This window comes from Microbulbifer hydrolyticus, assembly GCF_009931115.1.
Classification (GTDB): Bacteria; Pseudomonadota; Gammaproteobacteria; order Pseudomonadales; family Cellvibrionaceae; genus Microbulbifer; species Microbulbifer hydrolyticus.
Map to the genome: position 1 here is coordinate 804625 of NZ_CP047491.1, position 115343 is coordinate 919967.

The window sequence follows — 115343 nt, forward strand, 5'->3', positions numbered from 1 at the left end:
CCACCATGGCGTGTATGGCGGAATCCCTGGGTACCAGCCTGCCGCACAACGCCGCGATTCCGGCGGTGGACTCCCGTCGCTATGTGCTGGCGCACCTCTCCGGCATGCGTATTGTGGACATGGTTCACGAAGACCTGACCCTGTCCAAGGTGCTGACCAAAGAGGCGTTCATTAATGCCATTCGCACCAACGCTGCCATCGGTGGGTCCACCAATGCGGTCATCCACCTCAAGGCCATCGCTGGTCGCATCGGTGTGGACCTGGACCTGGACGACTGGAAAGAAGGTCGCGAAGTGCCAACCCTGGTGAACCTGCAGCCGTCCGGCAAGTACCTGATGGAAGAGTTTTATTATGCGGGTGGCCTGCCCGCGGTGCTGTGTCGCCTGGGCGAGTCAGGCGCATTGAACAAGGACTGCCTGACCGTCAATGGCAAGACCATTGGTGAGAATGTCGAGGATGCTCCCTGTTACGACGATGACGTTATTCGCCCGCTGGACAATCCGCTGGTGGAGAACGGTGGTATTTGTATCCTGCGTGGCAACCTTGCGCCTCGTGGCGCGGTGCTGAAGCCGTCCGCGGCGAGCCCGGAGTTGATGAACCACCGCGGCCGCGCGGTGGTGTTCGAGAACTTCGAGCACTACAAGTCCCGCGTGGTGGACCCCGATCTGGATATTGATGAAACCTGTGTGATGGTCCTGAAAAACTGCGGTCCCAAGGGGTATCCGGGCATGGCGGAAGTGGGCAACATGGGGCTGCCGCCGAAAGTACTGAAAAAAGGTGTCAAAGACATGGTGCGTATTTCCGACGCGCGCATGAGTGGCACTGCCTTCGGTACCGTGGTGCTGCACACCGCGCCGGAGGCCATGGAGTTCGGCCCGCTGGCTGCGGTCCAGGATGGCGACATGATTCACCTGGATGCGCACAATGGTGTACTGCATCTGGAGGTCTCCGATGAGGAGATCGCCGCGCGCCTGGAAAATCTCAAATCTAACCAGATCATTGCCAACACCAGTGGCTACGAAGCCATGTATCGCAATCACGTAATGCAGGCGGACGAAGGATGTGACTTCGACTTCCTGGTGGGTTGCCGTGGCTCGGAAGTGCCGCCGCACTCTCACTGATCTCTGGCAAGCAGTGCTGGTGCGGAGCACTTGAAAAGGTGTCTAAGATTTTCTACAGGTAACCCTTAATCCGGTTTATCACATTTGACTCCCGGCGCCCCTCGGGGCGCCTTTTTTCATCGGGCGTTCTGGTTATATCTGTAGGCAGGGTTCACCATGAACCCACGCAATTCCCCGTAGAGGGTGAGTGCAACAACGAATAAAGCGAGCGAATGATGACGCTGACCAATCAATACCCGAGCCTCAAAGGCAAGACAGTTTTTGTTTCCGGCGGTGGCTCCGGAATCGGCGCCAGCCTGGTGGAATCCTTTTTTCAACAGGGTGCCAGGGTCGCTTTTGTGGACATCCAGCAAGAAGTCTCCAACGTGCTGGTTGAGCGCCTGCGCAGTGCAGACAAGTCCGGTGAAGTACGTTTCTACCCCTGTGACCTGACGGATGTTGAGCGCCTGCAGGCGGTGATTGCCCAGGCTGCCGAAGAGCTGGGGCCCATTTCGGTGCTGATCAACAACGCCGCCAACGATACCCGTCACGATTTCCGCGAAGTGACCCCCGAGCAGTGGGACAAATGTCTCGCGGTCAATATGCGTCACCACTTCTTCGCGGCACAGGCCGTGTACCCGTATATGAAACAACTGGGCGCTGGCTCCATTATCAATCTCGGTTCCATGAGCTGGCACGCGGGCCAGGGCGGTATGCCCGGTTACACCAGCTCCAAGGCCGCCATCGAAGGTTTGACTCGCGGCCTCGCCCGCGACATGGGCCCGGATCGTATCCGTGTGAACTGCCTGGTGCCTGGGTGGGTCATGACGGAAAAGCAGCTGAGCGAACGAATAGACGAGAGCGCCCGCGAAGCCATCGACAAGGGGCAGAGCGTGAAAGACCCACTGATGCCGGAAAGTATCAGTGCCATGGCGCTGTTTCTGGCTTCCGACGACGCGTCCATGTGTACGTCCCAGAATTTTATCGTAGATGGCGGCTGGATCTAGAAATGGCCTGTGGCTACGACGTGATCGCCACAATTCCATTTCGAATCGAAAATGTTTTTAGGAGAAGTTGAATGACCATTACCGGAAAGCAATTGATCGCAGGCAACTGGACCGATGGCCGCGCTGACTCGTTTTACGGCGTGAACCCGGCTACTGGCGAAAATCTCGAGCCGGCGATTACTGCCGCCGATGAATTCCAGGTCATTGAAGCGGTCAACGCCGCCAGCGCCTGTGCCACCGAGTTTGCCAACCTGGCCCCGGCCAAGCGCGCTAAATTTCTCAATGCCTGTGCCGACGAAATAATGGCCCTTGGTGATGAATTGCTGGAGCGTGTTTCCGCTGAAACAGGATATCCGCTGGCCCGCGCCCAGGGTGAACGCGGCCGTACCTGTGGTCAGCTGCGCCTGTTCGCCGACTGGATCGTCCAGGGCGAATACCTGGATGCGCGCATCGATACCGCCATGCCGGATCGCGAGCCGCTGCCGCGCCCGGATCTGCGTTCATTCAATCAGGCCCTGGGACCGGTTGCGGTCTTCGGTGCGAGCAATTTCCCGCTGGCGTTCTCCGTCGCTGGCGGGGACACCGCGGCGGCGTTTGCCGCCGGTTGTCCGGTGATTGTGAAGGGACACAATTCCCACCCGGGCACCAGCGAGCTGGTGGCCCAGGCCATCGACAAGGCCGTAAAGAGCACCGGTATGCCCGCCGGCGTATTCTCACTGATCATGGGTTCCGGTCGTCGTGTCGGCGCCGAGCTGGTCCAGGCGCCTGGCGTCAAAGCGGTTGGCTTCACCGGTTCCCTGCAGGGTGGCATGGCACTCTTTAACCTGGCCAATGCCCGTCCCGAGCCGATTCCGGTATTCGCGGAAATGGGCAGCATCAACCCGGTGGTTCTGTTGCCGGAAGCCCTGAAACAGAAGGCCGAAACCATTGCTGAGGGCTTTGTCGGTTCCCTGACACTGGGCACCGGCCAGTTCTGTGTAAACCCCGGCCTGGTGCTGGCGGTTGAAGGCGAAGAGCTGGACCGTTTCATCAGTGCCACCAGCGATGCCCTGGCCAAAGTGGGCTGTGGTGTGATGCTGAACGAGAACACCCTGAAAGGCTACCAGAGTGGTGTTGCCCGCCTGCGCGACCAGGAAGGTGTCGAGCAGGTTGCTGCGGGTGAAGCCGCCGGCAGTGAAAAGGGTTTCACTTGTCAGGCTGGCCTGTTGACTGTGGATGCGAAAAACTTCCTCGCCAACAAAGAGCTGCAGGAAGAAGTATTTGGTCCCATGTCTCTGGTGGTGAAATGTCGCGATCACGCAGAGCTGTTGCAGGCGGTTTCCGCGCTACAAGGTCAGCTGACCGGTACTCTGCAGTGTACTGAGTCCGAACTGGCCAACTATGACGACCTGGTGGAGGTCCTGCGCCAGAAAGTGGGCCGTGTGGTATGCAACAACTTCCCCACCGGTGTGGAAGTGTGCCACTCCATGATGCACGGCGGTCCTTTTCCGGCGGCCACGGATGCGCGCTTCACCTCCGTAGGCACCATGTCAATCGCCCGTTTCGTGCGCCCCATCTGCTTCCAGAACTACCCGGAAGCGCTGCTGCCGGACGCACTGAAAAACAGCAACCCGCTGAATATTGCCCGTCTTGTTAACGGTGAAAAAACCAGTGATGCAATCTGAACTGATTATGCCCAGAGGGATTGAAACTTCGGAGCTGTCGATCGGCAGCGGCAACCGGCCGCTGCAACTGGTTACTCTGGAGAACAACCGCGGTACCCGGGTCACGTTGTGTGATCTCGGCGCCAGTCTGTATTCAATCCACACCAAAGATCGCTACGGTCACAGCGATAATATCCTGCTGACCTATGCGGACCCCCAGCACTGGCTGGACAATTTATGGTACCTGGGCGTAACCGCTGGCCGCGTCGCCAACCGGATTGGTGGCGCGCGCTTTGAGCTGGATGGGGAAACCTTCCTGCTGCCGGCGAACGATGGCGAAAACCATCTGCACGGCGGTCCGGAAGGACTGCACACCAAGCGCTGGCAAGTAGTGCAGAGCGAGTCGGCCGCGCGCTTCCAGTCGGTCACTTTCCGCTGCGTGAGTGCAGATGGTGACGGTGGTTACCCGGGCAACCTGGATATCGAGCTGACCTATTGTCTGGATGAGGACGATGCACTGACACTGGAATACCGCGCGGTTACCGATGCGGATACACCGGTGGCGCTGACCAATCACTGTTACTGGAATCTGGCAGGCAGCGACGGCATTCTGGAACACGAGCTGGAAATCCATGCGGATCACCTGCTGCGTTTGAGCGAGCAGTTAATCCCCACCGGAGAACTGCTGGATGTCACTGACACGCCGGTAGACTTCCGCAAGCGCAAGAAAATTGGTGCGGATATCGAATGGTGGCCGGGTGGCTACGATAACTTCTGGGTAGTCGACGAGACCGCAGGCAAGACGCTGAAGCCGATCGCCTCCCTGATAGATCCCGCATCCGGTCGTTCGGTAAAAATTATTTCGAGCGAAGCCGGTGTACAGTTCTACAGCGGTAATTTTCTGGACGGCAGCCGGAACCGCGACAGCGGCTCCCCTATGAGTCAGTACGCAGGCCTGTGCCTGGAAACCCACGGTTTTCCGGACGCACCCAACCACAAGAATTTCCCTTCTGTCATTCTGAAGAAGGGAGAAGAGTACCGGCAGACAACGGTGTATCAGTTTTCTGCTGAGTGACGATTTGAATTTTGGCCCGGGGTACAGGCCATCGGGCTCTAGTGGCGCACCCGCTGCCGGGGAACTGTTCACGAGACACGCCGTGAACCCATCCCTGGGGGCTCTTCCGCGAGGTCCCTCTCGCGGAAGGTCTCGCGAACAGTTCCCCGGCACCGGGAGCTTCGCATTGCAGTACCTAGTGTTCGTTCAGAAAAACTGGACGGAGCAAAAATGGGAGCTCAGCTCTCAACAATAAATATAAACAATCCAAAGTGATGAGGAGTCCGATATGAAGATCTCTCGAGTCCTGTCCGGCGCTTTTGCACTGGCCCTGTGTGCCAGCCAGAGCGCGCTCGCAACCACCATCGGTTTTTCCCAGGTCGGCTCGGAAAGTGGCTGGCGTACCAGTTTCAGCGAATCGGTAAAAGCCGAAGCCGAAAAGCGTGGTATTGAGCTCAAGTTTTCCGATGCCCAGCAAAAGCAGGAAAACCAGATCAAAGCCGTGCGCAGTTTTATCGCCCAGGGCGTCGATGCCATCATGATCGCCCCGGTGGTGGAAACCGGCTGGAAGCCGGTACTGCGCGAAGCCAAGCGCGCGCGTATTCCGGTGGTCATCCTCGACCGCAATGTCGACGTGAAAAACCAGTCTCTGTTCCTTACCCGCATCGCCTCCGACTTTGTCGAAGAAGGTCGTCGCGCGGCCCAGTGGCTGATGGATGAAACCGAAGGCAACTGCAAGATCCTCGAGCTGCAGGGTACCGTCGGTGCGACCGCGGCTATCGACCGAATGAAGGGCTTCAACGAAGTCATCGCCAAATACCCCAACTCCGAGATCGTGCGCAGCCAGACCGGTGAGTTTACCCGCACCAAGGGTAAAGAAGTGATGGAAGCCATGCTCAAGGCCGAGAACAGCGGTAAAGGTATCTGCGCACTCTGGTCCCACAACGACGAAATGGCCCTCGGTGCCATTCAGGCGATCAAGGAAGCGGGACTGAAGCCGGGTGAAGATATGCTCGTGGTGTCCGTAGACGGCGTGCCGGACTATTTCAAAGCCATGGCGGATGGCGATGCCAATGCCACCGTAGAGCTCAATCCGCACCTGGGTGCGCCGGCATTCGATGTGATCGAGGCCTACCTGAAAGGCGACCGCAAGGTGGAGAAGCTGATTACCACGACTGGCGACCTGTTCACTCAGGAAACCGCCGCTGAAGAATACGCCAAGCGCGCCGGCAATTAACTAGCGCTCGAGATTACAAACGGGTGTGAGCCATGACGTTGTTAAGTCTGAGCAAAGTCGAAAAGCACTATCCGGGTGTGAAAGCCCTGGATGGCGTCGACTTCCAGCTGCGCGAGGGCGAAGTCCACGCACTGTTGGGTGAAAACGGGGCCGGCAAGTCCACGCTGGTAAAAGTCATGACCGGTGCGCTGGAAGGCGACGGCGGCAGCATGACTTATCTGGACAAGCCGCTGAAACTGAAAAGCACTGCCCATGCGCAAACCGTGGGTATCAGCACCGTGTACCAGGAAGTGAATCTGCTACCCAATCTTACGGTGGCGCAGAACCTGTACCTGGGGCGCGAGCCGAAGAAGTTCGGGCTGATCGACTGGAAGCGCATCAATCGCCAGTCGAAAGAAGTGCTCAAGCGTTTTGATCTCGATATCGACGTGACCCGCCCGCTGTCGAGCTTCTCCGTGGCGATACAGCAACTGATTGCCATTGCCCGCGGTGTGGATATGTCCGCAAAGGTACTGGTACTGGACGAGCCCACCGCAAGTCTCGATGCCGATGAGTGCGAGCAGCTGTTTGGCGTGATGCGCGAGCTGAAGGCCAAGGGCATCGGGATCGTATTCATTACCCACTTTCTCGATCAGGTGTACGCGGTGTGTGACCGCATCACGGTGCTGCGCAACGGCCAGCTGGTGGGGGAGTTCGAAGCCGCCACACTGCCCCGCAGTGCGCTGGTGGGACACATGCTGGGCAAGGAGTTGCAGGCGGAAACCAAGGCACAGGCTGACGGTCCACGGCAGCAGAGCGCGCTTGCCGAACCGCTGCTGGACCTGAAACAGGTGGCAGTGCGCGGTTCCCTGCACCCCACCGACCTGACCGTGCGCCGCGGTGAGGCGGTAGGCCTCGCCGGCCTGCTGGGTGCCGGGCGCTCAGAGGTCTGTCGAGCGGTATTCGGTGTAGACAAAAAAACGAGCGGTACTCTTACCTTCAAAAACAGCGAGCAACATTTTCGTCAGCCGTCGGAAGCCATTGCCGAAGGCCTGGCGCTGTGTCCGGAAGATCGCAAAACCAGCGGTATCGTGGGCCCCCTGTCCATTCGCGAAAATATTGCCCTGGCAGTACAGGCCCGCCGCGGCTGGTGGCGCCCCATCAGCCGGGCAGAGCAACAGGCGCTGGCGGACAAGTTTATCGCCGAGCTGCAGATTGCCACCCCGGATGCAGAAAAGCCCATCGAACAGTTGAGTGGTGGCAACCAGCAGAAAGTGATTCTTGCCCGCTGGCTGGCTACCAATCCACAGCTGCTGGTGCTGGACGAGCCAACCCGCGGGGTGGATATCGGTGCCCACGCGGAAATCCTCAAGTTGATCAAAAAACTCTGCAGTGAAGGTATGTCGCTGCTGGTGACATCCTCCGAGCTCGACGAGCTGGTGGCCTTCTCCGACCGGGTCGCGGTGATGCGCGATCGCCGCAAGGTGGCGGAGATCGAGGGCGACGATATTACCGAAGGCAACATCATGCAGGCGATTGCGGAGGCGTAAAGTGAGTAATGTTCAATCCGCTGCGATAGCGCAGCCTGTATCTCCAACCAGAGAGAAGCGGTTCTCGAATATTTCCGGGCGTTACCTGTGGCCGTCATTGGGGCTGTTCTGCCTACTGGCCATCAACCTGGCGATTGCGCCGGAGTTCTTCCATATCGAGATTCATGACGGCCGACTCTACGGAAGTTTGATCGATGTACTGAACCGCAGTGCGCCGGTGGCGCTGTTGGCCATCGGCATGACCCTGGTGATTGCGACCGGCGGTATCGACCTGTCGGTGGGAGCGACCATGGCCATTGCCGGTGCCGTATGTGCCAACCTGATAGTCGGCGGTGTGGACAGTATCTTTCTGCTGATTGCGGCGGGCCTTGCCGCCGGTCTCATTGCCGGCGCGGTCAACGGTGGGCTGGTGAGTTATATGGGCATTCAGCCCATTGTGGCGACACTGATCCTGATGGTGGCCGGGCGCGGTATTGCCCAGCTGATCAACTCCGGGCAGATCGTTACTTTCCAGAATGACGCCTTCGCGTTTCTCGGGACCGGCTCATTTCTCGGATTGCCGTTCCCCATTGTGCTGGTGCTGATTGTGTTTGCGCTGGTGCAACTGCTGATGCGCAAGACCGCACTGGGACTATTTGTGGAAAGCGTTGGTTGCAATGCCGGTGCCAGTTATTACCTCGGTATCAATCAGCGTGCGGTAAAGATGATGGTGTACTGCATTGCCGGCGTATGCGCAGCTCTCGCGGGCATGATTGCCGCAGCCGATATCCAGGGGGCGGACGCCAACAACGCGGGCCTTTGGCTTGAACTGGATGCGATTCTCGCGGTGGTGATTGGAGGTGCCTCGCTGATGGGTGGTCGTTTCTCGATTTTGCTGTCCATCATCGGTGTGCTGGTGATCCAGTGCCTGAGTACCACCATTATCATGAGTGGCCTGCCGGCGAAGTTTAACCTGCTGATCAAAGCGGTGGTGGTGATCTTTGTGTTACTGCTGCAGTCCCCGCTGTTCCAGCAACAGATGGCCGCGCTTTTCTCGCAGTTCAAGAAAAACAAAGACAATGGGGGAGCGCAGGCATGATGAACTCCTTGGCCAACTCCAGATTCACCTCGCTGTATGTGACCACCGCGCTGTTTGTGCTGTTGTTCCTGGTGGGTGCCTTTCAGTTTGACGGTTTTGGCAGTACCCGCGTGGTGGCCAACCTGTTTTCTGATAACGCATTTCTGGTAATTACCGCCATCGGTATGACTTTCGTGATCATTTCCGGTGGTATCGACCTGTCAGTGGGCGCGGTGATTGCGCTCACCGGCGTTGTATGTGGCCTGTTGATCGGCGAACTGCAGATGCACCCGCTGGTTGTATTCCCGCTGGTGTTGATCGGCGGTGGTCTGTTCGGCGCATCCATGGGTACATTGATCCACTACTACAAGCTGCAGCCATTTATCGTCACCCTTGCCGGTATGTTTCTGGCCCGTGGCCTGGCGACCACGCTGAGCGAGGAGTCGATCCCTATCGATCACCCGTTTTACGATACGGTGGCGGATTTCGGCTGGTTGCTGCCCGGTGGCGCCTGGGTGGGCGCCTCTACCCTGATCCTGTTTGCGGTACTGGCGGCGGCCATTGTGCTGGCCCATTTCAGTCGTCTCGGGGGCTTCATCTACGCCCTTGGCGGCAGTGCCCAGTCCGCGCAGCTGATGGGCGTGCCCGTGGCCCGTACCACGATCAGTATTTACGCCATCAGTGGGTTTCTGTCCGCGCTTGGTGGAATTGTCTACTCCTTCTACACTTTCTCAGGATATTCTCTGGCCGCGGTTGGAATGGAACTGGATGCCATTGCGGCGGTGGTGATTGGTGGTACCCTGTTGACTGGCGGTTCCGGCTATGTGGTGGGCACCCTGATTGGTGTGCTGATCATGGGGGTTATCCAGACGTATATCTCGTTTGATGGCACCCTCAACAGTTGGTGGACCAAGATCGTGATTGGCCTGCTGCTGTTTGCCTTTATTGGCATGCAGCGCCTGTTGACCCGGCGCCAGGCGAGTGCCGCGGCCCATTGACCGCGGGCGGCACACAAATTGCCTTGATATTGAAAGACGATAATAAAAGAGGGCGCGCATGCTCGAAGTACAGCGCATAGATGCAATCCAAGTCGGCAATACCCTTGGCGAGGGGGTACTGTGGAATCACAAAGAACAGAGTGTCTGGTGGACCGATATCCACGAGTGCAAGCTTTACCGCCTCACCTGGCCGGGGCGAGCACTGGAGGTGTTCGACACCCCCGAGCGCCTGTGTGCCTTCGGCTTTACCGACCGTGAAAACTGCATCGTGGCTGCCTTCGAAACCGGTTTCGCCCTGTTTGACTACCGTCGCGGCAAGATCTTGTGGCAGAAAACCCTGCTGGAAAAAGGCTGCGGCCTGCGTTTCAACGACGGAAAAATTGATCGCGAGGGCCGCTTCTGGGCGGGCACCATGGCGGAAGATGGCCGCGAGGAAGCTGCCGGTGTGCTCTATTGCCTGGAGCCGAATGGCGTGGTCAGCGAGCATGAAAAGGATGTATTTATTTCCAATGGCTGTTGCTGGAATGTGGATTCCAGCCATTTTTATTTCGCCGATTCACCCCGCCGAAGCATTTACCGGTACAAATTTGACGCCCGTCGTGGCGATCTCGGCAAGCGCGAACTGTTTGCCCGCACCATGTTTGGTATCTACCCCGATGGCGCCACGGTCGATGCCGATGGGTACCTGTGGTCCGCACAGTGGCGTGGCGCGCGCATCCAGCGTTATTCACCCGATGGCAAGCTGGACGGTGCGGTACCCGTGCCTGTCAGTCAGCCCACCTGTGTCACCTTTGGTGGACCGAATATGGATATGATGTTTGTGACCACTGCGAAAGAATCCCTCAACGAGTGGACCCTGGATCGCGAGTGGCAGGCGGGTAACCTGTTCGTGTTCCAGACGCCATTCAAGGGAGTAATGGGATTCCGCTTTACAACGACACAGATACTGGAACAGGTCGAGGAGCTGAAGCCAGCCTGAAAGACGCCGCTTACAGCAAGGATCCCCGCCCGGCTACGCCGCGCGGGGATTTTTTATGCGTGAAGGTTGTTACAGGCAAAAAGGGCCCAGAGGCGGACAGGACTCGTGCCGGCAAAGAAATGGTCCGCCTCCGGCCGCTGTTCACCGGTGGGCACCTTGTCGATGTTTTCACGGGTGCAGAGCCAGACGCGCTCATCGCGGGAGGCGGCCGGAAACGGTGTGGCGGAGTTGTTAGGTTATTAGTAGTATAATAGTATTGTTTTCGACTTGGCAGCAGGCTTGGGGGCAATTGCACTCGAGACGCTCCGAATACAGACACGATTACAACGATAACCATATTAGCGATGACATTCGCAAACTGATTACCCGGGCGCTCGGTTGCGCCTGCCGCTGGATTACGTCCATCGCAGCGGCAGCGCCGGAAGCGCACCAAACACACGCGCACGGCGGCCATCCTTTTTATGTGAACTTTTTTATTAATAAGAATAATGGAGAGAAAAGCATGAAGCTGAAACATTATTTTGCCGTTGTCGCGGTCAGCCTTACGTTTTCTGTATTTGCCGCGGAAGATAATCCAAAAATCACCATCGACAGCACCCGGCCGGGGGCCACGATCAACCGCGATATCTACGGGCAGTTTGCAGAGCATCTGGGGCGCGGGATTTACGAGGGTATCTGGGTCGGCAAAGACTCGGAAATCGAAAACATCAATGGTTTCCGCACCGATGTGATCGAGGCGCTGCGGGAAATCAATGTGCCGCTGGTGCGCTGGCCAGGCGGCTGCTTTGCCGATGAATACCGCTGGCGCGATGGCATCGGTCCACGCGATCAGCGCCCGGTGCGAGTCAACACCCACTGGGGCGGAGTGGAAGAAGACAACGCCTTCGGCACCCATGAGTTTTTCGAACTGGTCGAGCTGCTCGGTGCTGAGGCCTACGTTAACGGCAACCTCGGCACGGGCAACCCGCGGGAAATGGCCGAGTGGCTGGAGTACATGACCGGAACCAGCAACTCCGTGGTGGTGGAAGAGCGGCGCAAGAACGGCCGCGACGCGCCGTGGAAGATTGCCTACTTCGGTGTCGGCAACGAGGCCTGGGGGTGTGGGGGCCATATGCGCCCGGCGTACTACGCGGACCTGTACAACCATTTCGCCACCTTTCTTAAGACCCCGCGTGGCAGCGAACCCAAGTTTGTCGCCAGTGGTGGCCACACCACCGATACTTCCTGGACCGACGTGCTGAGCAAGAATGTCCAGCGTCAGATGGATGGAATCAGTTTCCACTTCTATACCCTGCCCACCGCTAACTGGGACGATAAAGGGGAGTCCACCGGTTTTCCGGAAGATCAGTGGTTTGCGACCCTGTGGCAGACCCTGCGCATGGATGAGTTTATCCGCCTGAACAAAAAGGTTCTGGACAAGAATGATCCGGAGAAAAAGCTTGGCTTTTATGTAGATGAGTGGGGCACCTGGTATAACCCGGAAGAGGGCCGCGAGCCCGGCTTCCTGTACCAGCAGAATACCCTGCGCGACGCCGTGGTCGCGGCGCTGAACTTCAACGTGTTTCACGAGCACGCGGACCGTGTGCACATGACCAACATTGCGCAGATGGTAAATGTGCTGCAGGCGATGATTCTCACGGACAAGGAAAAGATGGTCCTGACCCCCACCTACCATGTGTATGATCTTTACCAGGTATTTCAGGATGCAACGGCGCTGCCATTTGAAATCGAGAATCCGAGCAGCTATCGCGTGGGTGATCAGTCACTGCCCGGCATCAGCGCCTCCGCCGCGCGTGGAAAGGATGGGCAGATATACCTATCTCTAGTGAACCTGGACCCGAATCAGTCACAAAATATCTCGGTGGACGTGAAAGGGTTGGAGCTGACGCGCGCAGACGGCCGGCTGATTACCGCGGACACGATGGATGCCCACAATACCTTTGTCGCACCGAACCAGATTGTACCGGGGGATTATCAGGCGGAAGCAGAAGGCAGCGGCGCATTGCAGCTTGAAGTACCGGCAAAATCGGTGCTGGTGGTCGCTCTAAAAAACTGATGTCGTGCTGATCTCACGGGCATTCATGCCCTTTGTGGTAAGCTCCCCGTATCTATCAGAAGAATAAATACGGGGAAGCGACTGCGATGCATTTCTCAAGGTGGATTTGGGGTCTGGTGTTGATTTCCCTTTCAGTGGTTATCCGTGCCGAGCCGTTTGTCATCGGGGAGGCGCAGGCGGCCCAGAGTCTGACCGAGCACCTGAGAATTCTTGCAGACGAGCAGGGTACCCTTGATTTCCAGGGGGTGCGCACGGCGAAATCTCAGCAGCGCCTGAAACCGCTTGACCGTCAGGGCGCCAATTTCGGTTTCAGCAACGCCGCCTACTGGGTGGCCTTTTCCCTGCAGAATCCCACGGCAAAGCCCGTGGGATTGGTCATACGCCAGGATTATCCTCTGATTGACCAGCTGGACTTCTGGCACCCGGCGCCGGAGGGTGGCTGGACACACATTGCGACCGGCGACCGCCGGCCTTTCCAGTCTCGCCCGCTAAACCTGCGCGACTTCGTTTTTCCCGTTACCCTGCCGGCCAACACAACCCAGACCTACTATCTGCGCTACCAGACCGCAGGATCGATGAATATCGGTCTCAGTGTTAGCAGCAAAACCGCATTTCTGCCCCAGCTGGGCAAGGAGCAGATCCTGCTGGGAATCTACTACGGCGGATTTCTGGTGCTGGTGATTTATAACCTGTTCCTGTTTCTGGCGGTGCGGGACCGGGCCTACGCCTATTACATGGGGTACGCCATCAGCTACGGCCTCTACTTTGGCGTACACAATGGTGTCTCTTTCCAGTACCTGTGGCCGGGGAGTCCATGGCTGGCCAACCAGAGCCTGGTGATTCTGCTTGGTTTTACCCTGATCTTTGGCATCCAGTTTGTGCGCACCGTCTGCTCCGGCCCACGGCTCGCGCCGCGCATCGATAGAGTTGCCCGGTTGTTCCTGTATGTACTGCTACCCCTGACCGCGATCGCACCTTTTGTCAGTTACGGCCCGATGATCCTCACCCTGGCTATCCTGACGCTGCTACTCTCCATTCTGTTTATGGTGATGGGGGTGATCAGCCTGCTCCAGGGGTCCGTTCCTGCGCGCTACTTCCTGGTGGGCTGGACGGCACTACTGGTGAGCGTCGTCATTTATATGCTGAAAACATTTGGCCTGGTGCCACACAACAGCTTTACCCATAACGCGTTCCAGGTCGGCGCATTGGTCGAAATGGTTTTACTTTCCCTGGCGCTGGGTGCCAGGGTCGGCGAACTTCAGCGACGCGGTTATATCGACGAGTTGACCGGTCTTTTCAATCGGCGCTACTTCGACGAACAGTTACCGCGGGAGTTCGGTCTTGCTAAGCGCAATGGCACTCCCCTCGCACTTCTGATTCTCGACCTGGATCACTTCAAAACCATTAACGACTGCCTGGGCCACGCCAGTGGTGATACGGCACTGCGTGCGGTGGGCCAGTTGATCAAGCGACAGGTGCGCAAACCGGTCATCGCCTGTCGTTATGGCGGAGAGGAATTTGCGGTGCTGCTGCCGCGCACAAGTATCGAGGCCGCACAAACGGTGGCAGAAAGACTGGTGCGGGAAGTGGCACAAGCCGGTTTTGACGGCGTTCCGCTGACAATCAGCATCGGTGTCGCGAGTTCCGAAAACAGCCGTATTGGCGCCGCTGTACAATTATTCGAATCCGCGGACAAGGCACTTTACCAGGCCAAGGCGGACGGACGGAATCGTGTGGTCGTCGGAAATCTTGCGGAGACTGCTGTAAAGGGCATAGCACAAAAGGGCGTAGCTCAACGGGGTCAACAGCAACATAAAGATGAGGTAGAACTGGCATAAAGTGAGGGCGCGACAGCCAGGGGATACGACGGTTGCCTGAACCATTTCAGCGCAACAGTAAATCATTCTCTATCGGGATAAATTCGCTCGCCGCATCGATCAATGAGCCCGCCGTCAGTGCGGCGACACCATAGACTTCTACGGTTTTTTTACCATCGGATCGCAATTTCTTCACCAGCAGGTCGAAGTCCCCATCGCCGGATACCAGAACGACCACATCGGCGTCTGTCCCGTATTCGAGCGCGTCGATGGTGATGCCTACATCCCAGTCTCCCTTGGCAGAGCCATCGGCACGCTGGATAAAAGGTTTCAGTTTCACCTCAAATCCTATCGCCCGGAGTATGTTCTGGAATTCACGTTGCTTTCTGTCGCCCCGGTCGATGGCATAGGCAATTGCCTTGGTAACCTGCCGGCCTTTGGTCGCTCTCGACCAGAATTCGTTGTAGTCAAAATTACAGCTAAATGCCTGCCTGGTGGTGTAGTACACGTTTTGAACATCAATAAAAATCGCCACGGTTTTCATATGCGGTGAGGCCTCGATACTTGTCGCCAGGGCGGTTTGAGATTGACTGAGTTCGGTTTTCTATGAAAAAGATCATAACAGCTTTGCTCACCTGTCTTTCCCTCGGTGTCTGAGCGCAGCCATTTAACGTGGCGCCCTGATCCTGTTTCGAGGGACAGAGTCCGGTAATACGCATAACTCCTCCCCCACACCAATTTTCCAGCCTGTGAATCGCGTCTCTTTTCACCGTGGCTTAGCGTGCCGCGTGGTGGTTATTAACGCCTTTCTGTCTTCACGTGTTGACTTGCCGTTGTCTTGGGCTCATTTTTGGTAGCGCTAACATGTTGGCTCGAAGAGATGGCATTTCCCGCGATCGCGCGCAGCGGGACCTCTCCCAAAAACAATAAAGACCCACAACATGGAGAAGCGACTAGATGAGAAATCTACGCAAACCGTTTGACTGGATGTACCCAAAAAACACACCCAAAGATCAGCGTCGGCGCAGGAGTACTCTGTCCGTCTTTGCCCTTGGCGTAATTGCTTCGCTCGGATTTTCCGCTGTCGACGCTCAGACCCTGACCTCCAACCAGACCGGCAACCACAACGGCTATTTTTATTCCTTCTGGACCGATGCCCCCGGCACCGTGTCGATGACCCTGGGTGCCGGCGGTAACTACAGCTCCTCCTGGAGCAACACCGGCAACTGGGTGGGCGGCAAGGGCTGGAACCCGGGCGGACGCCGCACCGTGAATTATTCCGGCACCTTCAACCCTTCTGGCAACGGTTATCTCACTCTGTACGGCTGGACTCGCAATCCGCTGGTCGAGTATTACATTGTGGATAACTGGGGCTCCTATCGTCCCGGCGAAAGCGGGACCTACTACGGCACCGTCAATACCGACGGTGGCACTTACGATATCTACCGTACCCAGCGGGTCAACAAGCCGTCTATCGAAGGTGACTCTTCCACGTTTTATCAGTACTGGAGTGTGCGTCAGCAGAAGCGTACTGGCGGCACCATCACCGCGGGTAACCACTTCGACGCCTGGGCCAGTCATGGTATGAACCTGGGTACCCACGACTACATGGTGATGGCTACCGAGGGTTACCAGAGCAGCGGTAATTCCAATATCACGCTGGGCACCAGTGGTGGAAGTTCCGGCGGCAGCTCGGGCGGAAGTTCTGGCGGTAGTTCAAGCGGTAGCACGCCTTCCAGTACGGACATCGTCGTGCGTGCCCGGGGTGTGGCCGGTGGTGAGCACATCAATCTGCGTATCGGCGGCAATGTGGTTGCCGACTGGAACCTGGCCACCAGCAATGCGGACTACACCTATTCCGGCAGTGCCGCCGGTGACCTGCAGGTGGAATTCGACAATGACGGCGGCAGCCGCGATGTGATTCTCGACTATGTGTACGTCAACGGCGAAACCCGTCAGGCGGAAGATATGGAATACAACACCGCCACTTATGCCAACGGCGAATGCGGCGGCGGTTCCTATTCTGAAACCATGCACTGCGGCGGCGTAATCGGCTTTGGCGGTACCGGTGCCTGTTTCAGTGGCGACTGCGGAGGTTCATCCGGTGGCAGTTCTGGCGGCAGTTCTGGCGGCAGTTCTGGTGGTTCGTCCGACAATATTGTGGTTCGCGCCCGCGGCACCAGCGGCAGTGAACAGATCAACCTGATTGTCGGTGGTACCGCGGTTGCGAACTGGACCCTGAGTACCAGTGCCCAGGACTACACCTATATCGGCGGCGCGTTCGGTAATGTGGATGTGGAATTTACCAACGATGGTGACGGTCGCGATGTGATTCTGGATTACATCCAGGTCAATGGCGAAATCCGCCAGGCGGAAGACATGGATTACAACACTGCCACCTATGGCAATGGCGAGTGCGGTGGAGGTTCCTACTCCGAAGTCATGCATTGCAGCGGTGTGATTGGCTTCGGCCACTCGGACGACTGTTTTAGCGGTAGCTGTCAGTAAACGATTTGTCTGTTCAACTATCAGGGGGTGAGGTTTCGCCCCCTAATCAATCTGCACCGGCGGCGTATGTAGCCCCAAGTGCTTCTGCATGGTGGTAATCAGTTGCGGAAGTACGATGGGTTTTGTCAGGTACTCATTCATACCGGCATCCAGCGCCGCGTTTCGCTGCTCGCTGAAAGCGGCCGCAGACAGCCCGATAATTGGTGTATTGCGGATTTCCGGAATTTGGCGAATTTCCCGGGTGGCTTCCAGACCGCTGAGGCCGGGCATCTGTACGTCCATGAATATCAGTTGCGGGCGTAGTTTCCGCGCTAATGTAATTCCCTCGCGACCATTGGCCACAAAGGTGGCGTTTACCCCTAGGTCATCGCAAAAGGCTTGCATCAGTGTCTGGTTGAGAGCGTTGTCCTCGAAAATAAGCGCGCTTATCCCCTGCAGGCCCACCAACGAAGCGTCATTGGTGCTGCCCAGCGTTGGGACCGGGCAACCTTCTCGCAATGGTAGTAGTACCCGAAAGCAGGTGCCCACTCCGGGTTCACTCTGCAGGCTGATTTCACCACCGAGCAGCTCCACCAGACTGCGGGTGATGGGAAGCCCCAGGCCTGTGCCGCGCGCCTGTCCGTCGGATGACTTGTCCACCTGCTCAAAGGGTTCAAAGACCACTGCCTGCTGCTCTTCAGGAATACCAATGCCGCTATCGATGACCTCGATACAGATCAGATCCTGAATCTGTTCTTTCTGATGGTCTTTCCGCTGAGAGCGAATCCGGATTTCAATAGTGCCTTCAGCGGGTGAAAACTTGATGGCATTGCCAATCAGGTTGATCAGTATCTGGGAAAGCTTGCCCCGATCGCTGCAGATGAACTCCGGGAGGACCGGGTCGATTTCGCAGTGGAAGTGGAGTCCTTTGCAGGTAGCCTGGGATTCGCAGGAAATGAGAATGCACTGGATCAGGCCGCGCAGCTGAAAATCTTCTGCAACCGCTTCGATTTTCCCGGCCTCGATGCGTGAAATATCCAGCACGTCGTTGACCAGTTCTGCGAGCCCCTGGCCGCTGATGGCGATCTTCTCCAGAAAATCGCGAAACTCCTGCGGTAGCCCGCCGCCGGCACTGCGGTTGAGCAGTACCTGGCTGAAACCCACGATCCCGTTGAGCGGAGTGCGGATTTCGTGGCTCATATTGGTCAGAAATTCGGTTTTCGAGCGGCTGAAAAATTCGGCCTTTTCCTTGGCCTGGATCAGGTCCCGCTCCAGGCGCTTGCGATCGGTGATATCCAGAATCACACCGATCAGCCCTCCGAGTCGGCCATCTTCCAGTTCGTAGGCGGCCTTGTTGAAGATGACATCGTGCAGGGTGCCGTCCGCATAGACCACCTGCGACTCGTAAACCTGCTGTCCGCGCTGCCGCATCAGCTCGATATCTTTCTCGTGATACACCTGTGCCTGTGGTCCCGGCGAGACGCCATACACCGAGCGGCCGACAATTTCTTCGCGACGCTTGCCGAGGAATTCCTCGAATGCCCGGTTACAGCCGGTGTAAATGCCGTTGGCATCTTTGTAGAAAATGGGTGCGGGGATGGCGTCGATCAGGATCTGGAGGAACTGTAGCTGGTCAGACAGTGCCAATTCCGTAGTCTCCCGCTCCAGTAGCTCGCGCTGGTACTGGGTATTTAGCCTCTCCTGGTGGGTCAGCATAGACGAGAGATGATCGGTGAGTCGCCGATGCCGGCAATAGAGGAGATAGCAGCATATGCCTACCAGTGCAGTAGCCAGTAACATTCTGGCGATCGAGCCCAGTAGAAGCCTGTCCTGTGACAGCCAGGTGGTGATGATCCATTCGCTGACACCCAATAATGCCAGCACAACCAGGCTACCCGGCAGGTAGTAGCGTTTGAGTGGAAACTGCGTGCCGGGAGGAGGGATCATTGCGCGGTCTGCCTTGCTATTCTGAACCTGTTACCCTACTCAAACCGGTAGGGCAGGGCAATATACACTCGTGACACACTATCGTGAGGGGAGCATTCAGCCTTCCTTTAGTTTTACGTTATGTGAACGGCGATCTAATACTGCAACTTTTCTCGCCGACAGACTTCGGGCTGCCTTTTTTCGCCGTGGGGGAAGTAATTGATAGCGGGGTTGCGGAGCTGAAGCTTCTCGGTCCCGGGGTATAAAAAAGCCCGCAACGCCACTGAAGCGTTGCGGGCTTTTTCGTTCTATCGAAGACCGATCAGGTCTTGATCTTCTTGTACTGCATCCGGTGCGGGATGGCATTCTCGCCGTTGCGCTTCACGAAATCCTCGTGGTACTCGGTGTAGTTGCCCTCGAAGAACGCCACATTACTGTAGCCTTCGTGCGCCAGGATATGTGTCGCAACCCGGTCCAGAAACCAGCGGTCGTGCGAGATCACCATGGCGCAGCCGGGGAAGCTCAGCAGGGCTTCTTCCAGGGCGCGCAGGGTTTCGATGTCCAGGTCGTTGGACGGTTCGTCCAGCAGCAATACGCAGGAGGCGAGCAGCCACTCACTGACGGCGACGAGAACCACGATGGCAAGACCGACCGGCAGGTAGTAGCGCGTGAGCGGGAACGGCTCAGTGGCTCGGGGCATCGCAGGGCTCTTCAGCGGAAGTTGGGTTTATAACGCTACCCACGGCGGTCGCTGCCGGCAAACTATTGCACCGCACGGCAAACCTTGGCGCCTAATTCATCTCGAATCCTCGTTTTTTCGCAGATTCCATAATTTTTTCTCGAATTATTCCTGAGAGTCGCGCAAAATGCCTTCACGAGAATAAAATATTCCATTGCGATATGTTCCCGGGTGTTTGGGGAAATTAGCGCTTCAGTCAGCGGTACCCCGGGGTGCAAGGCACCCCGCTAGCTTGTCTCTGGAGGCAAATAATGAAAATAAACCCTTACCTCGGTTTCCTCGCTGGCGCGCTGTTGCTGGTTAGTGCGGCAGCACAGGCTGCTCCCTGGAACACGCCCGATTACTACCTCTGCGAGAACCGCGTGGGTGGCGAGTGGAACTATGGCCGCGTGCCATCAGGCTGTGATTTGGATCCGTGGGGGGATCCACGGTTTACCTATGAGAATTTTGGTCCACTGGTGTTCAACGATGGCCTGGATCGTGCCAGTGAGCGCGCGCGCTATATGGACGAGATGCATTCAGTGATCCGCGAGTCCGCGCTGTATTACCTGAGCCAGCGCAAGGACCCGGCGGAGGGTGAGGCCGAGAGTTGGGTGCATGCGATGCTGGCGGTGGCCCAGCAGGAAACCTTCTGGAGCCATTATCGTGAAGCGGTGGAAGACGCGCGGCTTAAAATGATCCGAGGCGATAGCGGCCACGGACACGGCATGATGCAGGTGGATGATCGCTGGCATTTTGATGCGCTGGAAAATGGCGCAGGCTGGCAGATATTTGCCAATCTCGGCTACGCCATGGATATCTATTACACTGCCTGGCAGGACGCAGCGACCGAGGCCTGTGTGCCAGACGGCGATTGGGTCGCTCGCGCACGCTCGGCTTACTCCATGTACAACGGAGGGCCGAGCAAGGGTTGCCGCTGGACCGACTCGAGTGATGTCTGGTATCGCAACGATGAGGCTTACATCGAAAAGTACAATAACCAGAGCTGGCTCAACCTGATGTCGAATCCGGAATATGTCACTGCGCTGGATGTTGTCTGTTTCGTAGAGGCAGCTGAGGGTTGCTCTGGTATTCAGGCAATCGACCCGGACGATAGTGTTAACTGGGAAGGGCGGGTCGTGCGATTGGAGTCCGGCGAGTCCTGCCTTTACGACGGCAGCGTACTCGACTGTGTAGAACAGATGGAAGACTTTATCTGTGTCGCTTTGCAAAACGATGTAATTGCAATTAGCTCTATTTACCCTAGCGCCGCAGCCACGGACGGCATTAATCGCAGCATACAGGATCGCCACCAGTGCTGGGACACCGCTCTGGGTGAGCTGCGCAAGGTGGGGCAGACCATCCAGACTGTGCAGGGTATCAACCTGCGAGAAACACCAGGGGGTACCGACACTGGTGCCGATACCGAGGTGGGTCAGTTCTATCAGGTGTTGGATATGGTGGTGCGCGACCAGGTTGAGCTGCACCGCTATTATCGGGTGCGCGTCGGTGATGTCGAGGGCTATATCTATGGCGGCGACGCAAGTGACAAAGACGAGTGGGCGCTTGCAGCGGAACACGCGAACCTGGGTGACGTTATAGTGCCGCAGCCCGGTGATACCCTGCGTGTGCTGAACAGTGACGGTATCAAAATTGAGGACGCACCCGGAGGTGCCGAGGTAGGGAAGGTCGAGGCAGCCACCGAGCACCTGGTAGATGAAGTACTGGTGCAGGGGGTGGAAAACCATATCTATTACAAGATCAACGATGCGGGAATCACCGGGTACATTTATGGCGGGCAGCTGCTCGGAGGAAATACCCAGGCTGACTGGGCGGAGTATGTGTCGGCATCCTCCGATTCCGGCTCTGGCAGCACCGGGGGTACCTCAACGGATAATGGTTCCACGCCTGCACCGGAGCAAGCGTCCGGTGGCAGCAGCGGCGGTGCGCCTAGCTGGCTACTGTTGATACTTTGCGGGGCATGGGGCTTGCGCCGCCTGCGGATCTGGGAGGGTAAGTAATTATGAAGCGTATTTTACTCTCCCTGGTTGTACTGGGTTTCCTCGGTAGTGCAGCGTTCTGGTTGGGGCACGGCGCCGCGCAGTTAGAATCTGCAGGCCAGCCCACGCAGGCCGCCCAGCCTGCAGCTGCCGAACCCTCGCCCCAGCGCGTAGCGACGGAAAGCTCAACGGCACTCGCGGCAGTGGCACCAGAGCAAAATGCGCGCATTGAGCAGCGCGAGCGTGCCGCCGCTGAAATCCTGAGCCTGCTCTCTTGTGACGAAACAGATAGCTGTCCGCAGGATAACAGCGACCCACGGGCCGGTTTCTTTTTACAGGGCGAAATGCTGATAGCGCAATTACGTGATTTCGACAGGGAGTTTGCCGGCACTGCGGGATTCGATGCACAGCTGGCAGAATTGATCGCTGAGCTGCTTGCCCATAAGAATGGTCACGTGCAGGCAGAAGCGGTCGATTTCATGGCGCAACAAGAACCCAACAGGCGGAGTGCGCAGGCACTGATCTCGGCGCTGGTGGATACCGCGGATGGAAAGTTGTTCGCCAAGGCGCTGCCGGAACTCGCACGCTACCCGTCTTTGGAGACGGAGGTTCGCGATTTGTATGAGTACACCTTGCGCTCTGGTTCCCTCTCTGCGTCCCGCGCGCTGGCGCAAAACCTGGGGCCCTACCTGAACCAGGGCAATATCGGATTTTATTCCGCGCTTGCACAACAGTTGCCAGGGCAGGCCGCAAAAACGCGCTACCTGAAAGCAACGCTGGAAGCTTACGAGCGGCGCGAGTAAACCTCAGGACGTCTTTGCCAAAACCCACAAAAAAGGGCGGTCAGTGACCGCCCTTTTGTTTTGCCGTAACTGAAGATCAGGTCTTGATCTTCTTGTACTGCATCCGGTGCGGCGTGGCATTTTCACCATTGCGCTTCACGAAATCCTCGTGGTACTCGGTGTAGTTGCCCTCGAAGAACACCACATTACTGTCGCCTTCGTACGCCAGGATATGTGTCGCAACCCGGTCCAGGAACCAGCGGTCGTGCGAGATCACCATGGCGCAGCCGGGGAAGCTCAGCAGGGCTTCTTCCAGGGCGCGCAGGGTTTCGATATCCAGGTCGTTGGATGGTTCGTCCAGCAGCAGCACGTTGGCGCCCTGTTTCAGGGTGTAGGCCAGGTGCAGGCGGCCGCGCTCACCGCCGGAAAGCTCGCCCACACGTTTCTGCTGATCACTGCCCTTGAAGTTGAACCGGCCGATATAGTTGCGCGAGCCCACTTCGTAGTTGTTGATCTTGAGCATGTCGTGACCGTCGGAAATACATTCCCACACGGTCTTGTTGTCGTCGAGGTTTTCACGGCTCTGGTCGACGCTGGCGATCTTTACGGTCTCGCCAATCTTGATCTCGCCGGAGTCCGGCTGTTCCTTGCCGTTGATCATGCGGAACAGGGTGGATTTACCGGCGCCGTTACCACCGACGATGCCGACGATGGCACCCTTGGGTACCCGGAAGGACAGGTCGTCGATCAGTACGCGATCGCCAAATGCCTTGCTCACATGGTTCAGCTCGATCACGTTGTCGCCCAGGCGCTCACCCGGCGGAATGTAGATCTCGTTGGTCTCGTTGCGGGCCTGGAATTCCTGGGACTGCATTTCTTCCAGGCGGGACAGGCGCGCCTTGCTCTTGGACTGGCGGCCTTTGGGGTTCTGGCGGGCCCATTCCAGTTCTTTCTGCATGGCCTTGGCGCGGGCCTGCTCGCCCTTCTGCTCCTGCTCCAGGCGCTTCTCTTTCTGTTCCAGCCAGGTGGTGTAGTTGCCTTCCCAGGGGATACCGTGGCCGCGGTCCAGTTCCAGAATCCAGCCGGCGACATTGTCGAGGAAGTAGCGGTCGTGGGTAATGGCGACCACGGTGCCGTCGAAGTCGTGCAGGAAGCGTTCGAGCCAGAATACGGATTCAGCGTCCAGGTGGTTGGTGGGTTCGTCCAGCAGCAGCATATCCGGGCGGGACAGCAGCAGGCGGCACAGGGCCACACGGCGCTTCTCACCACCGGAGAGGTTGTTCACGTCGGCGTCCCACGGCGGCAGGCGCAGGGCGTCGGCGGCCACTTCGAGACGGTGCTCCAGGTTGTGGGCATCCCAGGCCTGGATCACGTCTTCATACTGCTGCTGTTTCTTCGCCAGCGCGTCGAAGTCGGCATCGGGCTCGGCGTAGTCGGCATAGACCTGTTCGAGGCCGGCGAGGGCGTCGATGGCCTCACGCATGCCGTCTTCCACGTTGCCACGTACATTCTTGGCCGGATCCAGCTGCGGCTCCTGCGGCAGGTAGCCGACCTTGATACCCGGCATGGCGCGAGCTTCGCCGTTATAGTCTTGGTCGACCCCGGCCATGATGCGCAGCAGGGTGGACTTACCGGCGCCGTTCAGGCCCAGTACGCCGATTTTGGCGCCGGGAAAGAAGGACAGGGAGATATCTTTCAGGATCTCACGCTTGGGCGGAACAACCTTGCCCACGCGGTTCATTGTGTATACGTATTCAGCCATTAGAGCTCTAATCCAGTCGGTCGGAATTTGGGCGCAAGTTAGCAGTTTGTTGAAAAACTTCAACCGGTGGATGATGAATCACCCCGCGGCCGCCCGCTACGGTGAATCCGGACGAAAACCGGGGTAATGCCACCCGTCCCCCATCTGTGTTTAACTTTGCCTCCGAACACACCAGCCGGGAACCAGTATGACCCAGGAATCACCCCTTATCGTCGAACGTCAGGGCCCCATCGGCAAACTGACGCTCAATCTGCCCAAAGCCCACAACGCCCTCAACCTGGAAATGATCGACCTTATGGCCGCCCAGCTGGACGAATGGGAAGCAGACGACAGCATCGCCTGTATCTGGATCGAAGGCGCCGGCGACAAGGCCCTGTGTGCCGGTGGCGACGTCGTGGCGCTGCACAAAGCCTCGGGCAGCTACACAGAACAGGGCGCGGGTCAGTTTGTGGAAGACTTCTTCACCCGCGAATACCGTCTCGACTACCGCATCCACACCTACCCCAAGCCTGTCGTGGTGTGGGGCAGCGGTATTGTCATGGGCGGCGGTATCGGCATCATGAGCGGTGCCAGCCACCGCATCGTCACCGAAACCACCCGCATGGCCATGCCCGAAATCACCATTGGCCTGTTCCCGGATGTTGGGGGCAGCTGGTTCCTGAACCGCATGCCCGGCCGCACCGGGCTGTTCCTCGGCCTCACCGGAGCCCAGTTCAACGGCACCGATGCCCTTTACTGCGGCATGGCCGATCGCCTGCTACCCGCTGCGGGTAAAGATGACCTGCTGGCGGGACTGGCGGCGCTGGCACTTACCGACGATGCGAATCAGAACCACGTACTGGTCAGCAAGGCTATTCAGTCCCGCGAACTGCCCGCCGCGGATCAGCCAGCCCCCAACCTGCGCACCCATTACGACGTGATTCAGGAACTCACCGACGGCGCCACGCTGCCGGAGGTGTATGCAACGATCGCCAACTACAGCGGCGACGACAAATGGTTGCAACGCGCCTCTGCCACCATGCTGGCGGGATGTCCGCTCACGGCCTGGATTGTCTGGGAGCAGCTGCGTCGCGCCCGGCATATGTCGCTGGCGGATGTGCTGCGCATGGAGCTGGCCCTGGCCGTGAACATGTGCAACAACGGCCAGGTGAAAGAGGGCGTGCGTGCACTGCTGATCGACAAGGATCGCAACCCGCAGTGGCAGCCGGCAACCCTGGCTGAGGTTTCCAGAGATGACGTGGAAGGTTGTTTCTCAATGCCCTGGGCTCAAAGCCCGCTGGCCGACCTGAAATAGCCAGCAGTTTATCGTTCAGGTACAAAAAAGGGCGGTATCTCTTCAGAGGTACCGCCCAAACTGTTGCCGGTCCCGGACAAATCGGTCGGCGTGTAGTAACTGGTGGAGATGGGCTCGAATACCGACTTGGAGTACGTGTGGTTGTACACCACGTCCATCACCACACGCAGGCCCGCCTTGTGGAACTCGTCCACCATGGTCTTGAACTCGCGTATCCGGTTTTCATAGTCCGTAGGGGTCAGGCAGTAGCGCTCTTCCGGGACATTGAAATTGCGCGGATCATAGCCCCAGCTGTAACAGGTGCTGTCAGCGGGGTCGGCACAGGCGTTGAAGTCGTACACCGGCAAAAGCTGCACATGGGTAACACCCAGTTCCTTGAGGTGATCGATACCGGTCGATACATCATTGTAGGTGCTGCCGCTTTCAACCATACCGAGGAACTTGCCGCGCTTGTCACTGCTCACACCTGACTCGGGTGCGATGGTGAAGTCGCGCACGTGTACCTCGTAAATGACCGCGTCCTCACGCTCATTGAGAACCGGGCGCACCGACCATCCATTGGGTAGCTCGGTACGCGACATATCCATTACGATATTGTTATCGGTATCGGGCTCGACCATCTTCCCGTATGGGTCCCGTACCACCACGCCGTTGACGACAAAATAGTAGGGCTTCAGTCGCCAGTCGCCGCTGACGGTTACCGAGTAGACATCCGTGAGGCCGGTGCCTGACAGCGCGCTGGAAGAGACTTTGCGCATCGGATGGCTCTGCCCATCGAGCACCAGCTGCACGTTATCGTGGTCGGGCGACCACAGGGAAAATGTGGTTTCCGTGGGGGAATACACTGCACCCAGCGCCTCCACCCGGCTGCCGCAGCTCTCCGTGCACTCCACCGGCTCCAGAGAGTAGTTGAGGCTGGCATCATTGATCGTGAGCAGGTAATCGCCGTTGGCGCTGGTATAGATGTCAGCACCGGTCTGCTCGAGCGTGCCATGAGGGTTCTTGGGGCCGAAATTTGGCTCAAGAAGTCTTCGGAAGACCTGGCTAAATGTGATGCGCTCATTACGTTGCTGGAAAGCCCAGAGCTTGAGAACGGCTCTATTGTGTGGAATCGAGACAATGGCTGGAATCTGACCAACAATGCTGCGGTCATGACAGGTCTGATAGATGTCGAAACAATCGAGGCTGAGAACAAATCTACAGCCTTGCCGTCGCTCGATGAACTGATTGCACTTAACAACCGGTTTGGGGGTTAACAGTGGGACACTTAACTGACAAAGATGTGGTTAAAATCGTCAAGATTATCAACAACTGGTCCGACCCCAAGCTCACTTGGCCGTCGCTAGTGGAAGCCTGCAAGAGCAAGCTAAATATTAGCCGCACTCGTCAGGCGCTGGCCGCAATTCCTGCTATTAATATGGCTTACAAAGACCGAAAGGCAGCGCTGAGAAATACGACTCAAAAGGCGGATTGGATCAAAGATATCCATCAGGCAAACGAAAAGATTGAGGCGCTGACAAAAACCCTGCAACAGCTACAAATGGTGAACCAACAGCTCTTGCAGCGCTTTTTGATTTGGCAAGCCAATGCCGATATGCACGGGGTGTCGCTGGAAAAGTTAGAGCAACCCGTTTCATCGCTTAGGTAGCAGTCGGGATGGTTCAGCTGCGAGGATCGACTGGAAATCCTATGTCCACTAAAGCGGGAGAAGATCACTCAGGGTTCAGTGGCCAAAAAGAGTTAACCACTACAGTGTAAGTGCTGGGGCATTTTAAAGTAGTTATGCGTTATATGCCTCGAAATCTATCATTTTTTAAGAGATAAACTAAGTATTGCCAAAACACTAAAATTACCGCTAAGCCAAATCCACACTCAATGAAAAAGAACTCGTTTCCAGATGGAAACCAACTAAGATGAACTCCCAATCGATAGAAGAGTTCCGCTAAAATTCCAAGGGTCGCGAAAGCGATCGCTCCAGGATTTACTATAATTGCGAAAATTAAAAGTTTCTCAATTTTTTTTAATATAGACATCAATGTAACCGTTAAAAATAAAAAATATTTTTGTGATTTATGTGAAAAGATAAAATGCCACAATCGAAAAGAAAATATAGGGAATCTAAAGAAAGCGAAAGATCATTCTTTTACATGGCTTAATCAAAATTAGCATCTTTCTTAAATATAACTGCGCACGCTTACCAAAGAGTGCCCAGAATTTTTACTGGCAGCCCGGTTTTCTTAATTGCGTATCGTAATCTGAACAATTTTGGGCTCTAGAGCCCGCGCCACTTATAAAATTACTTAGTAGCGTATCAGCAATGCCCACCATTGCAGGTTGTGTCGGTGGCAAAGCCGGTCTCGTCGTGTCAGCTAGATGCTGAGCCATAACTCTATCAGCAGATGTTGCCGAAGAAACTGCTCGGTTAACCGCAGCAACCCTAAGCAATTCGAATCCGTCACCAACTATTGACCCTCCAGCGCCCGCACCAACTCCCACTAACGCCCCCTTTAAAATATCCTTGTTCCAACTTTCTCCATTTATCAAGTTATTAGCTACAGTCGAAGTAGCGCCGATACCGCCGCCTACTAAACCATTCGCTGCGGCATTCCCGCCAACTGTCCTCCCGCAAGCCGCCTGACTCAAACTAATCGGCCTCCGCGATACCCGGGGCGGTTCAGTTTGGTGCGGCTGGATTTCAGCCCATAAAAAGTTAACTTTTGGCATACAAAATAGGCCATGTTAACTAAATATGCTGCCTTCCTTTCTACCCTAACACTTCTGATTTCCATGGGAGGAGCTAACCTCCTGATTTAACTGCTTTTCTAACCCAGTCGCCAAAACGTAACGAAATTCTAATAGGTTAGATATACGTATTCAGCCATTAGAGCTCTAATCCAGTCGGTCGGAATTTGGGCGCAAGTTAGCAGTTTGTTGGAAAACTTCAACCGCTGGATGATGAATCCCCCCGCGGCCGCCCGCTACGGTGAATCCGGACGAAAACCGGGGTAATGCCACCCGTCCCCCATCTGTGTTTAACTTTGCCTCCGAACACACCAGCCTGGAACCAGTATGCCCCAGGAATCACCCCTTATCGTCGAACGTCAGGGCCCCGTCGGCAAACTGACGCTCAATCTGCCCAAAGCCCACAACGCCCTCAACCTGGAAATGATCGACCTTATGGCCGCCCAGCTGGACGAATGGGAAGCAGACGACAGCATCGCCTGTATCTGGATCGAAGGCGCCGGCGACAAGGCCCTGTGTGCCGGTGGCGACGTCGTGGCGCTGCACAAAGCCTCGGGCAGCTACACAGAATGTGGAAGGTTGTTTCTCAATGCCCTGGGCTCAAAGCCCGCTGGCCGACCTGAAATAGCCGGCAGTTTATCGTTCAGGTACAAAAAAGGGCGGTATCTCTGTAGAGGTACCGCCCAAAGGGCCACAATGCAGTCAATTATTCGCGATAGAGCACCGTAACCGCGGTGCCCTCGGCCACCACGGATCCGCTGACCACTCGCCCGTTGCCCGCGGTCGGATCGGATTTCTCCATTGCCACTTTCCATTCGCCCGCCGGCAGGCTGTAGGTGTAGTTGTCCGCGCTGTTGTAGATCACGATGATCTCGCTCCAGCTGTCGCCCACCGCAGCACCATTGATGTGATTTACTACCACCCCGTAGCGCGGTCGATTGCTGGTCATGTGCTGGTCAATGTCATCCCAGCTGGTGAGGCGAAAAGCGGGGTGGGCGCGACGCAATGCAATCACGTCCTTGTAGTAGTTGTAGACATCCGCGTTGTCGACTTTCCAGTTCCAGTAATACTGGTTGATGGAATCCGGGGAGTCGTAGCTGTTGTGATCCTCCTGCTTGTCGCGCATCAGTTCCACACCGCCATGCAGGAACGGTATGCCCTGGCTCGTCAGCACGATACCGTTGGCGAACATCTGGATGCGACGCAGGTAGCCGCTGTCCCGGCTCACACCATTCAGGTCTGCCCACTGCAGGACCTTGTCGCGCAAGGTGAGGTTGTCATGGGCAGATACGTAGTTGATGGTTTGCTCCGGGTCCATGGCGAACATCGGGTCCCAGGTATCTATTACCGCGTCCTTGTCTTTGGCATAGCGGATACCGCCGCGACTACCTGCTTCAATGCGCCAGCTATCGGGGTTGCTGTTAAACGCAAAACAATCCCCCGGATTGCAGTTGCCATTATCATTCTGGCCCTTGATTGCCTCGCGAAATTTGGGGTTGAACACACCGGCGTGGGACTCGTGAATACGGCCGATGGTGCCGAGGCGTACACGCCCGGGCTGACGCGGGTCTGCGGCGAAGCCGTTCCAGGGCTCGCCATAAACCAGCAGGTTTCTGTTCGGGAACTTGTTGTTCAGATGGGTGGCCCAGTCTTCAACCTCGTCATAGTCGAAGATGCCGATCAGGTCGAAGCGGAATCCATCGATATTGTACTCTTCGACCCAGTACTCCAAAGAGTCACGGATCATGCGGCTGACCATGGGTACGTTGGCATCAATACTGTTGCCGGTCCCGGACAAATCGGTCGGCGTGTAGTAACTGGTGGAGATGGGCTCGAATACCGACTTGGAGTACGTGTGGTTGTACACCACGTCCATCACCACACGCAGGCCCGCCTTGTGGAACTCGTCCACCATGGTCTTGAACTCGCGTATCCGGTTTTCATAGTCCGTAGGGGTCAGGGAGTAGCGCTCTTCCGGGACATTGAAATTGCGCGGATCATAGCCCCAGCTGTAACAGGTGCTGTCAGCGGGGTCGGCACAGGCGTTGAAGTCGTACACCGGCAAAAGCTGCACATGGGTAACACCCAGTTCCTTGAGGTGATCGATACCGGTCGATACATCATTGTAGGTGCTGCCGCTTTCAACCATACCGAGGAACTTGCCGCGCTTGTCACTGCTCACACCTGACTCGGGTGCGATGGTGAAGTCGCGCACGTGTACCTCGTAAATGACCGCGTCCTCGCGCTCATTGAGAACCGGGCGCACCGACCATCCATTGGGTAGCTCGGTACGCGACATATCCATTACGATATTGTTATCGGTATCGGGCTCGACCATCTTCCCGTATGGGTCCCGTACCACCACGCCGTTGACGACAAAATAGTAGGGCTTCAGTCGCCAGTCGCCGCTGACGGTTACCGAGTAGACATCCGTGAGGCCGGTGCCTGACAGCGCGCTGGAAGAGACTTTGCGCATCGGGTGGCTCTGCCCATCGAGCACCAGCTGCACGTTATCGTGGTCGGGCGACCACAGGGAAAATGTGGTTTCCGTGGGGGAATACACTGCACCCAGCGCCTCCACCCGGCTGCCGCAGCTCTCCGTGCACTCCACCGGCTCCAGTGAGTAGTTGAGGCTGGCATCATTGATCGTGAGCAGGTAATCGCCGTTGGCGCTGGTATAGATGTCAGCACCGCTCTGCTCGAGCGTGCCATCACCATTCGTGTCGCCGTAGTTCTGGCTCCAGTCTCCAAACACATCGACCTTGAAGCGCTGGTCGGCCTGGCCGTCCAGGCTGATCTGCAGCTGCCAGGTGTTGTCTGCGACCAGCACCATGGGGCTGGCATCCCAGCCATTGGCTGTGCCACGGAAGAACAGGGAAGGCAGATTGGCGAGGTAACCGCTGTCGCAACTTGCGACCTCGGTGGTGGAAATACTGTAGTTGGCGCTATCAAAGGTGATTGTGTAGGTCTTGCCTGCTTCAACCGAAAAATCAGCCGTTGGGTAGTTTTCGCTCCAGTCGCCGTGTCGATCCACCTTGAAGCGGGGTCCGCCACTGGCATCGCCACTGGCAAATGTCTGGCAGGACCGGAACACGCTGCCCCCCTGGTGGGTCATCTGTTCGGCAGACCAGTCGTTGGGGGTGCCGCGGAAATACCATTCTGCCGATGCACTGTAGGAAAGGCTGGCCAGGAACAGGCCGGCGACAACAGGAAGCCTGGAGGGGCTCCCACAGTTCGTTTTTTTCATCGCTGTGTACCGTTTTTTTATTTATTGGAGTTATGGGTCGAATGTCACGATACGGCTGTGGCTTCGACGAAATGAACCACAGGCTTGAGACTAGGGGCCCGCTGCAGTGGAGCGCATCCTCCCCTGTCGGGGCGTAGTATTGTAAAAAGGGAGTCCTCTTTGCCGGCTGCTGGCGGCAGTTTTCGCGCTGTGGCGTTTTTCTGCACCCGGCTTCACTCATGATCAGGATTGAGTAGTATGCTGTTTAGTTTCCCTGGCGGAGGAGTTTGCCGGGGCCAAGGGCAAAAAATATAAAAGGATGATTTGATGGAGAGCGTTGCATTTATCGGTCTCGGTAATATGGGTGGTCCAATGGCCGCGAACCTGGTTGAGAAGGGCTTTACCGTGACGGCGTTTGACCTGTCTGCACCAGTGCTGGAGAGCGCCGTCGCCGCCGGGTGTAACAAGGCCGACAGTGCGCACGCCGCAATCGAGGGTGCGGACGCGGTGGTTTCCATGCTGCCCAGCGGGGAGGCGGTGCGCTCCCTGTATCTGGGGGTGCACGGCTTGCTGCAGGCGATGAAACCGGAAACCCTGCTGATCGACTGTTCCACTATTTCCGCCAATGACGCCCGTCAGGTCATCGCCGCGGCCAGTGAGCGCGGAATTGCTGCGCTGGATGCGCCGGTGTCCGGTGGCACCGCCGCTGCGGCTGCGGGCACGCTCTCGTTTATGTGCGGTGGCTCGGAGGAGGCGATCGAGAGAGCGCGCCCTGTGCTTGGCGCCATGGGAGCGAATATCTTCCACGCCGGCCCGGCTGGCTCCGGCCAGGTGGCAAAGATCTGCAACAACATGCTGCTCGCGATCCATATGATCGGTACCGCCGAGGCGCTGCAGTTGGGGGTGGATAACGGGCTCGACCCCGCTGTGCTATCAGAGATCATGCGCGCCAGCTCCGGCGGCAACTGGTCGCTGGAAAAATACAATCCCTACCCGGGGGTGATGGAGAATGTACCCGCATCGCGGGATTACCAGGGCGGGTTTTCTGTGGCGCTGATGTTGAAGGACCTTGGCCTCGCCATGGACACCGCTGCTGGCAGTGCATCTTCAACGCCACTGGGCGCGCTGGCAAAAAACCTGTATCAGTTGCACGGTGGCGACCCCATCAACAAGGCGCTGGACTTCTCCTCTATCCAGAACCTGTTCCGCCGCCCGGCGGGGGACTGACGCCGCGACGAACCCGTCGGCGCTTGATCTGAATCAAGCGCCGTCGAACGCTGGCCCGCTACCTTTACCTGATCCAACACCTTCCCGCTTATCAGCTCTGGATCACAGGTTACCTCGTCAATGGCCGTAAACCCCCTGGACAGCGCACCGCTCTCCGAGAGCGACTCCAATACCACCGCCAATACCCGGGCGTCGTCCGGGGAGTTATCTTCGGCCCTGCTCACGCGTTATGCGGGGCCCTGTCCACGCTATACGTCCTACCCGACGGCGGATCGCTTCACGGACCTGAGCGCCGGCAGTGCAACAGCCGCTGGTGCTGACGCGCGCAAGCCATGGGATGCGCTGCAAGATATCAACACCCTTTCACTGTATGTGCATATCCCGTTCTGCCGCTCGCTGTGCTATTTCTGCGCCTGTAACAAGGTCATAACCCAGCAGTACGGGCTGGCGTCGAGCTACCTGGACCGGGTGCTCACTGAAGCGCAGTGGTACCGGGAAAAAGTGGCCCGCGTACCGGTGACGCAGTTGCATCTCGGCGGCGGTACGCCAACCTACCTGAATGACGGTGACTTGACTCGGCTGGTTCAGGGGCTCGGCGACATATTCGATCTGAATCCCGGTGGCGATGTGGAATACAGTGTGGAGGCGGATCCCCGGGTGCTTGAGCCGGAAACACTGGATACCCTGCGTGGACTCGGCTTCAACCGGCTGAGCATGGGTATTCAGGACTTTAACCCGGAAGTACAGCGGGCGATCAACCGGATCTGTTCCCCGGAGCAGGTGCGCGGTCTCACTGAAGCCGCCCGCGAGCGGGGTTTTGGTTCCATTTCCTATGACCTGATTTACGGACTGCCCGGGCAGGATGTGGCAAGTCTGGAGCGCACCATCGACACCGTGGTTGAGCTCGCGCCGGACCGTATCGCGCTGTACCACTATGCGCACCTGCCGCACCGGTTCAAGGCCCAGCGCCTGATCAGTTCCGACCTGATTCCACCGCCGCAGGCAAAGATCGATATGCAGCTTGCAGCGACGCGTCGACTTACCGACGCGGGTTACCAGTTTCTGGGCATGGACCATTTCGCACGCCCGGATGACCCTCTGGCGCGCGCCACCAAAGACGGCCGTCTCGCGCGCAATTTTCAGGGCTATACCCTGATGCCCGCGGACGCGCTGGTTGGCCTTGGTGCCTCGGCGATCAGCTACAGCCGCGATGGCTACTGGCAGAACCATCACGGCCAGAAAGAATACGCGACCGCGATTGGCGAGCGCGGCGAGGCGATCTGCCGCGGCTGGCAGCTGGATACCGACGACCGGGTGCGCCAGTGGGTGATCATGGAATTGATGTGCCATCTGCGGCTCGACAAACGCGAAGTGGAACGCCGGCTGGGGAGCCCGTTTGAAGATTATTTTGCGCAGGATCTGGCACGCTTGCGCCCACTTGTGGCGGATGGGCTGGTGCTGGAGTCCCGTGAAGACCTGGTGGTCAGCGAGCGTGGCCGCTGGTTCCTGCGCAATATAGCCGCGGCGTTCGACCGCCACCTGCATGCCGGGGCGTCGGCTGCGCAGTACTCCCGAGTGCTTTAGGTGGACAGTAGGTATACAATTTCCTCACCACAGGTTCGGCAATAAGGCATCGCGCTTTACGCGCAACTGTTCGCCAAGCCGACTACCAGATCGTTCACCGGATAAATCGCCGAGCAATGGAAAAGACAATGTCGAAACCCTCACCAGCGGTCAATTGCGGAAATTGCTCCGTCAGAAGGCTGTGCCTGCCCGTGGGGTTGAGTGAGGACGATATCCAGCGTCTCGAGCAGGTGACACGCAAGAAGAAGATTCTGAAAGCCGGCGACAGCCTGTTTCGTGCGGGCGACCCGTTTTCCAGCCTCTATGCGATTCGTTCCGGCAGCTTCAAATCTGCGGTGATCGGTGCCGATGGTGACACCCAGGTCACGCATTTTGCGTTGCCCGGTGAGCTGTTGGGACTGGATGCTTACAGTAGTGGCGCGCATCCCGGTTATGCGGAAGCACTGGAAGACAGCAGCGTTTGTGTCCTGCCATTTACCCAGCTGGAAAACCTGGCGCAGCAGGTGCCGGCGCTGCAGAAGCAGATGTACACGATTTTTTCCGAAGAGCTGAAACAGGATAACGACGTGCTGTTGCTACTGGGCAAGCGCTCTGCGGAAAGCCGCCTGGCGGCTCTGCTGATCAATATATCCAGCCGTTATGCCCAGCGCGGATACTCGGCCAGCGAATTCAAACTCTCGATGCAGCGCATTGATATCGCCAACTATCTGGGGCTGACTGCAGAGACCGTCAGCCGTCTGATGTCGCGTTTTCAAAAGCAGGGGCTTATCCGCGCACAGGGTCGGGCGGTCGCCATCCTGGACCTGATTGCCCTCAGCGAGCTGGCCGGCACCCACTGCAGTTACGAAAACGATTGAACCGATGGCACTGATCCGGTGATTAGCAGGCTTCCGCCAGCGCCGTTTCAGAAAGATCCTGATAAATGGCTTCGTAAAGACGCTTGACGCCCCGGTGAAAGTGGCTGCTTTGCTTTTCCATGAGCTCGTCGGCGATCTCTCCCCAGTCGGTATCCGTCAGGTGCTGCGCAACCAGCGGCAGTAATATCTCATTCTCTTTTTTCATGTGCGCGCGCTGCAGTGCAATGTACTCGCGCGCAGTTGCGAACAGGTGCTCCCGTTCCACCGCCGCGTCGTTGGCAACCGCATAAAACAGCTGGTTCATATTGCGCGTGGCCGCGGCAATGGCCTTGTGTTCCACGGTGATTTCCCCGAGGACATCACGGATATCCACAGGCTTGTCCAGCAACCGGCCGAATACCAGATCTTCCACCGGGTGGTGCCACTGATCCGGGTACACAGAAAAGTAATCGAGGGCGTCGAGAATCATGCTCAGGGTAGCGGGATCCCTATCCTGACGACCAAGCTCATCTAACAGCGCTTCAAACACATCCAGCAGTCTCTGCATGTGCTTGTGGTCATCGCACAGTTGTCGATAGATACCATGCATGGCGTGCCTCCTTGACGGGTTGTGGTGATTGTCCATTCCATTGTTGTCTGCTGCCGGGGAATCGGCTTGATCTGGGTCAATCCACAGCCACATCCGGTAGCGTCAGGTGCCGACAGTGATGATCGTCGCGCGGCTGAATTGCCATTGGCCCGGTCTCCGGTAATTGACGCGGTGTAATAGCGTGTAATGGAGAGGGGGTATTTGCGCCGTATTTTTTTCAATAGAATGCCGCCCGCAAAATAAGCACTACACATTAGGGTATTAAAATGATGAAAAAAGTTTTGGCGGCAGCGGTGATGCTGGGTTGTTCGATTTCTGCACAGGCGAGCGAGGGGGGCTACTTCGGTACCACCGCAGGCCTGATGAAGACGTCGATCAGCGGCGACAGCCCGTTCAATGCCGGTTTGCGCGCCGGGTATGCCTGGAACTCCGGGTTTGCAGTGGAGGGCGAGTACACTACGTCCCTGGTTGATGGTGAAGCGCGCTACAATGGCAGCTGGGGCGATTTCAGATGGGATTACTCCATTTCCACCCTCGGTGTGTATGCGGCTTACCGCAGCCAGGGGGATATCTACTTCAAGGGGCGCCTGGGGGTGCTGAACGAGAGCGTCGATTTTGAAGGCGAGAAAGAGAGTGATTCCGGCCTGTCCGCGGGTCTGGGTATCGGCTTTTCCTTCTCCGAGAACGTAAATCTGGAAGCCGAGTACACCCTGGTGGAAGAAGATGTGGACTTCTGGTCCGGTACCCTGGTGTTTCGCTTCTAAGCCCTCCTGATTGTCCGCGATCGCTGATGTTGCCTTACAGCAGCTAGCGGTCGCGGTCGGTAGCAAACGCGGCCCCATGGCCGCGTTTTGCGTTTCTGAGCACCAGAGTATCCCCGTGTCCGGCCGGGGTGCTCCGGGGAATCGGGCCGCAGCTGCCAACTTGAGCCGAGCGGGGCGCTGAATTGAATTTGTTTCATGTGCACCCTTTGCACCGCCGCCACTCCCTTGGTGTACAATGCGCCGCTTTCTGGGGGCGGGCCGATCAGATTGGGTCGGTATTTGCCCTTGTCGAGATTATGCTTGCGCGATTCGCGCCTTATCATCCGAGGGAATACCATGTTTGATAAATCAGTCACCCTTTCTTCATACGACCCGGATGTGTGGTCCGCCATTCAGGACGAAGACCGCCGCCAGGAAGAGCACATCGAGCTGATCGCCTCGGAAAACTACACCAGCCCGATGGTGATGGAAGCGCAGGGCACCACCCTCACCAACAAATACGCCGAAGGCTACCCGGGCAAGCGTTACTACGGCGGTTGTGAGTACGTCGACAAGGTAGAAGCCCTGGCTATCGAGCGCGCCAAGAAACTGTTTGGCGCCGACTACGCCAATGTCCAGCCGCACTCCGGTTCCCAGGCCAACGCAGCCGTTTATCAGGCCCTGTGTGCCCCGGGCGACACCGTGCTGGGCATGAGCCTGGCTCACGGCGGCCACCTCACCCACGGTGCCAAGGTCAATTTCTCCGGCAAAATCTACAACGCGGTGCAGTATGGCCTGAACCCCGAAACCGGCGAAGTGGACTACGAGGAAGTCGAGCGTCTGGCGCTGGAGCACAAGCCGAAGATGATCGTTGCCGGTTTCTCCGCCTACAGCCGGATCATGGACTGGGCCAAGTTCCGCGAAATCGCCGACAAAGTGGGCGCCTACCTGATGGTCGACATGGCGCATGTGGCAGGCCTGGTAGCGGCGGGCGAATACCCGAACCCGGTACCTCATGCTGACGTGGTGACCTCAACTACCCACAAGACCCTGCGCGGTCCCCGTGGCGGTATCATCATTGCCAAGGCCAATGAAGAGATCGAGAAGAAGCTGAACAGCGCGGTATTCCCGGGTGGTCAGGGCGGCCCGCTGATGCACGTGATCGCGGCCAAGGCGGTTTCTTTCAAGGAAGCGATGACCCCGGAATACAAGGCCTACCAGAAGAAAGTGGTCGAGAACGCCCGCGCCATGGCCGAGACCTTCCTCGATCGCGGCATCAACATTGTCTCCGGCGGTACCGACGACCACCTGATGCTGGTGGACCTGATCGGCAAGGAATACACCGGTAAAGACGCTGACGAAGCCCTGGGCAACGCCAATATTACCGTGAACAAGAATGCCGTCCCCAACGACCCGCGTTCCCCGTTCATCACCAGTGGCCTGCGCGTCGGTACTCCGGCGATCACCACCCGCGGTTTCGGAGTGGAAGAGACCAAGCAGCTCACCAACTGGATTTGCGATGTGCTGGATGCACTGGAAAAGGGCAATGCAGATGCCACTGTCGCTGAGGTTAAGGCGAAGGTGCTCGAAATTTGCGCTAAATTCCCGGTCTACAAAAGCTAAGAGCCTGAGACTCGGTACCTGAAACGGCCCCTTTAAGGGGCCGTTTTTCTTTGTACTCTCACAAAAATCGAAAAAAATACTGGCGTTTTGTGAATCAGGCCGTGGTTTCTGTTTTAATACGCGCCCTTGAAAACCGAATTTGAATTCAGGTTTGCGAAGAGCCTGAAGGAAACAGTGGTTCCGGGTCCGATATTTGCACCCGGATTTTTGCAGCACGAAGGAAGCGTTGCGCATCAGCCGCTCGCGAGGGCGGTCGTAACTAGTGAGTCCGAGCGGTTTGAGGATTCGATGTTTTTCACCTGTGGCAAGGAGTGCGCGGTGGGAACTCTGGGTATCCGCAGTGGAGCAATAGTAGAGCATGCGTCCAATAGCCATCGTATGGGTCACTCTGACCGCCTTTTTCGGACTTAGTCTCGGCACCGTGAGCGCTCAGGCGGAAGAGTTGCATTTCGCCAACTGGTCTGAATCCATCGCCGAAGACACCATCGCCGATTTCGAGGCTGCCACCGGTATCAAGGTGCACTATTTCGAATTCGACGATATCGAGGAACTGGAAGAGGTTTGGCTGAAAGAGGGCCGCCGCTTCGACATCATCGTTCCCGGCTCCGACAACATTCCCAAGTACATCGCCGCTGGCCAGCTGCAGAAACTGGACCGCAACCGCATCGACAACTGGTCCCAGAACGATCCGAAGTTCATGCAGCGTCTGGCGCTGTTCGATCCGCAAAATGAATACGCCATTCCCTACCTTTGGGGTACCGTCGGTATCGGTTACAACGTACAGGCGGTGGAAAAGGCGTTTGGCGGGGCCCTGCCGGAAGACAGCTGGAACCTTTTGTTCGATCCGGAAAACCTTGGCAAACTCGACCACTGTAACGCTACCCTGATGCGTTCTCCGGAAGAGATTTTCGACGTTGCCCTCAAGTACCTGGGCAAAGATCCCAACTCAATGAGTACCGCGCACCAGTACATGGTTGCGAACCTGCTCTCCAAGGTGCGCCTGCACATCACCGACTTCGACTCCGGTGAATACGTCGAAGACCTGGCCAGCGGCAAGCGCTGCATCGCCCATGCCTGGAGCGGCGATGTCCTCGTGGCGCAGCAGATGGCGAAAGAGGCCGGTAACACCTTCGATATTCGCTACATCATGCCGAGAGAGGGCTTCCCCCTGTGGATCGACGTTGTCTCCATGCCGGCCAATGCGCAGAACACGGATGCGGCCTATCAGTTCCTCAATTACCTGATGCAGCCCAGTGTCATTGCCAATATCAGTAATGAAACCCAGTACGCCAACGCCAATATGGCGGCCCAGGAACTGGTGGCCCCGGAACTTCTGAACAATCCCATCGTTTACCCGGGTCCGGATGAGATCGAGCGCACCTGGATTCCCGCCGCCACCAAAAGTCAGGTGTTGGCACTGCGGCACAAGCTGTGGCAGCGCATCATCGAGCGGGAAGGATTGTAAATTCGCGCGTCGCTGCCTTGGCGCGTGCTGCAGCGGTAATCGGGGCCGGTGTGGGGTGCCGGTGGGGCCCATTATCAGGCCTTATTTGCTGTCGTGTGGTAAACTGCGGCCCACTTTTCCCAGGGCCCAATTGCCATGCACTGTCCCTTCTGCAGCGCAGACGAAACCAAAGTTGTCGATTCCCGCCTCGTCGCTGATGGCGATCAGGTGCGTCGTCGACGCGAGTGCCTGCAGTGCCACGAGCGTTTCACCACTTTCGAGACCGCCGAGCTGGTTCTGCCGCGGGTGGTCAAACAGAACGGCCAGCGCGAACCCTTCAACGAAGACAAGCTCCGCGCCGGTATCCAGCGCGCCGTAGAAAAGCGCCCGGTCAGCACTGAGCGTGTTGAAGCCGCCGTCGCCCAGATCAAGCATGCCCTCCAGGCTACCGGCGAGCGCGAGCTCCCGGCCATGCATGTTGGCGAGCTGGTGATGGAACAGCTGCGGGAGCTGGATCAGGTCGCTTACGTTCGCTTTGCCTCCGTATACCGCCGTTTCGAAGACGTCTCTGACTTCAGCGACGAAATCGAGCGCCTGAACACCCGCAAGGAGAAGCCATGAACCTCTCTCCCCGGGAGCTGATGGCGCGCGCCATTCAGCTGGCCGAGCGCGGCATTTTCACGACCATGCCCAACCCCCGTGTCGGCTGCATCATTGCCGATGCAGCAGGGAATATTGTCGGCGAGGGCTGGCACAAGCGGGCCGGAGAAGGGCACGCGGAAGTGGAAGCTTTAAGGGATGCGGGCGATGCAGCCAGGGGCAACATTGCCTACGTCACCCTGGAACCCTGCAGTCACAGCGGCAAGACCGGTCCCTGTGCGGACGCCCTGATTGCTGCGGGCGTCGCCAGAGTCGTGTTCGGTATGGAGGACCCCAATCCCAGTGTCAGCGGGAAAGGGTTACAAAAACTGCGCGATGCGGGCATTGAAGTTGAAGGCCCGTTGCTGGAAGAATCCTGCCGTGCATTGAATCCCGGCTTTATCAAGCGTATGACACTCGGTCTGCCGTTGGTGCGGACCAAGTCGGCCATGAGTATCGATGGCCGCACCGCCATGGCCAGTGGTGAGTCCAAGTGGGTCACCGGCCCGGCCGCGCGGGCCGACGTGCAGAACCTGCGCGCGCGCAGCTGTGCCGTGATCACCGGCGTCGACACCGTGCGCCACGACAACCCGAACATGAACGTGCGTGCGGAAGAAATGGCCCTGCCACAGGCGCAGGCGGACGCCGCGGCGGCAAAACAGCCCCTGCGGGTCATCGTCGACAGCACGCTGCGCACCCCGGCAAAGGCCTTTATTTTGCAGGGGGGCGCCCCAACATTGGTGGTCACAACCGAAGCCGCCGATCCCGAGCGCCGCGCGCGCCTGGAGAAGGCTGGTGCCGAGGTGCTGACACTGCCGGCCGGCAAGGATGGCAGGGTACATCTGGGCGAGCTGCTGAAGGAACTCGCCCGCCGCGAATGTAATGAGGTGCTGGTAGAGAGCGGTGCGACCCTCTCGGGGGAATTCATGTATCAGGGCCATGTGGATGAAATCATCGTCTATATGGCGCCCAAGATTTTGGGCTCCAGCGCCAGACCGCTGTTTGAGCTGCCCATCGAGCGCATGGGGTCCATGTTGCCGATCACCATTACCGATATGCGCGCGGTCGGTCACGACTGGCGCATCACTGCAACCACCGATATCGAACGCTAAAGGTATCCGCATTGTTTACCGGAATTATTGAAGCCGTTGGTGAGATTACTGCCTTGCAGCCGAAAGGCGGCGACTTGCGGTTGCGGGTAAAGACCGGGAAGTTAGACCTGTCTGACGTAAAACTGGGCGACAGTATCGCAACCAATGGCGTGTGCCTGACGGTGGTCGATCTGCCTGGCGACGGTTACTGGGCCGATGTTTCTGCCGAGACACTTGCGGTAGCGACCCTGAAGGACTGGCAACTGGGCGACAAGGTCAACCTGGAAAAGGCACTGACTCCCCAGACCCGCCTAGGTGGACATATGGTGAGTGGTCATGTGGATGGCATAGGCGAGGTGATTTGGCGTAAGCCCACCGCGCGCGCCGAGCAATTCCGCATCCGCGCCCCCGATGACCTCGCCAGGTACATCGCCCACAAGGGCTCGATTACCGTGGATGGCACCAGCCTGACGGTAAACGCCGTGGATGGTGCCGAGTTCGAACTGACCATCGTGCCCCACACGATTGCGGAAACCGTAATTGGCGGATACCGCGCGGGCAGCAAAGTAAACCTGGAAGTGGACCTGATTGCCCGCTACCTGGAGCGACTACTCTTGGGGGATGCTGCGGCTGAGCCCAAAAGTGAAGGGCTGACCATGGAATTCCTGGCCCAGAACGGGTTTTATAAGGCTTGATGCCCCGGCGACGGTCCGGCCCCTGGGCAGGCCCTCGCATCTGAGTAATCTGCGGCCTGTGACATACGAGATTTACCCGACAGGTAGATCGAACGAATTAGAGGTTTTATGGAACTGAATAGCGTTGAAGAACTGATCGACGACATCCGTCAGGGCAAAATGGTTATCCTGATGGACGACGAGGATCGCGAAAACGAAGGTGACCTCGTGATCGCTGCCGAGCAGGTTCGCCCGGAAGATATCAACTTCATGGCCACGCATGCCCGCGGTCTTATCTGCCTGACGTTGACCAGCGAGCGCTGCGAGCAGCTCGACCTGCCGCTCATGTCCCGTGACAACGGCGCTCAGTTCAGCACCAACTTCACCGTTTCCATTGAAGCCGCCGAAGGCGTCACCACCGGCATCTCTGCCGCCGACCGCGCGCGCACCATTCGCGCCGCCGTCGCCCGCAACGCCAAGCCGTCCGATATCGTACAGCCCGGCCATATCTTCCCGATCAAGGCGCAGCCGGGTGGCGTATTGAGCCGCGCCGGCCACACCGAAGCCGGCTGTGACCTCGCGCGTCTCGCCGGGTTCGAGCCCGCTGCCGCCATCGTTGAAATCATGAACGAAGACGGCACCATGGCCCGCCGCCCGGACCTGGAAAAGTTCGCCAAAGAACACAACCTCAAAATCGGCACCATTGCAGACCTGATCAACTACCGCGCTCTCAACGAAAAAACCGTCGAGTGTGTGAACAAACGCAATGTGCAGACCGAGTTCGGTGAGTTCAAACTGCGCACCTACCTCGACAAGGCCCGCCGCGAACGCCACTTCGCCTTCTCCCTCGGAGAGTTCCAGCCGGAAGAGGCGACCCTGGTGCGCGTTCACGTTGCCAGCACCCTGCGCGATGTGTTCAGCCTGCGCCGTGGCGACGAGAAGTTCGAGCCCTGGACCTTTCGCAACGCGCTGAAGAAAGTTGCTGAAGAGGGCAAAGGCGTCGTGGTTGTGATTTGTCACAACGAAACCACCGACGAGATCGAAGAGAGCATCGACTGGTTGATCAGCGGTAAACAGCAGCGCCCGAGTCAGGACCTGGTGTACAAGCAGGTCGGCACCGGCTCGCAGATCCTGCGCGATCTGAAAGTGCGCAAAATGCGTTTGATGAGCGCGCCGTTCCGATTCAGCGCGATCTCCGGTTTTGATCTCGAAGTGGAAGAGTATTTGAACTCGGAAGAGATTTGATCGGTAAATAAACACTCAAAACTGTAAAGCGAAGGCGGAGTGCCGGGGGTACGTTTTCAGGAGCGTCGCAAACAGGATGTTTGCGCCGCAGCGCCCAGGGATGGGTTCACAGCGGTCCTGAAAACGTATCCCCGGTGCTCCGCCGCCACCGTACCAGGGCCGAAGTGATGTCGGGGCCCGAAGTGGAAAATAGAAAACGGAAAAATGAGCATGAGCAATATCAAAGTCATCGAAGGGGATTTCGTCGGCAGCACCGGTAAATACGCACTGCTGGTGAGCCGCTGGAACAGTTTCGTTGTGGAAAGCCTGAAAGATGGTGCCCTCGACACCCTGCGTCGCAAGGGGATCAAAGAAGAAGACATCACCATCTACTACGCCCCCGGTGCCTTCGAATTCCCGCTCGCCGCGCAGAAAATTGCCGAAAGCAAAAAGTTCGATGCCGTCATCGCACTGGGTGCCGTCATTCGCGGCGGTACCCCGCACTTTGAATACGTTGCCGGCGAATGTACCAAAGGCCTCGCCCAGGTATCCATGAACACCGGCATCCCTGTGACCTTTGGCGTCCTCACCGTAGACTCCATCGAGCAGGCCATCGAACGCTCCGGCACCAAAGCCGGCAACAAAGGCTGTGAAGCCGCCGAAACCGCCCTCGAAATGGTCTCCCTGCTCGGCAAAATCTGAATTGAGAAACGATTGAAATGACCGTAACCGCATCCGCCCGCCGCAAGGCCCGCCACTACGCCATGCAGGCGCTGTATCAGTGGCAAATGACCGGCGCCAACCTGAATGCCATCGAAGCCGAGTTTCATGCCGACAACGACATGAGCAAAACCGACGTGGCTTATTTTCGGGAACTGCTCCACGGCGTAACCAAAAACCTCGACGAAATCGAAGGTGCGTACAGCCAGTACCTGGATCGCAACGTGGAAGAGCTGGACCCGGTATCCCGCGCCCTGCTGCGCATGTCCACCTTTGAAATGAAAAATCGTGTTGACGTACCCTACAAGGTCGTCATCAACGAAGCGGTCGCGCTGGCGAAAAAATTCGGCCCTACCGACGCGTTCAAATTTATCAACGGTATCCTCGACAAGGTTGCGGCCAAAGAGCGCAGCGTCGAAGTAAAGGCCGACAAAGGCTGACCCCCGTCATGGCCGGGCCGGGTGAATTTGAGCTGATTCGCGAGTACTTTTCCTCCCGTTTTCAGACCGGAGCCCAAGCTGGCGGTGTGGATAGTGGTGTGGTACTGGGAATCGGCGACGATTGCGCACTGCTCACGCCCCCACGTGGAAAAATGCTCGCCACCAGCGTTGATACCCTGGTGGCGGACGTCCACTTCCCCGCAAGCGCAGACCCCTATCGAATCGCCAGCCGCGCGCTGAGGGTCAACCTTTCCGATCTTGCCGGTATGAACGCCGAACCCCTGTGGTTCACACTCGCGCTCACGCTGCCAGAGAGCAACGCGGCCTGGCTTGAGCCCTTTGCCCGCGGTCTCGCCGATACCGCCCGCCTGTATGGCATTACCCTGATCGGTGGGGACACTACCAAGGGCCCGCTTTCCATCACGGTTCAGGTCACCGGCAGTTGTGACAGGGCACTGCGCCGCGACGGTGCCAGTGCCGGCGATCATATATTCGTATCCAACCAGCTCGGTGCCGCTGCCGCAGCACTGCCCATTGTGCTGGAAGAATATGAGCCCAGTGAGGTACAGCAACAACAGGCGGACGCGGCGTTTTATTTTCCTGAGCCGCAACTCGAGCTCGCCAGAAGCATAGGCGCTTGTGCGAGTGCTGGACTGGATATATCCGACGGATTACTCGCAGACCTCGCACATATTTGCGAAGCGAGCGGACTCGGTGCCGACCTGAAGCTGGATACCTTCCCGATCGCCGAGCTGGCGCAATCCATGAGTGCGGATGCCGCACTGGAAACGGCGTTGACCGGCGGGGACGACTACCAACTGTGTTTTACCGTACCGGCCAAGTATCTCGATCATTTACAGGGGCTGCAGTTACCCATCACCGCCGTCGGCCGCATGCGCGAAGCGCGGGGCATTGACTGCTTTCTGGGCGGGAAACCCTGGCAGCCCCGTGGCACCGGTTACCGGCACTTCTGAGTGGCAGGAAAACAACAATCATGACCAGTAGCAATATACCCATAGCCACGCCCACATTTGGCCAGCTGCTGCGCAGCCCGGTCCTGTTGCTCGCATTCGGGTTCGGTTCCGGGTTGGCAAAGAAAGCGCCGGGGACATTTGGCACCGTTGCCGCCATACCGCTCTGGTACGGTCTGCAGTTTCTGTCGCCGGTGGCTTACCTCGCGGTGATCGCCGTCACCTTTGCACTGGGTTGTTACCTGTGCGGCGCCGCATCGAAAAAGCTCGGCGTACACGACCACGGTGGTATTGTGTGGGATGAGTTTGTGGGCTATTGGCTCACTATGTTTATGGCCCCTGCGGGCTGGTTGTGGGCCCTCTATGGGTTTGTATTGTTCCGCATATTTGATATCGCCAAGCCCCAGCCGATTGGCTGGGCAGACCGCAGGGTGCATGGTGGCCTGGGAATCATGCTCGACGATATACTGGCGGGAATCTATGCCGCGCTGGTGTTGCAGGGCACGGCCTACCTGATCCACATGCTGTGAGGCTGGATGCCCATGATGCTGCGCCTTCTATCCATTTTTTCCCTGCTGCTGGCCCTGTCGCCACTGGCAAGCGCACAGGACGTGCGCCTGCAGGCCATATTCGGCACCAGCGCCATGTTCGAGATCGATGGCAGGCAGCGCCTGCTGAAGTCCGGCAAAACCTCCCCGGAGGGGGTAACGCTGGTTTCGGTTACCAGTGATGTTGCGCTGATAGCTATTGATGGCCGGGAGCAGAAACTGACACTGGCGGCACCGGTAGCCGCCAGTTACGCGCAAGCGGATCGGGCGGAAGTGCGCCTGAATCCAGATAGTCGTGGCCACTACAGCACGACCGCGTGGGTCAATGGCCGGCGGGTAAATGTGATGGTGGATACGGGCGCGAGCAGTATTGCGTTCAACTACCCCACCGCGAAGAGCCTAGGGCTGGATCTGGCGCGCGCGCGGCCAATGACCGTTACCACCGCCAGCGGCGTGGAGCGGGCATACCGGTTGCAACTTGCCAGTGTCACCATCGGTGGAATAACGGTGCACAACGTGGAAGCGACGGTACTGGGCAGCGACTTCCCGCAGGTCACCCTGCTGGGTAACAGTTTTTTGAGTCGCGTAGACATGCAGCAACAGGATGGCCTGTTACTGCTGCGCGCGCGCAATTGATGACAAATTTTGATGGTACGCGAGGTATCAGTTTGACCATTCGTTATGTGGAATCCTCCAAGCTGCCCACATCCTGGGGCATGTTTGAGATGCACGGTTTCGAGGAGGTAGAAACCGGCAAGGAGCATGTGGTGTTGAGCATGGGGGACCTGGATACGGATGCGCCGGTGCTGGCCCGTATTCACTCGGAGTGTCTGACCGGGGATGCACTGTTCTCGCTGCGTTGTGATTGTGGGGCGCAGTTGCAGTATGCGTTGCACCGGATTGCGACGGAGGGGCGCGGAGCGGTGTTTTACCTGCGTCAGGAAGGCCGTGGTATTGGCCTGCTGAACAAGATCCGTGCGTATCACCTGCAGGACGCCGGTGCTGACACGGTCGAAGCAAATGAGCGTCTGGGCTTTGGCGCGGATATGCGGGACTACTCCATCCTGAAGCCGATGATTGATCACCTGGGAATCAAGTCCATCCGACTGATGACCAATAACCCGAGAAAGGTGAAAGCCCTGCAGGATCTTGGCGTGGAAGTTACCGAACGCCTGCCGCACCAGTCAGGCCGCAACCCGCACAATGTGAATTACCTTTCCACCAAGAAGGGCAAGCTGGGGCATCTATTTGACGACGAGGATAGCTCGGATAACGGATAGCAGCGGACAAGGCGACTGCGAGCAGTTCTCAATGTCACGAACCTTTCATAAAAGCTTCACGCTAAAGAAACGCCGAAACGCCAATCTATACGTGAGCAAGATACAGATCTCGCATAAAGCTCAGGAAGAGCAAACCAGTCACTCAGGGAGTGCGGGATCATCCAGTGTGTCTATACTCAGTGTTATCTGAATGCTGAAGGTCGAGAAAGGTGATGTACCCTCAGCGCTCCGATATAAAGGCCGGCTTTATGCCGGCTTTTGTTTGCGCGCCATTTTCCCGTTTTCGCTGCTTCGTTTTTTATGCTGGCCGTGTTGCCGGCAGGGCGGCTCTCCGGGATATTGCGGCTTACCCCAATGCCTGTTAGATTTCGTGAAATTCTACCCGCGGAGGATTGTTGATGAGTGTAACCAAGCCCCGCCGGGCCAGCCGCGACTGACCATAGCCTGGTCAGCCAATTGCCCGGCAAGTTCCCTTTTGTCGGGTTTCCCCTCCCAATTGGAAACCCCACCCAATCGTGCCCAGACTCTTGTCTGAGGTTTGAATGATCTGTGCCCGCAAGTCACTTGATTGTGTACCGGGCACGTTTGAGGGTTCAGGACATTGAGTAAATCCCTGATTTCACGCCGCCCGGCATTCCGGCGCGGTTTATCTGTTGGTGCTGGTGCTAATGCTGGCGCAGCTACGGAAAATGATCGCAAGGCCAGCATGTCCCCGTTGCAGGTATTGGGCTGGAAGCCATTTTTCCAGCAGCAATTGAGCCTGGACGAGTTGAACGATTGCGAGCCGGTGAAGGTGATGGCGGTGCATCGCAGCCAGGTCGAGGTGACTGGTGAGCGTGGTGAGGAAGCGGTGTTGGTGCACGGCCCCCTGTTTGAAGATGCTACCGAGCGCCCCACGGTCGGTGACTGGCTGCTTCTGGAGCGGGAAACACGCAGACCGCTGCGCCGGCTGGAGCGCAGCAGCCTGTTCAAACGCATGGCGCCGGGAGCCAAACAGGCGCAGTTGATTGCGGCGAATGTGGATAACGTGCTGATCGTGTCGTCGTGTAATCACGACTTCAATCTGTCGCGGGTGGAGCGGTGTCTGGCACTGGTCAAAGAAGCGGGCTGCCGCGCCTGTCTGGTGCTGACCAAGGCGGATCAGGACGAGAACCATGAGCAGTACCGGGAGGCTCTCAAAGGCCACCGTGATCTGCCGTTGCTGCTGGTGAATGCGCTGGATAGGTCGAGCGTGGAACCGCTGCGGGAATACTGCCGCAGTGGCGAAACACTGGCACTGCTGGGCTCTTCCGGGGTGGGCAAGTCCACACTGTTGAACAGTCTCGCCGGCACCGAGCTGGCCGCTACCAGCGGTATTCGTGAAGACGACAGCAAGGGCCGCCATACCACTCGCCACCGCGCGCTCTATGCCATTCCCGCTGGCGGCCTGTTACTGGACAGCCCGGGCATGCGCGAGCTTGGTCTGGCGGATGTCGGTGACGGTCTGGCGGCGACCTTTGCCGATATCGGTGCGCTCGCCGCGAAGTGCCGCTTTGCCGATTGCGTACACGAATCCGAACCGGGTTGTGCGGTGCAGTCGGCCATCGATTCCGGTGAACTGGACGAGCGCCGCCTGCGCAATTGGCGCAAGCTGGAGCGGGAGGTCGCGCGCAACAGTAAGACGCTCGCGCAGTCGCGGGCGGACGACAAGGCGCTGGGGCAGATGTACCGCACGGTGCAGAGTCACGCGCGTTCGCGAAAAAGTGGCGAGGAATAATCCGACGCTAAATTTCTGCGGGTGAAGTGAGGTGGCGGGAATCCGCCACCTCGCAGGCTCATTCGTACTGTCTTAGTTGAGTGCCGCCTGGCCTGCGGATTCCGGAGCAGGTGGTACAGACTGGCTGATTTCCCCACCCTGGGATTCGATCCAGGAATTCATCCGGCTTTCCAGCACATTCAGTGGCAGTGCGCCTGCACCGAGCAGCGCGTCGTGGAACTGGCGAATATCAAAGTTATTCCCCAGTGCCTCTTCGGCGCGTGCACGGACTTCCTTGATTTTCAGCTGTCCTACCTTGTAAGCCAGGGCCTGGCCCGGCCACACCAGGTAGCGGTCAATCTCCACTACCACATCGTGTTCCGGCTTCGCACTGTTATCCATGAAATACTGGATGGCCTCATCGCGGCTCCAGCCCAGCTGGTGCATCCCGGTATCCACCACCAACCGGACTGCGCGCCACATGTCGTAGGTCAGCGCGCCGAACTCGTTGTAGGGATCCTTGTACAGGCCGAGGTCGTAACCCAGGCTCTCGGAGTACAGGCCCCAGCCCTCTACAAACCCGGTGTAGAACTTGTTGCGGCGCAGCGGGTGAATCTCGTTCTGCTCCTGTGCGAGTGCGATCTGCAGGTGGTGCCCGGGCATCGCCTCGTGCACCGTCAGCGCTTCCATCTCCCAGGTGGGGCGGCTCTTCAGGTTGTAGGTGTTGGCAAAGAACACCCCGGCCCGCCCGGCTTCACTGGAGCCCGGTTGATAATAGGCAGTGGTCTGGGATTTTTCCGAATAGCTGGGGATCGGCTTGACGCCATAGGGCAGACGCGGCAGCGTGCCGAACAGCGCAGGAAGCTCACCGTCGATGCGCTTGGCGATATCCCGGTAGTTTTTCAGCAGCTCTTCTTTATCGTCGTAATAAAACTGCGGGTCGTTGCGCAGGAAATCGGTAAACGCCTTGAAGTCACCGTCGAAGCCGGTCTTCTTGATGATCGCATCCATTTCGCCGCGGATACGGCGCACTTCTTCGAGGCCAATACGGTGAATTTCCTCCGGACTAAGGTCGGTGGTGGTTTCTTCGCGGACTTTGTAAGCGTACCAGCGGATACCGTCTTCGTTCTTGGTGAAGGCGGTTTCTGTATTCGCACTGGGGATGTAGTCACGCTCAACGTATTCCGCAAAGCTCTGCCAATTGGGGATCAGGGTCTTCTTGTAAATATTCTCGGCGCGTGCACGCAGGCGGTTCTGATTGGACGCGGAGATCGCGGCGGGCATGTCGTAGAACGACTTTAGCAGCGGGCTTTGCGTGGGGTCCGCGGGAATCAGTGCGCGTATCTGGCCGGGGAGGTCGCGCAGGGTGATCTGCGGTGGCGTGAGGCCCTGGGCAAGGCCTTTCTCCATCAGGATCTTGTTCTGCTCGATCAGGCCGGGCAGCTTGTCCAGGCGGGCCAGTATGTTTTCATAATCGGCGGCAGTGCGCTTGGGCATGGCGTTCAGCACGGCTGGAACGCTGCGCTGGATACCGCTCATATGGTTCACTGGCAGCAAGTGATCGGGGAATTGGTAGCCGCGCACCTGCAGCAGCAGGTCCTGGTAAAGTAACTGGTAGTCGAGTTTTTCCGCATCGCTGAGCTTGTCTTCGTTCAGCTGGCGGCTGGCTGCGAGTAGTTTGCGGGTCTGTCCCTTGCGACGTTCGATGCCCTTGACTGATTGATCGGTCCAGTTTTTTTCTACACCGGGGTAGCCGCGGTAGGTGGCGTTTTCCGGGTAGCTTTCCATGATCCAGCGGTAGCGCAGGTCTTGCAGCGCTTCAAGTTTTTCACTGGCACCTTTCTTGGGTAGTGCATCCATGGCCTTTTCGAAGGCTTTGTGGTCCATGGCCTGCACATTCAGGCTTGTTGCCATGATTGCCGCGGATAAGCTGAGCAGCCTGGGGTTCAGGATTTTTTTAACTGAAATGGAAAAGGACATCGTACTTCCTGTCTCTGAATTATTTGTTGTGTATTCGAGGCGCATAGCATTGATGCTAAGGCAGAGTGCAGGGTGGAGCATTTGGAAACCGTCGCAAACAGGGATGTTTGCGACGGAGCGTACAGGGATGTATTCACAGCGGTTTCCAAATGCTCCACCCTGTGATCTGCCGCCACCAAGTTTGTTCGGAGCACCGTTCTAGGTGCCGTGGCGGCCAAGCACCGGGTATTCGTTTTCAAAACCGCTGTGAATACATCCCTGTACGCTGCGTCGGCGACGTCCCTGTCGCCGACGCTTTTGAAAACGAATCCCCGGCACTTGGCCTTCGATTCGAGTTCTCGTGTTCTTTACTAGATTATTAAATCTTATTTAAATTGCCGCAGCCTGCCCATTTGATTGGGCCTGGTGCATTTGTGTCTGGCGTTCGCGGATTTGTTCCTCAATGCCACTGGCATCCAGCCCGATTTCTGACAGCAGTTTCGGGTGCTTGCCGTGCTCGATGATTTTATCGGGCAGGCCCAGCTGCAGCAGCGGCACCGGAACGATTCGCTGATTCAGGTACTCTGATACAGCACTGCCAGCGCCGCCGGCAACGGTATTTTCTTCCAGGGTGACCAGTAACTCGTGGCTGTCGGCCAGCTCGCTGATCAACTCTTCATCCAGGGGTTTCACCCAGCGCATATCCACAAGTGTCGCGCCGAGTTTTTCCGCCGCTTCGCGTGCCGGGGTCAGCAGGGTGCCGAAATTCAGGATGGCGATGTCCTTGCCTTCGCGAACAGTACGGCCCTTGCCGACCGGCAGCTCGGTCATTTCTGATTTTATTTCCACACCCGGGCCAGTACCCCGAGGGTAACGCACCGCAGAGGGGCCATTGTGCTGGTAGGCGGTGTAGAGCAGCTGGCGGCACTCGTTCTCGTCACTGGGCGCGGCGATGACCAGGTTGGGCAGGCAGCGCATAAAGGTCAGGTCGAAGCTGCCCGCGTGGGTGGGGCCGTCTTCACCCACGAGTCCGGCGCGGTCGATGGCGAAGGTGACATCCAGATCCTGGATCGCCACATCGTGCACCAGCTGATCGTATCCGCGCTGCAGGAAGGTGGAATAAATCGCGACCACTGGCTTCTGGCCTTCGCAGGCGAGGCCGGCGGCAAGCGTCACCGCATGTTGTTCGGCGATAGCGACGTCGTGGTAACGCTCGGGGAAGCGCTCGGCGAAGTCGACCATGCCGGAGCCTTCGCACATGGCCGGAGTTATGCCGACCAGCTTTTCATCCTGCTCGGCGGTATCGCACAGCCACTGGCCGAAAATATCCTGGTATTTGGGCCCTTTCTTTTTCGGTTCGCTCGTCTTCTCTGTTGATACGGCCACCTGCACCTTGGGTTCCGGCTCGAGCTTGTTGAGCGCGTGGTAACCCACCGGGTCCTCTTCCGCGGGGCCGAAGCCCTTGCCCTTGGTGGTGACGATGTGCAGCAGCTGCGGGCCGCGCTGATTGCGCAGGTTGCGCAGCGTATGCACCAGGTCCTGCATGTTGTGGCCGTCCAGCGGGCCCACGTAGTTGAAGCCCAGCTCTTCAAACAGGGTGCCGGGGGTGATCATGCCTTTCACGTGTTCTTCGGTGCGGCGTGCCAGCTGCCAGGCTTTGGGGATCGCAGACAAGATCTTGCGACTGCCTTCGCGCATGTTCAGGTAGGTCTTGCTGGCGAGGATGCGTGCGAAGTAGGTGGCCAGACCGCCGACGTTCTTGGAGATGGACATACGGTTGTCGTTCAGCACCACAAGCATGTCTTTGCCGGTATGCGCGGCGTGGTTGAGGGCCTCGAAAGCCATACCTGCGGTCATGGCGCCATCGCCGATCACGGCCACCACCTTGCGCTCATCGGGCGAGCCGAGCGCCATGCCCAGTGCCGCGCTGATGGAGGTACTGGAATGGCCGACACCGAAGGTGTCGTAGGGGCTCTCACTGCGCTTGGGGAAACCGGACAGGCCGCCCTGCTGGCGCATGGTCAGCATCTGCTCGCGGCGGCCGGTGAGGATCTTGTGCGGGTAGGTCTGGTGGCCCACATCCCACACCAGGCGGTCTTCCGGGGTGTTGTAGATGTAGTGCAGGGCGATGGTGAGCTCCACCACGCCCAGGCCGGCACCGAAGTGGCCACCGGTCTGCCCCACGCAGTAGAGCAGGTATTCGCGCAGCTCGGTTGCCAGCTGGGGCAGTTGTTTTTCCGGCAGGGCGCGCAGCTGGGCCGGGTCGTCGATCTGGTCGAGTAGCGGCGTATTCGGGCGCTTGCGGGGTATCTCGTCGAACATCAAGGGTCCTGATTCGGGCTGCAGGGCCCCGCACTTCTGGCGGCGGCCTAACGTATCAATTGCAACTGATATAAGAAGCGAATTGTATGCCCACAGAGGGGAGATTGCATCCTGATCGGTGCGTTGGCGCCCCGGTCACACCCACCCGAGTACCAGGTAGACCCCCAATAGCAGTACTACTCCAGCCACCATGCTGCCTGTAAGCCAGTTGCGGGCCATGACGCCATCGGCACGGTGGTGGCTCGCCACACCTTCCACGAGCCGCTCCACACCGCCAACGGCAGCGCTGCGCAGGCGATTGTCGAGGGCGAACAGGCGGTTGAACAGCGCGCGCATGGCATCCGGCACCAGCCGGCGGTAGATCCACTCCACATCCAGGTTGACCGATGGCAGTTCCGGCGGGTAAAGGTGCCGCAGGTTCAGCCACACGAAGGCCAGCGCGGAGAAGAACAGCAGTTGCAGCTGGGTCAGTACATGGGTCACGTCGTAGGGCGTGTAGGACATTTCATACGGCAGCAGGCTGTACAGGGCCTGCGGGTAGATCCCCACAGTCAGGCACAGGGCCGCGGCGATACTCATGGCCACCAGCATGTTTGCCGGCGGCTCGCGTGCTGGCAGCTTGGCATCGTGCGCGAAGAAGGCGAAGTAGGGGATCTTGATACCGGCGTGGTGGAATACACCCGCGGAGGCGAACAGCAGGATCAGCCAGACCCAGTCGTGCCCGTTCTTGATCGCGGCACTCATCACCATGGATTTGCTGACAAAGCCACTGAACAGCGGGAACGCGGAAATCGATGCGGCACCGATAATACACAGCACGGTGGTCTTCGGCATTTTCTTGTACAGGCCGCCCAGTTCCGAACCATTGATCTTGCCGGTCACGTGCAGCACCGCCCCCATGGACATGAACAGCAGCCCCTTGAAAATCACATCGTTGAACGCGTGAGCCACGGCGCCATTGATCGCCAGGGAGGTGCCAATGCCGATGCCAACCACCATAAAGCCCAGCTGGTTGATCAGGCTGTAGGCCAGTACCCGCCGCAGATCATTCTCGATCACCGCATAGAAGATCGGGAAACAGGCCATAGTGGCGCCGATGTATACCAGCAACTCGGTGCCGGGGTAGGCGCGCGCCAGGGCGTAGACTGCCACCTTGGTGGTGAAGGCACTCAGGAATACCGTGCCGGTGGGGGTGGATTCCGGATAGGCGTCGGTGAGCCAGTTGTGGAAAAAGGGAAAGGCACACTTGATACCGAAGGCAATAAAGATCATCCAGCCATAAGGACTGCCATCGGGCCCGCCCTCCAGCCCGATGCGGCCGAATTCCAGCGTACCGTTGGCCTGGCCATAGAAAACCATCCCGCCGAGCAGCAAAAGGCCGGAGAGGATGTGCAGGGTGAAATAGCGCAGCCCGGCCACATAGGCGCGGCCGGTACGGCGTGCCCACACCAGGAATACCGAAGTCAGTGCCAGTAACTCCCAGAAAATGAACAGGGTGAGCAGGTCGCCAGCGAACACCGCACCCAGCGCACTGCCCGCATATAGCAGGCTGGCTACCTGCTGCAGGGTGTCGCGTACATGCAGTGCGTAGATCACCGAAATCAGCGCGGCAATATGGAACAGGTAGCCAAACAGCAGGCTCAGCCTGTCCGCCTTGAACAGCAGCAAGTCAAAATCGAGGATCGAATACTGGCCAAAGCTGCCACTGCCCAGCAGCCAGAGGTTGGCCAGACCGAGTATGGGCACCGCAATCGAAACCAGTGCCCGCGCCCGGCCGCGCAGGACCAGTACCAGCGCCGCGGCAACAAAAAATGGGATGAAGGGGGCTATCTCAAACATCCGCAGGTCCTCCCGCGGCGGGCGCTGTTGGCGCATGCCCCTGGCCCTGCTCATCAGCCGTGTTGTCGGTCAATTCGCGTTTGTCGTAGTAGTCTTCCGGGCGCATCAGAAAGGTACGCATCCATTTCGCTGCGAACACCAGGATTACACAGCCCACAAAGCCGTACATGGGGTAAAAGCCGGGCAGGCTCTCCCAGCGAAACTCGGTGTGACGGTGAATCACGAAATCCATCGCGAACAGCAGCGCGCAGATGCTGTAAAAGATGCGCAGCATCCAGCGGATATTGTTTGGGTTATCAAAAAATGCCTGTTTTTCAACACTCATAATTGGGCACCTTTAAAAATGTAGCGAGCAGGAGGCTGGTGGTGGCCGCCAGAGCGCAGGCCGCGGAGTGTATATTCGATACCTGGACAGCCGAGTACCGCCGGACACCGCCAGGCACACGCGCAGTATTTTGGTTAAAGGTGCCCATATCAGATTCCGGCCTTGATCAGCTGGTAGAACGCATCGGGGAACAACAACAGGTAAATACAGCCCGCGGCAGTAATGCCGAGGGCAATCAGGGAGGGCAGCGGAGCCTCCTTGATGGCGACGGCGCCGTCCGTTGCTAGTGTGCCCGCTGCTTCTGGAGTATTGCTGGAAAAGAACGCGCGCAGCGGGATTGGCAGCAGATAGGCAATACTCAGCAGCGAGCTGACCATCAGCAGCACCATCAGAATCCACTGGTCGGCCTCAAAGGTCCCGAGCATCAGGTACCACTTGCTCCAGGTGCCGCCTGTGGGGGGAATGCCGATGATGCACAAGCTGGCGATCAGGAATGCCGTCATGGTTACTGGCATCTGCCGGCCCAGGCCGCGCAGCTCACTCACTTCCGTTTTGTGTGCAGCAACCAGGATGGCGCCGGCGCAGAAGAACAGGGTGATTTTTCCAAATGCGTGCATCACGATGTGCAGTGCACTGCCGGTGATGCCGGCGCTGGTGGCCAGCAGGGCGCCGAGGGTGATATACCCCAGTTGGCTCACGGTGGAATAGGCCAGTCGCTTCTTCAGGTTCTGCTGACGCAGGGCGACGATCGAGGCAAGCAGGATGGAGGCGCCTGCCAGATAGAGCAGCCATTTGGTGGCGGGAATACTCTGTAGTGTCTCGAAGCCGAAGATCAGCAGGCACACTTTCAGCAATACGAATACTCCCGCCTTGACCACCGCCACTGCGTGCAGCAGCGCACTAACCGGAGTAGGTGCCACCATCGCCGCGGGCAGCCAGCGGTGGAACGGCATGATCGCAGCCTTGCCCACACCGAAAACAAACAGTACCAGCAATACGGACAGCAGTGCCGCCGAGGTATCCGGCGAGAAAATTCCGCCGGGCCGGAACGAGAGAGTACCGGCCAACAACCAGGTAGCGACGATGGCAAGCAGGAAGAAGCCTACGGATGTACCGAGCAGGATGCTCAGGTAAACCCGGCCGCCCTGGCGCGCTTTATCGGTGCCCGCGTGCGTGACCAGTGGGTAGGTGCAGAGCGTGAGGATTTCGTAAAACACAAACAGCGTGAACAGGTTTTCCGCAAACGCGATGCCCATCACCGCGGCAATGGAAACGGCGAACAGGCTGAAAAATCGCGTCTGGTTTTTTTCACCGTGTCCGCGCATATAGCCGATGGCGTAGAGGGTGGTAACAATCCACAGGAAGCTCGCCACCAGCGCAAACAGCAGCCCGAGCGGTTCAAGGCGAAATGCCAGTGCGAGACCGGGCATGACGTCCAGCCAGTGCACCGCGATCACATCCCCCGCGAGCAGTGGCGGGTAGAGTTCGGTGACCACGGCGAACAGGGCGCTGGCCGAAATCAGTGACACGGCTTCGCGCACATTTTCCCAGCGTGTCGTGAGCTGAATGCCCACCACTGCCAACAGGGGAATCAACAGCGCGAGCTGTAACAGGTTGGAATCACTCATTGCGCAGCGCCCCCGAGCAGGAATTGCGAGGCTGCGGCTGTCACTTCTACCGGCAGGCGGGTGTCGATACCGAAATAGAGGTTGGCGGCGATGAGCAGCCAGGCGGGGACGAGAATCCCCAGCGGGGCCTCCTTTACCGTATCAGTGGCGGCGTGCTGGAAATAGGCCGCTTCCACGAGTCGCCAGATGTAGGCTGCCGCCAGCAATGATCCCAGTACCACCAGCGCTGCGACCCACCACAACTGTTGCTCTATGGCTGCAACAATCAGGTACCACTTGCTCACAAAGCCCACCGTCAACGGCATGCCGATCAGGCTGATACCGCCGACCACAATCGCCGCCATGGTCCATGGCATGGTGCGGCCGAGGCCGCGGAAATGTTCGATACGGCAGCCGCCGAGCTGGTATACGAGCCCTGCCAGCGCCAGAAACAGCCCGCCCTTCATCAGTGCATGGTTGAAAAGGTGTAACAGGGTGGCCTGCAATGCGGTGGCCGTTCCGATGCCGATACCCACCACCATATAGCCGATCTGCGCGACACTGGAAAACGCCAGCATCCGCTTGACGTTGGCCTGGTAAATGGCGACCGTGGATGCGGCAAACACGCCCACCAGCCCCAGCCCGATCAGCAGCGTATCCAGCGGCAGGTGCGACAGGGAAAAATCGACCCCGAACACCGTAAAGGTAAATCGCAACAACAGGTAGAGCGCAACCTTGGTGGCGGTGGCGGCGAGAAATGCAGTGACGATAGATGGCGCACAGCTGTAGGCATTGGGCAGCCACAGGTGCAGTGGGAACAGCGCAAGCTTGAGACAGATGCCGACAAAAATAAATGCGAAGGCCGCGAGCACCGTGGTGGATTCACTCAGCGGTGGGATGCGCGCGGCCAGGTCCGCCATGTTCAGGGTGCCGGTCATCATGTACAGGAAGCCGATCCCGATCAGGATGAAGGTGGCACCGATGGTGCCCATGATCAGGTACTGGAACGCTGCCCACAGTGCGCGCCGGTCCCTCCCCAGCGCGATCAGCGCATAGGTGGACAGGGAAGAGATTTCCAGAAACACAAACACATTGAAGGCATCGCCAGTGGCCACGATACCCAGCATCCCGGCGAAGCACAGCAGGTACAGGGCGTAAAAAACTGTCTGCCGGTTGGGTTCCAGCTCCTGCGATATGCTGGTATGGGCGGCGGTCAACACGGCACTGCTGAGTGAAGACACGATCAACAGTACCCAGGCGTTCAGCAGGTCGATCCGGTACTCGATTCCCCAGGGCGCATTCCAGCCACCGAGCTGGTAAGTGATGGGGCCAGTGGCATACACCTGCTGCAGCAACAGCACACTCACTGTCAGCGCCGCAAAGCTGACCATAAGAGTAAACAGCCACACCAGAGTGGACCGGCGGATCATCAGGCACGAGGGCGCTGCCAGCAGAGGCAGGATCACCTGCAGTATCGGGAGGTGTGACAACATGATTACTGCTCCTTCCCGGCCGGTGGTTGTGTCAGGGTGCGCTCCTGCAAGTCCTCGGCCGCCTGGATATCGCGCTCTTCAATGGATCCGTACGCCCGTTTGATACGAATCGCCAGCGCCAGTGCCAGTGCCGTAGTGGCAATACCCACCACGATCGCAGTAAGTATCAGGACATGGGGCAGGGGGTTGGAGTAGAGACTGTCGCTGTCGCTCAGGATTGGCGCATTGCCGCCATCCACTTTGCCGACACTGATGTAAAAGATAAAAACCGAGGTCTGGAAAATATTCAGGCCGATGATTTTTTTAACCAGGTTGCCCTGGGCGATGACCATATACAGGCCGATCATCATCAGCGCGATAACAATCCAGTAGTTGTAATGCGATGCCAGTAACACGTCAGCTGGCCCCCCTCTGCAGAGATTCCGTGACGGCAATGGATGTCGCCTCGGGTTCCGAAGACGTACCGTCGTCCTCTGATATTTCTTCCCGTTGCCCGCGTTGCAGTTGTGCCGAGAACAGGTAGAAAACCATGATCATCACCGAGGCGACGGTCATGCCTACCCCGAGCTCGATGATGATGATGCCGATGTGCTGGCCGCTGACCGGGTCGCCGGCGAGAGCGCTGTAATCGAGAAAGTTTTTACCTTCGGCCAGGCTCAGTAAACCAATACAGCCATAGACAAGCACGCCCACCGCCGACAACAACTGAACCAGGTCGTGGCTGGCGACTTTGCGTACGGCTTCAAGACCGAAAACCAGTCCGTATAAAATAAATCCGACCGCAAAAATAACGCCTGCCTGGAAGCCACCGCCAGGGCCATATTCGCCATGGAACTGAACATAAAGCGCATACAGCATTATGGGCGCAATCAGCACTTTGGCGACCACCCGCAGCACGATATCGCGGGATTGTCCCCGCACTGATATTTGCGGGTTTGTCTGTAGGGGGTTGGTCGCACTCGCCATCAATAGTGACAATACGCCCAGCCCGGCGGTAAAGATCACCACCACTTCTCCGAGGGTATCGAACCCGCGATAGCTGGCCAATACCGATGTGACAATGTTGGGGATGCCGATTTCACTCATGGACTGCTGGATATAGTGCGGTGCCACATGTACCTGTGCCGGCGCGTCGGCGGCGCCAAACGCGGGCATATCGGCGGTCGCGGTGACCAGCAATGCGCCCACCGGAATGACCAGAAATATTGCCAGCCTGGCGCGGTTACGATCAGCGCGCTGGCGCCTGCCGCACAGGGCCAGGGTTAACAGAATAAGCAGTGGCGAAATACCGGCGCCGACCGCGGCCTCGGTAAAGGCAACGTCGACTGCGCCCATGGTCATGAAAAAGCCTGCAGAAAGAAGTCCGTAAATACCTGCCAGCATGGCAGCGGCAAACAGATCCTTGATCCAGGCAATGGAAATTGCGGTTGTGAGCAGAAGTGCCAGTAGTGCGATATCCAGCAGCAGGTCCATCAATCACGCTCCAGTTGTTTTTCCAATTCGGATTTCATGGCATGGCTCTCAATGAACGGAATGATTAGACGCGAGAACTATCTGCGGCTTCGATCTCTGCATTCGGGGCGCTTTCAGGTGGAGAGGCCAGTTGTGGTTGCGGGCTCTCGGGACGGGGAGATCCGTCCGCGTCTTCCTGTGCGGGGGAAAGTCGCTGGGCACTGAGTTGGGCAGAGCGCGCGAGCGCATGACTGGCGGTAGGGCTGGTGAAAAATATGAACAACATGATCAACCCAAGCTTGAACAGTGCCAGGCTCCAGCCGGCTGTCAGCATCAGTCCGCAGAGAATCAGGAAGGTTGCCAGCGTATCGGTGACACCCGCCGCGTGCATGCGCGAGTAAAAATCCGGAAATTTCAGCAGGCCGACGGCGCCGGTCAGCACAAAAAAGCAGCCCAGCATCAGCAGCAGGCCACTGGCAAAAGTCAGTAGCGATTCAATCACGGGCTACCTCCTCTGCGTTTGCCGCGCTCGCGCTGCGGAATTCAAAATACCGCAGTACACCGATCACACTGACAAAGTTGATCAGTGCATAGACCAGGGCGATGTCCAGGAATTCGGGTTTGCCAAGGGTGAAGCAGATGACCGCGATCAGAAGGACGGTTTTGGTACCGAACATGTTCACCGCGAGGATACGGTCGTGAATCGTGGGGCCGAGCAGCGCACGGACCAGTGCCAGAGACATCACTACCAGAAGGGCAACCAGTGTTGCGTTCAGCATCATGTATCCAGACCTGCCTGTTTGTGGGTGACGGGAGTGCGATCGCTCTCGGTCAGCGCGATGATTTGCTGTTCCATTTCGCCCTGCCTCAGTTCTTGCAGGCCAGCGCGGGTGAGCGCATGTACCAGGATGCCGTCGCCGTCTATATCTACTGCGACCGTACCCGGCGTCAGGGTGATGGAATTGGCATAAAGCACTTTACCGAGGTCCGTGCTCAGCGTGGTTTTAATTCGGGTGCAGCAGGGGCTGATTGCGTTCGCCGCATCGGCTTTGCCGGAAAACAGGGTGCGCCAGACGCAGGCCGCCACTTGCAGGTTGCTGGCGACAATCTTGCGCAACAGCCAGAGGTAATAACCGGGAAGTGATGACCAGAGTTGCAGAGGCAGGGATTCCTGGTCCACCACTTTCATGCGGCGAGCGATCAGGATGACAAAGAGGATGGAGGCCAACCCGAACGCCAGAATCAGCGGCGTGTAATGACCGGAGTTGGATAGCCAGATAAAGGCCAGAACGGTAAACAGGCAAAAGGTGTAACGCATGAATTATCTACTGCACAATCTATACGGGTACCGCTTTTACGGGGCCCGCGGAACACCGGGGAGTGCGCGGAAACGGTCCGTGCTCATTTCCCGATAACATCTTCACAGCGGTAATGACGGTCAAAAACAGTGAGCATCACAGACTCCGCCGTAGCCTCTTCGGCCAGCGGCGGGGAAACTTCTGCGACCTTGGTAATCAATGCATTAATGGTTTCGGATTCGGGCAGGCAGTAGCGACTGCTCAGCCTCTGCTCAGCGTCTTCGGAGAGGCGGCTGGCTCGGGTTCGGATGGCGCGGGCAACGAATTGTGAGGGGCGATCTTCTGCGGCGACGATTTCCGTGCTGGCGGATAAATAGCCCTGAATATAGGCCCGGCAGGTTGTAGCGCCAGAACCCAGAGGGTCTACCTGATATGCCCTGCAGGCTTCTACCAGTCCGGTACCGGTAAGTGGTTCCAGCGCCACTGCGGGCTGGCCGAGGACCAGCGTCGCCAATGCCGCGGGCGCGAACGCTCTTAGCAATAATCGCTTCATACTCGTCGTCTTTATCGTTGTTTTTGTGTTTTTTTATGCTTGCGTTTACTTTGGCACTTTAATTGTGCGGAAGATTGCCAAAAGTGTGAAAAAATGTGCAGAGCCGTGTAAATTCTAATGAGCCGCATGTGATGCGCTGTAGAGCGATGTAAGGGGTTAGGCACGAAAACGTAGCAACAGGGGGGATAGATGGAGCATTTCGAGCTCTCCAAAGCCCGGATTCTGATCGTGGATGACGGTGACGAAGCCCGCGCTGTGCTGGCAGGTTTGCTGGAATCCGAAGGGTATGGTGTGGAAACCGCACGGGATGGTGAGCAGATGCTGGCCTGCCTGGGGGCATCTACGGTTGACCTTATTCTGCTCGAGGTGAACCTGCCCGGTACCGACGGATTCGAGCTTTGCCGATACCTGTGCGGCGATGACGCGCTGCCCCCGGTTGTTTTCGTGACTGATCGCGGAGATGAGGTAGATCGTGTGGTGGGGCTTGAGATGGGGGCGGATGATTACGTCGTCAAACCCTACTGCCAGCGGGAGTTACTGGCTCGGGTTAAAGCCGTGTTACGCCGGGCAAACCGGCCGCCACGCACTGGCAAACGCGGCCTGTACGCGTTTTCCGGCTGGCGGTTCTGTCCCACCCAAATGGAGCTGCTCGACCCCCAGAGCAAAATCATCCCGCTTTCTTCCAGTGAAACCGAACTGCTGCAGGCCTTTGTACAGCATCCCCAGGAACCGCTCTCCCGGGACCGCTTGCTGGACCTGACCAAGGGGCGCGAAAGCTTTCCGTTTGACCGCAGTATCGATTCCCATGTCAGCCGCCTGCGGCGCAAGCTGGGTGACGATGCCAAGCACCCGGAAATCATCAAGACCGCCTGGGGCACCGGCTATATCTTTACCTACGAAGTGGCAGTGGAGTAGCGATAGTCTTCCGAATGGCTGCGTCAGTGGCTGCGCTCGACGATGTAATCGGCGAGCTGCCGCAGTACCCGCGTATCGACCGTATCGGCTCCCGCCGCCATTTCGGCCAGAGCCCGGCCGGCTTCCTCGTGCAGTTCCTTTGCCTTTGCCTGTGCGCCATCCAGCCCCAGTAGGGACACATACGTGGGCTTGTTGCGCGCGGCATCGGCGCCCTGCGTCTTGCCCAGGGTCGCGGTATCCGCGGTCACGTCCAGAATGTCGTCCTGAACCTGAAACGCCAGGCCAATGGCCTCGGCATAGCGGGTGATGGCGTCGAGCTGAGCGTCGTCGGCGCCGCCGATCATCGCGCCGGCCCTGGCACTGGCCACAATCAGCGCGCCGGTTTTCAGGCGGTGCATTTCTTTCAGCTGCTCGAGGGAGAGCGTGTGATCCACCGCCGCCAGGTCGATGGCCTGGCCGGCCACCATGCCTCGTGCGCCGGATGCCCGCGCAAGCTCGGCGATGACCCGTACCTTGAGAGCGGGCGGCAGGGCGGCGTCGGCGAGTAGCTCGAAGGCCTGGCACTGCAGCGCATCCCCGGCCAGGATCGCGGTGGCTTCGTCAAACTGGATATGACAGGTGGGGCGACCGCGACGCAGGTTATCGTCGTCCATGGCCGGCAGGTCGTCGTGGACCAGCGAGTAAGCGTGTACACACTCGAGAGCCGCCGCTGCTTCGTGACTCTGGTTGATGGCCGCGTCGCCCCCGAGGGCGCGGGCTGCGGCATACACCAGCGCCGGGCGCAGGCGCTTGCCGGGGCCAAGGGCAGCGTAGTTCATGGCGGCGAACAGGGCGTCTGCGGCGGACTGGTCGGAGAGCGCCGCGCGCAGGGTCTGCTCTACCCGGTGGGCGGAGGTCTGCAGGAACACCTTGAGCCCCGCGGACATGGCAACAGCCGATGTGGTCGTGCTCACTTACTCCGCATCTCCGGCGAAGTCGTCTGCGGCGTCGAAGGGCAGCTCCTGAACCTGGCCGTTTTCCTCCATCAGCACCTTCACCTTCTGCTCGGCACTGGCAAGCTTCTTCTGGCACTCGCGGGTAAGTTTCACCCCGCGCTCGAAATCCGATAGCGCCTCATCGAGCGGCAGATCGCCGCTTTCCAAGCGCTCTACCAGCTGCTCCAGTTCTTCCAGTGCGCTCTCGAAAGTAGCGGCTTTCTTCTTGGCGGCCATGACCGAATCTCTGCAATACCATTCAATTGCGGGCAACCTTAGCCGTTGAAGGTATGGCGGTCAATTGGTGTACCAGAGGACGTGACAGAGGTGGCGGCAGCGACGCGAAGGCGGTACGGCACACGATCGAATTGCCACACCCCCTGCGACAATATGGCGCACTTGCGCGCGGGGCTTTTTCGGTAGCATTTGCAGTCGAGATATAACGCTACACAAGGAAGAAGCTGTGCCCCGCCCTGCTGTCTTTTTACCTCGCTTTCGAACCCTGCCTGCCTTGATTGCCCTGACAGCCGCCGGCGCTGCCGGCGCTGCCAGCATTGATAACGCCCGGGAACCGGACAATGCTCTGGAACAGGTCATCGTCACCGCCACCCGTGAGGCCAAGGCCCGCTCCGAGCTGGCGGAATCCGTCGGGGTGATCAGCGAGGAGCAGCTGGAACATATCGCCCCGGCGCACCCGGCGGATGCCCTGAACCGGGTGGCGGGGGTGCATATAAACAACCTGGGCGGGGAAGGACACATGACCTCCATCCGCCAGCCCATCTCCACCGCCGGCGTCTACCTGTTCCTGGAAGACGGCATTCCCACCCGCCCAACCGGCTTCTTCAACCACAACGGTCTGTATGAGATCAACGTGCCACAAAGTGCCCGACTGGAGGTCACCAAGGGCCCGGCCTCGGCGCTCTACGGCAGTGACGCCATCGGTGGGGTGATCAACGCGGTGACCAAAGCAGCGCCCGATTCGGCGGAGGTCACAATCAACGGGGAGCTGGGTGCAGACGGCTGGCAGCGCGGGTTGATTAGCGGTGGCAACAAACTGGGTGAAAACAGTGCCTTCCGCCTGGACCTGAACCGCACCGCCAGCGAGGGCTTCCGCGAAGAGGCGGAGTACACCCGCACCTCCATGAGCGGTCGCCTGGACAGCCGGTTCGCCGAGGGCTGGGACAGCAAGACGGTGCTGTCCTACTCCACCATCGACCAGAGCGGTGTGTCCGGGCTGGAACAAGAGGACTATCGCAACGATGTACGCAAGAACCTCTACCACGGCGATATCGGCTACCGGGAAGTGGAGGCCTTCCGCCTGTCCTCCGAGCTGGCCTTTACCCCGGGCGATGACAGCCTGATCACCGCCACCCCATTTGTGCGCCACAACACCATGGCGATGATGCCCAGCTGGATGGTGACCTACGACCCGAATATCCGCGATACCGAGTTCAGTTCCTACGGCCTGCTGCTGAAGTACCGTCGCAACTTTGACCGCGGTGAAGTGATTGTCGGCGTGGATGCGGACTACACCCCGTCGGAGTACCGCGAGGAACGCATCAGCGTGTCCCGTGATGGCGAGTACTTTGTGGATTACGCGCGCACCGGCGAGCTTACCTACCACTTTGAAGCGGAGCAGACCTCAGTCTCCCCCTACCTGCATGCGGAGTTCGCCCCCAGCGCAAACTGGCTGTTGAGTGCCGGCCTGCGCTACGACGTGTTCGCGGTGGATTACGAGGACCAGCTGGGCACTCCCAATACCGATCCCGCCCATTTCCGCCCCGCGTCCCAGTCCCGCGACTACGACAACCTGAGCCCCAAACTGGGCGCAGTGTACAAGCTCAGCGACAATCACCAGCTCTACGCCAGCTACCGCCACGCCTTTCGCGCGCCCACCGTCGGCACCCTGTTCCGCCCGGGTTCCTCTGCGGGCACCACCGAGCTGGACCCGGTTACCAGTGTCAGCCAGGAGGTCGGCCTGCGCGGTATTGTCGGCGAGCGCGTGAACTACGAGGTGGCGGTGTACGAGATGACCACTGAAAACGACATCGTCAGTTACATCGAAGGTGATGATCGCAAGACCACCAATGCCGGTGAGACCAACCACAAGGGAGTTGAGGTGTCCGTGCAGGCGCCGGTGGGGCAGGAGTGGGAGCTGGGTGTTTCCTACGCGGCCATACGCCAGCAGTATGAGGACTTCTCCTATGTGCTCGGCCGGTTTGATCGAAGCTGTTTCTGCATGGTCAGCGAAAACCTGAACTTCGCCGGCAACGATATCAGCCGCGCGCCGGAATCCCTCGCCAACGTCACCCTGGCCTACACCCCCCAGTGGCTCGCCGGGCTGCGTATGGAGCTGGAGTGGTCCCATATGGGCGACTACTACACCGACGAAACCAATACCCGGAAGTACGCCGGCCACGAACTGTTCAACCTGCGCGCCACCCACGACGTTGGCGAAGACCTGTCCGTGTACGCGCGCCTGTCCAATATCACCGACGAGCGCTACTCCACCTACACATCCAACCAGGTGGGCGACGCAGACCTGAGCTACCGCCCGGGGTTGCCGCGCTCCCTGTTTGCCGGTGTGCGCTATCGCTTCTGAACCCGAATAAGAACAAGAGCTTAACGAGAGCAGTATGAACCTGAAAAAACAGTGGCTGGACTGGCACAACAAACTCGGTTGGTGGGCATTGGCGGGCATTCTGGTGTGGGCCATCTCCGGTATTACCCACCCGATGATGGCCTGGTTTGGCCCGTCCGCGGCCAAGTTCTTCCCGCCCTCGGTGAGCCTGGATGCTTCTGAACTGGGCAAGCTGCCGGCGCTGCTGGCCGACGGCGACAAGGTCAGTGGTGCGCGGGTGGTCAAGCTGGTACCTGGTGCTGGTGCGCCACTGTTGCAGGTGACCGATTCCGAGACGGACCCGCGCCGCTATTACCGCCTCGACAGCGGTCGCGAAGTCATCGATGGCGATCAGAACCAGGCGCGCTGGCTCGCTGCCTACTACAGCGGCCGTCCTTTGGAGCAGATTGCCGATATCCGCCTGCAGACGGGGTTCGACAATGCCTACCCCTCGGTCAACCGCCTGCTGCCGGTATACCGGGTGCAGTTCCAGGGCGACGACGACCTGACCCTGTTTATTCACACGGAAACCGCAGCACTGGCTTCCATGACCGACAGCAGTAAAACCCTGTTGCAGGGGCTGTTCCGACAGCTGCACACGTTTGCCTGGCTGGACGATCTGGAATACGGCCGCCTGATCCTGATCGGTCTGCTGATGCTGACGCTCACCGCCTTTGCCGCCACCGGCCTAGCCCTGGTTTTTGCTCTGAAGCAGAGAAAGATCCAAGACGGCAAACGCCGCTACCACCGCCTGCTGGGTTATGTGCTGTGGTTGCCACTGCTGGGCTGGTCCGCCAGCGGTTTTTACCATCTGCTGCAGTCGTCCCTGGTCGAGCCGGTGCAGGGGCTGCGCCTCGGTGAAGCGGGTGAATACCGCAACCTCACCGAAGACTTTGCCTGGGTGAAAACTCTGGATGGTCGCGCCATCAACAGCCTGTCACTGATCCGTGGCGCCGATGGCGTGCCCCTGTATCGGGTGGGGCTGGCGCCGGCGGAAAGCGCCGCGCCGGGCACCCGCAACCAGCGCTTTGATGGTCGCCCCTCGGAAGCGGGCTCCCTGTTTGTGGATGCGCGCAGTGGTCGGTTACTGGAGGATTTCGGTGACCGTGAGCAGGCTCAGTTGCTCGCCGCCCGTCTGGCCGGGGTAGCGTCGCAGGATATTGCGGACATGAAACTGGTGACCCGCTACGGGCCCGGCTATGACTTCCGCAACAAGCGTCTGCCGGTATGGCAGGTGGATGTGGCGAATGACGAAAACACCATGTTGTTTGTGGATCCGGTGACCGGCGTGCTGGCGGACCAGTCCCGTAGTATCGATCGCGCCGAGCGCCTCTCGTTTTCCCTGCTGCACAAATGGAACCACCTGACCCCGTTTACCGGCCGCCAGGCAAGGGATCTGATGATCGTCGCCACCCTGCTGGTGCTGCTTGCGAGTAGTGTGATCGGCGGGGTGATGCTGGCAGGCCGACGCAAGAAGCGTGCGCGCGGGCGCAATCCCGCGGCCGCCGGTACTGGCCCTGTGCCCGCGCCGGCGACACAATAGGGCTCTCTAAGGTTCTTTCGTTTTCCACAAGAGTCGGTCTCCGTGTCATCCACAGCGTCAACTCCCATGGTGAGGCCCCCGGCAGCGGGGGATAAAACCATTATTACCAACCTGCGGCGCCTCACCGCGCTGCGGGCTATTGCGCTGTCTGCGTATATCGGGGTCAGCCTGTGGCTGGCGGATGCCCTCAGCGGCGGTGCGCTGGTGTTTGTGTTGCTGGGGGTGTTAACCACCCTGGTCAGCGGCTGGCGCGCCCGCGGCAGTGTGGCGGTGGGCCGGCTGGAATTCTTCGGTCACCTGCTGATGGACTGGCTGTGGTTGCCGCCGCTGCTGGCGTTCAGCGGTGGTGCCGCCAACCCGTTCGTCACCTACCTGCTGGTCCCGTTAACCATCGCCGCTGCCACCCAGCCGCGTATTTACGCCTGGCTGATGGCCGCGATCAGTATCGCCATCTATACCGGCCTGATGGCGTTTTTCCCCGGTGTGGACGGAGGTCACAGTGCCCATGCCGGGCATGATATGGGGCATGCCGCGAATAGTAGCAGCGACTTCTACCGCCACCTGATCGGCATGTGGGCCACCTTTACCTTCTCGGCACTGTTGATTGCCGGTTTCGTCAACAGCATGGCGGAAACCCTGCGCAGCCGCGACCGTCACCTGCACCAGCTGCGCCAGGAGCAGGCGCGGCGGGACCAGGTACTGTCCCTCGGCACCCTCGCCGCGGGCACCGCCCACGAGTTGGCGTCACCGCTGCAGACCATGGGCCTGCTGGTGGAGGAACTGCAGGCGCAGCAGGGGCAGGCTGCGCCGGATATGGCCGAGGATCTCGCTCTGCTGCAGCAGCAGGTTGGCCTGTGCAAGCAGGCGTTGGAGCAACTGAAAATCCGCGCGCGCGACCCCGATGGCAGCGACGCGCTGCAACCGGTGGCGAAATTTATCGACCGCAGCCTGGAGCGCTGGCAACTGCTGCGCCCGGAAGCGCGCTTTGATCTCACCCGGCAGGGGCCGCTGGATTTCAACGCGCGCCTGCCGCTGACTCTGGAGCAGGCCCTGATCAATGTCCTCAACAATGCCCTCGATGCCTCGCAGGCCGCGGGCAACCAAAGCCCGGTGCGCATCAATGCGGACTGGAGTACTGACAATCTGCGTATTCAGGTTGCCGACAGTGGCGGCGGGCTGGACAGCGCTACAGAATCCGAGGGCTTTGGTATCGGGCTGATCTTGAGCAAGACCGCACTGGCACAGCTGGGTGGGCGGCTCACGCTGGCGACGCGGGAGAACCAGGCTGGCACCATCGCCACCATCGAGTTGCCACTGGAAACCGCGGAAAACCCGCACCCGCAGGAGGAGCGGCGAACGTGAGCAAGCGCCTGCTGATAGTGGACGATGAGCCGAGCACGCGCGACATGCTGGCGCGGGGGATGAGCCGACGTGGGTTTGAGGCGCGTGTTGCCGCATCGGTCGACGATGCGCTGGGACTGATTGCGCGCGAGAAATTCGATTGCGCGTTACTGGACCTGAAGATCCATCACGACAGTGGTCTGGAGCTGATTGCGCCGCTGCGGTCCGCCAACCCGCGTGCGCGGATTATTCTGCTCACCGGTTATTCAAGCATCCCCACCGCCGTGGCGGCGATAAAGCTTGGCGCCGATGATTACCTGTGCAAACCCGCCGCTGGCGATCAGCTGGAGGCGGCTCTGGTGGGAGAATCGGGCAACCCCGGTGATGAGCCCGACCTGCCGGAAGTTTCCAGCCTGCCACCTTCGGTAAACCGGCTTGCCTGGGAACATATTCAGCGGGTACTCGCGGAAAACCACGGCAATATTTCCGCAACCGCCCGCGCACTGGGGATGCACCGGCGAACCCTCCAGCGGAAGCTGCAGAAGCGCCCGAAGGGGCAGTAATCGGGATCGGCGGATTCTTTTCGAAAAGCCTTACCCGGTGCATGTGCGCCAACGAACCGGTCTCAAAGCGGAACCCGGGGCTTGGACCAAAGCCTCACGGCAAATAATGCTCCAGCTGGCGTCCGGCCCCCTTGATCTCCCGTTCCATCAGGTAATGCGCCAGCGCGCGCTTCTGACTGTCGCTGAATCCGTAATTCGGCATGGGTGGGGTGGGGGTATCGAAGTAGTCGGCCAGCTGTTTTAGCGTGTACTTGCGGCTCAACTCTTTGAGAGGCAGCTTTTCATGGCAGCGGGCGCAGTCCCGGCGTTCGAAAATCTGTGCACCCTGGCGGGCCGCGCCGCCGTCGATGGCAAGGGGCTTTTTGGGCGCGCTGATGGGCGGACGGTTGGTGACCGGGGCATCGACATTATTCTGGCTGGCTTCCCCCGGCTGTACCCGGTAAACCGCTCCCGCGTAATCATCGGAAATATAAATATTGCCGCGTACATCCTCGGCAATATCCACTGGTCGCCCGTACACCGTACTCTTGTCCGCGCCCAGAAAGCCCCACATAAAGTCTTCCGTTCGGATACTGCCATCCTGCTGCCAGTGCAGCGCCACCACCTTGTAGCCGTCTTTTACATCCCGGTTCCAGGAACCGTGCAAGGCAACCAGTGCTGACTCACGATACGCGTCCGGCTGCTCCGGGCTGCGCAGAAAGTGAATACCGAGCGGCGCATTGTGGGCGCGGAACTCGAACACCGGGGGAATGGAGGCGGCAATTTTCTGCTGCACCTCCCCCCCCTTGCCCACACCGAAGTCCGGGTCCGGTACCCGGTCACCATTGGCGTAGGGCCAGCCGTAAAAACCGCCCTGTTCAACGCGGTTCAATTCGCACGGCGGAAAGTCATTACCGAGCCAGTCGCGGCCATTGTCGGTGGCGTACAAGGCGCCATCCCTGGGAGACCAGTCAAAGCCTACGCTGTTGCGCAGGCCGGTAGCGTAAATCTGGAAATTGCTGCCGTCCGGGCGAAAGCGCATGATCGTTGCCCGGTGCGGGTCTTTTTCTATACAGACATTGCAGGTAGAACCGCTAGAAAGATACATCCAGCCATCCGGACCTCTATCCAGTGTTTTGGTCCAGTGGTTGCCGGAATCGGCGAGGCCGGTGACGATTTTCTGGTAGCTGCCAGCAATGCGGCCATCGGAGTGATCAAAGGGCACGCGCCCAACGCCGTTGCTTTCGGCGATATATAGCCAGTCCTCAAACAGTGTCAGGCCGTGCGGCCGTTGCAGGCCGTCGATCAGCACCCGTTGCCCATCGGACTTGCCGTCGCCATTGCGGTCGGTGAGCAGCAGGCTCACCTGTCCGAGCTTCGGTTGTGACACCAGCAGATCGCCGCTGCGCGTTACCGCCATAAAGCGTGCATTGGGCACCTGGTCGCTAAACAGGTGCAGGCGATAGCCTGGAGCCAGTCGCAATTGCTGCCCTACGGTTTTTTCATTGGTACTGGCACCGAGCAGTTGTCCCCAGGGCACGTTGATCCCGGGCACCAGCCCCGCTGCCACCGCGGCAATAAGGAGAATGAGGCAAATGGCAGCAAAAACTACCACCCGATAAAAAGTAAGCGTTTTATTCGACGAGGCACTCACGTTTGTCTTGATCTCGTAACAAAAGTAACTATAGTAAGGCGCTTAATGTCGCACGGTCGTACCAGTTGTGATACGCGCCAACCCCTTCTTTAAGACCTGTTCAGGTTAAATGTGACGCCGGTCACATGCTTGTAAGACATCTCTTACAACAAATTCAGCACTTTCCCACTACCCGAATTTCCTGATTCAACCATAATGTATTTGCAAGGACGGAGAACGGATTGCAACGGCGGCAAGGACAGGTCCCCAAGGAATGGAGACCGCGCTGCCAAGCTCGAAAGGATTCGGGCACCATCCTGTGAGACGCACCGCTTGGGCCGGATTGCTCAAGCGGTGTTTTACGTTGTGGGGTCGTGAAAACACGCTTTTCGACGTTCCTGCCTGTCTGCTGATATCTCTACAAGTCATTTTCCCCCCCATTATTATTTTTCCCTGCAAACCGGTATTTCGGTTTTTTTGCCGCTCTTTTTCGTCACCGCGGTAAAAGTGTCTGGAAATCGTAACAATCCTCCGCTTTAATCAGGACAGGACGGTCCAACAATGTGACCGCGGAGGATGACGCATTCAGTAACTTAGTGCTGTTACTACTGTTAACGCAACCACCTTTTCTCCATTGGTGGTCAAGCCTTCGTCGCCTCCAGATTTCGCCCCTTTCCTCCAGCTACGTTTTATTCCTCGCTCTTTTCCAACGCTTTCCCCGAATTTTTTTGCAAAGCCCCGTCCGGTTGCCCGCGGGGCTTTGTGCTTTTCGCCGTTCGCAATACCCGGAGGTGGACTCGTGCAAGCGCAAATCCTGAGGTTGAATCTCGCCGGACAGCCACTGGAGTGGCTGAGCTGGGAAGAGGCGGCGTGCCTCTATGTACGGGAGCTGGTGACCTGGACCATGGGCGGTGTAGTGCAGACTGTGCACGGCGGCATTAACCGGCAGGGAAAACGCTCTACCCTAGACCTCGCCGCCATCATTGCCTGCGGTGGTGACCGTATGGCACGCCCCCGTACCCGGCCACCACTTAATAACCGCGCGCTGTTCGCCCGCGACGAGCACACCTGCCTCTATTGCGGCAGCTGGTTCCCCATCCGCGAACTCACCCGCGACCACGTACACCCGGTGTCGAAAGGCGGTAAAGACGTGTGGGAAAACGTTGTCACCGCCTGCCGTCGCTGCAATCAGCACAAGGGCAACCGGCTGCTGGAGAATATCGAACTGGAATTGCTCGCACTGCCGTTTGCCCCCAACGCTGCGGAATATCTGGCGCTCACTAACAGCGCCCGGATTCGCGGGGATCAGATGGAGTTTCTGCGCGGGCAGTTTTCTCGCAAGCGGCAGGAAGGGTGGCTGGGGGATGGGTTACCGCAGGCCTGTTGAGCAGAGAGTTCTGCGTTGCTTGATGCGAGGGTGGCGCTTTCGTATTTAACTAGCGAACAGCGCTACGAATCAGGGCGCTGAGATAGGCACAAAAATCGTGTCCTTGATTCTGCAACATTTTCGGGAACATGGAGATGGAGGTCATGCCGGGGAAGGTGTTGACCTCATTGAGGTAAATCTCCCCTTCATCGGTCAGGAAAAAATCAATTCGCGACAGGTCTTTCAGTTGCAGGCCCACAAACGCCCGTTTTGACGCTTCCGCAATCCACCCCAGCTGCGCCTCTGACAAACCCTGCGCCACCACATGGGTCTGTGCACGGCTGCCTTCCGCGTACTTTTCCTCGTAGCTGTAGAATGTATCTTCCGGAGCGCAGACCTCTCCCGGCGGAGTAACCACCAACTCCCCCTCATAGGTGTACGCCGCCACTTCCAGCTCGCGCACCTTCAGGCACTTCTCCACCAGCACATACGATGAAAGTGTAAAGGCCTCCTGTAGTGCCTTTTCCAGCTCCTCCTCATCGCTCACCCTGTAGCAACCGACAGACGACCCCTGGTTGGAAGCCTTTACAAACAGTGTCCCCCACTTCGCCAGCGCATCCCGCGCCTTCGCAGATTCTTCCGCTGTATTGGTGCACAGGAACTGGTACGGCGTATTGTCGATGCCCAGCGCCGTGAGCCACAGCTTGGTAGTGATCTTGTTGAAGCAGATCTTGCTGGCCTCCGGGCCACAGCCGAAATAGGGCAGGCCGAGGATTTCCAGTTGCGACTGCAGGTCGCCGGTTTCACCGGGGTAGCCGTGTATGGAGGGGACGACATAATCCACTGGCTGGGCGCTGCCGGTCGCACTGTAGAGCAGCTTGTCCGAGCGCAGCTCCTGAACCTGGCCATTGCTATCCAGGAAGCGGCCGCTGTCGTCCATGGTGACGCGAGTCAGGCGGATGCCCGGTGCGCCCGCCAGTTCCCCCTGGATAAAGTCGGCGGTACGCAGGGAGACGTCATGCTCGCTGCCGCCACCACCACAAATCAGCAGTACGTGGATGTCTTGTTGGGCCTTGTCGCTCATTGGGCTCTCATCAATCGGTTACTGTGGCACGGCCGCGTTCTGACACCGCCGCTGGCGCTGCCAGTACCTGCTCGCACTGTGCGGGCATCTCTGGTTTTTCTGGTGGCTCTTCCGGTTCTTCCGGCTCCGGGCGATTCAGGATGGCGTAAAACTCGTCGCTAAACCACCAGTCCAGGCCGCCACCACAGGGTTTGCCGCGTACTTTCTTCTGGGGTTTACAGTTCTTGTCCCCCGGCGGACAGTTCAGCCGCACGTGGAAATGATAGTTGTGTCCCCACCAGGGGCGTACCTTGCGCAGCCATTCATTATCGCTGCCTGAAATATCGCACATTTTTCGCTTGATGGTGGGGTGGACAAAGATCCGCGCCACACGCGGGTCTTCCGAGGCAATGCGCAAAATACTGGGGATGCGGGGGTCCCAGTTTTTCTCCAGCAGAACGTGCTTGCGTGTATCTGCCATGGGAATCGCAGAGATATTGTCGCGCTCCCAGGACGATAGCGGGCGCCGGGCGGCGCGCTTGTCCTGGGAGAACCAGATATCCACATCCAGCCCCATCTGGTGGCTTTGGTGCCCGCTACTAAATGGCCCGCCGCGGGCCATGGACATATCGCCGATCTGCAACCTGCCGAGGTTGTTGTCCTCCACCGCGCTGGAAAAGTCCTTGAGGAATTCCACCAGGTACGGGTTGCCGTAATGCCGGTCGCGCCCGGTGCGCACCAGCTGGAAACCTTCCCCGCGCAACGGCATCTGCTCCGCACCACTCAGGCAGCCGTTACTGTAGCCGCCAATACTGGCTGGAAGCTGGTTGGAGGGCTTTTTTACGGCCTCCCAGGGATTTTGGGCGAAACTGCTGGCAGCAGCGCAAAGCGCAATCAGGGCGACACACGCGGTGGCGATGAACGGAGAATAGTGGCGGATGGAAGGAGGCATTTTTTACAGCAATGGCGTCGGTTAACAGATTAGTGCCCGGGGAAGTATAGAGGTTCCTCGAGGAACCTCTCTGGACTACATCTCGTAAAACGTGTCGACGGTTCCTAAAGAATTTCCCGACAGGCGCTTACCAGCGCTTCCATTTCCTCATCCGTGCCAATGCTGATACGCAAGTACTCACTAATCCGCGGCTTGTTGAAGTAGCGCACGATGATGTTGCGCTCGCGCAATGTCGTGAACAGTTCCTCGGCGGAAACCTTCGGCGGCTTGGCAAAGATGAAGTTGGCGGTGGAGGGCACGATATCGAAGCCCATCTCGCCCAGTGCGGCAACAGTGTACTCGCGGGTGGCGATCACCTTCGCGCAGTTGTCCGTCAGCCATTCCCGGTCGGCGATGGCCGCCGTCGCCACTTTCTGCGCGATACCGTCGATGGGGTAGGAGTTGAACGAGTTCTTGGCCCGGTTCAGGGCCTCGATCAGGTGCGCCTGACCCATCGCATAACCGAGACGCAGTCCCGCGAGCGCGTGGGATTTCGACAGGGTGTGGATTACCAGCAGGTTCGGGTAGCGGTCGATCAGTGCCGCCGCGCTTTCACCACCAAAATCGATATACGCTTCGTCGATCACCACCACCCGCTCGGAATGCAGTTGCAACAGCTTTTCGATTTCCGCGAGCGGCAGATAGCGGCCGGTGGGCGCGTTGGGGTTGGGGATAATCACGCCGCCAGCGCCGTCGATGGCGTAGTCTTCCACCGCAATGGAAAAGTCGTCCCGCAACGGCAGGGTGCGCGCTTCTATTTCGTAAAACTGGCAGTACACCGGGTAAAAGCTGTAGGTGATGTCCGGGTACAGCAGCGGCTCCGGGCGCTTGAAGAAACTGTAAAACGCGTGTGCCAGCACTTCGTCCGAGCCATTGCCCACAAACACCTGTTCCGGCTTCAGGGCAAACTGTTCGGCGATGGTCTCGCGCAGCTCGGTGGATTCCGGGTCCGGATACAGCCGCAGATGGCTCGCCAGGCCCGCTTCACCCAGCACCGCCTGGGCCCTGGGGGAGGGCGGATAGGGGCTCTCGTTGGTGTTGAGCTTGATCAGGCGCGCCGTGGTTTTGGGCTGTTCGCCGGGCACGTAGGGCTGGAGCCGCGCTACCGCGGGGCTCCAGAACGGGTTGTCTTGGGGCTGATCACTCATTTGATCGCTCATGCTGTCACTCCTTGGCTGGGCAAACTGGTCCAGCGGGCGGAGATTTTAAGCGCTGTGGACGCAGACTTCGACGGCTATTCGCCCTGGGTTTCCAGATTGTTGTCGGAAGCCGTCTTGCTGGAGGACTTTCCTCGCTTGTTTTTGCTTTTCTCGATGGGAATATCAAACAGTGCCGGGGTGCTGGCGAGGAACTCCTTCTGTGGCACCGGCTTGCGCCACAGGAAGTCCTTCGACTTCAGCTCCTTGGAAACCTCTGGTGCGCCGCTGAACTCATCCATCTTGCCGATCTCCACCGCCGCGGCAAAACCCAGGAAGCACCACGGCAACAGGATCGAGGCCACAAGCCGCCAGTGCGGGGCGATATTGAGCGCCAGATAGGCTGCACACCACAGCATTACCGGGATCAATATGGCGAGGACGAGAATATTCAGCAGCGGCATCACCTGATGCAGTGAGAAGTTGAAATTGAGCAGGGTGCCGAACCACTGCCACGCCGCGTACAACAGTGCGGCGGAGGCGGCGATGGAAAGGTGCGCAAGGAAATGTGACTCGTGTTTCACTACCTTGCCGATAAACGCCCAGGCTGCCGCGTAGATCAGCAGGCCGAGTACCGCATCGGTCAGCACCTCGACCGCACCGGTCCACTTGAACTCACTGGTGCTGCCGAGGTAGGCCATCCACAGGCTGAGTGCTGCCACCAGCACACACAGAGCAACGGCCACGGGTGTCGTTGCCAGACGGTCGAACACGGTCTCCGCCGAGTGCAGGGGAATGGCGGGCGGCACGCTCATCTCGGTGTCGATAAAGCGCAGCCGGCTCTTGCCAATCTGGATTTCATCGCCGCTCTCGATCAGGTGCTCGCGGATATTGGTGGGTTTTACCGACTTGTCGCGGAAATTGCGTATCAGGCGCATGCCGTTGAGGCTGTCCAGATCCCGCAGCACATAACAGCCGTCCTCATCGCGCACCACTTCCGCGTGTACCGGGTCGGCGTGGGGGTCTTCCACCATCACCGCATTGTCGTAGCAGCGGCCGATGGTGGTGCGCTCGCCGTCCATGCGGTAACGGGTACCCACCCGGTGGGCACGATTGATTTCTTCGATAATCAGTGCCATTGAATTTCGCTCGCAAACTTCTTGGTAAAGGCGGTAGCGGACTCCTGGGTGAATCCCGAAAGAGTGAAATGGCTCACCAGGGCGCGGTTGTTCTGGTCCACCGTGAGGCTCACGTAGAACACGTCATAGAGGTCCGGGAATTCTTTATAGCGGCGCACACAATAGGAAGTGCGCGCGATAACCGGCTTGCGGGAACCGCTGGACTGCACAGGCTTCTGGCTTTCCCCTGGCTGGTTGTCGCCGTTGCCCGCTTTGTTGCCGGCATCACCGTTGCGCGGATGACTGGTGAACTGCTGTTTGCAATTGAAGTCGGTCACATCGTCTTCCCCGGCGCTGTTGCCCGGGAAGAAGCCGCTCATATTCTCTTCATAGGCGGCGTAAAAGCGCGACGAGCGCAGGTCGTCGTCGGCCTGCAGCCAGAAGAACTCGTATTCCACCCGACCAGTATCAAAATCCTCCGACAGGTACACCACATCCTGCCCGGTGCAGCCCTTGGCCACCTGCTTGATGGGTTCGTCTTCATCGTCGCTGGAATTCCCCCAGCACTGGATCGACGGGACTATCTCTCCCACCACCTGCGCATCCCCCAGCGGCCGCAGCTGCCAGTCGGCGGCCAGCACCTCGTCGATGATGCGCTGCTGGTTCTGCTGCAGCTGGCGGTTGATCACCGGCTGTAGCTCCAGCGCGCCATTGCCGGCGGAGGCTTCTTTCTTGTAGTCCAGCAGCAGTGCCACCAGCTTGTTCACCGGCACCAGGAAACTGATCTGGTTACCCGCGGTGGCCACATTGATGCCCACCACCTGGCCATTGCGGTTGATCACCGGGCCGCCGCTCATGCCCGGGTTGATGGAGCCGGAGAAATGGATGCGGTCGTAAAAACTGCCGCCGGCGATACCGTTGTAGGTGCCGGGCACAATGGTCATGCCCAGATCCAGCGGATTGCCCATGGAGACGATGGTCTCGCCCTTGCTGGGAGACTTTGATGCCAGTCGCAGAAAGTCGCTCCCCGACTCGCCCTTCTGGCGCAGGATCGCGAGGTCGTTGATCACATCCACATCCAGCAGCTCCAGCTCGCCCTCCTTGCCGTCGACGGACAGGTACTTGAGCGCGTACTTCTCCGGGTGGTGCACCGCCTCGGACACCACATGGTAATTGGTGGCAATCAGGCCGTCGGTGGAAATCTGGAAGCCGGAACCCAGCCCCGCCTTGGAATTGGACGACAGCTCGATCAGGCGGATCTGGTACAGGCTGCCGCGGTAATCGCTGTACAGCTGCTCGTAACTCTGCGCCAGCACCGGGCCGGCAGTGCACAACAGCAGCAGGGCCAACAGGGGTGAAAGCAGACGCTTGTAAAGGTTGGACATATTTTGTGGTGCTTATCGGTAGCGAAAATTCACAGCCGCGCTCCCCGCCAGTAGTCGGCGTCCACAAAAGAGGAAAAAAGCGACGGCACAACAGGCTGATTTCATTGTGGCCGAAATGTCGGCCGATAGTACGGGATCGGTCACAACCCAACAAGCGAGCCGGGCGCGCGCCGGCCGCGGATTAAAAACCGTTATCGACAGTTGAGTGTAGTGAAGCTCGCGCGGGTCCGTGTAATTCACGGTCCCGCAAGCGGTGATGTGAGTGGTTGCTTCGGTAAGAGCGCTCGCCATATCTGACATTACCGATTGCTGTAATGGCGTGTAATGGCTTGTGATCGAACTGTAATGGGGTTCTGCGTAAAGTGCTCACCAAGGTTGAGGGGGACGCGATGCCCGGCCATCACAGGAGCCGCGGCAAGGTGGATTGCAGACACCCCGGCACCGGTGACCATCACGGAAGGTGGCACAAGGAAAGCGACGGAACTGCTTTCCGCACCGGATCCGGCACAGCGCCTCTCAGCCATATTTGCCAAAGGATTGGTAGTTACCTGTCACCGCATGAGCCTGGGGATGGGTAATAAATCAGGAAGACTTCGGCGCAAGCTGAACCGTCAGGCCGGCCCGGTAACCACAGAGCCTAGGAAGCCGGGATCGTGGAAGGGCCTGACAGAGGCAAGGATGCCTCATTTCGCTCTTGATAGTGTTGTTGTAACCGTAGATGGCTGGGACCATCTTTTTAATACCGGCAGTAAGTTCGCTTACTGCCGGTTTTTTTTGGCAAAAATCTGCGGAAGTTTGTGTAGAAAAATGCCAAGCGGTTGCAGTAAGCTGTGTGACGCAGTTCTCGTTCTGAATCTGTGTTTGTTTTCAAAAATGTTTCAAGACCAACGATCACCCTGGGCGGTTTGCAGGGATAATAGTCATAAATTACAGGATAGAAAGATGACCGAAGCAACCGAAGCCGTAGAAGCCTGCATTGAAGTGCCCGCGCAGGGTAAAGTTGAGATGAACTTCACCCTCGAGCCCACCGGTGCCGACCAGAAGTGGATTCTGAAGGATGACAATGGTGATGAGTGGGACACCATCTGCGTGAAGTTCGATGGAGTGAAGAACGGGGGCGTTGGCAAATCCGGGAAGGCCGAGCTGACGATCCAGATGGTCAACACCGATCTGGTATTCAAGAAGCTGTCGGGCAATATCGACGGTATCAGTATCTATGATGTGATCAACGAAGGTAACGAAGGGATCTCCAACTGCAAGGTCGACAGCCAGAACGCGCAGGAGCTGAAGATGGTGCTGAAGGCCAACAAGCAGACCTCCAGTGGTTTTTCATTCAAGTGGGTAGGGCAGGATCAGAGCGGTGAGACGGTCTATTCGGCTGACCCTGATGCGCGGCTCGAACCGCTCTGATCAGTCGCAGATAGCGTTTCTTACCTGCTCTGAAATCTGGGGCTGGGGGCAGAGCTGTTGGAAGGCCGGAAGGTTGAACCACTCTGCGCTCATGCCCTGCACTAATAACTGTTCAATATAGTAATTGGCTGAACTCCTTTCGCCTGCTAAGGCATAAATTTGTGCCGCGTTATATTTAATATCGGTATCTTCCGGAGCTTTCTTTAAAAGCTCGAGTATTAAAGGTATAGCTTCACTCGAATGGTTCATGTTGGCTAGCGCAACGGCTCTATAACGCGCGGATTCTAGGTCTTCTTGTTCTTCAGTTAGATGTAGAATTTTATTGAATGTATGCTGCGCAGTACCATTGTTATCAAGCATCAAATAGGTTTCTGCAACCTGTCCTAGGGTGGGAACATCCTCTGGCACTTTTCTAAGAACTTTTTGGTAGGTGTTCAGGGATTCTTGATACTTCTGCTGTAAAAAGTAGACGACACCGAGATTGGAGCTCGTGCGCCAACCGCGCAATTGCTCTGGAATTGAAGTTATCGCTTTTTCCGCGGTTTCCAGATTGCCGCTTTCCAGTTCGATTACACCCAATGCGGAATAGGAAGACCAGTGCTCCGGAAAGGTTGTAATGGTCTTGTTCAGGGTGACGCGCCCATTGTCATAGTTACCGCTGGCTATCTGGTTCAGGGCAATAAGATAAAGGTTATCAGCAGATGGATTGAGTTCAGCAGCTTCTCTCGCATATTTTAGGCCTGACTCATAATCCCCATTTCGGTAGTGGTTTCGAGCGCGCTCACTCAGCAGTTCGGCGAGTGGGAAGTCCGTCGTTTCAAGTGTGGATATTAACTGCTGGTATTGCTCTGGGTAGTCACCCAGGCCATAGATGAATAGTTTGAGCCTGCTTGTTAATACTTTGGAAATCCCAAAGTTATCTGCCTTCTCAAGTGTCCGCAGGGCGGACTCCAAGTGTGTTGTATTGCCGCCAAGCACAAATAGTCGCGCGGCTACGTCAGATATGCTTTGGTAGAGATGCGCATTGCGTGGGTATCGATCGCTCAGTGATGTGAGGTCTCCGAGATCTTTTTCATCAAGAGCTTTGGCTTCCATTCGGTCGAGAATGTCGAGATAAACTCTGTAGTCGTCATCAGACATGCTTACCTGTTTAAGTAGCTCCCGCTGATAAGCTGGAGGGAACAACAGGGCAGCGCTATTGCTGGTGCGATACTGCGCCTCTTGTTTCTTGTCCGTCAGGAAAGTAAAACTCTCCTGTCGTTTAATCTGATTGTTCTCCGGTGCGATGCGCTGCAGTGAGATTTCGCAGCGTGCTCGGGCACAATCGAGCTGTGCGAAGAGAGCATCGGTTACCCCTTTATCCTTCAGTTTTTTAAGTTGCGTCTCAAAGTCCTGCCCCTCCTTCGGGGTAAAACTCACCAATGCACTCGCCTTCAACTGCGAAACTGAATTCATCAAAGCCTGCCGCACCATGGTCGCGGTCAGCGCCTTGGCATTTTCCTCGCCGCGAATCTCGCCGTTGATTTCCACCGGCATCACCGCAATATACTGCGGCTCCAGCCGGGTAATTTCCTTCCAGCCCCAGTAACCACTCGCACTCAAAACCAGCACCGCGGCCACACCCGCCAGTGCCCGCTGCCAGCGGCGGCGGCTTTTGACTTTGTGGTGGGTAAACAGGTCGGTGAGCGTTGCGGTGAAGTCTTCGGTGTCGCTTTCCAGCCCCTGTTTGTACAGCAGTTCAAACCCCTGATACACGATCAGCGCACTCTGCGGGCGCTGGGTGGGGTCTTTGGCGAGGAGTTTGTCCAGCAGTACGGCCAGCGGTTCGGGGATACCCGGCCACGCCTGTTGCGGCGGGATATGGGGTTCGCTGGTGATGCGGCTGGCCATGGCCAGGGCGCCGCCCTCGTGTTTTTCAAACGGGCGGCTGCCGCACAGCAGTTCAAACGCAATGGTGCCGAGGCTGAACAGGTCGCTGCGGGCATCCAGGGGTTTGCCCTGGATCTGTTCCGGCGACATGGCGGTGATGGTGCCGGCGAGCTGGTTCTCGGCGGTGAGGGTTTTCTCGTCCAGCTGCTGGGATTTGGCGATGCCGAAGTCGGTGATCTTGGCCACCGGCTCGCCCTTGCTGTTCTCGGCAATCAGGATGTTGTCGGATTTCAGGTCGCGGTGAATGATGCCGAGGTTGTGGGCTTCCGTGAGTCCCTTGCAGATCTGCATCAGCAGGCTGAGTTTCTGCTGCAGGCTGGGGCGGCGCTCGCGCATCCAGGCGCGCAGGGTGGTGCCCTCGATATATTCCATCACCAGCGCAATGCTGTCGCCTTCTTCAAGCACATCGTAGAGGGCGACGATATTGGGGTGGTTGAGCTGGGCGAGCAGGCGCGCTTCCTGCTGGATGCGGTCGCGGGCGTTCTGGCTGGCGGCGTCGTCCTTGAGCTTTTTGATCGCCACCTGACGGTGCAGCTTGCGGTCTTCGGCCAGGTACACAATGCCCATGCCGCCGGCGCCCAGTGTGCTCTGGGTGCGGTAGCGGTCACTGGCTACGGGATCGGGTGTGGCCTTGAGGCCGGCCTCGGGATCGGCAATATCCATCTGCGTGTGTTCTTTTTTAGAGCCTGAAAAGACCGCCCTGGCCGTTACCCCTGGCCCGGGCGTGCGGTGAGGTTCGCGGAATTGCTGTTACAGCTTCGCGCTGGTCTCGCCGCTGCGGGCGATCTGGGAATCGCCCGCGCTGTTTTGTTGTTCATTGTTGTGTTCGGCGCCGCCACAGAGACCCGGGTATTGCTGCCGGAGATCGTTGAAGGCGGGCATGTTGCAGATTTTGACAAACCGCGCGGTGCAATACCAGACGGGGGAGATCCCCTGTTCCAGGGTTTTGCGGATATGCGCCTTGGCGGAGAGCAGGTCGCCGGTGGTGATATACACCTGCGCGCGGGCGTAATTGGTGTAGAGGTCGTCCGGGGCGTCGCGGCGGATCTTGAGCAGGTTTTCCACCGCCTTCTCGCCTTCACCCAGTTCGGCGTAGGCGCGGGCCTGCATCAGCAGGCCTTCCCAGTCGCTGCGGCCCTGGGTGAGTTGCAGTGCCTGCTGGGCAAAATCCCGGGCGCGTTTTGTTTGTTGCTGCTCGCGGGCGATCTCGGCGCGGTACAGCAGCGGGTCGGCGTCTTTGGGGGCCAGCTCGGAGACCCGTTTAAAGCAGGTCTGCGACTGCGCGTACTGCTTCTCGATGTAGTAGGCCAGGCACAGGTTGTAGGTGTCCATGGGGCCGATGCGGTCGAGGCCGGCCTCGGTGAGCAGGCGGATGGTCTCCTGGGCGCGGCCGGCGTCGAGCATATTGCCCGCGAGCAGGGAGATGGCGTCGATGGATTCGCTGTTGAGGGCGATGGCCTCCCTGAGTACTTCGTTGGCCGCGGGCATATCCCCATCGAGGGTGAGGATCAGGGCTTTCTGGTCGAGGTAGATGTAGCTGGTACGCAGGGCGAGGGCGCTGTTGATACTTTCCAGGGCGCGGCTGTAGTCCCCGCGCTGCTGGTGGTACATGGCACTCAGCTGGTGGTAGCTGGCCTTGTCCGGCAGGACCAGCTTCAGCTTTGCCAGCAGCGCCTCGGGGCGGCCGGGGTTGTCGCGCAGCATGGACAAGCGCAATTCGCTGATCAGCAGCTCCGGGGTGTCATCGAGCCGGGCCGGGGCCTTTTGCAGCAGGCGGGCGAGGCGCTCGTGGGCTTCCGCGGCGCGGGTGTTGAACTCCTGGTCGATGGCCATCTCGGCGTACAGCTCGTACAGCGGCGCAAAGCTGGGTGCGCGTTTCTGCAGGCTGTCCAGTTGATCGAGGAGATCGCCTAAATGGAGATAGTCGTGGCGGCGCTCGTAGATTTCCAGGTAGGTGAGGTAATCCTCGGCGCCGATCAGGTTGGCCTGGTTGGCCGCTTTTGCCGGGTAGTCGGACAGCAGGCTGTCAAGCTGGTGCAGGGTGCGGGCACGGCTCTCCAGGCCCTCTTCCATGGAGAGGCGGGTGCTCTGGCTGCCGATGACGGCGAGGGTGTCGCTGTCCAGCAGCTCCAGCGACAGTTCACAGCTGCGGCCCTGGCAGTCCACATCCGGGATCAGCAGCAGGTCCGCATTGAGGGAGTTCGCCTGGTTGGCGAGGGGCTGGCCGGTGAGCTTGCGGGACTCGGAATAGGAAATCAGGTGCAGCCCGCGGCGGCCTGACAGCCCTTGCTTGAGCGCATTCTGCACATTGCCGATCAGCAGGCGCTGGTTGTGGGAAAGGCTTTCCTGCCCGCGTACAGCCGGCTCCAGCACCGCAATATAGTGGCCTTTCTGGGATTCTGCGGGCGGCGAGTACAGGGAAATGCCGAGTACCACGGCGATGCTGGCGGCGCAGGTCGCCAGTGCACCGGCGGTTATTTTGGCGGCGCGGGCAAATTTGCGGCGCGGCTTGTGGGGGCGATGGAAGTAGCTTTCCGACGTCACCGTGGCGGTGAGGCTGTGGGTGCGGGTAAAGCTGGTGCCGCTGCCGCGAATCTGCTGCAGCAGGGATTCCAGCTCCGCGGCCACTTCGGCGGCATTCAGCGGGCGCTGCTCGGGCTGTTTTGCCAGCAACCGGTCCAGCAGCTCGCAAACCGCGAGGGGTAATTCCGGGGCCAGTTTCGAAGCCGGCGGGTGCGGACTTTTGACGATGCGATCGACAATCACATAGGGGCTGTTGTTGTCGCCGAACGGGTTCTGCCCGCACAGCAGGCGGTAGGCGACCACGCCGAGAGCGAACAGGTCGCTGCGGTTGTCCAGTGGTTTGCCCTGGGCCTGTTCCGGTGACATGGCGCCCCAGCTGCCGGCCACATGCTGCTCGCGGGTGAGGCCGCTGTCTTCCCGCCAGTTTTTGGCAATGCCGAAGTCGGTAATCTTGATGGTGCCATCGCTGTCCACCAGGATATTTTCCGCTTTCAGGTCCCGGTGGATGATGCCCGCACCGTGGGCGCGGGACAGGCCGGCGCAGATCTGTTTGATCAGCTGCAGCTTTTGCGGCAGGTCCAGAGTGCGCTCGCGCTGCCAGCGGTCGAGGCTGCAGCCGTCCACATATTCCATCACCAGCGCGATACCGCTTGCGTCCTCCACCACGTCGTAGAGCTGCACGATATTGCTGTGGTTGAGTTGCGCGAGCAGCAGGGCCTCGCGGCGAATACGCTCGCCGGCGTTGCTGCTGTTGGGATTGCGTAGCAGTTTTTTGATCGCCACTTTGCGGTTCAGGCGTTCATCGGTTGCCAGGTACACCACACCCATTCCGCCGGAGCCGAGCCTGGCAGTGGCGTGGTAGCGGCCGATGTAGAAAGGTAACTGCTCTGATTGCATGGTATTGACTGCGGTAATAAATCTACGGGTAAACCGCCGTCCGTGGATAGTGAAGCCCGCTGTGAGCGGGCGTAAAGTTACATCGCGTATTCCGTGCGACTACCTTGCTCGCGAGCCGCTCACGCTGGCTCCGGGGCTACGGCGAATTCGCCGGTGCTGGCCTCCAGCTCCTCTTTCTGGGACCCCTTGAAGATGTCCAGCTGATAGCAGCCCAGGCGCATTTCATAGGCTCGGCGTTCGACCAGCCGCGACGTGTCGATGGCGTCCGGCAGGCTGTCGGCAATCTGTTTCCGGGCGCGAAAAATCTGCGTATTCAGGTGGTTTACCGTGATCCCGAGCTCGCGGGTGGCCAGGTCGATGGCGACCCAGCCCTGATCGGGTGCATCCACGTTGCGTTGAATGTCGCGAATGCGCGCCCGTGCAAGATACAGCAGCAGGTAGTTGTGGGTGCGTGCCGCAAGGTCCAGGCGCATATCGTCTTTCGCCAGCTGCAGCTGAATGTGCTCTTCGTGGTGGCTGACGGTAAATCGCAGACGGAAATCCGATACGCACAGGTTTTTGAACGAGAGCTCGGTAGTGGTGCTCTGGCTGGCGGCCAGGAACAGTTCCCAGCTGTGGTGGGCGCAGTCTACGCGGCCACCGTGATTGACGACCTTGGCACTCTCGCCGTGCTCGGGGCTTTCGAGCAGCTCGTAGATCCATACACCGTTGATCGGGTTGAAGTGCAGGCTGGCAATCGGTTCGTGTTCGTCCGGCAGCAGGTGGTAGGACTCCAGCGGCTGGCTGTCGCCGGTGTCGATGTCGATCAGCAGATTTTCCGGCGGGTCGAGGTTTTCGACTCGCCACACGGGGTTATTGGCGCGGCCAAAGGCCAGCTTGTCGCCCAGGTGCAGCTGCTGGTTTTTGGCAGGAATCAGTTGCTGGTCATTGACCCAGGTGCCGTTGCGGCTGAGGTCGCGAATGATCCAGTGACTGCCAGTCCATTGGATGGCGGCGTGTATGCCGGATATTTCCGGCAGGGTGATGCGTGTATCGGCAACCCCCTGGCGGCGGCCAATAGTGTGGTGCGCCATCAGGTAGACGGGCTGATCCCGATCAGGATGTTGCAAGCTGGCCATGTTTAGTCCCTTCCCCAATAAAGCTGCACGTTGCCGCCCAAGCCTCTTTTTGGTGAAGGTTTTGGCGGCTACCCATACCGGGTAGTGATGCAGAAGTTATCAAGACAGGAAGGCCGGAATGGTTTTCGCCGCGCACGGCCATGTGCGCAACGGTCATGCCAAACTCACTGGGAGAGCGAGGTTGGTATGGGCCAAATCTTCTCATTTGGACACGGTTGTTGCGTGGCGTGGTACACCATGCGCCGGTCCTTCCGGCGTGATCCACGTCTCATATTGGCTGCTGCAACCGAGCTTTTTGCCGCTGTCTTGAGTCAGTAGACGCTAACCCAACGGGCGAGCGTCCACTTTAGTGTTATTGCGCTATTTATACCGGACTGCAGGCTGAATGCAATGACTGGATGTGAATTGCTACCTATCAGGGTAAAGCTTGCTTTGGCGCGCAAATAAACCTGCGGCGATTGCTTGGCGGGATCAACTTCCGTCGTGGTGCTCCGGGTCGTTTTTGTCGTCGTGCGCCGGGATGCTGCGGCTGTCCTTGCGGTCGAGATCGCCCACATCCAGAACCGGGGACGCATCGATATGCTCGGCATCCATCATCAGGGCCACCCGCTGTAGCGAGGAGATGATCATCGATTGCTCCCACTCGCGCAGATCGCGGAACTGTTTGACGAAGTGCTCCTGCAGCGGGGTGGGGGCGTCGCGGATGATCTCGGCACCCTTGTCGGTGAGGTGCGCGTGCACCTTGCGTTTGTCTTCCAGCGAGCGTTCGCGGTAGACCAGTCCGCGCTTTTCCAGGCGGTCGAGAATGGTAGTGACCGTGGCCTGGCTCAGGCTGATCTCCTTCGCCAGGGCGCCGATGGTGACCTGGCCCTGCTCGCGGATCGCCTGCAACAGCAGCAGCTGTGGCGCGGTTAGCCCCGCGGTCTTTACCAGCTGCTTGGAATGCAGGTCGGTGGCGCGGATCAGGCGGCGCAGGGTAATCAATACTTCTTCAATTTTGTCCATCAGCAGCAGGCTCTCGAGTTCGCGACGGCTTATTTGCCTGCGGCCGACTTTAGATCGTGCGTCGTTTTTGTCAATTACCAAGCCGGCGCTGTCGTCGGCTGAAAGTGCGCGGTGCGCGTTTTTTGAACGGTCAGTCGAGCTCTGGGTGTGATTCGGCGACTGTTTCGCCCGGGGTTCACCGGGTGGGCTTTTGCGCCCCCCGATGTTCCGCGCGCCCCGGTAATCATTGGGCTCCGGGTCGGTTTGCGCGTCTTCATTTGAAGCTGCGCTGCTCATATTCTGATCAAGTTGCATGAGGTTTGGCCTTGCACCCTCAACAATGTTTAGAGTACTATGGATTTAAATATTTAGAGCAGTAAATAATTTTTTAGGGAAAAGGTCAAATTTCAGGCGAAATTAAGCGGGGTAAGCACTCCGCCGTTTTTGTTACGGAAGTTTGATACAGATCTAACAATTTGATGACTAAAGGTATTGGTTTGAGCGCCACTAGCGAATTGAAAGAAGACGACTCGACTGACGACAAGGTGAAGCTGGCGCAGCAGGAGGAGACTCGTAACAAGAGTGCCCAGGTTCTGTTGCGCCGCCCGGTCAGCGAAGATGGTGCCGATGTGCACCAGCTGATCGCGGATTGCCCACCTCTGGATACCAACTCCCTCTACTGCAACCTGCTGCAGGCCTGCCACTTCTCCGGCACCAGTGTCGCCGCGGAGCTGGATGGCAAGCTGGTGGGTTTCATCTCCGGTTACATCGTTCCCGAGCGCCCCGACACACTGTTTATCTGGCAGGTGGCGGTAGCGGAACAGGGCCGCGGCATGGGCCTTGCCGGCCGTATGCTGCGCGAGATCCTCGCCCGTCCGGCATGTGCTGACGTGCGCTTCCTGGAAACCACCATCACCCCGGACAACGACGCATCCTGGGCGCTGTTCCGCAGCCTCGCGCGCAAGCTCGAGGCGGACTGTGCCGACTCGGTGATGTTTGATCGCGAGCGCCATTTCAGGGGCCAGCACGACAGCGAAATGCTGCTGCGCATCGGTCCATTTGACGCCTCGCGGAAGGTCGCCGGCTGAGCGGTTAATGCCGCTCTGTGAACTGTTTTTTGTTTTTCCAATTCACCTCTTTAAATCAACGACTCAAAAAGGGTTGTCACAATGAAAGTATTTGACGAAATCGAATCTGAAGTAATGAGTTACGCCCGCGCTTTCCCGCGGGTTTTTAACAAGGCGCAGGGCGAATACCTGTACGACGAAGAAGGCAACCAGTACCTGGACTTCCTCGCCGGTGCCGGCACCCTGAACTACGGCCACAACAACCCCATCTTCAAAAAAGCGCTGCTGGAGTACATCGAGCAGGATGGCATTACCCACGGTCTGGACCTGCATACCAAGGCCAAGCGCGAGTTCCTGGAGTCTTTCTACGAGAACATCCTGAAGCCGCGCGACATGACCTACGTCATGCAGTTCACCGGCCCCACCGGTACCAACGCGGTGGAAGCGGCACTGAAGGTTGCACGTAAATACAAGGGCCGTGAGAACGTGATTTCTTTCACCAACGGCTTCCACGGCTGTAGCCTGGGTGCGCTGGCCGCTACCGGTAACTCACACCACCGCGGTGCTTCCGGTGTGAGCATGAGCAGCGTTGCGCGTATGCCTTACGACGGTTACCTGGGTGACGAGTTCGACACCACGGCATACCTGGACAAGGTGCTGAGCGATTCCTCAAGCGGTATCGACCATCCGGCGGCGGTACTGGTGGAAACCGTACAGGGTGAAGGCGGTATCAATGCTGCCAGCGTTGAGTGGCTGCGCAACCTGCAGGACGTGTGTCACAAGCACGATGTACTGCTGATTGTCGATGACATTCAGGCGGGCTGTGGCCGTACCGGTAGCTACTTCAGCTTTGAGGAAGCGGGTATCAAGCCGGACATCGTTACCCTGTCCAAATCCCTGAGTGGCTACGGCCTGCCGTTTGCGGTTGTCCTGATGAAGCCGGAGCTGGACCAGTGGAAGCCGGGTGAGCACAACGGTACTTTCCGCGGTAACAACCTGGCCTTCGTCACTGCCAAGGCAGCCATCGACCACTACTGGAGCGATGACAAGTTTGCCAAGGAAGTGCTGCGCAAAGGTGAGTACATCGAGAAGCGCCTGCAAACCATCGTCGACAAATACGGCGACGGCAATATGACCACCCGCGGTCGCGGTATGTTCCGTGGCCTGAACTGCGTAAGCGGCGAGCTGGCCGACAAGATCACCACTGAAGCGTTCCGCAACGGCCTGGTTATCGAGACCAGTGGTGCGGATGACCACGTTGTGAAAACCCTGTGCCCGCTGACCATCAGCGATGAAAACCTCACCAAGGCGCTGGATATTGTGGAAGCCGCTGTAGCCAAAGTGCTGAAAGGCGAAGATGTGCCGGAAGAAAAAGACTTCTTCGCGGACGATGTTGAGCAGGAAAACCGCACCCTCGCGGGCGCAGCCTGATCGACCAGGTATTGAACGACATGCGGCCGCATTGACGGCCGCATTTTTCCAAGACCAGAAATTCAAACACTGATTTTAAATAGAGTTAGTAATGATCGTAAGAAAACTGCAAGAAGCCGAACAAACCAATCGTCGTATTGTTTCCGAGGGCTGGGAGAGCACTCGCCTGTTGCTGAAGAACGACAACATGGGCTTCTCTTTCCATATCACCACCATCTATGAAGGCGCTGACCTGCACCTGCATTACCAGAATCACCTGGAGTCTGTTTACTGCATCTCCGGTGAAGGCTCCGTAATGGCGGAAGAGGACGGTGTGGTACATGAGATCACTCCGGGCACCATCTATATTCTGGACAAGAACGACAAGCACGTACTCAAGGCCAAATCTGAAATGAAGATGGCCTGTGTTTTCAACCCTCCTTTGCACGGTAAAGAAGTGCATAACGCGGAAGGCGCCTACGAGCTGGAAGCGGAAGAGGTAAAGGACGAAAAATAAGCCGGTTGTGACAAACATAGCAGCGGAGTTCTGGGGCACTACCCGCAAATATTTTGGTGCTCCACCCGAACCTACTGAAATCGGTAAACGAAAGGATCCCATGAAGACACATACGGTTGAAAAAATTGGCGGCACGTCCATGAGTGACTACCGCGCAGTACGTGACAACATCATTCTGAAAAACGGCAAAGCGAAAGCGGAAGGGTTGTACCAGCGTGTTTTCGTGGTATCTGCCTATGGCGGTATTACCGACATGCTGCTGGAGCATAAAAAATCCGGACGCCCGGGGGTGTTTGCCCTGTTTGCCGGTGCCGATGACGAGCGTGAATGGTCGGATGCGGTAGCCGGGCTGCGTGCGCGCATGGAAGAAATCAACGCAACCCTGTTCCACGACGATGTGACGCTGGCCAAGGCCAATGGCTTTATCGGCGAGCGACTGGACGACGCGGCCAATTGTCTTGGAGACCTCGAGCGGGTGTGCCAGCACGGTCACTTCGCCCTGGAGGGCCACCTGGATGTGGTCAGCGAAATGCTCGCCAGCCTGGGTGAGGCGCACAGCGCATGGAACACGGTGCAGCTGCTCAAGCAGGAAGGAATCAATGCGCGCTTTATCGACCTGACCGGTTGGCGCGATGGCGAGCATATGACCCTGGACGAGCGTATCGAGCGTGCCTTCGCCGATGTCGACTTTGACAGCGAGTTGCCGATTGCAACGGGCTATGCCCACACCGCTGACGGCCTGATGAAGACCTTCGCACGTGGTTACAGTGAAATGACCTTCAGCCGCATCGCCGTGAAAACCGGTGCCAGCGAAGCGATCATTCACAAGGAGTACCACCTGAGCAGTGCCGATCCGCGCCTGGTAGGCGAAGAGCAGGCGGTGCCGATCGGTCGTACCAATTACGACGTTGCGGACCAGCTGGCGAATCTCGGTATGGAGGCAATCCACCCCCGCGCAGCCAAAGGTCTGCGCCAGCAGGAGATCCCGCTGCGGGTGATGAACACCTTTGAGCCCGAGCACCGCGGCACACTGGTCACTGGCGACTATGTAAGCGACACACCGCAGGTGGAAATCATCGCGGGGCGTAAAAACATCTATGCTGTTGAATGTTTCGATCAGGATATGATGGGCAGCATGACCAGTTACGACCGGGCGATCAACGAAATCATTGCGCGCTTCAAGGGCAGTGTGGTGACCAAGGATACCAACGCCAACACCATTACCCACTACCTGGGCAACAACCTGAAGACCGTCAAGCGGATCAAGAAAGCCATTGGCGAGTTGTTCCCGGATTGCGACATCCAGGTGCGCAAAGTGGCGGTGGTTTCCGCTATTGGCAGTGACATGAAAATCTCCGGGATGCTGTCCCGGGCGGTGAGTGCGCTGGCCAATTCCACCATCAGCATTCTCGCGGTGCACCAGTCGATGCGCCAGGTAGACATGCAGTTTGTGATCGACGAAAGCGATTACGAAAGTGCGGTCAAAAGCCTGCACGCCGCACTGGTCGAAGTGCACGAACACGGCGACGCAATATGCGCAGCCTGATTTTGGCACTGACTCACCGACTGCCGCCAGCTTTGCTGGCGGCAGTGTTCGTTGTGACCTGTGCTTTTTTATCCGCAGGTGAGTCAGCGCAGGCACAGGATGCCGACACTCAGGAGGCACCGGTTGTTACCGCTGAAGAGGCGGCGGAAAACAAGAAAAAGCTGGAAGAGCTGGATCGGGTGTCTGATGCGGTAGACGAGATCAACAAGCCGCTCTACAGCCCGTTTATCGAGCGCTATGTGCTTGATGAACTGAAGCAGCTGCGGGTGGATATGGCGGCACAAAAGGTCTCTCTGACCGAAAACATTGTCGACCGCCAACTGAGTGCTGCCGACAAGGCGATTACCTACGCCACCGATACCATCACCTATTTCTTTTACCTGATCGCTGGATTCAGTTCCCTGCTGGTGATCATGGGCTGGACCTCCATTCGCGATGTAAAGGAGAAGGTACACACCCTCGCCAATCAGGAAATTTCCAGCCTGGTGGAGCAATACGAAGAGCGTCTGCGCAGTATCGAAGAACAGCTTTCTGAAAAGACCCAGCATATCGAGCACAACCGGGATGAGATCGAATTGACCCAGGAGGTTCACTCCCTGTGGCTGCGGGCCGGACGCGAGCAGACCCCCACCGGGAAGATTGCTGTCTACGACCAGATCCTGAAGTTGCGCCAGGACGACGGCGAAGCGCTGACCTACAAAGCCGATGCAGTACTGGAGCTGGACGAGCCCCAGTGGGCGATTAACCTGTGCCTGCAGGCACTGCAGATCGACAGCGAAAACGGCAATGCCTACTACCAGCTGGCTTGCGCTTACGCCTATCTGGAGCAGTGGGAGGAGTCCATTAGCTATTTGCGGAAGGCGCTGGATATCTCTACGGCATACCGCGACGAGGCGCTGGAAGATTCAGCGTTTAACGGGCTGTATGAACTGGAAGAGTTTGCCGAGTTGATGGGGATTCAGCCCGAGAGCACGGGTGGTCGTGCCGAGGGTGATCAGGAAGGGGCGCGCTGACCGCGCCCGCCCAGATAAATACAACGGCTGTACAAAACCAATAACTATTTGAAACTGCTTTAGGGGAATGGACGTGCTGATCAGCTTTCTGTTTTTTCTTTCTTTATTTGCCGCGGTGGGGATCAGTTCCTACCGCAAAAGCCGCGGCACCAAAAAAGATTATTATCTCGCGAGTCAGGACGTATCGCCCATGCTGGTGGGGTTGTCCGCTGTGGCCACCAACAACAGCGGTTACATGTTCATCGGTGTGATTGGCTATACCTACGCCACCGGTCTCGCCTCCATCTGGCTGATGCTCGGCTGGATTCTTGGGGATTTCCTCGGCTCCCTGTGGATGCATAAAAACCTTCGCGAGGCGGCCAAGCGCAGCGGTGAATCCAGTTATGCGGGTGTACTGGCCTGCTGGCAGGGCTCGCGCTTCGGCAACTGGCAAAAGCTTGCCGGTGTCCTCTCCCTGCTGTTCCTGCTCGCCTATGCCAGCGCGCAGCTGGTGGCCGGTAGTAAAGCCCTCTATGTAGTGCTGGACCTGCCCATCTGGAGTGGCGCGGTGATCGGTGGTGTGATCGTCGCTGCATACTGCCTCGCCGGCGGTATCCGCGCATCCATCTGGACGGACGCGGCGCAGTCACTGGTGATGGTGGTTGCCATGGGCTTGTTGCTGTATGTCGCCACGCAATCCGTAGGTGGCCTGGGTGCGGCCTGGCAGCAGATGGGGCAGGTGGAAGGCTTCCTCAACTGGTATCCGCAGGACCTCCTGCTGCCAGGGCTTGCTGGTGGTGTGCTGTTTGCCTTGAGCTGGCTGTTTGCGGGTATTTCCGTGGTGGGCCAACCGCACGTCATGGTGCGCTTTATGGCACTGGACAACGCCGGACACATGGTTCAGGCGCGCTGCTGGTATTACCTGTGGTTTACGATTTTCTACTTTATGGCCACGGGTGTGGGCATGCTGTCACGGATCATGTTGAGCGACCCGGGTTCATTCGATGCGGAGCTGGCGCTGCCGATGATGGCAATGGAACTGCTGTCTCCGGTGTTCGTAGGCCTGATTCTCGCGGGTATATTTGCGGCGACCATGTCGACTGCGGATTCGCTGGTATTAAGCTGCTCCGCTGCTATTACCAGCGACATCCTGCCAAAGAGCACGGAAGACACCCGGGTGCTGAAATTGGCCACCGTCGGTATCACCGCGGCGGCGGTGATCTGGGCGCTGTCGAATGATCAGAGCGTGTTCAGCCTGGTAGTGATGAGTTGGTCCGCGCTCGCCTCGGCATTTGCCCCGCTACTGATGGTGCTGGCCGCAGGCGGGCGGCCATCACAGAAACTGGCAATCACCATGAGTGTACTCGGCCTCGCGACCGCGCTGATCTGGCGTTGGCTGGGTTGGCATGCACATATCTATGAAGGTATGCCGGGAATCCTGATGGGGCTTGTGGTGTTTGCCGTTGGACGCTTGCTGGAAAGAGAGCCGGTGACCAAAGCGGTAAATGCCTGACAGGTTTACGCGTTACTGGCGTGGTCTCGAGCAACAAAAAACCCGGCATAATGCCGGGTTTTTTGTTGCTCCATCCTGTGAGATAGAGATGTGCTTCTCGGGGAGGATTACTGACGGATACCTTCCACGTCCAGAATCATTTCCACGGTCTGGGAAGCTGGACCCAGGTCGTAGTCTATGCCGAAGTCTTTCAGCTTGAATTCCGTGGTGCCGGTAAAGCCCTGACGGTAGCCGCCCCAGGGATCCTTGCCACCGCCGATTTCGGACACATCGATGGTGATTGGCTTGGTAACGCCGTGCAGGGTCAGATCACCTTTTAGCAGCGCCTTGCCATCGCCATTCGGTTCAAAGCTGGTGCTCTTGAACGTGGCTGTGGGGAACTTGCCCACGTTCAGGAAGTCTTCGCCACGCAGGTGCTTGTCACGCTCTGCGTGGTTGCTGTTCAGGCTAGTGGTGTCCACGGTCACCTGTACTGAGGAATCTTGCGGCTTGGCTTCGTCGTACACAAAGCTGCCATCGAACTTGTCAAAGCGCCCATAGAGCCAGCTGTAGCCCAGGTGCTTGATACGGAACTGGACGAACGCGTGCGCGCCTTTGGTGTCGATCTGGTATTCCGCTGCCTGTGCGGAAGCGCCTACCAGGGTAGCGAACAGTAATACGGCAAGTCTTTTCATGTTTCAGGTTCCTATTGGTCGTTTTACAGATGGATTGTGTTTCGGGTTGTTGAGCCGGCCTGTCGCCGGTCAGGTCAAGGCTGTAAATACATGTTTCGTTGATGCTTATCCGCGTGGGGCTCGGCCAAGCATTTTTATCAGCGTTCTGTCCTTGTTGACGAAGTGGTGCTTGAACGCCGCAAGCCCGTGCAGCACAACCAGCCCCATCAGCGCCCATGCCAGCCACTTGTGAATGGATCCGGCAATATCTTCCTGGTTTTCCAGCCCGTGCAGGGTTGCCGGTACGCTGAACCAGTTGAACACCTCGATGGCGCGGCCGTCCGCGGTGCTGATCAGGTAACCGGAAACGAAAATCACCAGCAGCAGGCCGTAGATCAGCCCGTGTGCGGCGCCTGCCGCGCGCTGCTGCCAGCGCGGCGCCGGCTCCGGAGCCGGTTCGACATTTGCCCAGCGCCATACCAGACGTGCAGCCAGCAGCATCAGCAGCAATATCCCCACCGACTTGTGGATATCCGGACCCTGACGGTACCAGGGGTCGTAGTAGGACAGCCCCACCATCCACCAGCCGAGGGCAAACATGCCGATGATGGCGGGCGCCATCAGCCAGTGAAAGAGTACGGCCACCCAGCCGTAATGGGTTGTGCTGTTGCGGGTCTGCACGACGGACTCCGTCTGTGGTTTGGGATAATGGTTTCGATCGATGGGTTTAATACGATCTATCGATGCGGGCATTATAAAAATTCTGTGGCGCTGGAATAGCGCAAAAAGCCGGTGCTATTTTTCGAAAAAATCGCACCGGGGTGAGTCGAGCTTTGCGGGAAATTATGGTTGAGCGTTGCCGGGCGTAGCACGGTAGGCCCGGTACTGGGGAAGTCGCGCCGGTTCAGCGCGCGGCGAGAGTGGTGGCTGGCGGTCAGTAGTGGCTGGCGTGCTGGCGCTCGGCGGCGTTCAGGACTTTGCCGAGCAGGCTCGGCTCCAGCTTGGTGCGGTTGCTGAGCTGATGGGTGAGCCATTCCAGGTCGTGGGGGGATTCACTGCTGTCCCGTCCGTTTTCCATCGCCAGCTGTTCCAGCTGCCAGATCACGTCGAGTAACAGGTCCGGTTCCAGTGCCTGTTCTTCGTCCGCCTTGAACAGATGGCTTTCCAGGCGGTCCAGGTCCCGGCGCTTTACGACCAGTTCCGCGTAGTTCGGGTACCAGCGGCTGCTGAATGGCTCCGGGCGACGGCTGAAATCGAAGGTGATCTGCAGGCGATTTCCATTGCCGTCGCGGAGTGTCGGGGTGTCGTTTTCCTCCGCGGGCAGGGCGGGGCGCTGGCGCAGTATGCCGACTATGGCGCGCCAATCACTGCTGTATTCCGGGCACAGCCGCAGCGGCTCGGTGAGTTCGGTTTTCGGCTTGCCCGGACGGTCGATGTAGGCAAGCTGTTGGCCCGGGCGGTACCAGTAGAGGTCCAGGGTATGGTCTTCGGCCAGGCGCGCCAGGTCGTCGCTGGTCAGGGGATCTTCCGACAGGGCGCTCAGATGGTCAACGGCCTGCTGCACGCTGAGCCAGCGCCGCATATGGAAGGGTTTTCCTGCTGATTTTTCCGATCCGTTACCGCCCGCCGTCGCCATTATTGCCCTGCTTCCCTGTAGTGCTTTTGACCCTCTAAAGATTAGCAGTTGGCGGTGATTTTGGTGGCTACAGCCACCCTTTCTTCTTGAAGTACAGGTAGGGCGCCATGCCTGCCATCAGCATCAGCAGCAGTGCCCACGGGTAGCCGAGTAGCCACTCCAGTTCCGGCATGTGTTCAAAGTTCATGCCGTAGATGCTCGCGACCATGGTCGGGGGCAGGAAGACCACGGCGGCGATGGAGAAGATTTTGATGATCTTGTTCTGTTCGATATTGATAAAGCCCTGGGTGGAGTCCATCAGGAAGTTGATCTTCTCGAACAGGAAGGTGGTGTGGGACATCAGTGTGTCGATGTCGCGCAATATGCCCCAGCAGCTTTCACGCAGCTCCGGGTCATCTTTCAGATGGCGCTGCAGGAAGGCGATGGAGCGCTGGGTATCCATCAGGCACAGGCGAATCTTGCCGTTGGAATCCTCGAGTTTGGCGAGGTGGTCGATGGCTTCCTCCAGGTCCGCTTCTTCATCTTCCAGCACCAGGTGGCTGACTTCTCCCAGTTTCAGGTAGTTGTCTTCCAGCGCGTCGGCGAGATTTTCCACCTTCTGTTCAAACAGCAGGATCAGCAGTTCCTGCGCGTTGTGCGCTTCCACCTGGTTGCGGCGGGCACGCATGCGCAGCAGGCGGAAGTCGGCCAGTTCGCTGTCGCGTACGGTGATCAGGCGTTGCGGCTGGAGGATGAAAGCCGCGGTAGAGGTTTCGTGGCGACCTTCACTCTGGGTAAGGTACAGGGAGTGCACATGGATGCCCGCGGCGTCGATAAAGTATCGGGCGGAGGATTCCAGCTCTTCGACGTCTTCGGATTCGGGAAGCTCGGTACGCAACAGCTGTTCCAGCAGGTCGCGCTCGTTCTCCTCCGGATCCTGGAGGTCAATCCACGCAGCGTCTGACAGGGGTTGGCTCTGATAGTCGCTGCCGGCGTATGTCTCTTTGATCTTGCCGCGCTGGATTTGGAACAGTCTCAGCATTACCGCTTCCTTGGTCGTCAGAATGACTCCCGGGCAGGGCTGCCCGGGAGGTTAGTGACCGGAATGGTGTCAGGCTGTCGACAACAAATCAATCGCCGCCACCGGCAAGGGGCTGCGCTGAGACTACTTCCCCATAACTGGCTTGTCGCAGCCGGTTTACAACCAGGTGGGCAGTTGTGCCCGGATCTCCTCGCTGTCGCAGGAGGCGAGATTTTTGCGTGACTCACCGGCAATCGTTGCGAGGCAGGGTGAGCTCATGGACTGGCGCAAGCTGCCGGCCATTGACGGCTCTGCAACGATGTACAGACGGTCAAAGCGCCCTTCCTGACGGCCCTTTTCCAGAGTGTGCGCGATATCGCGGGCGAATTTTTGTGCGCCCTGTTTGCGCAGACTGGTGGGTTCAGACATCGCATGGCGACCCTGACCGGCGCTGTCGAAGGCCCTTCCCGGGGCATCACTGACCAGTTCATGCGCCTTCATGCGCCCTTCCGGATAAACAAGAGATTCTATTTCATTGAGTGAGCCCGCACGTTTTTCCGCTTCAAATACGCGGGCGTGAGTATGGTTGGCTACCAGAACCCAGGCTTTTGACATGGCCGTATACCTCTTTTTTTGCTGAGTCTTTCCCCCAAATGTTAGGACGGGGTCGGCCGGGTTCCTATTGTTCTGGTTATTAAGATTCTGTTTAACACGGTGCTCCCGACAATCGAATCAGGTTATGCCGTAGAACCTGATCGTAAGCTCTCCGGTAAATATGCTGTGAAATGACTCACTAACCGGTGTTTGGTCGCTATCTGGCCCGTTGGTTGCAAGGGGTTGAGGGTTAAATGGTTGATGACTTGCTTGCTGGTGCCGCAGCGCAGCCAGGTTCGCCAACCTGAACCCATTGGGAGCGGAATCCATGCCTTACAAAATTATCTGTTTACCTTCACTAAACGCATTCACTCGTGCATCTCTCTTTTCGCTATCCATCGTGACATCAGCCCTTTCGCCAGTGACCGCGATGGCCAAGAGTTCGGACAGCTGGCTGGGACTAGGCAGTGAGGATCCGCTTATCCGGCTGGCGGTCACGCCGGTGGAGATCCGGATCGAGGCACCGACGCCCCTAACCGGGAATAATCTGGAACTTTTGCTGGCACTGTCCGGTAGCGATGGCGGGCTGGGGGAAATGCGCGAAAAGGCGAGCCGGGAATTCAGGGCCTATCTCGATCGCGAGGTCCAGCAGCGGTTTGGAGCGTTCTTTGAGGATGAGCGGGTTCACCTGGTGGACAGCAGGGCGCCACTCACCCTGCATACGGATTTCGATATTGCGATTCGTCAGAAGATCCTGGATATCTTCAGCAGCAAAGACTACGACCTGGAAAAGGGAACCATGACGGTATACGGGAAGTTCCATTATCGCCTGCAGGGTGCGACTGCGGATGCGCCGGTTCTGCGCGAAGGCACCATCGATCTGTCAGATCTGGACCTGCGGGCCCGCTACCGTACCCGCGCGCCGAAGGGCGGCGGCGTGGTGGAAGATACCACCCGTGAGGCGACCGAGCGCCTGTTGGCCGAGATTGCCGAAGAAGTGCTCGATCAAGTCGAGGATGCACTGGAAGCGGACTCCCTGCTGGAATTGGCTCGGAGATAATTCCGGCAGGGCTGCTCGTTTGCTCCAGGGCAGCCCGTCTCATCCTCCCAATGCCTACCATTTTGCCCGCGCCTACCGCTTGAATCGAACCTGCCTGACAAATCCTGTCGCAATTCTTTGAATTGATACACTGGCACCAGTAGGGTGCAATGAAGCGACAGCTGCCCCAGGGGTGTGCAAATCCGGGGCGTCGCTGGCCGGTGATCTGTTAAGCTGTGGCACAGGTTCGGCGGTTGCTGAAGAGAGTCAAAAGAGGATTGGATATGTCTGCAGAGACCATCAAGTGTAAAGCGGCGGTGGCCTGGAAGGCGGGAGCGCCGCTCTCGATCGAAGAAGTTGAGGTGGCGCCGCCCAAGGCGGGTGAAGTGCGGATCAAGCTGATCGCAACCGGCGTGTGTCATACGGATGCCTTTACGCTTTCCGGGGATGATCCGGAAGGTGTTTTCCCAGCCATTCTCGGGCACGAAGGCGGCGGAATTGTAGAGTCCGTAGGCGAGGGGGTTACCAGTGTCGCGGTAGGCGATCATGTGATCCCGCTGTACACACCGGAGTGTGGTGAGTGCAAATTCTGCAAGTCAGGCAAGACCAATCTGTGTCAGAAAATTCGCGCCACTCAGGGGCAGGGGCTGATGCCGGATGGCACCACACGCTTCTCTGTTAACGGCAAGCCGATCTACCACTATATGGGTACCTCGACATTTTCCGAGTACACCGTGGTGCCGGAAATCTCAGTCGCCAAGGTGAACAAAAATGCGCCGCTGGAAGAGGTTTGCCTGCTGGGGTGTGGCGTAACCACCGGCATGGGGGCGGTGGCGAACACGGCCAAGGTAGAAGAAGGCGCAACGGTCGCGGTATTTGGCCTCGGCGGCATTGGCCTGGCGACCATCATCGGCGCGCGCCTGGCGAAGGCGTCGCGCATCATCGCTATCGATATCAATGAAAGTAAATTCGAGCTGGCGAAGAAGCTCGGCGCCACGGACTGTATCAATCCCAAGAAATACGACAAGCCGATTCAGGAAGTGATTGTCGAGCTGACCGATGGCGGAGTGGACTATTCCTTCGAGTGTATCGGCAATGTCAACGTCATGCGTTCGGCACTGGAGTGTTGTCACAAGGGCTGGGGTGAATCGGTGATTATCGGTGTGGCCGGTGCCGGGCAGGAAATCAGTACCCGGCCGTTCCAGCTGGTGACCGGGCGTGTGTGGCGGGGAACTGCATTCGGGGGCGTCAAGGGGCGTTCGCAGTTGCCGGATTATGTGGAGCGCTACCTGGCCGGTGAATTCCAGCTCGACGATTTTATTACCCACACCATGCCGCTCGAAAAAATCAACGAGGCCTTCGATCTGATGCACGAAGGCAAGAGCATTCGCAGTGTAATTCACTACAAGTAAGGTATATCGATGACGCTAGAACTTGTCAGCAAAACCCAGTGCTTCGATGGTAGCCAGTGTCAATACACCCATCGATCGGAAGTGCTCGATTGCGAGATGCGCTTTTCAATTTTCCTGCCCTCGCAAGCGGAAAAGGAGCAGCGATTCCCGGTGCTCTACTGGCTCTCCGGACTTACCTGCACCGACGAAAATTTTTCCCAGAAGGCGGGCGCCCAGCGCATGGCGGCCGAGTTGGGTATTGTGCTGGTCATTCCGGACACGAGCCCACGCGGTGATTCAGTGCCGGATAATGAAAGCTATGATCTCGGGAAAGGCGCGGGGTATTACGTGAATGCCACCCAGACGCCATGGAAATCGCACTACCAGATGTATGACTATCTGGTGAAGGAATTGCCGGAGCTGGTGGAGGACACTTTCCCGGTGAGTGATCGCCGCGCCATCAGTGGGCACTCCATGGGCGGGCACGGCGCGCTGACCATCGCGCTGAAGAATCCCGGTCGCTATATCTCGGTGTCCGCATTCAGTCCCATCTGTAACCCGATGGCCTGCCCCTGGGGAGAAAAGGCCCTGGCGGCCTACCTGGGGCCGGACAAAACCCTTTGGGAGGAATACGATGCGACCGTCTTGCTGAGCCGCTCAACCGAACGGTTGCCGATACTGATATCCCAGGGCGAAGCGGACCAGTTTCTCGAAGAGCAGCTAAAGCCAAATGCACTGAAGGCCGCGGCCGAAGCGGCAGGCTACCCGCTTAAACTGGAGTTTCATGCGGGCTACGACCACAGCTATTACTTTATCGCTACGTTTATCGAGCAGCACCTGCGGTTTCACGCCGACTATCTGCTGCATATCGATTGATCAGTTGAGCCAGCCGGCACCCTGGCGTCCTGGGATCAATAGCCCCAGGGTGCCGGGGGTGTGGCTACGGGCTGGGTCAGGTCAAACTGGACTCGAAACTCGCGTCCATTCGGCCTGGTGAGTTCGTAGATGAAGTTTTCCCCGGGGTGAATCTCCATCGCCCAGGTATTGTTCAGTGACGCATCTAACCCTTCGCGCTTGAACGTTGCTATCGACTCCTCGTCGACCGGAAACTCCTGCCGGAATTGCGTCCCCGCATTCCTGGTATCACCGCCATACATGGTGACCGCATCTTCACTGCCATCTTCGTGGCGATGGTCGTGCTTCAGACGCAAACCGTTCCCGGTGCGTGTGAGAATCCAGGTGCGGGAGTGGTCTTCTCCCACATGGAAGGGAATACGGATCTCGCTCGCGGGGTTCTCGCAGCCGCGTACATGCATCACCAGCGTTTTGCCCTCGAAGGAATCCGGCGTATTGGAGCGGGGTTCGTTGATGGTAATTTTTCCGGCGAAGGCCTTGCCACAGTACGCGGCGATATTGGTGAGAAAGTCATCGGCTGCATGCCGGGACTCGGGGCGTGGCTCACAGGCGGCCGTAAAGATGGCGCTGAGAAAAACGAGAAGGGTTTTGCAGGCCTGACTGTGCATCGGATTTATCCCTTTGAGTGAAGAGCGAAGCGGTTCAGGCCAGTTTACAAAGAAATAGCTGGACGGTGGCGCATCAGGCGGTGGGTTCAGTCAACTGCTCCAGTTGCTGCTCAAAGGCGCTTACTTCCTGAGCGCCACTGATGGCGTATTCGTGATTGAACATAAACAGGGGGACGCCGCGGATACCCTGCATTTGGATCTGTTCTTCCCGGGCCAGAGTCTGCCGGGCGATGGCGTTGTCGTGCAGGGCTGCCAGCGCCTCTGTCCGGTCCAGCCCTACCGCTTCTGCGGCATCGAGCAACACATTCTCATGGTTGAGATTTTTGCCATGGGTGAAATAATCCTCAAACAGGCGCATTTGCAGCGCTGTCTGGTGCCCGGTGGGCTCTGCCCAGTGCAGCAGGCGGTGGGCCTGGTTGGTGTTATAGATGCGCATTTCGTCGGAGAAGTTGAACTCGAAACCGAGTTCGCGGCCAATCTCTGTCAACCGCTCTCTGTTCTCCGCGCTTTCCTCATTGGAGATGCGGTATTTGCCGGTGATATGTTCGCGCAGGTTTTCGCCGGCTTCCGGCATTTGCGGATTCAGCTCGAAGGGATGCCAGACGATATTGATATCGAACTGATCGGGGAATTTGGCGAGCGCCTGCTGCAGGCGTTGATAACCGATCACGCACCAGGGGCAGACTACATCGGAGACGATATCGATTCTCAGATAGCTTTTCGTCATCGCGGCGTGCCTTTTGTATTCTTTATGCCGTTATTTATCCCGACATAATGACCCGGGATTCTTGGCGTGTAAACACACGCTCGGGATATGTGGCGTTTTGCTTCTCGGAACGTTCCCCGCTGGGGAGGTGTCGACAGGATTTTGTACTGTGATGGCTCTGATTTCAGTGTATGTCAGTACTGTCATTCTGTAGTTTCTAGTGGCGTTTTCCAGGGTGAAATGTGAACTGTTTAACGCTATTTGAGGCCGAATCCCACAGTCGGTAGCTCAAAAAATGCCCTGGAGCTCCTGCGGCTCATGCCTGAGCCCATATGGGGCTCAACGTGCGTTCCTGTCACATCGCCGCAAATTCTGGCGCCAACTTGGCTGTCACTCTATCATTTCGTGCCTGAAATCAGGGGCTGCATCGGCAGTTTCTCCCGACAAATTCGAGATGATGAGTGCTTGCATGAAACGGAAACTGTTTTTCCTCCTGGGTTACGCGTTTGCCAGTTTTTCTACTGCCGAACAGCTGACCATCGACAGATTGTTCTCTGACCCCGCCCTGAGCGGCACCAGTCCCCGCGCACTGCAATATTCCCCGGACGGTAGTCGTGTGACTTTTCTCAAAGGCCGCGAGAACGACTACAACCGCTACGACCTGTGGGAGTACCGCCTGAAGGATGGCGAGACCCGTATGCTGGTGAATTCCGACAGGCTGCACAGTGGGGAAGAGAATCTCTCCGACGAGGAAAAGGCCCGGCGTGAGCGCCAGCGTATTTTCGGCAGCGGCATCATGGAATACAGCTGGTCGAAAGATGGTAAATCCCTGCTGTTTCCCCTCGCCGGCGATGTCTTCTACTACGACGTGAGTCGGGGTGAGCCGAAACGTCTGACAGAAACCGAGGCGTTTGAGACCGACGTACGGGTGTCCCCGAAAGGCCACTTTGTTTCTTTTATCCGCGACCAGAATATTTTTGTGGTGGACCTGAAAACCGGCAAAGAGCGCAAGCTCACTTCCGATGGCAAGGGCCCGATCAAAAACGGTATGGCCGAATTTGTGGCCCAGGAAGAAATGGACCGCATGACCGGTTACTGGTGGTCGCCGGACGAAAAACGCATTGCCTACCTGCAGGTTGATGAGAGCCCGGTGGATGAGGTGACCCGCAGCGAGATCTATGCAGATCGCATTGATATGATCAAGCAGCGCTACCCCGCCGCCGGTCGCCCCAACGTAAAAATCAAACTGGGCGTGCTCGATCTCGCCAGTGGTAAAACCCAGTGGCTGGACCTGGGCAAAGACGAAGACATTTACATTGCGCGGGTGAAATGGGCCCGCGACAACCTGCTTTCCTATCAATGGCAGAACCGCAGCCAGAACAAACTGGAGTTGCGCTTTGTGGATATTCCCAGCGGCAAGACTCGCGTGGCATTGGCGGAAACCAGTGATACCTGGGTCAACCTGTTCCACGACCTGCGCTTTCTGAAAAACAGCGACCGTTTCATTTGGGCCTCGGAGAAAGATGGCTTCAAGCACCTGTACCTGTACGATTTCAGTGGCAAGCAGCTGGCGCAGCTAACCGATGGTGAGTGGGCGATTGATGAGCTGGAAGCGCTGGACGAAAAATCCGGCAAGGTCTATTTCTCCGGCCGCAAAGATACGCCGCTGGAACGACACCTGTATGTGACCAACCTGGACGGCAGCGGCAAGGTTGAAAAAATCTCCTCCCGCGCCGGTATGCACAGTATCGAATTTGCCGACGATGCCTCCGGCTATATCGATACCTATTCCAACCCCACCACACCGGCTCAGGTCAGTCTGCACGGAAATGATGGCAAGCGCGTGACCTGGTTGCAGGAAAACAAGGTGGAGAAAGGTCACCCCCTGTATCCGTATATGAGCGATTGGATCGAGCCGGAGTTTGGGCAGATCAAGGCGCCGGAAGGGCACACCCTGTATTACCGCATGTACAAGCCCGCGGATTTTGATCCGAAGAAGGCCTACCCGGTAATGGTGTTCCTTTACGGCGGCCCGCACGCCCAGCTGGTGACCAACAGCTGGGACAGGCCGTTCAATCAATACATGGCGCAGCAGGGCTATGTGGTGTTCACTCTGGACAACCGCGGCTCGGCCAATCGCGGCAAGCAATTTGAGGATCCCATTTTCAAGAAAATGGGCAGTGTGGAAGTAGATGACCAGGTGACTGGCGTCAAGTTCCTGCGCTCCTTGCCGTTTGTCGACCCGGAGCGTATTGGCGTGTACGGGCACAGTTACGGCGGCTATATGGCGCTGATGAGCATGTTCAAGGCGGGCGATTATTTCAAGGCGGGTATCTCCGGCGCGCCGGTAACCGATTGGGGGCTTTACGATACCCATTACACCGAGCGTTATATGGGTAATCCCAATGAAGTACCCGAGGCGTACAAGGCATCATCGGTGTTCCCCTATGTCGACGGACTGAAGGGCCCGCTGCTGATTTATCACGGTATGGCGGATGACAATGTGTTGTTCACCAATACCACCCGCCTGATCAAGCAGCTGCAGGATAATGGCCAGCAGTTCGAGCTGATGACCTACCCGGGCAAGAAGCACAGCCTGCGCGGTAAGGAAACCCGCAAGCACTGGTACCAGATGATGAAGGACTTTTTTGACCGGCACCTGAAAAGCGAGCACTGAGCGCGGGGGATTTCGCGCAAAACGAAAAAAGGGGGCTTTGCCAGGCAAAGCCCCCTTTTTTATTCATACTGGCTTCACGTGGAGCCATTTCTACCAATGATTCTGTGGTACAGGCGATCCTTCATATGTGCCCGCCGGATTTTCATCTGGTTGAAGTGGTTGTCATCGGTGGTAACCCCTCGCTCCTCCAGACCCCGTATTTGTTTATCCAGCTTGTGGTAGCTGTCGCTCGTTGTACGGAACTCGAGGTCTTCATCGCGCAAGTGCCGAATGGTTTTGGCGTATTTTGGGAAGTCGGCGGCCAGTGCGTGAGAGGGTATTGCCATGGGCTTGTCTCCAGGTTGGCGGGTGAATGTTGATCTTTACCCTTGCAAGTCTAGTTTTTGATTGGAAAGTACGCCGGGAATCCAGGGGGCAGGATTGGAAAGATGGCAGGGAAGTGATCTTTTATAGAAAAATCCAAATGAGAAGCTATTGCGTTCGTAGTATCGCAGGCTGGACTCCCGCCCGATGATTGCGGGCTGTCATCGATGCTTCCTTAAAGCCGGGCCTGTTCCGGCTTTTTTGTGCCCGGGGCACCGGGCGGTTTCATCGCCAAGCGGCTTTTGCTACTATCGTTTTGGTCTTACCAAATAATGATTTCTGCCTGACAGAAGCCCGTAGCGAGCTCTTGCATGAAACTGCCCCATATACCGGCACGGTCCCTGCTGCTTTCCACCCTGATGCTGGTTATCTCTGGCTGTAGTGCCGAGGCCGGTCCGCTGGACTCGCTCCAGCCCGCCAGAACCATGGCGGAGTACCGGGCCATGTCGGAGCAGCTCTACAAGCTCGACCAGGCCGCGGTTAAGGCGGAAGCCAGGGCGGCGGGGCTGGACAAGTCGCCGAAACCGAACAAAGCCAAGCGCTTTGGTTTCGATGCGAAGCAGGCGGCCAAAGACAGCGCCTTTTTTGCCTCGGAGGAAGGGCGCCAGATCGCCGAGAACCTGCTTACATTCCAGACTCCGTCCGGAGGCTGGTCCAAGCGCACGGACATGAGTGTGCCGCGGGAAAAGGGCCAGCAGTTTGGTGTCGAGAAGGATTACGTTCCGACCTTCGACAACCTCGCCACCAGCACCCAGTTCTGGGTGATGGTGAATGCATGCAACAGCCTCAAAGAGACCCGTTACTGTGATTCCGCCGCGCGCGCGCTCAAGTACATCCTGATTGCGCAGTACCCCAACGGTGGCTGGCCGCAGACATTCCCGCTGCGGGGCAAGTATCACGATTACATCACCTACAACGACACCGCCATCACCAGCCTGCTGACCATTGTCGCCGCTGCGGCCAATGGCGACCCGCGCCTGGATTTTGTCCCGGACGAGCTGTGTGAACTCGCCGCAGGCAGCCTGCAGCGCGCGCTGGAAATGGTGGTGGCGACTCAGGTCGAAGTCGATGGCAAGCCGGCCATCTGGGGTGCGCAGCACGATGCGGAAACCCTTGAACCCACTGCCGCGCGCGCATTTGAGCCGGTCGCCCTGGCCTCCAGTGAAAGTGCGGACCTGGTACTGTTCCTGATGTCCCTGGAGCAGCCGCCGGAACCTATCCAGCAATCCATCGAGAATGCGAAGGCCTGGTTCGACAAGCACCGTATCGACGGTCTGCGCTACCGCCGTGACGGCAACCTGCCGTCACTGGTGCCGGAGGAGGACGCCGATCCGCTGTGGGCACGTTTTTACGACATCGACAGCGATCGCCCGGTATTCGGCGACCGTGACGGTAAAGTGTATTTTGATGTGGACAAGGTGTCCGAAGAGCGCCGGCGCGGTTACGCCTGGTATACCGAGCAGCCGTACAAGGTGGTAAAAGAATACCGCAAGTGGCAGCGGTAACCTGCCCCAAGGTGCGCTCCGCGAGTAACCCTTCCGGCACGCGAAAAAAAGCCCCCGGTTAATCCCGGGGGCTTTTTTTATGCGAAACACAGTGTCTAGTTTCTAGTGCCTAGTTTCTAGTGCCTGGTTTCTAGTGATAGTGCAGTTCCGTGGCCTTGCCGTGAAACACGCGGTAGGAAAAAGCGGTGTACAGCAGGATCACCGGCACAACGATCACCGCGCCCACCAGAATAAACTGCAGTGATTCCCGCGCACTGGCCGCTTCCCAGATATCCAGTTGTCCCGGCACAATCTCCGGGAAAAAACTGAAACCGAGCCCGCTAAAGCACAGCACAAAAATGCCCACGACAATTGCAAACGGCACCCCGCTGTGACGGTCTCCCGCCTTGGGCAGACGCCGCAGGAGAATGTCGTTGGCAATGAAGCCGATAAAGCACAGGGTGGGGATCAGAAGTACAAACATCACCAGCGGAAAGGTAAACCAGCGGTCGAACACGCCCGGGTTAACCAGCGGGTTGATCAGGCATACTGACACCACGCCGAGCAGAGACGCGCGTCCGGCTCTTTTGGTCCAGCGCACGGCCCGCGCCTGCAGGGATGATTCCGTTTTCAACACCAGCCAAGCCGCACCGATATAGCTGTAGGCGGCGGTAACCCCGAGGGCACTGATCCCACAGAACAGCAGCGCCGACAGGCTCTGGTCAAACCCCATCACATATTGCCCGAGCATGTAGCCCTGGGTGAGGGTGGTGATCAGCGAGCCGATTTTGAATGTCCTGTCCCATGCCAGCTTGTGGTCCACCGCCGCCTTGGCGCGGAAGTCGAATGCTACCCCGCGCATGATCAGTCCGATCAGCATGATCGCCACCGGAATATACAGCTGCATCAGAATCAGGCTGTGCGCTGCCGGAAACGCGATCAACAGCAGACCGATGGCCAGTACCAGCCAGGTCTCGTTCGCATCCCAGAACGGACCGATGGACGCAATCATGGTGTCCCGCTGCAGTTCATCCTGTTCGCCCATCGGCAACAGGATACCCACACCGAGGTCATAGCCGTCGAGAATTGCATAGGCCAGCACCGCGAGCCCCATCAGTCCGACAAATATCACTGGCAGCCAGTCGTTACCGTGGTTGATGACCTCGTTCATGCGTTACCTCCGACAGCGTGTGATTCCGGTAGATTGGTGAGACTGCCATCCGCCGCAGGTTCGTTGGTTTCAAACTCCTCGACGGTTACAGACTTGAGCGCCATCTGCTTCAGGGTGTGGATGTAGGCCCACATCAGAACGGCATACACGACGAGGTAGAGGCCGAGTGAAAGTCCAACGTTGGCCGGTGCCACCGGGGTGACGGCGTCAGCGGTTTTGAGGATGCCGGTCACCAGCCACGGCTGGCGTCCGACCTCGGTCACATACCAGCCCGCCAGCGTTGCCACCCAGCCGGAGAAGGTCATCGCCACCAGCAGTTTCAGAAAGCCGCGCGGCATCTGCGGCCTGCGCAACAGGTAGCAGCCGGCCCAGGCGGTGGCCAGCATCAGCAGGCCCACGCCGACCATGATGCGAAAGCCAAAAAACAGTGGTTTTACCGGTGGGTGGTCGTTTTCAAACGCGTTGAGCCCGCGTATTTCACCGTCGCTGTGATGGGTGAGGATCAGGCTCGCGAGTTTGGGAACGCCAAGGGCAAAGTGGTTGCTGCGGCTTTCCTCGTCCGGCACTGCGAACAGCAGCAGCGGCGCACCGCGTTCGGTTTCCCAGACCCCTTCCATCGCGGCAATCTTCTGCGGCTGGTGTTCAAAAGTATTGAGCCCGTGCAGGTCGCCCACAAATGCCTGCAACGGCGCCAGTACGGCGGCGAGAATCAGTGCGGTTTTGAGCGCGAGGCGGGGCGCCTGTTTTTCGTCGCCCTTGAGTATGCGATAGGCGGACAGGCCAGCGACAAAAAAGGAGGCGGTCAATCCCGAGGCCAGCAGCATGTGCGCGAGCCGGTAGGGGAATGAGGGATTGAAAATGACTTCCAGCCAGCTGGTGGCATGCACCACGCCATCGCGGATCTCATAGCCGGCCGGTGTCTGCATCCAGGAATTGAGTGCGAGGATCCAGAACGCGGAAAGTGTCGTGCCCACCGCCACCATCAATGCGGAAAAGGTGTGCACCTTGCTCGGTACCCGCTTGATGCCGAACAGCATGATGCCGAGAAATGTCGCCTCCAGGAAAAAAGCGGTGAGTACCTCATACCCCAGCAAGGGACCGGCGATATTGCCGACCTTTTCCATATAGCCCGGCCAGTTGGTGCCGAACTGGAATGACATGGTGATACCGCTGACCACGCCCAGGGCAAACGTCAGTGCAAACACCTTTACCCAGAAGCGGTACGCGCGCATCCATACCGGGTTGCCGGTGAAATCGAAGCGCAGTTTGAAAAAGAACAGAATCCAGCAAAGGGCGATGGTGATGGTGGGAAACAGAATGTGAAAGCTGATATTGGTGGCGAACTGGATCCGCGACAGCATCAGAGTGTCCAGCATAGGTACCTCATTGGCAGGTCGCGGCCAAACGTGACCGCGGACGGGTTACAGCGGGTGCTCGGAACGTATTGTGGTTTTCCCCTTAGGTTTTGGTTTTTTTGGCTTTGCTGCCGGCTTTCAGGTCCAGCAGCTTGTTCAGTCCTGAGCCCAGCTTCATCAACTTGGCCAGGTCCTTGTGCTCGAGTTTGCTGAGGGTATTGGCGAACTGGTCGAGCATCTCCAGCAGGCTGTAGACCTCCTGGATACGTTCCTGAGCCTGGGCTTCCTGCTCATCGCGCGGATCGCTCAGCAGCAGCTGGCGCAGGAGTGTGAGGGTCGGGTCCAGCTCCCGCTTGCGGCGCTCTTCAAAGACAGTGCGCGCGAGGTCCCAGATGGAGCCCGCCGCGGTGAAGTAGTCCTTGCGGTCCCCGGGTTGGTGGTGCAACTCGATCAGGCGCCACGCCTGTAATTCTTTCAGCCCCATGCTTACATTGCCGCGGCTGATTCTCAGGGCCTCCGCCAGCTGGTCGGCATTCACCGGTTCCGGGTGAATCGTGAGCAGGGCAAACATCTGGCCCACGGTGCGGTTGAATCCCCAGCGGCTACCCATTTCGCCGAAGTGCAGTACAAAGGCCTGAGCCTGACTGGATAGTTTCATTTTCTTTATAACTTTCAGAAATTTCTGAAAATTGTAAACTTCAATTGACCTGTGTCAAGGACCGGTGAGAAATCAGTGGCCGCTGAGGAGGAGAGGAGGTCGGTTTTGGCTGGGATACGGCGAGCGTTCAGATCGCCTGCAGGGCTCTTGCGTGCCAGTCATCGGGCACAATAAAACCACGGCTGACCTCGGTACCGCCGGCCATGGCCGCCACGCATATCGGACCGCGGTCACTGAGCATTCCTTGGAAATGCTCTGGTTGCAGCCCGGCCGGGCGGTCGGGGAGGGCGTTGCAGGGCGCGAGCCAGGCCTGTTTGGGCAGTTGCAGCCAGCGCCAGTCCCGGGAGGAAAAGGCGGTGCAGAACCTCTCGGTATCTGCCCACCAGAAATTGTCTGCGTCGGACGTTGCGTTGCTTTTTAGTACGGTGCTGTCCAGTGCGGTGAACAGCCGGCCCGGCACGCGAGTCCATTGCCGGTCGAGCTTTATTCCTGACTCCCGCAAGACCGCTTGCGCGGTTTCTGTATCGACGATGGGCAGCTGGTGCTCGGCCATTCGCGCCAGTTTGATATCCAGCCGGTCCCGCAACCCGGGCCCCACCCAATAATCATCGACATGAAGGTAGAACTTTACCGCTACCTCCCAGTGCTCCACCGCGCTATCTGGAATATGACGTACGACAAAGTCCAGTTCCCCCAGGGTTTTTCCGTGATCGCGAATCGGCAGGTTGTGGGCGAGAAGCACGTAGTCCGGGTGGTGGTCGAAGATGAACTTCCAGAGGGATTCAAAGTAGGCGCCGAGACGGTGGTTCTGCAGTTGTTGCAACTGAAGGAGTAGTTGCGGCTCGAGCCGTGTCCGGGTCTGTGGGTCAGAAAAATACTGCCACAGTGGTGAGAGCCGGGATTCTGGCAGCCAGGGTAAGGATGCCTCTGGTGTTATATCCGGGCACTTGAGTGCCCAGACCAGGTTGTCCCAGTGGTTGGGGGTGGCAGAGGCGGTCGAGTCGATCATGTCGCCAGTATAGGGAAGCGGGCGTGGCGATGTAATCCGCTACCACTTAAAGCGAAAGCCAAGGGTCAGGCTCGTCTCGTAGCTATCCCCAAAATTTTCAAAGCTGGTCGCGTAATCCAATTCTCCGTAAACCGAGCAGCGGTCGCCACACTGGTCGTAGGTAAAGCCAACACCTACCTGCCCCCACCAGTCGTCGCGGGACTGATACAGTGAGGTGCCGGAGACTTTCACTTCTGTCTCATCGTCGAAGTAATACAACGTGTTGGCAATCGCGTAGAGGCCGATGCGTTCGAGCAATAGGTTACCGTACATATTGCGGTTGATCCGCTGGCTCACACGCTGCTCAAACGCGACACCCAGGCGGCCAAAACCGCCGTGATTATCGGTGTCTTTCAAGTGTGCGCCGAAAGGGTCCCGGTTATCGTCGATATCTTCCGCGTTGTATGCCAGCTGGAGCTGGGGAGTGAGGGAGTAAAAGTCGCACAGCTTGAAACTGTGCCCGCCTTCAACAGAAAAATTGAAGCCGACGGCATCATTGCCGGTACCGAGATACCAGAGTTCGTGGGAGTACAGGTCTGAATCGAACCAGTTGAACTGGGCCTGTACGTCCACATAAGTGCTCTCACTGCCGTACCAGGTCAAGGTGCTGCCGATACCCCAGTTGTCGGTGCGAATGTCACCGTGGCCAAAAAAGCTGTCCAGCTCTGTGCTGCCGTAGCCGTACTGGGCGAACACGCCGAATATCAGACGACCGCGATAAACGGCGGGGTCGAATGAAAAGTCCGCGCCTACCTGAATCTGGCCAAAATCCTGCTGCCACTGGGCATGGGCCGTCGATTCCTCCGGGGCGTTATCGCTGTACTCCGAGTTGCCTCGCACCCACAAGCCGCCACCATCAATGGCGCGTTCGATTGCGTTGCCGTAACAGCAAATACCGCGATCACGGTGGCTGGTGCCGGCCCAGAAACGGTTGCCTACGCGCTTTCGCAGCGTGGTTGGCCGGTTCATGCGGCGGATGGCCTGTGCATACGTTTCGTAAAGCACAGCGCCGGGCTGCCAGCGGGGAATCAGTTCGCCGCCGCCGTTAAAGGGATCTTCGAGCGTCGAGCGCAAATACCAGGTGCCATCATCCGGATCGTCCACACCGCCGCGATACAGGCTGTAACCGTAGGCCCCGCCCACGGTAGCCGGGCGCCCGTCATATCCCAGGTAGTCGCCACTCAGGATAAACGCTCGCCGGGGATTGTCGCCCTCGACCTGGATAATGGGAATGCCATCGCCTGTGGTGGCTGCGCCATCCCCATCCGCATTGAAGATACGCACGAACGTTCGTCCAGCGGCATCCCCTTCGATGCGCAGGAAATCTGTAGGAGCGTTGTCGCCTGCGAGTCGGGTATCCATCCACAGGCGCCCGTCGCGACCAAAGTAATCGCCAAATCGACCGTCAGGGTGACGTGTAATATCAAGGCGGTTGAATTTATTATTCTGCAACAGCAGGGTGCCCGCATTGTGCACGTCACCCGATATGGTCATTTGGGGCCCTACTGGCTCCAGAATGCCACCAAATCGGATGTCCAGCCCCAGCAGCTGCTGGCCATTGCGTCCGCCGCCAACCTCCAGGCTGTTGGACATACGCATCCGCGAGCTTCCATTGATGATGATCTGTTCCCAGTTACGTAGCAGTTCGCCATCCACCAGGTGATCCAACTTGAAACGAAGGGTGTCAATGAAACCATCATCGGCGGTAAGGTCATCTCCCCCATCCAAAATGGCTTCGCCTTCGTAGGCATAGGCATCGATCTCGATATAGTCGGAGCCATCACCCATATAGACTTCGTTGACAAGCCCTTCATCGAAGTAAAAGGTATCGTCTCCTGCCCCCATGTTCAGCGACCTGAATATAAAGCCGCCGTCGAGCAGCATGTAGTCTGCGCCGGTGCCGGTATTTAATTCGAAAATGAGGCCATCGTAGACTTCGATGTAATCATCGCCCGCACCGGTATCCAGGCCGCCACCCAGATAACCACCAATTTCTGAGTCCCGTATATCCATGATCACGGTATCGTTGCCATCGCCGGTAATCAGGTCGGTTTCTATTTTTGCGCCATTGATTTCGACCTGGTCATCTCCAGAGCCGGTATCCAGCGTGCCAATCGTTCCGCCATCCAGCGTGAGCGTATCGTCCCCTTCAAGACTGCTGACGTTGGCACCGGCGGCATCGTTATCTTCATCGCACAGAATCTGATCCGGGCCGGCGGTGCCGATGTTACCGGGTGTGCAGTCTGCGAGGGACGTGAGCGGCAGGAACAGCAGGAACGGCAGGACGACACCTGCCCACAGCCTCATGCGTCTGCCAGATGGCAACTCAGAATTCATAGGTCACGCCCAGATTCAGGGTCCAGGGGTTGGTTTCAAAGTCCGAGTAAAGGCGGTCGTATCCGGGTTCTGTTGGGTAAGTGATGACCCCGTCTGTGTCGGCGTCGGTATACATCACGGCGGCATTGATCAGCCAGGAACGAGCGATACCGCGCCCAAGGCGCCAGTCGATTCCCAGCTGCGCACTGGCACCCCAGGAGTGTCCCATACCGAATTTGGCGAGCCCGTTCGATAGCCCGCTACCCATCAGGTATCGCTGAAATTCCGGGTTCAATTCATCATCGTAAAAATCGGAGTAGTTTACGCCGATACCGAGGTAGGGTTGACCGAGGCAGTCCAGATCGGCCATGTACCAGTTCACGAACAGGTTGGCCGATGACATGGAGAAGCGGCCGAAGTAAATATTGTCACGCCCCGGGTAAGCGCGAAAGTTTTCCAGCCGCAGCGAGTGGTCGGCGTCGCCCACATAGAGCAACTCCAGACCTAGATAAGGCAGGGGCCGCCAGACACCGGAGACATTCCAGGTGGTATCGTCCTCGATATCCCATTTCGTCCGGTACAGGTCCCAATCCTGCAACAGGTAATATTTCAGGGAGGTGGCGTCATCATCGGGATAGACGAAGCTTGCGCCCAGGCGGACATAGAATCGTTTCAGGTCCACATCCGAGACAGGAATCTGCGCATTCGCAAATACTGGGAACAGAAACATCAGGATTGCGGCCAGCCTGAGCTTTTTCATCGTTAACTCCGTTTAACACCGATTGACTGCCGCGATACTGCTTATGGTTGAAATTTCGCGTTGGCGTGTCAAAAGCCTTGTGATGGCGCGGCAATTATTTAAATTGGAACTGCCGGGGAAAATCTGAAAACACCTGTAAAAATAGCATGGAGTGGGCATGTTGCAGGGCAAATACTGACTGCTTGATAGCGGCTGGTTTTTAGGATGGTAGAAAGGGCCCAGAAGGGCCCGTTGCCAATTAACCCGGTGCGATTAATACAGTCGTCAGCCCCGTTTTTTTCGAAAAAAGATAACAAGCAGCAATAGCAACATCAGGATCGGACCGGCAGAACCACCACTGCTGCGGGGGTAGGCGCGGGAGCCATTGAAGGCCGGCTGGGCGCTGTCCTGTCGGTGATCCTGTATCGGTGCCGCTTCACGATTCTGGCGCGCCGCTCTTTCCCTATCGACCCGCGCCTTGTTGTTGCGCTTGATGCCCTGTTGTTCAAATACCTGCTCCTCTACAACGACCAGTGAGGTGTAGGGCGTTACCAGGCCATGCTCCACGGCAAGGTCCACAATGGCATCTTCGCTGTCGGCATCGTGGCCCAGGTAATCCATTTTGTTCTGGATATCTTCGATGGTGGCGTATGCCCACAGACGTTCCAGCTCGGGATTGCGCGTATCGGTGGCAGGGAACTTGAGATCTGAGGTGTAGTGCACCTCGCGCTCGGAGACCTTGCCGTCGATGGTGAGTTTTGCTGCGCCGTCGCCCCAGTAATGTCCGAATACAATCAGCTGCTGAC

General features: G+C 58.2%; 98 protein-coding genes and 1 pseudogene (2 of these 99 only partly in view). 53 read left to right on the top strand and 46 right to left on the bottom strand.

Going from position 1 to position 115343, the window contains the following annotated elements; all coding sequences use genetic code 11:
* The 11 genes from GTQ55_RS03385 to GTQ55_RS03435 all read left to right on the top strand — a co-directional run.
* On the top strand, positions 1–1121 hold the 3' portion of the coding sequence (locus GTQ55_RS03385; RefSeq protein ID WP_161857470.1) for an IlvD/Edd family dehydratase. It extends 616 nt beyond the left edge of the window; the window shows 1121 of its 1737 coding nt (coding positions 617–1737); its start codon lies off the left edge, out of view; the stop codon is at positions 1119–1121.
* Positions 1122–1333: 212 nt separating this feature from the next.
* Positions 1334–2107, top strand: a complete 774-nt coding sequence (locus GTQ55_RS03390) for an SDR family NAD(P)-dependent oxidoreductase (RefSeq protein WP_237567802.1) — start codon at positions 1334–1336, stop codon at positions 2105–2107.
* Positions 2108–2178: 71 nt separating this feature from the next.
* Entirely contained in the window at positions 2179–3771 is a 1593-nt protein-coding gene (locus tag GTQ55_RS03395) for an aldehyde dehydrogenase (NADP(+)) (RefSeq protein ID WP_161857471.1), read from the top strand.
* A gap of 7 nt (positions 3772–3778) precedes the next feature.
* Positions 3779–4825, top strand: a complete 1047-nt coding sequence (locus tag GTQ55_RS03400) for an aldose epimerase family protein (protein WP_161857472.1) — start codon at positions 3779–3781, stop codon at positions 4823–4825.
* A 268-nt stretch (positions 4826–5093) separates the two neighbouring features.
* Positions 5094–6041 carry an ABC transporter substrate-binding protein gene (locus tag GTQ55_RS03405; RefSeq protein ID WP_161857473.1) on the top strand — a complete coding sequence of 316 codons (948 nt, stop codon included), beginning with the start codon at positions 5094–5096 and terminating at the stop codon, positions 6039–6041.
* A gap of 32 nt (positions 6042–6073) precedes the next feature.
* The gene (locus tag GTQ55_RS03410) at positions 6074–7570 is read left to right on the top strand and encodes a sugar ABC transporter ATP-binding protein (RefSeq protein WP_161857474.1); all 1497 of its coding nucleotides are present in this window, start codon (positions 6074–6076) and stop codon (positions 7568–7570) included.
* Position 7571: 1 nt separating this feature from the next.
* Positions 7572–8648: an ABC transporter permease gene (locus GTQ55_RS03415; RefSeq protein ID WP_237567803.1), complete on the top strand. Its 1077-nt coding sequence runs from the start codon at positions 7572–7574 to the stop codon at positions 8646–8648.
* The gene (yjfF, locus tag GTQ55_RS03420; RefSeq protein ID WP_237567804.1) at positions 8645–9625 is read left to right on the top strand and encodes a galactofuranose ABC transporter, permease protein YjfF; all 981 of its coding nucleotides are present in this window, start codon (positions 8645–8647) and stop codon (positions 9623–9625) included. The genes GTQ55_RS03415 and yjfF overlap by 4 nt, the downstream gene beginning before the upstream one ends.
* A gap of 58 nt (positions 9626–9683) precedes the next feature.
* Entirely contained in the window at positions 9684–10604 is a 921-nt protein-coding gene (locus tag GTQ55_RS03425; RefSeq protein WP_161857475.1) for an SMP-30/gluconolactonase/LRE family protein, read from the top strand.
* 502 nt (positions 10605–11106) lie between these two features.
* Positions 11107–12660, top strand: a complete 1554-nt coding sequence (locus GTQ55_RS03430; RefSeq protein ID WP_161857476.1) for an alpha-N-arabinofuranosidase — start codon at positions 11107–11109, stop codon at positions 12658–12660.
* Positions 12661–12746: 86 nt separating this feature from the next.
* Positions 12747–14498, top strand: coding sequence for a diguanylate cyclase (locus tag GTQ55_RS03435; RefSeq protein ID WP_161857477.1), 1752 nt, complete (start codon positions 12747–12749; stop codon positions 14496–14498).
* 46 nt (positions 14499–14544) lie between these two features.
* Here the strand turns inward: GTQ55_RS03435 and GTQ55_RS03440 are convergent, their stop codons facing one another.
* Entirely contained in the window at positions 14545–15021 is a 477-nt protein-coding gene (locus GTQ55_RS03440) for a LabA-like NYN domain-containing protein (RefSeq protein WP_161857478.1), read from the bottom strand.
* Between the two features lie 443 nt (positions 15022–15464).
* On the opposite strand from GTQ55_RS03440, the gene GTQ55_RS18035 reads away from it, so the two are divergent.
* Positions 15465–16985 carry a glycoside hydrolase family 11 protein gene (locus GTQ55_RS18035; RefSeq protein ID WP_161859988.1) on the top strand — a complete coding sequence of 507 codons (1521 nt, stop codon included), beginning with the start codon at positions 15465–15467 and terminating at the stop codon, positions 16983–16985.
* Between the two features lie 42 nt (positions 16986–17027).
* On the opposite strand, the gene GTQ55_RS03450 is transcribed toward GTQ55_RS18035, so the two are convergent.
* On the bottom strand, positions 17028–18911 hold the full coding sequence (locus tag GTQ55_RS03450; protein WP_161857479.1) for an ATP-binding protein: 1884 nt from the start codon (positions 18909–18911) through the stop codon (positions 17028–17030).
* 301 nt (positions 18912–19212) lie between these two features.
* Positions 19213–19485 (bottom strand): annotated as a pseudogene (locus tag GTQ55_RS03455) (energy-dependent translational throttle protein EttA); the annotation flags it as partial.
* A 395-nt stretch (positions 19486–19880) separates the two neighbouring features.
* Between GTQ55_RS03455 and GTQ55_RS03460 the strand changes: the two are divergent.
* Both GTQ55_RS03460 and GTQ55_RS03465 read left to right on the top strand, forming a co-directional pair.
* The gene (locus tag GTQ55_RS03460; RefSeq protein ID WP_161857480.1) at positions 19881–21629 is read left to right on the top strand and encodes a hypothetical protein; all 1749 of its coding nucleotides are present in this window, start codon (positions 19881–19883) and stop codon (positions 21627–21629) included.
* 2 nt (positions 21630–21631) lie between these two features.
* Positions 21632–22411 carry a hypothetical protein gene (locus GTQ55_RS03465; RefSeq protein WP_161857481.1) on the top strand — a complete coding sequence of 260 codons (780 nt, stop codon included), beginning with the start codon at positions 21632–21634 and terminating at the stop codon, positions 22409–22411.
* Positions 22412–22487: 76 nt separating this feature from the next.
* Here GTQ55_RS03465 and ettA read toward each other — a convergent pair whose 3' ends face one another.
* Positions 22488–24152, bottom strand: a complete 1665-nt coding sequence (gene ettA / locus GTQ55_RS03470) for an energy-dependent translational throttle protein EttA (RefSeq protein ID WP_161857482.1) — start codon at positions 24150–24152, stop codon at positions 22488–22490.
* A 187-nt stretch (positions 24153–24339) separates the two neighbouring features.
* Between ettA and GTQ55_RS03475 the strand changes: the two genes are divergently transcribed.
* Entirely contained in the window at positions 24340–25446 is a 1107-nt protein-coding gene (locus GTQ55_RS03475) for an enoyl-CoA hydratase/isomerase family protein (protein WP_161857483.1), read from the top strand.
* An 8-nt stretch (positions 25447–25454) separates the two neighbouring features.
* Here GTQ55_RS03475 and GTQ55_RS17840 read toward each other — a convergent pair whose 3' ends face one another.
* Positions 25455–26204, bottom strand: a complete 750-nt coding sequence (locus GTQ55_RS17840) for an alpha-amylase family glycosyl hydrolase (RefSeq protein ID WP_237567805.1) — start codon at positions 26202–26204, stop codon at positions 25455–25457.
* A 3-nt stretch (positions 26205–26207) separates the two neighbouring features.
* Here GTQ55_RS17840 and GTQ55_RS17845 point away from each other — a divergent pair, with 3 nt between their 5' ends.
* The 3 genes from GTQ55_RS17845 (at position 26208) to GTQ55_RS17850 (ending at position 28917) form a co-directional block, all read left to right on the top strand.
* Entirely contained in the window at positions 26208–26702 is a 495-nt protein-coding gene (locus GTQ55_RS17845) for a hypothetical protein (protein WP_237567806.1), read from the top strand.
* 2 nt (positions 26703–26704) lie between these two features.
* Positions 26705–27094 carry a hypothetical protein gene (locus GTQ55_RS03485; protein ID WP_161857484.1) on the top strand — a complete coding sequence of 130 codons (390 nt, stop codon included), beginning with the start codon at positions 26705–26707 and terminating at the stop codon, positions 27092–27094.
* A 1421-nt stretch (positions 27095–28515) separates the two neighbouring features.
* The gene (locus GTQ55_RS17850; protein WP_237567807.1) at positions 28516–28917 is read left to right on the top strand and encodes an enoyl-CoA hydratase/isomerase family protein; all 402 of its coding nucleotides are present in this window, start codon (positions 28516–28518) and stop codon (positions 28915–28917) included.
* Here GTQ55_RS17850 and pulA read toward each other — a convergent pair.
* Positions 28895–31435: a type I pullulanase gene (gene pulA, locus GTQ55_RS03495; RefSeq protein ID WP_161857485.1), complete on the bottom strand. Its 2541-nt coding sequence runs from the start codon at positions 31433–31435 to the stop codon at positions 28895–28897. The genes GTQ55_RS17850 and pulA overlap by 23 nt on opposite strands.
* Before the next feature lie 306 nt (positions 31436–31741).
* On the opposite strand from pulA, the gene mmsB reads away from it, so the two are divergent.
* From mmsB to fnr, 3 genes are all read left to right on the top strand, one after another.
* Positions 31742–32641, top strand: a complete 900-nt coding sequence (gene mmsB / locus GTQ55_RS03500; RefSeq protein WP_161857486.1) for a 3-hydroxyisobutyrate dehydrogenase — start codon at positions 31742–31744, stop codon at positions 32639–32641.
* 120 nt (positions 32642–32761) lie between these two features.
* A complete protein-coding gene (hemN, locus tag GTQ55_RS03505) occupies positions 32762–34225 on the top strand; it encodes an oxygen-independent coproporphyrinogen III oxidase (RefSeq protein ID WP_161857487.1) in 1464 nt (487 codons plus the stop codon).
* 128 nt (positions 34226–34353) lie between these two features.
* Complete coding sequence (gene fnr / locus GTQ55_RS03510) at positions 34354–35082, top strand: fumarate/nitrate reduction transcriptional regulator Fnr (RefSeq protein ID WP_237567808.1); 729 nt, start codon at positions 34354–34356, stop codon at positions 35080–35082.
* A gap of 22 nt (positions 35083–35104) precedes the next feature.
* Here fnr and GTQ55_RS03515 read toward each other — a convergent pair whose 3' ends face one another.
* A complete protein-coding gene (locus GTQ55_RS03515; protein WP_161857489.1) occupies positions 35105–35671 on the bottom strand; it encodes a hemerythrin domain-containing protein in 567 nt (188 codons plus the stop codon).
* Between the two features lie 266 nt (positions 35672–35937).
* Between GTQ55_RS03515 and GTQ55_RS03520 the strand changes: the two genes are divergently transcribed.
* From GTQ55_RS03520 to rsgA, 14 genes are all read left to right on the top strand, one after another.
* Positions 35938–36435 carry a porin family protein gene (locus GTQ55_RS03520; RefSeq protein ID WP_161857490.1) on the top strand — a complete coding sequence of 166 codons (498 nt, stop codon included), beginning with the start codon at positions 35938–35940 and terminating at the stop codon, positions 36433–36435.
* A 336-nt stretch (positions 36436–36771) separates the two neighbouring features.
* Entirely contained in the window at positions 36772–38037 is a 1266-nt protein-coding gene (gene glyA, locus GTQ55_RS03525; protein ID WP_161857491.1) for a serine hydroxymethyltransferase, read from the top strand.
* A gap of 358 nt (positions 38038–38395) precedes the next feature.
* Positions 38396–39502: an extracellular solute-binding protein gene (locus GTQ55_RS03530; protein WP_161857492.1), complete on the top strand. Its 1107-nt coding sequence runs from the start codon at positions 38396–38398 to the stop codon at positions 39500–39502.
* 135 nt (positions 39503–39637) lie between these two features.
* Complete coding sequence (gene nrdR / locus GTQ55_RS03535; RefSeq protein ID WP_161857493.1) at positions 39638–40102, top strand: transcriptional regulator NrdR; 465 nt, start codon at positions 39638–39640, stop codon at positions 40100–40102.
* Positions 40099–41232 (top strand): bifunctional diaminohydroxyphosphoribosylaminopyrimidine deaminase/5-amino-6-(5-phosphoribosylamino)uracil reductase RibD, encoded by a 1134-nt coding sequence (gene ribD / locus GTQ55_RS03540; protein WP_202620664.1) that lies wholly within the window; start codon positions 40099–40101, stop codon positions 41230–41232. Before nrdR ends, ribD begins: the two co-directional genes overlap by 4 nt.
* 11 nt (positions 41233–41243) lie before the next feature.
* Positions 41244–41906, top strand: a complete 663-nt coding sequence (locus GTQ55_RS03545) for a riboflavin synthase (RefSeq protein WP_161857494.1) — start codon at positions 41244–41246, stop codon at positions 41904–41906.
* Positions 41907–42014: 108 nt separating this feature from the next.
* The gene (gene ribBA, locus GTQ55_RS03550) at positions 42015–43130 is read left to right on the top strand and encodes a bifunctional 3,4-dihydroxy-2-butanone-4-phosphate synthase/GTP cyclohydrolase II (protein ID WP_161857495.1); all 1116 of its coding nucleotides are present in this window, start codon (positions 42015–42017) and stop codon (positions 43128–43130) included.
* 210 nt (positions 43131–43340) lie between these two features.
* Entirely contained in the window at positions 43341–43811 is a 471-nt protein-coding gene (gene ribH / locus GTQ55_RS03555; RefSeq protein ID WP_161857496.1) for a 6,7-dimethyl-8-ribityllumazine synthase, read from the top strand.
* Positions 43812–43828: 17 nt separating this feature from the next.
* Complete coding sequence (nusB, locus tag GTQ55_RS03560) at positions 43829–44269, top strand: transcription antitermination factor NusB (RefSeq protein ID WP_161857497.1); 441 nt, start codon at positions 43829–43831, stop codon at positions 44267–44269.
* A gap of 8 nt (positions 44270–44277) precedes the next feature.
* Positions 44278–45243, top strand: a complete 966-nt coding sequence (thiL, locus tag GTQ55_RS03565; protein WP_161857498.1) for a thiamine-phosphate kinase — start codon at positions 44278–44280, stop codon at positions 45241–45243.
* A 20-nt stretch (positions 45244–45263) separates the two neighbouring features.
* Positions 45264–45770, top strand: a complete 507-nt coding sequence (locus GTQ55_RS03570) for a phosphatidylglycerophosphatase A family protein (RefSeq protein WP_161857499.1) — start codon at positions 45264–45266, stop codon at positions 45768–45770.
* 12 nt (positions 45771–45782) lie between these two features.
* Positions 45783–46424 (top strand): retropepsin-like aspartic protease family protein, encoded by a 642-nt coding sequence (locus GTQ55_RS03575; protein ID WP_237567809.1) that lies wholly within the window; start codon positions 45783–45785, stop codon positions 46422–46424.
* Positions 46425–46456: 32 nt separating this feature from the next.
* Positions 46457–47068 carry a GTP cyclohydrolase II gene (gene ribA / locus GTQ55_RS03580; protein ID WP_161857500.1) on the top strand — a complete coding sequence of 204 codons (612 nt, stop codon included), beginning with the start codon at positions 46457–46459 and terminating at the stop codon, positions 47066–47068.
* A 601-nt stretch (positions 47069–47669) separates the two neighbouring features.
* Positions 47670–48824 (top strand): ribosome small subunit-dependent GTPase A, encoded by a 1155-nt coding sequence (rsgA, locus tag GTQ55_RS03585; RefSeq protein ID WP_202620665.1) that lies wholly within the window; start codon positions 47670–47672, stop codon positions 48822–48824.
* Positions 48825–48896: 72 nt separating this feature from the next.
* On the opposite strand, the gene GTQ55_RS03590 is transcribed toward rsgA, so the two are convergent.
* The 12 genes from GTQ55_RS03590 to GTQ55_RS03645 all read right to left on the bottom strand — a co-directional run bounded on the left by GTQ55_RS03590 (position 48897) and on the right by GTQ55_RS03645 (position 61651).
* The gene (locus tag GTQ55_RS03590) at positions 48897–50783 is read right to left on the bottom strand and encodes a DUF885 domain-containing protein (protein WP_237567810.1); all 1887 of its coding nucleotides are present in this window, start codon (positions 50781–50783) and stop codon (positions 48897–48899) included.
* Between the two features lie 369 nt (positions 50784–51152).
* Positions 51153–53084 carry a 1-deoxy-D-xylulose-5-phosphate synthase gene (gene dxs / locus GTQ55_RS03595; protein ID WP_161857501.1) on the bottom strand — a complete coding sequence of 644 codons (1932 nt, stop codon included), beginning with the start codon at positions 53082–53084 and terminating at the stop codon, positions 51153–51155.
* Between the two features lie 135 nt (positions 53085–53219).
* Positions 53220–54923: a Na(+)/H(+) antiporter subunit D gene (locus GTQ55_RS03600; RefSeq protein ID WP_202620666.1), complete on the bottom strand. Its 1704-nt coding sequence runs from the start codon at positions 54921–54923 to the stop codon at positions 53220–53222.
* A complete protein-coding gene (locus GTQ55_RS03605) occupies positions 54916–55248 on the bottom strand; it encodes a hypothetical protein (protein ID WP_237567811.1) in 333 nt (110 codons plus the stop codon). Before GTQ55_RS03605 ends, GTQ55_RS03600 begins: the two co-directional genes overlap by 8 nt.
* Before the next feature lie 149 nt (positions 55249–55397).
* Positions 55398–56876, bottom strand: coding sequence for a proton-conducting transporter transmembrane domain-containing protein (locus tag GTQ55_RS03610; protein WP_161857502.1), 1479 nt, complete (start codon positions 56874–56876; stop codon positions 55398–55400).
* Complete coding sequence (locus tag GTQ55_RS03615) at positions 56873–58348, bottom strand: monovalent cation/H+ antiporter subunit D family protein (RefSeq protein WP_161857503.1); 1476 nt, start codon at positions 58346–58348, stop codon at positions 56873–56875. The genes GTQ55_RS03610 and GTQ55_RS03615 overlap by 4 nt, the downstream gene beginning before the upstream one ends.
* A gap of 2 nt (positions 58349–58350) precedes the next feature.
* Positions 58351–58743: a cation:proton antiporter subunit C gene (locus GTQ55_RS03620; protein ID WP_161857504.1), complete on the bottom strand. Its 393-nt coding sequence runs from the start codon at positions 58741–58743 to the stop codon at positions 58351–58353.
* A gap of 1 nt (position 58744) precedes the next feature.
* Complete coding sequence (locus GTQ55_RS03625; protein WP_161857505.1) at positions 58745–59821, bottom strand: DUF4040 domain-containing protein; 1077 nt, start codon at positions 59819–59821, stop codon at positions 58745–58747.
* Positions 59822–59885: 64 nt separating this feature from the next.
* Positions 59886–60302: a monovalent cation/H(+) antiporter subunit G gene (gene mnhG, locus GTQ55_RS03630; protein ID WP_237567812.1), complete on the bottom strand. Its 417-nt coding sequence runs from the start codon at positions 60300–60302 to the stop codon at positions 59886–59888.
* Positions 60295–60582, bottom strand: a complete 288-nt coding sequence (locus GTQ55_RS03635) for an MrpF/PhaF family protein (protein ID WP_237567813.1) — start codon at positions 60580–60582, stop codon at positions 60295–60297. Before GTQ55_RS03635 ends, mnhG begins: the two co-directional genes overlap by 8 nt.
* The gene (locus GTQ55_RS03640) at positions 60579–61118 is read right to left on the bottom strand and encodes a Na+/H+ antiporter subunit E (protein ID WP_161857506.1); all 540 of its coding nucleotides are present in this window, start codon (positions 61116–61118) and stop codon (positions 60579–60581) included. Before GTQ55_RS03640 ends, GTQ55_RS03635 begins: the two co-directional genes overlap by 4 nt.
* Before the next feature lie 83 nt (positions 61119–61201).
* Positions 61202–61651: a hypothetical protein gene (locus GTQ55_RS03645; RefSeq protein ID WP_161857507.1), complete on the bottom strand. Its 450-nt coding sequence runs from the start codon at positions 61649–61651 to the stop codon at positions 61202–61204.
* Positions 61652–61840: 189 nt separating this feature from the next.
* Here GTQ55_RS03645 and GTQ55_RS03650 point away from each other — a divergent pair, with 189 nt between their 5' ends.
* Positions 61841–62566, top strand: coding sequence for a response regulator (locus GTQ55_RS03650; protein WP_161857508.1), 726 nt, complete (start codon positions 61841–61843; stop codon positions 62564–62566).
* 23 nt (positions 62567–62589) lie between these two features.
* Here the strand turns inward: GTQ55_RS03650 and GTQ55_RS03655 are convergent, their stop codons facing one another.
* A complete protein-coding gene (locus tag GTQ55_RS03655) occupies positions 62590–63492 on the bottom strand; it encodes a polyprenyl synthetase family protein (protein WP_161859997.1) in 903 nt (300 codons plus the stop codon).
* Between the two features lie 27 nt (positions 63493–63519).
* Positions 63520–63777, bottom strand: coding sequence for an exodeoxyribonuclease VII small subunit (gene xseB / locus GTQ55_RS03660; protein WP_161857509.1), 258 nt, complete (start codon positions 63775–63777; stop codon positions 63520–63522).
* 226 nt (positions 63778–64003) lie between these two features.
* On the opposite strand from xseB, the gene GTQ55_RS03665 reads away from it, so the two are divergent.
* The 4 genes from GTQ55_RS03665 to GTQ55_RS03680 are packed head-to-tail and all read left to right on the top strand — an operon-like array spanning position 64004 to position 69607.
* The gene (locus tag GTQ55_RS03665) at positions 64004–66142 is read left to right on the top strand and encodes a TonB-dependent receptor (protein ID WP_161857510.1); all 2139 of its coding nucleotides are present in this window, start codon (positions 64004–64006) and stop codon (positions 66140–66142) included.
* Between the two features lie 34 nt (positions 66143–66176).
* A complete protein-coding gene (locus GTQ55_RS03670) occupies positions 66177–67703 on the top strand; it encodes a PepSY-associated TM helix domain-containing protein (protein WP_161857511.1) in 1527 nt (508 codons plus the stop codon).
* 42 nt (positions 67704–67745) lie between these two features.
* Complete coding sequence (locus GTQ55_RS03675; RefSeq protein WP_161857512.1) at positions 67746–69065, top strand: sensor histidine kinase; 1320 nt, start codon at positions 67746–67748, stop codon at positions 69063–69065.
* A complete protein-coding gene (locus GTQ55_RS03680; RefSeq protein WP_161857513.1) occupies positions 69062–69607 on the top strand; it encodes a response regulator transcription factor in 546 nt (181 codons plus the stop codon). The genes GTQ55_RS03675 and GTQ55_RS03680 overlap by 4 nt, the downstream gene beginning before the upstream one ends.
* Positions 69608–69701: 94 nt before the next feature.
* Here GTQ55_RS03680 and GTQ55_RS03685 read toward each other — a convergent pair whose 3' ends face one another.
* Positions 69702–71240 (bottom strand): DUF7133 domain-containing protein, encoded by a 1539-nt coding sequence (locus GTQ55_RS03685; protein ID WP_237567814.1) that lies wholly within the window; start codon positions 71238–71240, stop codon positions 69702–69704.
* 778 nt (positions 71241–72018) lie between these two features.
* On the opposite strand from GTQ55_RS03685, the gene GTQ55_RS03690 reads away from it, so the two are divergent.
* Entirely contained in the window at positions 72019–72606 is a 588-nt protein-coding gene (locus GTQ55_RS03690; RefSeq protein WP_161857514.1) for an HNH endonuclease, read from the top strand.
* Between the two features lie 49 nt (positions 72607–72655).
* Here the strand turns inward: GTQ55_RS03690 and GTQ55_RS03695 are convergent, their stop codons facing one another.
* The 5 genes from GTQ55_RS03695 to GTQ55_RS03715 all read right to left on the bottom strand — a co-directional run bounded on the left by GTQ55_RS03695 (position 72656) and on the right by GTQ55_RS03715 (position 78278).
* On the bottom strand, positions 72656–73669 hold the full coding sequence (locus GTQ55_RS03695) for a D-alanine--D-alanine ligase (protein WP_161857515.1): 1014 nt from the start codon (positions 73667–73669) through the stop codon (positions 72656–72658).
* A 10-nt stretch (positions 73670–73679) separates the two neighbouring features.
* Entirely contained in the window at positions 73680–74600 is a 921-nt protein-coding gene (gene mepA, locus GTQ55_RS03700) for a penicillin-insensitive murein endopeptidase (RefSeq protein WP_161857516.1), read from the bottom strand.
* A 104-nt stretch (positions 74601–74704) separates the two neighbouring features.
* Positions 74705–75799: a histidinol-phosphate transaminase gene (gene hisC / locus GTQ55_RS03705; RefSeq protein WP_161857517.1), complete on the bottom strand. Its 1095-nt coding sequence runs from the start codon at positions 75797–75799 to the stop codon at positions 74705–74707.
* 74 nt (positions 75800–75873) lie between these two features.
* Entirely contained in the window at positions 75874–76914 is a 1041-nt protein-coding gene (locus GTQ55_RS03710; RefSeq protein ID WP_161857518.1) for an FHA domain-containing protein, read from the bottom strand.
* Entirely contained in the window at positions 76905–78278 is a 1374-nt protein-coding gene (locus tag GTQ55_RS03715) for a S1C family serine protease (RefSeq protein ID WP_161857519.1), read from the bottom strand. Before GTQ55_RS03715 ends, GTQ55_RS03710 begins: the two co-directional genes overlap by 10 nt.
* A gap of 942 nt (positions 78279–79220) precedes the next feature.
* Here GTQ55_RS03715 and GTQ55_RS03720 point away from each other — a divergent pair.
* Positions 79221–79688 carry a hypothetical protein gene (locus tag GTQ55_RS03720; RefSeq protein WP_161857520.1) on the top strand — a complete coding sequence of 156 codons (468 nt, stop codon included), beginning with the start codon at positions 79221–79223 and terminating at the stop codon, positions 79686–79688.
* On the opposite strand, the gene GTQ55_RS03725 is transcribed toward GTQ55_RS03720, so the two are convergent.
* The 4 genes from GTQ55_RS03725 to GTQ55_RS03740 form a co-directional block, all read right to left on the bottom strand.
* Entirely contained in the window at positions 79689–82175 is a 2487-nt protein-coding gene (locus tag GTQ55_RS03725; protein WP_237567815.1) for a serine/threonine-protein kinase, read from the bottom strand. It lies immediately after the preceding gene.
* Positions 82176–82367: 192 nt separating this feature from the next.
* Complete coding sequence (locus GTQ55_RS03730) at positions 82368–85037, bottom strand: serine/threonine-protein kinase (protein WP_161857522.1); 2670 nt, start codon at positions 85035–85037, stop codon at positions 82368–82370.
* Between the two features lie 119 nt (positions 85038–85156).
* A complete protein-coding gene (locus GTQ55_RS03735; protein WP_161857523.1) occupies positions 85157–86155 on the bottom strand; it encodes an FHA domain-containing protein in 999 nt (332 codons plus the stop codon).
* Between the two features lie 471 nt (positions 86156–86626).
* Positions 86627–87160 (bottom strand): MarR family winged helix-turn-helix transcriptional regulator, encoded by a 534-nt coding sequence (locus tag GTQ55_RS03740; RefSeq protein ID WP_161857524.1) that lies wholly within the window; start codon positions 87158–87160, stop codon positions 86627–86629.
* Between the two features lie 458 nt (positions 87161–87618).
* Between GTQ55_RS03740 and ectA the strand changes: the two genes are divergently transcribed.
* From ectA to GTQ55_RS03770, 6 genes are all read left to right on the top strand, one after another.
* Positions 87619–88227 carry a diaminobutyrate acetyltransferase gene (ectA, locus tag GTQ55_RS03745; RefSeq protein ID WP_161857525.1) on the top strand — a complete coding sequence of 203 codons (609 nt, stop codon included), beginning with the start codon at positions 87619–87621 and terminating at the stop codon, positions 88225–88227.
* Between the two features lie 81 nt (positions 88228–88308).
* Positions 88309–89637, top strand: coding sequence for a diaminobutyrate--2-oxoglutarate transaminase (gene ectB, locus GTQ55_RS03750; protein WP_161857526.1), 1329 nt, complete (start codon positions 88309–88311; stop codon positions 89635–89637).
* 91 nt (positions 89638–89728) lie between these two features.
* On the top strand, positions 89729–90133 hold the full coding sequence (locus tag GTQ55_RS03755; RefSeq protein WP_161857527.1) for an ectoine synthase: 405 nt from the start codon (positions 89729–89731) through the stop codon (positions 90131–90133).
* 100 nt (positions 90134–90233) lie between these two features.
* Entirely contained in the window at positions 90234–91679 is a 1446-nt protein-coding gene (locus tag GTQ55_RS03760; protein ID WP_161857528.1) for an aspartate kinase, read from the top strand.
* The gene (locus tag GTQ55_RS03765; protein WP_161857529.1) at positions 91667–92692 is read left to right on the top strand and encodes a TPR end-of-group domain-containing protein; all 1026 of its coding nucleotides are present in this window, start codon (positions 91667–91669) and stop codon (positions 92690–92692) included. The genes GTQ55_RS03760 and GTQ55_RS03765 overlap by 13 nt, the downstream gene beginning before the upstream one ends.
* Positions 92693–92765: 73 nt before the next feature.
* Positions 92766–94184, top strand: coding sequence for a sodium/proline symporter (locus tag GTQ55_RS03770; protein WP_183946607.1), 1419 nt, complete (start codon positions 92766–92768; stop codon positions 94182–94184).
* Positions 94185–94291: 107 nt separating this feature from the next.
* Here the strand turns inward: GTQ55_RS03770 and GTQ55_RS03775 are convergent, their stop codons facing one another.
* The 5 genes from GTQ55_RS03775 to GTQ55_RS03795 all read right to left on the bottom strand — a co-directional run bounded on the left by GTQ55_RS03775 (position 94292) and on the right by GTQ55_RS03795 (position 98088).
* Positions 94292–94858: a YceI family protein gene (locus GTQ55_RS03775; RefSeq protein WP_161857531.1), complete on the bottom strand. Its 567-nt coding sequence runs from the start codon at positions 94856–94858 to the stop codon at positions 94292–94294.
* A gap of 105 nt (positions 94859–94963) precedes the next feature.
* On the bottom strand, positions 94964–95518 hold the full coding sequence (locus GTQ55_RS03780; RefSeq protein ID WP_161859999.1) for a cytochrome b: 555 nt from the start codon (positions 95516–95518) through the stop codon (positions 94964–94966).
* Positions 95519–95771: 253 nt separating this feature from the next.
* Positions 95772–96419: a hypothetical protein gene (locus GTQ55_RS03785; RefSeq protein ID WP_237567816.1), complete on the bottom strand. Its 648-nt coding sequence runs from the start codon at positions 96417–96419 to the stop codon at positions 95772–95774.
* Between the two features lie 121 nt (positions 96420–96540).
* Entirely contained in the window at positions 96541–97494 is a 954-nt protein-coding gene (corA, locus tag GTQ55_RS03790) for a magnesium/cobalt transporter CorA (RefSeq protein ID WP_161857533.1), read from the bottom strand.
* Between the two features lie 156 nt (positions 97495–97650).
* Positions 97651–98088, bottom strand: coding sequence for a host attachment protein (locus tag GTQ55_RS03795; RefSeq protein WP_161857534.1), 438 nt, complete (start codon positions 98086–98088; stop codon positions 97651–97653).
* A gap of 409 nt (positions 98089–98497) precedes the next feature.
* On the opposite strand from GTQ55_RS03795, the gene GTQ55_RS03800 reads away from it, so the two are divergent.
* The 3 genes from GTQ55_RS03800 to fghA all read left to right on the top strand — a co-directional run bounded on the left by GTQ55_RS03800 (position 98498) and on the right by fghA (position 101373).
* Positions 98498–99127, top strand: coding sequence for a hypothetical protein (locus tag GTQ55_RS03800; RefSeq protein WP_161857535.1), 630 nt, complete (start codon positions 98498–98500; stop codon positions 99125–99127).
* A gap of 263 nt (positions 99128–99390) precedes the next feature.
* Entirely contained in the window at positions 99391–100518 is a 1128-nt protein-coding gene (locus GTQ55_RS03805; protein WP_161857536.1) for an S-(hydroxymethyl)glutathione dehydrogenase/class III alcohol dehydrogenase, read from the top strand.
* A 9-nt stretch (positions 100519–100527) separates the two neighbouring features.
* Positions 100528–101373 (top strand): S-formylglutathione hydrolase, encoded by an 846-nt coding sequence (gene fghA, locus GTQ55_RS03810; RefSeq protein ID WP_161857537.1) that lies wholly within the window; start codon positions 100528–100530, stop codon positions 101371–101373.
* Positions 101374–101408: 35 nt separating this feature from the next.
* Here fghA and GTQ55_RS03815 read toward each other — a convergent pair whose 3' ends face one another.
* A complete protein-coding gene (locus GTQ55_RS03815) occupies positions 101409–102020 on the bottom strand; it encodes a hypothetical protein (RefSeq protein ID WP_183946605.1) in 612 nt (203 codons plus the stop codon).
* Positions 102021–102093: 73 nt separating this feature from the next.
* Positions 102094–102747 (bottom strand): DsbA family oxidoreductase, encoded by a 654-nt coding sequence (locus tag GTQ55_RS03820; protein ID WP_161857538.1) that lies wholly within the window; start codon positions 102745–102747, stop codon positions 102094–102096.
* Between the two features lie 448 nt (positions 102748–103195).
* Between GTQ55_RS03820 and GTQ55_RS03825 the strand changes: the two genes are divergently transcribed.
* A complete protein-coding gene (locus tag GTQ55_RS03825) occupies positions 103196–105403 on the top strand; it encodes a S9 family peptidase (RefSeq protein WP_161857539.1) in 2208 nt (735 codons plus the stop codon).
* A gap of 74 nt (positions 105404–105477) precedes the next feature.
* On the opposite strand, the gene GTQ55_RS03830 is transcribed toward GTQ55_RS03825, so the two are convergent.
* Positions 105478–105729, bottom strand: coding sequence for an HP1242/YdcH family protein (locus tag GTQ55_RS03830; RefSeq protein WP_161857540.1), 252 nt, complete (start codon positions 105727–105729; stop codon positions 105478–105480).
* Between the two features lie 348 nt (positions 105730–106077).
* Here GTQ55_RS03830 and pelA point away from each other — a divergent pair, with 348 nt between their 5' ends.
* Positions 106078–107271: a pectate lyase gene (gene pelA / locus GTQ55_RS03835; RefSeq protein WP_161857541.1), complete on the top strand. Its 1194-nt coding sequence runs from the start codon at positions 106078–106080 to the stop codon at positions 107269–107271.
* Between the two features lie 130 nt (positions 107272–107401).
* Here pelA and GTQ55_RS03840 read toward each other — a convergent pair whose 3' ends face one another.
* From GTQ55_RS03840 to GTQ55_RS03870, 7 genes are all read right to left on the bottom strand, one after another.
* Complete coding sequence (locus GTQ55_RS03840) at positions 107402–108421, bottom strand: cytochrome d ubiquinol oxidase subunit II (protein ID WP_161857542.1); 1020 nt, start codon at positions 108419–108421, stop codon at positions 107402–107404.
* Positions 108418–109797, bottom strand: a complete 1380-nt coding sequence (locus tag GTQ55_RS03845; RefSeq protein ID WP_161857543.1) for a cytochrome ubiquinol oxidase subunit I — start codon at positions 109795–109797, stop codon at positions 108418–108420. The genes GTQ55_RS03840 and GTQ55_RS03845 overlap by 4 nt, the downstream gene beginning before the upstream one ends.
* 82 nt (positions 109798–109879) lie before the next feature.
* Positions 109880–110434 (bottom strand): GbsR/MarR family transcriptional regulator, encoded by a 555-nt coding sequence (locus GTQ55_RS03850; protein ID WP_161857544.1) that lies wholly within the window; start codon positions 110432–110434, stop codon positions 109880–109882.
* 127 nt (positions 110435–110561) lie between these two features.
* On the bottom strand, positions 110562–111443 hold the full coding sequence (locus GTQ55_RS03855) for a DUF1853 family protein (protein ID WP_161857545.1): 882 nt from the start codon (positions 111441–111443) through the stop codon (positions 110562–110564).
* A gap of 39 nt (positions 111444–111482) precedes the next feature.
* Positions 111483–113819 (bottom strand): autotransporter family protein, encoded by a 2337-nt coding sequence (locus GTQ55_RS03860; RefSeq protein WP_237567817.1) that lies wholly within the window; start codon positions 113817–113819, stop codon positions 111483–111485.
* Positions 113809–114558, bottom strand: coding sequence for an OmpW/AlkL family protein (locus GTQ55_RS03865; protein ID WP_161857547.1), 750 nt, complete (start codon positions 114556–114558; stop codon positions 113809–113811). Before GTQ55_RS03865 ends, GTQ55_RS03860 begins: the two co-directional genes overlap by 11 nt.
* Before the next feature lie 264 nt (positions 114559–114822).
* Positions 114823–115343, bottom strand: partial view of a VIT and vWA domain-containing protein gene (locus tag GTQ55_RS03870; RefSeq protein ID WP_161857548.1) — the end only. The gene runs 1531 nt beyond the window's last position; 521 of the gene's 2052 nt are visible here — the last part of the coding sequence; its start codon lies off the right edge, out of view; its stop codon occupies positions 114823–114825.

What these genes read in the sequence shown, in the direction of transcription:
- GTQ55_RS03390 (WP_237567802.1), top strand. Translation starts at nt 1,334, where the DNA reads ATGATGACGCTGACCAATCAATACCCGAGCCTCAAAGGCAAGACAGTT.
- GTQ55_RS03395 (WP_161857471.1), top strand. Translation starts at nt 2,179, where the DNA reads ATGACCATTACCGGAAAGCAATTGATCGCAGGCAACTGGACCGATGGC.
- GTQ55_RS03400 (WP_161857472.1), top strand. Translation starts at nt 3,779, where the DNA reads ATGCCCAGAGGGATTGAAACTTCGGAGCTGTCGATCGGCAGCGGCAAC.
- GTQ55_RS03405 (WP_161857473.1), top strand. Translation starts at nt 5,094, where the DNA reads ATGAAGATCTCTCGAGTCCTGTCCGGCGCTTTTGCACTGGCCCTGTGT.
- GTQ55_RS03410 (WP_161857474.1), top strand. Translation starts at nt 6,074, where the DNA reads ATGACGTTGTTAAGTCTGAGCAAAGTCGAAAAGCACTATCCGGGTGTG.
- yjfF (WP_237567804.1), top strand. Translation starts at nt 8,645, where the DNA reads ATGATGAACTCCTTGGCCAACTCCAGATTCACCTCGCTGTATGTGACC.
- GTQ55_RS03425 (WP_161857475.1), top strand. Translation starts at nt 9,684, where the DNA reads ATGCTCGAAGTACAGCGCATAGATGCAATCCAAGTCGGCAATACCCTT.
- GTQ55_RS03430 (WP_161857476.1), top strand. Translation starts at nt 11,107, where the DNA reads ATGAAGCTGAAACATTATTTTGCCGTTGTCGCGGTCAGCCTTACGTTT.
- GTQ55_RS03435 (WP_161857477.1), top strand. Translation starts at nt 12,747, where the DNA reads ATGCATTTCTCAAGGTGGATTTGGGGTCTGGTGTTGATTTCCCTTTCA.
- GTQ55_RS03440 (WP_161857478.1), bottom strand. Translation starts at nt 15,021, where the DNA reads ATGAAAACCGTGGCGATTTTTATTGATGTTCAAAACGTGTACTACACC.
- GTQ55_RS18035 (WP_161859988.1), top strand. Translation starts at nt 15,465, where the DNA reads ATGTACCCAAAAAACACACCCAAAGATCAGCGTCGGCGCAGGAGTACT.
- GTQ55_RS03450 (WP_161857479.1), bottom strand. Translation starts at nt 18,911, where the DNA reads ATGATCCCTCCTCCCGGCACGCAGTTTCCACTCAAACGCTACTACCTG.
- GTQ55_RS03460 (WP_161857480.1), top strand. Translation starts at nt 19,881, where the DNA reads ATGAAAATAAACCCTTACCTCGGTTTCCTCGCTGGCGCGCTGTTGCTG.
- GTQ55_RS03465 (WP_161857481.1), top strand. Translation starts at nt 21,632, where the DNA reads ATGAAGCGTATTTTACTCTCCCTGGTTGTACTGGGTTTCCTCGGTAGT.
- ettA (WP_161857482.1), bottom strand. Translation starts at nt 24,152, where the DNA reads ATGGCTGAATACGTATACACAATGAACCGCGTGGGCAAGGTTGTTCCG.
- GTQ55_RS03475 (WP_161857483.1), top strand. Translation starts at nt 24,340, where the DNA reads ATGACCCAGGAATCACCCCTTATCGTCGAACGTCAGGGCCCCATCGGC.
- GTQ55_RS17840 (WP_237567805.1), bottom strand. Translation starts at nt 26,204, where the DNA reads ATGCGCAAAGTCTCTTCCAGCGCGCTGTCAGGCACCGGCCTCACGGAT.
- GTQ55_RS17845 (WP_237567806.1), top strand. Translation starts at nt 26,208, where the DNA reads ATGGCTCTGCCCATCGAGCACCAGCTGCACGTTATCGTGGTCGGGCGA.
- GTQ55_RS17850 (WP_237567807.1), top strand. Translation starts at nt 28,516, where the DNA reads ATGCCCCAGGAATCACCCCTTATCGTCGAACGTCAGGGCCCCGTCGGC.
- pulA (WP_161857485.1), bottom strand. Translation starts at nt 31,435, where the DNA reads ATGAAAAAAACGAACTGTGGGAGCCCCTCCAGGCTTCCTGTTGTCGCC.
- mmsB (WP_161857486.1), top strand. Translation starts at nt 31,742, where the DNA reads ATGGAGAGCGTTGCATTTATCGGTCTCGGTAATATGGGTGGTCCAATG.
- hemN (WP_161857487.1), top strand. Translation starts at nt 32,762, where the DNA reads ATGGCCGTAAACCCCCTGGACAGCGCACCGCTCTCCGAGAGCGACTCC.
- fnr (WP_237567808.1), top strand. Translation starts at nt 34,354, where the DNA reads ATGTCGAAACCCTCACCAGCGGTCAATTGCGGAAATTGCTCCGTCAGA.
- GTQ55_RS03515 (WP_161857489.1), bottom strand. Translation starts at nt 35,671, where the DNA reads ATGCATGGTATCTATCGACAACTGTGCGATGACCACAAGCACATGCAG.
- GTQ55_RS03520 (WP_161857490.1), top strand. Translation starts at nt 35,938, where the DNA reads ATGATGAAAAAAGTTTTGGCGGCAGCGGTGATGCTGGGTTGTTCGATT.
- glyA (WP_161857491.1), top strand. Translation starts at nt 36,772, where the DNA reads ATGTTTGATAAATCAGTCACCCTTTCTTCATACGACCCGGATGTGTGG.
- GTQ55_RS03530 (WP_161857492.1), top strand. Translation starts at nt 38,396, where the DNA reads ATGCGTCCAATAGCCATCGTATGGGTCACTCTGACCGCCTTTTTCGGA.
- nrdR (WP_161857493.1), top strand. Translation starts at nt 39,638, where the DNA reads ATGCACTGTCCCTTCTGCAGCGCAGACGAAACCAAAGTTGTCGATTCC.
- ribD (WP_202620664.1), top strand. Translation starts at nt 40,099, where the DNA reads ATGAACCTCTCTCCCCGGGAGCTGATGGCGCGCGCCATTCAGCTGGCC.
- ribBA (WP_161857495.1), top strand. Translation starts at nt 42,015, where the DNA reads ATGGAACTGAATAGCGTTGAAGAACTGATCGACGACATCCGTCAGGGC.
- ribH (WP_161857496.1), top strand. Translation starts at nt 43,341, where the DNA reads ATGAGCAATATCAAAGTCATCGAAGGGGATTTCGTCGGCAGCACCGGT.
- nusB (WP_161857497.1), top strand. Translation starts at nt 43,829, where the DNA reads ATGACCGTAACCGCATCCGCCCGCCGCAAGGCCCGCCACTACGCCATG.
- thiL (WP_161857498.1), top strand. Translation starts at nt 44,278, where the DNA reads ATGGCCGGGCCGGGTGAATTTGAGCTGATTCGCGAGTACTTTTCCTCC.
- GTQ55_RS03570 (WP_161857499.1), top strand. Translation starts at nt 45,264, where the DNA reads ATGACCAGTAGCAATATACCCATAGCCACGCCCACATTTGGCCAGCTG.
- GTQ55_RS03575 (WP_237567809.1), top strand. Translation starts at nt 45,783, where the DNA reads ATGATGCTGCGCCTTCTATCCATTTTTTCCCTGCTGCTGGCCCTGTCG.
- GTQ55_RS03590 (WP_237567810.1), bottom strand. Translation starts at nt 50,783, where the DNA reads ATGTCCTTTTCCATTTCAGTTAAAAAAATCCTGAACCCCAGGCTGCTC.
- dxs (WP_161857501.1), bottom strand. Translation starts at nt 53,084, where the DNA reads ATGTTCGACGAGATACCCCGCAAGCGCCCGAATACGCCGCTACTCGAC.
- GTQ55_RS03600 (WP_202620666.1), bottom strand. Translation starts at nt 54,923, where the DNA reads ATGTTTGAGATAGCCCCCTTCATCCCATTTTTTGTTGCCGCGGCGCTG.
- GTQ55_RS03605 (WP_237567811.1), bottom strand. Translation starts at nt 55,248, where the DNA reads ATGAGTGTTGAAAAACAGGCATTTTTTGATAACCCAAACAATATCCGC.
- GTQ55_RS03610 (WP_161857502.1), bottom strand. Translation starts at nt 56,876, where the DNA reads ATGAGTGATTCCAACCTGTTACAGCTCGCGCTGTTGATTCCCCTGTTG.
- GTQ55_RS03615 (WP_161857503.1), bottom strand. Translation starts at nt 58,348, where the DNA reads ATGTTGTCACACCTCCCGATACTGCAGGTGATCCTGCCTCTGCTGGCA.
- GTQ55_RS03625 (WP_161857505.1), bottom strand. Translation starts at nt 59,821, where the DNA reads ATGGACCTGCTGCTGGATATCGCACTACTGGCACTTCTGCTCACAACC.
- GTQ55_RS03635 (WP_237567813.1), bottom strand. Translation starts at nt 60,582, where the DNA reads ATGATGCTGAACGCAACACTGGTTGCCCTTCTGGTAGTGATGTCTCTG.
- GTQ55_RS03640 (WP_161857506.1), bottom strand. Translation starts at nt 61,118, where the DNA reads ATGCGTTACACCTTTTGCCTGTTTACCGTTCTGGCCTTTATCTGGCTA.
- GTQ55_RS03645 (WP_161857507.1), bottom strand. Translation starts at nt 61,651, where the DNA reads ATGAAGCGATTATTGCTAAGAGCGTTCGCGCCCGCGGCATTGGCGACG.
- GTQ55_RS03650 (WP_161857508.1), top strand. Translation starts at nt 61,841, where the DNA reads ATGGAGCATTTCGAGCTCTCCAAAGCCCGGATTCTGATCGTGGATGAC.
- GTQ55_RS03655 (WP_161859997.1), bottom strand. Translation starts at nt 63,492, where the DNA reads ATGTCCGCGGGGCTCAAGGTGTTCCTGCAGACCTCCGCCCACCGGGTA.
- xseB (WP_161857509.1), bottom strand. Translation starts at nt 63,777, where the DNA reads ATGGCCGCCAAGAAGAAAGCCGCTACTTTCGAGAGCGCACTGGAAGAA.
- GTQ55_RS03670 (WP_161857511.1), top strand. Translation starts at nt 66,177, where the DNA reads ATGAACCTGAAAAAACAGTGGCTGGACTGGCACAACAAACTCGGTTGG.
- GTQ55_RS03695 (WP_161857515.1), bottom strand. Translation starts at nt 73,669, where the DNA reads ATGAGCGACAAGGCCCAACAAGACATCCACGTACTGCTGATTTGTGGT.
- mepA (WP_161857516.1), bottom strand. Translation starts at nt 74,600, where the DNA reads ATGCCTCCTTCCATCCGCCACTATTCTCCGTTCATCGCCACCGCGTGT.
- hisC (WP_161857517.1), bottom strand. Translation starts at nt 75,799, where the DNA reads ATGAGCGATCAAATGAGTGATCAGCCCCAAGACAACCCGTTCTGGAGC.
- GTQ55_RS03710 (WP_161857518.1), bottom strand. Translation starts at nt 76,914, where the DNA reads ATGGCACTGATTATCGAAGAAATCAATCGTGCCCACCGGGTGGGTACC.
- GTQ55_RS03715 (WP_161857519.1), bottom strand. Translation starts at nt 78,278, where the DNA reads ATGTCCAACCTTTACAAGCGTCTGCTTTCACCCCTGTTGGCCCTGCTG.
- GTQ55_RS03720 (WP_161857520.1), top strand. Translation starts at nt 79,221, where the DNA reads ATGACCGAAGCAACCGAAGCCGTAGAAGCCTGCATTGAAGTGCCCGCG.
- GTQ55_RS03730 (WP_161857522.1), bottom strand. Translation starts at nt 85,037, where the DNA reads ATGCAATCAGAGCAGTTACCTTTCTACATCGGCCGCTACCACGCCACT.
- GTQ55_RS03735 (WP_161857523.1), bottom strand. Translation starts at nt 86,155, where the DNA reads ATGGCCAGCTTGCAACATCCTGATCGGGATCAGCCCGTCTACCTGATG.
- GTQ55_RS03740 (WP_161857524.1), bottom strand. Translation starts at nt 87,160, where the DNA reads ATGGACAAAATTGAAGAAGTATTGATTACCCTGCGCCGCCTGATCCGC.
- ectA (WP_161857525.1), top strand. Translation starts at nt 87,619, where the DNA reads ATGACTAAAGGTATTGGTTTGAGCGCCACTAGCGAATTGAAAGAAGAC.
- ectB (WP_161857526.1), top strand. Translation starts at nt 88,309, where the DNA reads ATGAAAGTATTTGACGAAATCGAATCTGAAGTAATGAGTTACGCCCGC.
- GTQ55_RS03755 (WP_161857527.1), top strand. Translation starts at nt 89,729, where the DNA reads ATGATCGTAAGAAAACTGCAAGAAGCCGAACAAACCAATCGTCGTATT.
- GTQ55_RS03760 (WP_161857528.1), top strand. Translation starts at nt 90,234, where the DNA reads ATGAAGACACATACGGTTGAAAAAATTGGCGGCACGTCCATGAGTGAC.
- GTQ55_RS03765 (WP_161857529.1), top strand. Translation starts at nt 91,667, where the DNA reads ATGCGCAGCCTGATTTTGGCACTGACTCACCGACTGCCGCCAGCTTTG.
- GTQ55_RS03775 (WP_161857531.1), bottom strand. Translation starts at nt 94,858, where the DNA reads ATGAAAAGACTTGCCGTATTACTGTTCGCTACCCTGGTAGGCGCTTCC.
- GTQ55_RS03785 (WP_237567816.1), bottom strand. Translation starts at nt 96,419, where the DNA reads ATGCGGCGCTGGCTCAGCGTGCAGCAGGCCGTTGACCATCTGAGCGCC.
- corA (WP_161857533.1), bottom strand. Translation starts at nt 97,494, where the DNA reads ATGCTGAGACTGTTCCAAATCCAGCGCGGCAAGATCAAAGAGACATAC.
- GTQ55_RS03795 (WP_161857534.1), bottom strand. Translation starts at nt 98,088, where the DNA reads ATGTCAAAAGCCTGGGTTCTGGTAGCCAACCATACTCACGCCCGCGTA.
- GTQ55_RS03800 (WP_161857535.1), top strand. Translation starts at nt 98,498, where the DNA reads ATGGCCAAGAGTTCGGACAGCTGGCTGGGACTAGGCAGTGAGGATCCG.
- GTQ55_RS03805 (WP_161857536.1), top strand. Translation starts at nt 99,391, where the DNA reads ATGTCTGCAGAGACCATCAAGTGTAAAGCGGCGGTGGCCTGGAAGGCG.
- fghA (WP_161857537.1), top strand. Translation starts at nt 100,528, where the DNA reads ATGACGCTAGAACTTGTCAGCAAAACCCAGTGCTTCGATGGTAGCCAG.
- GTQ55_RS03815 (WP_183946605.1), bottom strand. Translation starts at nt 102,020, where the DNA reads ATGCACAGTCAGGCCTGCAAAACCCTTCTCGTTTTTCTCAGCGCCATC.
- GTQ55_RS03820 (WP_161857538.1), bottom strand. Translation starts at nt 102,747, where the DNA reads ATGACGAAAAGCTATCTGAGAATCGATATCGTCTCCGATGTAGTCTGC.
- GTQ55_RS03825 (WP_161857539.1), top strand. Translation starts at nt 103,196, where the DNA reads ATGAAACGGAAACTGTTTTTCCTCCTGGGTTACGCGTTTGCCAGTTTT.
- GTQ55_RS03830 (WP_161857540.1), bottom strand. Translation starts at nt 105,729, where the DNA reads ATGGCAATACCCTCTCACGCACTGGCCGCCGACTTCCCAAAATACGCC.
- pelA (WP_161857541.1), top strand. Translation starts at nt 106,078, where the DNA reads ATGAAACTGCCCCATATACCGGCACGGTCCCTGCTGCTTTCCACCCTG.
- GTQ55_RS03840 (WP_161857542.1), bottom strand. Translation starts at nt 108,421, where the DNA reads ATGAACGAGGTCATCAACCACGGTAACGACTGGCTGCCAGTGATATTT.
- GTQ55_RS03845 (WP_161857543.1), bottom strand. Translation starts at nt 109,797, where the DNA reads ATGCTGGACACTCTGATGCTGTCGCGGATCCAGTTCGCCACCAATATC.
- GTQ55_RS03850 (WP_161857544.1), bottom strand. Translation starts at nt 110,434, where the DNA reads ATGAAACTATCCAGTCAGGCTCAGGCCTTTGTACTGCACTTCGGCGAA.
- GTQ55_RS03855 (WP_161857545.1), bottom strand. Translation starts at nt 111,443, where the DNA reads ATGATCGACTCGACCGCCTCTGCCACCCCCAACCACTGGGACAACCTG.
- GTQ55_RS03860 (WP_237567817.1), bottom strand. Translation starts at nt 113,819, where the DNA reads ATGAATTCTGAGTTGCCATCTGGCAGACGCATGAGGCTGTGGGCAGGT.
- GTQ55_RS03865 (WP_161857547.1), bottom strand. Translation starts at nt 114,558, where the DNA reads ATGAAAAAGCTCAGGCTGGCCGCAATCCTGATGTTTCTGTTCCCAGTA.